Origin of the sequence: Solibacillus silvestris (assembly GCF_051967575.1) — a bacterium.
Lineage (GTDB): Bacteria > Bacillota > Bacilli > Bacillales_A > Planococcaceae > Solibacillus > Solibacillus silvestris_B.
Window position 1 is genome coordinate 1 of record NZ_JBQCJW010000002.1, and the last position, 115,343, is coordinate 115,343.

General features: G+C 40.8%; 120 protein-coding genes, 1 pseudogene and 1 riboswitch. Of the genes and pseudogenes, 25 read left to right on the top strand and 96 right to left on the bottom strand.

Annotated elements, in window-relative coordinates:
• Positions 1-199 precede the first annotated feature (199 nt).
• Complete coding sequence (locus ACTHOQ_RS01220) at positions 200-823, top strand: hypothetical protein (protein WP_440493845.1); 624 nt, start codon at positions 200-202, stop codon at positions 821-823.
• Positions 824-1,635: 812 nt separating this feature from the next.
• Here ACTHOQ_RS01220 and ACTHOQ_RS01225 read toward each other — a convergent pair.
• The 12 genes from ACTHOQ_RS01225 to dapB form a co-directional block, all read right to left on the bottom strand.
• Positions 1,636-1,974 carry a transketolase gene (locus ACTHOQ_RS01225; protein ID WP_440493846.1) on the bottom strand — a complete coding sequence of 113 codons (339 nt, stop codon included), beginning with the start codon at positions 1,972-1,974 and terminating at the stop codon, positions 1,636-1,638.
• A 113-nt stretch (positions 1,975-2,087) separates the two neighbouring features.
• On the bottom strand, positions 2,088-3,422 hold the full coding sequence (gene lpdA, locus ACTHOQ_RS01230; RefSeq protein ID WP_440493847.1) for a dihydrolipoyl dehydrogenase: 1,335 nt from the start codon (positions 3,420-3,422) through the stop codon (positions 2,088-2,090).
• Positions 3,423-3,652: 230 nt separating this feature from the next.
• Positions 3,653-5,656, bottom strand: coding sequence for a methyl-accepting chemotaxis protein (locus ACTHOQ_RS01235; RefSeq protein WP_440493848.1), 2,004 nt, complete (start codon positions 5,654-5,656; stop codon positions 3,653-3,655).
• A 184-nt stretch (positions 5,657-5,840) separates the two neighbouring features.
• Positions 5,841-6,410 (bottom strand): 3D domain-containing protein, encoded by a 570-nt coding sequence (locus tag ACTHOQ_RS01240; RefSeq protein ID WP_440493849.1) that lies wholly within the window; start codon positions 6,408-6,410, stop codon positions 5,841-5,843.
• Positions 6,411-6,599: 189 nt separating this feature from the next.
• Positions 6,600-6,983 carry an aspartate 1-decarboxylase gene (gene panD, locus ACTHOQ_RS01245; protein WP_440493850.1) on the bottom strand — a complete coding sequence of 128 codons (384 nt, stop codon included), beginning with the start codon at positions 6,981-6,983 and terminating at the stop codon, positions 6,600-6,602.
• The gene (gene panC, locus ACTHOQ_RS01250; protein ID WP_440493851.1) at positions 6,976-7,839 is read right to left on the bottom strand and encodes a pantoate--beta-alanine ligase; all 864 of its coding nucleotides are present in this window, start codon (positions 7,837-7,839) and stop codon (positions 6,976-6,978) included. Before panC ends, panD begins: the two co-directional genes overlap by 8 nt.
• Positions 7,839-8,675: a 3-methyl-2-oxobutanoate hydroxymethyltransferase gene (panB, locus tag ACTHOQ_RS01255; RefSeq protein WP_440493852.1), complete on the bottom strand. Its 837-nt coding sequence runs from the start codon at positions 8,673-8,675 to the stop codon at positions 7,839-7,841. The genes panC and panB overlap by 1 nt, the downstream gene beginning before the upstream one ends.
• 435 nt (positions 8,676-9,110) lie before the next feature.
• Positions 9,111-10,094 carry a biotin--[acetyl-CoA-carboxylase] ligase gene (locus tag ACTHOQ_RS01260; protein ID WP_440493853.1) on the bottom strand — a complete coding sequence of 328 codons (984 nt, stop codon included), beginning with the start codon at positions 10,092-10,094 and terminating at the stop codon, positions 9,111-9,113.
• A complete protein-coding gene (locus tag ACTHOQ_RS01265) occupies positions 10,072-11,241 on the bottom strand; it encodes a CCA tRNA nucleotidyltransferase (protein WP_440493854.1) in 1,170 nt (389 codons plus the stop codon). Before ACTHOQ_RS01265 ends, ACTHOQ_RS01260 begins: the two co-directional genes overlap by 23 nt.
• Positions 11,201-12,373 (bottom strand): N-acetyl-alpha-D-glucosaminyl L-malate synthase BshA, encoded by a 1,173-nt coding sequence (bshA, locus tag ACTHOQ_RS01270; RefSeq protein WP_440493855.1) that lies wholly within the window; start codon positions 12,371-12,373, stop codon positions 11,201-11,203. Before bshA ends, ACTHOQ_RS01265 begins: the two co-directional genes overlap by 41 nt.
• A gap of 39 nt (positions 12,374-12,412) precedes the next feature.
• Entirely contained in the window at positions 12,413-12,817 is a 405-nt protein-coding gene (mgsA, locus tag ACTHOQ_RS01275; RefSeq protein ID WP_440493856.1) for a methylglyoxal synthase, read from the bottom strand.
• Positions 12,818-12,833: 16 nt separating this feature from the next.
• Positions 12,834-13,631 carry a 4-hydroxy-tetrahydrodipicolinate reductase gene (gene dapB / locus ACTHOQ_RS01280; protein ID WP_440493857.1) on the bottom strand — a complete coding sequence of 266 codons (798 nt, stop codon included), beginning with the start codon at positions 13,629-13,631 and terminating at the stop codon, positions 12,834-12,836.
• 202 nt (positions 13,632-13,833) lie between these two features.
• On the opposite strand from dapB, the gene ACTHOQ_RS01285 reads away from it, so the two are divergent.
• On the top strand, positions 13,834-14,700 hold the full coding sequence (locus ACTHOQ_RS01285; protein WP_440493858.1) for a YitT family protein: 867 nt from the start codon (positions 13,834-13,836) through the stop codon (positions 14,698-14,700).
• A gap of 44 nt (positions 14,701-14,744) precedes the next feature.
• Here ACTHOQ_RS01285 and ACTHOQ_RS01290 read toward each other — a convergent pair whose 3' ends face one another.
• The 44 genes from ACTHOQ_RS01290 to ACTHOQ_RS01505 form a co-directional block, all read right to left on the bottom strand.
• A complete protein-coding gene (locus tag ACTHOQ_RS01290; protein ID WP_440493859.1) occupies positions 14,745-15,425 on the bottom strand; it encodes a zinc metallopeptidase in 681 nt (226 codons plus the stop codon).
• Positions 15,426-15,476: 51 nt separating this feature from the next.
• Positions 15,477-16,076, bottom strand: a complete 600-nt coding sequence (lhaT, locus tag ACTHOQ_RS01295) for a lipoprotein heptaprenylglyceryl N-acetyltransferase LhaT (protein WP_440493860.1) — start codon at positions 16,074-16,076, stop codon at positions 15,477-15,479.
• A 167-nt stretch (positions 16,077-16,243) separates the two neighbouring features.
• Complete coding sequence (locus tag ACTHOQ_RS01300; protein WP_440493861.1) at positions 16,244-17,038, bottom strand: c-type cytochrome; 795 nt, start codon at positions 17,036-17,038, stop codon at positions 16,244-16,246.
• A 39-nt stretch (positions 17,039-17,077) separates the two neighbouring features.
• Positions 17,078-17,752, bottom strand: a complete 675-nt coding sequence (gene qcrB / locus ACTHOQ_RS01305) for a menaquinol-cytochrome c reductase cytochrome b subunit (protein ID WP_339175884.1) — start codon at positions 17,750-17,752, stop codon at positions 17,078-17,080.
• A 22-nt stretch (positions 17,753-17,774) separates the two neighbouring features.
• Positions 17,775-18,281, bottom strand: a complete 507-nt coding sequence (locus ACTHOQ_RS01310) for a QcrA and Rieske domain-containing protein (protein WP_440493862.1) — start codon at positions 18,279-18,281, stop codon at positions 17,775-17,777.
• Positions 18,282-18,446: 165 nt separating this feature from the next.
• Positions 18,447-18,890: a YpiF family protein gene (locus ACTHOQ_RS01315; RefSeq protein WP_440493863.1), complete on the bottom strand. Its 444-nt coding sequence runs from the start codon at positions 18,888-18,890 to the stop codon at positions 18,447-18,449.
• Between the two features lie 75 nt (positions 18,891-18,965).
• Positions 18,966-19,514: a ReoY family proteolytic degradation factor gene (locus tag ACTHOQ_RS01320; RefSeq protein ID WP_440493864.1), complete on the bottom strand. Its 549-nt coding sequence runs from the start codon at positions 19,512-19,514 to the stop codon at positions 18,966-18,968.
• A 15-nt stretch (positions 19,515-19,529) separates the two neighbouring features.
• Positions 19,530-20,774 carry a tetratricopeptide repeat protein gene (locus tag ACTHOQ_RS01325; RefSeq protein ID WP_440493865.1) on the bottom strand — a complete coding sequence of 415 codons (1,245 nt, stop codon included), beginning with the start codon at positions 20,772-20,774 and terminating at the stop codon, positions 19,530-19,532.
• A gap of 165 nt (positions 20,775-20,939) precedes the next feature.
• Complete coding sequence (gene aroA / locus ACTHOQ_RS01330; RefSeq protein ID WP_440493866.1) at positions 20,940-22,229, bottom strand: 3-phosphoshikimate 1-carboxyvinyltransferase; 1,290 nt, start codon at positions 22,227-22,229, stop codon at positions 20,940-20,942.
• Between the two features lie 143 nt (positions 22,230-22,372).
• A complete protein-coding gene (locus ACTHOQ_RS01335) occupies positions 22,373-23,470 on the bottom strand; it encodes a prephenate dehydrogenase (RefSeq protein WP_440493867.1) in 1,098 nt (365 codons plus the stop codon).
• The gene (gene hisC / locus ACTHOQ_RS01340) at positions 23,467-24,567 is read right to left on the bottom strand and encodes a histidinol-phosphate transaminase (RefSeq protein WP_440493868.1); all 1,101 of its coding nucleotides are present in this window, start codon (positions 24,565-24,567) and stop codon (positions 23,467-23,469) included. Before hisC ends, ACTHOQ_RS01335 begins: the two co-directional genes overlap by 4 nt.
• Positions 24,568-24,593: 26 nt before the next feature.
• Positions 24,594-24,956, bottom strand: coding sequence for a chorismate mutase (aroH, locus tag ACTHOQ_RS01345; protein ID WP_440493869.1), 363 nt, complete (start codon positions 24,954-24,956; stop codon positions 24,594-24,596).
• Positions 24,953-26,044: a 3-dehydroquinate synthase gene (gene aroB, locus ACTHOQ_RS01350; RefSeq protein ID WP_440493870.1), complete on the bottom strand. Its 1,092-nt coding sequence runs from the start codon at positions 26,042-26,044 to the stop codon at positions 24,953-24,955. Before aroB ends, aroH begins: the two co-directional genes overlap by 4 nt.
• A 1-nt stretch (position 26,045) precedes the next feature.
• Positions 26,046-27,227, bottom strand: a complete 1,182-nt coding sequence (gene aroC, locus ACTHOQ_RS01355) for a chorismate synthase (RefSeq protein WP_440493871.1) — start codon at positions 27,225-27,227, stop codon at positions 26,046-26,048.
• A 255-nt stretch (positions 27,228-27,482) separates the two neighbouring features.
• Entirely contained in the window at positions 27,483-28,253 is a 771-nt protein-coding gene (locus ACTHOQ_RS01360) for a CheR family methyltransferase (RefSeq protein WP_440493872.1), read from the bottom strand.
• Between the two features lie 80 nt (positions 28,254-28,333).
• Positions 28,334-28,564 (bottom strand): hypothetical protein, encoded by a 231-nt coding sequence (locus ACTHOQ_RS01365; RefSeq protein ID WP_440493873.1) that lies wholly within the window; start codon positions 28,562-28,564, stop codon positions 28,334-28,336.
• 21 nt (positions 28,565-28,585) lie between these two features.
• Complete coding sequence (locus ACTHOQ_RS01370) at positions 28,586-28,816, bottom strand: hypothetical protein (protein ID WP_440493874.1); 231 nt, start codon at positions 28,814-28,816, stop codon at positions 28,586-28,588.
• 39 nt (positions 28,817-28,855) lie between these two features.
• Positions 28,856-29,077, bottom strand: coding sequence for a hypothetical protein (locus ACTHOQ_RS01375; RefSeq protein ID WP_440493875.1), 222 nt, complete (start codon positions 29,075-29,077; stop codon positions 28,856-28,858).
• A 153-nt stretch (positions 29,078-29,230) separates the two neighbouring features.
• Positions 29,231-29,650 carry a nucleoside-diphosphate kinase gene (ndk, locus tag ACTHOQ_RS01380; protein ID WP_440493876.1) on the bottom strand — a complete coding sequence of 140 codons (420 nt, stop codon included), beginning with the start codon at positions 29,648-29,650 and terminating at the stop codon, positions 29,231-29,233.
• Between the two features lie 114 nt (positions 29,651-29,764).
• The gene (gene hepT / locus ACTHOQ_RS01385) at positions 29,765-30,739 is read right to left on the bottom strand and encodes a heptaprenyl diphosphate synthase component II (RefSeq protein WP_440493877.1); all 975 of its coding nucleotides are present in this window, start codon (positions 30,737-30,739) and stop codon (positions 29,765-29,767) included.
• Between the two features lie 22 nt (positions 30,740-30,761).
• Positions 30,762-31,463 carry a demethylmenaquinone methyltransferase gene (locus ACTHOQ_RS01390; protein WP_440493878.1) on the bottom strand — a complete coding sequence of 234 codons (702 nt, stop codon included), beginning with the start codon at positions 31,461-31,463 and terminating at the stop codon, positions 30,762-30,764.
• 24 nt (positions 31,464-31,487) lie between these two features.
• On the bottom strand, positions 31,488-32,234 hold the full coding sequence (locus ACTHOQ_RS01395) for a heptaprenyl diphosphate synthase component 1 (protein ID WP_440493879.1): 747 nt from the start codon (positions 32,232-32,234) through the stop codon (positions 31,488-31,490).
• A 315-nt stretch (positions 32,235-32,549) separates the two neighbouring features.
• The gene (gene mtrB, locus ACTHOQ_RS01400; protein ID WP_191698172.1) at positions 32,550-32,765 is read right to left on the bottom strand and encodes a trp RNA-binding attenuation protein MtrB; all 216 of its coding nucleotides are present in this window, start codon (positions 32,763-32,765) and stop codon (positions 32,550-32,552) included.
• 55 nt (positions 32,766-32,820) lie between these two features.
• Positions 32,821-33,390, bottom strand: coding sequence for a GTP cyclohydrolase I FolE (folE, locus tag ACTHOQ_RS01405; RefSeq protein WP_440493880.1), 570 nt, complete (start codon positions 33,388-33,390; stop codon positions 32,821-32,823).
• A gap of 231 nt (positions 33,391-33,621) precedes the next feature.
• Positions 33,622-33,894, bottom strand: a complete 273-nt coding sequence (hbs, locus tag ACTHOQ_RS01410) for a non-specific DNA-binding protein Hbs (protein WP_004232618.1) — start codon at positions 33,892-33,894, stop codon at positions 33,622-33,624.
• Between the two features lie 202 nt (positions 33,895-34,096).
• The gene (gene spoIVA, locus ACTHOQ_RS01415; RefSeq protein WP_440493881.1) at positions 34,097-35,605 is read right to left on the bottom strand and encodes a stage IV sporulation protein A; all 1,509 of its coding nucleotides are present in this window, start codon (positions 35,603-35,605) and stop codon (positions 34,097-34,099) included.
• 242 nt (positions 35,606-35,847) lie between these two features.
• Entirely contained in the window at positions 35,848-36,570 is a 723-nt protein-coding gene (locus tag ACTHOQ_RS01420; protein WP_440493882.1) for a YphF family lipoprotein, read from the bottom strand.
• Positions 36,571-36,589: 19 nt separating this feature from the next.
• Positions 36,590-36,859 (bottom strand): DUF2768 domain-containing protein, encoded by a 270-nt coding sequence (locus ACTHOQ_RS01425; protein ID WP_440493883.1) that lies wholly within the window; start codon positions 36,857-36,859, stop codon positions 36,590-36,592.
• Between the two features lie 247 nt (positions 36,860-37,106).
• On the bottom strand, positions 37,107-38,120 hold the full coding sequence (locus ACTHOQ_RS01430) for an NAD(P)H-dependent glycerol-3-phosphate dehydrogenase (RefSeq protein ID WP_440493884.1): 1,014 nt from the start codon (positions 38,118-38,120) through the stop codon (positions 37,107-37,109).
• A gap of 114 nt (positions 38,121-38,234) precedes the next feature.
• Positions 38,235-39,545, bottom strand: a complete 1,311-nt coding sequence (gene der / locus ACTHOQ_RS01435) for a ribosome biogenesis GTPase Der (RefSeq protein WP_440493885.1) — start codon at positions 39,543-39,545, stop codon at positions 38,235-38,237.
• A 128-nt stretch (positions 39,546-39,673) separates the two neighbouring features.
• A complete protein-coding gene (locus tag ACTHOQ_RS01440; protein ID WP_440493886.1) occupies positions 39,674-44,503 on the bottom strand; it encodes a DUF4132 domain-containing protein in 4,830 nt (1,609 codons plus the stop codon).
• 10 nt (positions 44,504-44,513) lie between these two features.
• Complete coding sequence (locus ACTHOQ_RS01445) at positions 44,514-44,912, bottom strand: hypothetical protein (RefSeq protein ID WP_440493887.1); 399 nt, start codon at positions 44,910-44,912, stop codon at positions 44,514-44,516.
• A 590-nt stretch (positions 44,913-45,502) separates the two neighbouring features.
• The gene (gene rpsA, locus ACTHOQ_RS01450) at positions 45,503-46,648 is read right to left on the bottom strand and encodes a 30S ribosomal protein S1 (protein WP_440493888.1); all 1,146 of its coding nucleotides are present in this window, start codon (positions 46,646-46,648) and stop codon (positions 45,503-45,505) included.
• A 114-nt stretch (positions 46,649-46,762) separates the two neighbouring features.
• Positions 46,763-47,437, bottom strand: a complete 675-nt coding sequence (cmk, locus tag ACTHOQ_RS01455; protein WP_440493889.1) for a (d)CMP kinase — start codon at positions 47,435-47,437, stop codon at positions 46,763-46,765.
• A gap of 198 nt (positions 47,438-47,635) precedes the next feature.
• Positions 47,636-48,289 (bottom strand): flagellar brake protein, encoded by a 654-nt coding sequence (locus tag ACTHOQ_RS01460; protein WP_440493890.1) that lies wholly within the window; start codon positions 48,287-48,289, stop codon positions 47,636-47,638.
• A 90-nt stretch (positions 48,290-48,379) separates the two neighbouring features.
• The gene (locus ACTHOQ_RS01465; RefSeq protein WP_440493891.1) at positions 48,380-49,663 is read right to left on the bottom strand and encodes a PepSY1/2 domain-containing protein; all 1,284 of its coding nucleotides are present in this window, start codon (positions 49,661-49,663) and stop codon (positions 48,380-48,382) included.
• 13 nt (positions 49,664-49,676) lie between these two features.
• Positions 49,677-50,456 carry a spore cortex-lytic enzyme gene (gene sleB / locus ACTHOQ_RS01470; protein WP_440493892.1) on the bottom strand — a complete coding sequence of 260 codons (780 nt, stop codon included), beginning with the start codon at positions 50,454-50,456 and terminating at the stop codon, positions 49,677-49,679.
• A gap of 191 nt (positions 50,457-50,647) precedes the next feature.
• A complete protein-coding gene (gene prsW, locus ACTHOQ_RS01475) occupies positions 50,648-51,322 on the bottom strand; it encodes a glutamic-type intramembrane protease PrsW (RefSeq protein WP_440493893.1) in 675 nt (224 codons plus the stop codon).
• A 418-nt stretch (positions 51,323-51,740) separates the two neighbouring features.
• Complete coding sequence (locus ACTHOQ_RS01480) at positions 51,741-52,706, bottom strand: asparaginase (RefSeq protein ID WP_440493894.1); 966 nt, start codon at positions 52,704-52,706, stop codon at positions 51,741-51,743.
• Positions 52,707-52,718: 12 nt separating this feature from the next.
• The gene (locus ACTHOQ_RS01485) at positions 52,719-53,684 is read right to left on the bottom strand and encodes a YpdA family putative bacillithiol disulfide reductase (protein WP_440493895.1); all 966 of its coding nucleotides are present in this window, start codon (positions 53,682-53,684) and stop codon (positions 52,719-52,721) included.
• A 60-nt stretch (positions 53,685-53,744) separates the two neighbouring features.
• Positions 53,745-54,494 (bottom strand): metallophosphoesterase, encoded by a 750-nt coding sequence (locus ACTHOQ_RS01490; protein ID WP_440493896.1) that lies wholly within the window; start codon positions 54,492-54,494, stop codon positions 53,745-53,747.
• A gap of 253 nt (positions 54,495-54,747) precedes the next feature.
• Positions 54,748-55,452, bottom strand: a complete 705-nt coding sequence (locus tag ACTHOQ_RS01495) for a LysM peptidoglycan-binding domain-containing protein (protein WP_440493897.1) — start codon at positions 55,450-55,452, stop codon at positions 54,748-54,750.
• Between the two features lie 81 nt (positions 55,453-55,533).
• Positions 55,534-56,979, bottom strand: a complete 1,446-nt coding sequence (locus tag ACTHOQ_RS01500; protein ID WP_440493898.1) for a RecQ family ATP-dependent DNA helicase — start codon at positions 56,977-56,979, stop codon at positions 55,534-55,536.
• Positions 56,976-58,016, bottom strand: coding sequence for a YpbB family protein (locus tag ACTHOQ_RS01505; RefSeq protein WP_440493899.1), 1,041 nt, complete (start codon positions 58,014-58,016; stop codon positions 56,976-56,978). Before ACTHOQ_RS01505 ends, ACTHOQ_RS01500 begins: the two co-directional genes overlap by 4 nt.
• A 102-nt stretch (positions 58,017-58,118) precedes the next feature.
• Between ACTHOQ_RS01505 and ACTHOQ_RS01510 the strand changes: the two genes are divergently transcribed.
• From ACTHOQ_RS01510 to ACTHOQ_RS01535, 6 genes are all read left to right on the top strand, one after another.
• Positions 58,119-58,367, top strand: coding sequence for a ferredoxin (locus ACTHOQ_RS01510; RefSeq protein ID WP_008404945.1), 249 nt, complete (start codon positions 58,119-58,121; stop codon positions 58,365-58,367).
• 146 nt (positions 58,368-58,513) lie between these two features.
• On the top strand, positions 58,514-59,290 hold the full coding sequence (gene fabI, locus ACTHOQ_RS01515) for an enoyl-ACP reductase FabI (protein WP_440493900.1): 777 nt from the start codon (positions 58,514-58,516) through the stop codon (positions 59,288-59,290).
• Positions 59,291-59,376: 86 nt separating this feature from the next.
• Positions 59,377-59,652, top strand: a complete 276-nt coding sequence (locus ACTHOQ_RS01520; protein WP_440493901.1) for an excalibur calcium-binding domain-containing protein — start codon at positions 59,377-59,379, stop codon at positions 59,650-59,652.
• Positions 59,640-60,371 (top strand): glycerophosphodiester phosphodiesterase, encoded by a 732-nt coding sequence (locus ACTHOQ_RS01525; RefSeq protein WP_440493902.1) that lies wholly within the window; start codon positions 59,640-59,642, stop codon positions 60,369-60,371. The genes ACTHOQ_RS01520 and ACTHOQ_RS01525 overlap by 13 nt, the downstream gene beginning before the upstream one ends.
• Positions 60,372-60,591: 220 nt before the next feature.
• Positions 60,592-61,341 carry a class I SAM-dependent methyltransferase gene (locus ACTHOQ_RS01530; protein ID WP_440493903.1) on the top strand — a complete coding sequence of 250 codons (750 nt, stop codon included), beginning with the start codon at positions 60,592-60,594 and terminating at the stop codon, positions 61,339-61,341.
• Positions 61,342-61,830: 489 nt separating this feature from the next.
• Positions 61,831-62,259, top strand: a complete 429-nt coding sequence (locus ACTHOQ_RS01535; protein WP_440493904.1) for a PhoU family transcriptional regulator — start codon at positions 61,831-61,833, stop codon at positions 62,257-62,259.
• Between the two features lie 417 nt (positions 62,260-62,676).
• On the opposite strand, the gene ACTHOQ_RS01540 is transcribed toward ACTHOQ_RS01535, so the two are convergent.
• The 3 genes from ACTHOQ_RS01540 to ACTHOQ_RS01550 all read right to left on the bottom strand — a co-directional run bounded on the left by ACTHOQ_RS01540 (position 62,677) and on the right by ACTHOQ_RS01550 (position 63,804).
• Entirely contained in the window at positions 62,677-62,943 is a 267-nt protein-coding gene (locus ACTHOQ_RS01540; protein WP_440493905.1) for a hypothetical protein, read from the bottom strand.
• 39 nt (positions 62,944-62,982) lie between these two features.
• On the bottom strand, positions 62,983-63,192 hold the full coding sequence (locus tag ACTHOQ_RS01545) for a DUF4083 family protein (protein ID WP_440493906.1): 210 nt from the start codon (positions 63,190-63,192) through the stop codon (positions 62,983-62,985).
• Positions 63,193-63,390: 198 nt separating this feature from the next.
• Positions 63,391-63,804, bottom strand: coding sequence for a MarR family winged helix-turn-helix transcriptional regulator (locus ACTHOQ_RS01550; protein WP_440493907.1), 414 nt, complete (start codon positions 63,802-63,804; stop codon positions 63,391-63,393).
• Positions 63,805-63,977: 173 nt separating this feature from the next.
• Here ACTHOQ_RS01550 and ACTHOQ_RS01555 point away from each other — a divergent pair, with 173 nt between their 5' ends.
• Entirely contained in the window at positions 63,978-64,481 is a 504-nt protein-coding gene (locus tag ACTHOQ_RS01555) for a CarD family transcriptional regulator (RefSeq protein WP_440493908.1), read from the top strand.
• A 200-nt stretch (positions 64,482-64,681) separates the two neighbouring features.
• Here ACTHOQ_RS01555 and ACTHOQ_RS01560 read toward each other — a convergent pair whose 3' ends face one another.
• From ACTHOQ_RS01560 to ACTHOQ_RS01570, 3 genes are read right to left on the bottom strand one after another with little or no spacing between them, the layout of a single operon-like run.
• The gene (locus ACTHOQ_RS01560) at positions 64,682-65,593 is read right to left on the bottom strand and encodes an ABC transporter ATP-binding protein (protein WP_440493909.1); all 912 of its coding nucleotides are present in this window, start codon (positions 65,591-65,593) and stop codon (positions 64,682-64,684) included.
• 12 nt (positions 65,594-65,605) lie between these two features.
• Positions 65,606-66,817: an ABC transporter permease gene (locus ACTHOQ_RS01565; RefSeq protein WP_440493910.1), complete on the bottom strand. Its 1,212-nt coding sequence runs from the start codon at positions 66,815-66,817 to the stop codon at positions 65,606-65,608.
• Between the two features lie 11 nt (positions 66,818-66,828).
• Complete coding sequence (locus ACTHOQ_RS01570) at positions 66,829-67,944, bottom strand: ABC transporter permease (RefSeq protein WP_440493911.1); 1,116 nt, start codon at positions 67,942-67,944, stop codon at positions 66,829-66,831.
• A 240-nt stretch (positions 67,945-68,184) separates the two neighbouring features.
• Between ACTHOQ_RS01570 and ACTHOQ_RS01575 the strand changes: the two genes are divergently transcribed.
• Entirely contained in the window at positions 68,185-68,682 is a 498-nt protein-coding gene (locus ACTHOQ_RS01575) for a DUF3231 family protein (protein WP_440493912.1), read from the top strand.
• Between the two features lie 208 nt (positions 68,683-68,890).
• Here ACTHOQ_RS01575 and ACTHOQ_RS01580 read toward each other — a convergent pair whose 3' ends face one another.
• From ACTHOQ_RS01580 to ACTHOQ_RS01590, 3 genes are all read right to left on the bottom strand, one after another.
• On the bottom strand, positions 68,891-70,972 hold the full coding sequence (locus tag ACTHOQ_RS01580) for a catalase (protein WP_440493913.1): 2,082 nt from the start codon (positions 70,970-70,972) through the stop codon (positions 68,891-68,893).
• A 195-nt stretch (positions 70,973-71,167) separates the two neighbouring features.
• Complete coding sequence (gene glnA / locus ACTHOQ_RS01585; protein WP_440493914.1) at positions 71,168-72,526, bottom strand: type I glutamate--ammonia ligase; 1,359 nt, start codon at positions 72,524-72,526, stop codon at positions 71,168-71,170.
• 395 nt (positions 72,527-72,921) lie between these two features.
• Positions 72,922-73,107, bottom strand: coding sequence for a hypothetical protein (locus tag ACTHOQ_RS01590; RefSeq protein WP_440493915.1), 186 nt, complete (start codon positions 73,105-73,107; stop codon positions 72,922-72,924).
• A 384-nt stretch (positions 73,108-73,491) separates the two neighbouring features.
• Here ACTHOQ_RS01590 and ACTHOQ_RS01595 point away from each other — a divergent pair, with 384 nt between their 5' ends.
• Positions 73,492-74,958 (top strand): DUF6612 family protein, encoded by a 1,467-nt coding sequence (locus tag ACTHOQ_RS01595; protein ID WP_440493916.1) that lies wholly within the window; start codon positions 73,492-73,494, stop codon positions 74,956-74,958.
• A gap of 375 nt (positions 74,959-75,333) precedes the next feature.
• A complete protein-coding gene (locus tag ACTHOQ_RS01600) occupies positions 75,334-76,191 on the top strand; it encodes a YitT family protein (RefSeq protein ID WP_440493917.1) in 858 nt (285 codons plus the stop codon).
• A gap of 52 nt (positions 76,192-76,243) precedes the next feature.
• Here the strand turns inward: ACTHOQ_RS01600 and brnQ are convergent, their stop codons facing one another.
• The 13 genes from brnQ to ACTHOQ_RS01665 form a co-directional block, all read right to left on the bottom strand.
• On the bottom strand, positions 76,244-77,590 hold the full coding sequence (brnQ, locus tag ACTHOQ_RS01605; protein ID WP_440493918.1) for a branched-chain amino acid transport system II carrier protein: 1,347 nt from the start codon (positions 77,588-77,590) through the stop codon (positions 76,244-76,246).
• Between the two features lie 184 nt (positions 77,591-77,774).
• On the bottom strand, positions 77,775-78,350 hold the full coding sequence (locus ACTHOQ_RS01610) for an ECF transporter S component (protein ID WP_440493919.1): 576 nt from the start codon (positions 78,348-78,350) through the stop codon (positions 77,775-77,777).
• Between the two features lie 243 nt (positions 78,351-78,593).
• Positions 78,594-78,769: riboswitch (FMN riboswitch) on the bottom strand.
• A gap of 105 nt (positions 78,770-78,874) precedes the next feature.
• Complete coding sequence (locus tag ACTHOQ_RS01615) at positions 78,875-80,101, bottom strand: hypothetical protein (RefSeq protein WP_440493920.1); 1,227 nt, start codon at positions 80,099-80,101, stop codon at positions 78,875-78,877.
• Positions 80,098-80,631: an RNA polymerase sigma factor SigX gene (gene sigX, locus ACTHOQ_RS01620; RefSeq protein WP_440493921.1), complete on the bottom strand. Its 534-nt coding sequence runs from the start codon at positions 80,629-80,631 to the stop codon at positions 80,098-80,100. Before sigX ends, ACTHOQ_RS01615 begins: the two co-directional genes overlap by 4 nt.
• Positions 80,632-80,790: 159 nt before the next feature.
• Entirely contained in the window at positions 80,791-82,566 is a 1,776-nt protein-coding gene (locus tag ACTHOQ_RS01625) for an ATP-binding protein (protein ID WP_440493922.1), read from the bottom strand.
• Entirely contained in the window at positions 82,559-83,275 is a 717-nt protein-coding gene (locus ACTHOQ_RS01630; protein WP_440493923.1) for a response regulator transcription factor, read from the bottom strand. The genes ACTHOQ_RS01625 and ACTHOQ_RS01630 overlap by 8 nt, the downstream gene beginning before the upstream one ends.
• Before the next feature lie 170 nt (positions 83,276-83,445).
• A complete protein-coding gene (gene ccsB / locus ACTHOQ_RS01635; protein ID WP_440493924.1) occupies positions 83,446-84,630 on the bottom strand; it encodes a c-type cytochrome biogenesis protein CcsB in 1,185 nt (394 codons plus the stop codon).
• A complete protein-coding gene (locus ACTHOQ_RS01640) occupies positions 84,627-86,285 on the bottom strand; it encodes a cytochrome c biogenesis ResB family protein (protein ID WP_440493925.1) in 1,659 nt (552 codons plus the stop codon). Before ACTHOQ_RS01640 ends, ccsB begins: the two co-directional genes overlap by 4 nt.
• A 13-nt stretch (positions 86,286-86,298) precedes the next feature.
• Positions 86,299-86,832, bottom strand: a complete 534-nt coding sequence (gene resA, locus ACTHOQ_RS01645) for a thiol-disulfide oxidoreductase ResA (RefSeq protein ID WP_440493926.1) — start codon at positions 86,830-86,832, stop codon at positions 86,299-86,301.
• A gap of 106 nt (positions 86,833-86,938) precedes the next feature.
• Positions 86,939-87,682, bottom strand: coding sequence for a pseudouridine synthase (locus ACTHOQ_RS01650; RefSeq protein ID WP_440493927.1), 744 nt, complete (start codon positions 87,680-87,682; stop codon positions 86,939-86,941).
• Between the two features lie 261 nt (positions 87,683-87,943).
• Positions 87,944-88,918, bottom strand: coding sequence for a D-alanyl-D-alanine carboxypeptidase family protein (locus tag ACTHOQ_RS01655; protein ID WP_440493928.1), 975 nt, complete (start codon positions 88,916-88,918; stop codon positions 87,944-87,946).
• A gap of 12 nt (positions 88,919-88,930) precedes the next feature.
• A complete protein-coding gene (scpB, locus tag ACTHOQ_RS01660) occupies positions 88,931-89,518 on the bottom strand; it encodes an SMC-Scp complex subunit ScpB (RefSeq protein ID WP_440493929.1) in 588 nt (195 codons plus the stop codon).
• A complete protein-coding gene (locus ACTHOQ_RS01665) occupies positions 89,487-90,269 on the bottom strand; it encodes a segregation/condensation protein A (RefSeq protein ID WP_440493930.1) in 783 nt (260 codons plus the stop codon). The genes scpB and ACTHOQ_RS01665 overlap by 32 nt, the downstream gene beginning before the upstream one ends.
• Positions 90,270-90,422: 153 nt before the next feature.
• Between ACTHOQ_RS01665 and ACTHOQ_RS01670 the strand changes: the two genes are divergently transcribed.
• On the top strand, positions 90,423-90,923 hold the full coding sequence (locus ACTHOQ_RS01670; protein WP_440493931.1) for a DUF309 domain-containing protein: 501 nt from the start codon (positions 90,423-90,425) through the stop codon (positions 90,921-90,923).
• Position 90,924: 1 nt separating this feature from the next.
• Here the strand turns inward: ACTHOQ_RS01670 and ACTHOQ_RS01675 are convergent, their stop codons facing one another.
• From ACTHOQ_RS01675 to xerD, 10 genes are all read right to left on the bottom strand, one after another.
• Positions 90,925-91,284 carry a GNAT family N-acetyltransferase gene (locus tag ACTHOQ_RS01675; RefSeq protein ID WP_440493932.1) on the bottom strand — a complete coding sequence of 120 codons (360 nt, stop codon included), beginning with the start codon at positions 91,282-91,284 and terminating at the stop codon, positions 90,925-90,927.
• A gap of 322 nt (positions 91,285-91,606) precedes the next feature.
• Positions 91,607-92,923, bottom strand: a complete 1,317-nt coding sequence (gene lysA, locus ACTHOQ_RS01680) for a diaminopimelate decarboxylase (RefSeq protein WP_440493933.1) — start codon at positions 92,921-92,923, stop codon at positions 91,607-91,609.
• 103 nt (positions 92,924-93,026) lie between these two features.
• Entirely contained in the window at positions 93,027-94,469 is a 1,443-nt protein-coding gene (locus ACTHOQ_RS01685) for a spore germination protein (RefSeq protein WP_440493934.1), read from the bottom strand.
• Positions 94,466-95,245 carry a SigF/SigG family RNA polymerase sporulation sigma factor gene (locus tag ACTHOQ_RS01690; protein ID WP_440493935.1) on the bottom strand — a complete coding sequence of 260 codons (780 nt, stop codon included), beginning with the start codon at positions 95,243-95,245 and terminating at the stop codon, positions 94,466-94,468. The genes ACTHOQ_RS01685 and ACTHOQ_RS01690 overlap by 4 nt, the downstream gene beginning before the upstream one ends.
• A 12-nt stretch (positions 95,246-95,257) precedes the next feature.
• The gene (gene spoIIAB, locus ACTHOQ_RS01695; RefSeq protein ID WP_440493936.1) at positions 95,258-95,698 is read right to left on the bottom strand and encodes an anti-sigma F factor; all 441 of its coding nucleotides are present in this window, start codon (positions 95,696-95,698) and stop codon (positions 95,258-95,260) included.
• Positions 95,683-96,045 carry an STAS domain-containing protein gene (locus tag ACTHOQ_RS01700; protein WP_440493937.1) on the bottom strand — a complete coding sequence of 121 codons (363 nt, stop codon included), beginning with the start codon at positions 96,043-96,045 and terminating at the stop codon, positions 95,683-95,685. Before ACTHOQ_RS01700 ends, spoIIAB begins: the two co-directional genes overlap by 16 nt.
• A gap of 233 nt (positions 96,046-96,278) precedes the next feature.
• Positions 96,279-98,054, bottom strand: a complete 1,776-nt coding sequence (locus ACTHOQ_RS01705; protein WP_440493938.1) for a SulP family inorganic anion transporter — start codon at positions 98,052-98,054, stop codon at positions 96,279-96,281.
• 151 nt (positions 98,055-98,205) lie between these two features.
• The gene (locus ACTHOQ_RS01710) at positions 98,206-99,510 is read right to left on the bottom strand and encodes a pyrimidine-nucleoside phosphorylase (protein ID WP_440493939.1); all 1,305 of its coding nucleotides are present in this window, start codon (positions 99,508-99,510) and stop codon (positions 98,206-98,208) included.
• A gap of 14 nt (positions 99,511-99,524) precedes the next feature.
• Positions 99,525-100,703 (bottom strand): phosphopentomutase, encoded by a 1,179-nt coding sequence (gene deoB / locus ACTHOQ_RS01715; protein ID WP_440493940.1) that lies wholly within the window; start codon positions 100,701-100,703, stop codon positions 99,525-99,527.
• A gap of 170 nt (positions 100,704-100,873) precedes the next feature.
• Complete coding sequence (gene xerD / locus ACTHOQ_RS01720; RefSeq protein ID WP_440493941.1) at positions 100,874-101,776, bottom strand: site-specific tyrosine recombinase XerD; 903 nt, start codon at positions 101,774-101,776, stop codon at positions 100,874-100,876.
• A 258-nt stretch (positions 101,777-102,034) separates the two neighbouring features.
• Between xerD and ACTHOQ_RS01725 the strand changes: the two genes are divergently transcribed.
• The 3 genes from ACTHOQ_RS01725 (at position 102,035) to ACTHOQ_RS01735 (ending at position 104,237) form a co-directional block, all read left to right on the top strand.
• Complete coding sequence (locus ACTHOQ_RS01725) at positions 102,035-102,373, top strand: MerR family transcriptional regulator (protein ID WP_440494063.1); 339 nt, start codon at positions 102,035-102,037, stop codon at positions 102,371-102,373.
• Positions 102,374-102,409: 36 nt separating this feature from the next.
• Positions 102,410-103,726 carry a hemolysin family protein gene (locus tag ACTHOQ_RS01730; RefSeq protein WP_440493942.1) on the top strand — a complete coding sequence of 439 codons (1,317 nt, stop codon included), beginning with the start codon at positions 102,410-102,412 and terminating at the stop codon, positions 103,724-103,726.
• Positions 103,727-103,901: 175 nt separating this feature from the next.
• Entirely contained in the window at positions 103,902-104,237 is a 336-nt protein-coding gene (locus ACTHOQ_RS01735; protein WP_440494064.1) for a YflT domain-containing protein, read from the top strand.
• Between the two features lie 169 nt (positions 104,238-104,406).
• On the opposite strand, the gene fur is transcribed toward ACTHOQ_RS01735, so the two are convergent.
• From fur to ACTHOQ_RS01750, 3 genes are all read right to left on the bottom strand, one after another.
• Positions 104,407-104,874: a ferric iron uptake transcriptional regulator gene (fur, locus tag ACTHOQ_RS01740; protein WP_440493943.1), complete on the bottom strand. Its 468-nt coding sequence runs from the start codon at positions 104,872-104,874 to the stop codon at positions 104,407-104,409.
• Positions 104,875-104,938: 64 nt separating this feature from the next.
• A complete protein-coding gene (locus ACTHOQ_RS01745) occupies positions 104,939-105,448 on the bottom strand; it encodes a hypothetical protein (RefSeq protein ID WP_440493944.1) in 510 nt (169 codons plus the stop codon).
• A 206-nt stretch (positions 105,449-105,654) separates the two neighbouring features.
• Positions 105,655-106,203, bottom strand: a complete 549-nt coding sequence (locus ACTHOQ_RS01750) for an NUDIX domain-containing protein (RefSeq protein WP_440493945.1) — start codon at positions 106,201-106,203, stop codon at positions 105,655-105,657.
• Between the two features lie 87 nt (positions 106,204-106,290).
• On the opposite strand from ACTHOQ_RS01750, the gene ACTHOQ_RS01755 reads away from it, so the two are divergent.
• Positions 106,291-107,181, top strand: coding sequence for an aldo/keto reductase (locus tag ACTHOQ_RS01755; RefSeq protein WP_440493946.1), 891 nt, complete (start codon positions 106,291-106,293; stop codon positions 107,179-107,181).
• A complete protein-coding gene (locus tag ACTHOQ_RS01760; protein ID WP_440493947.1) occupies positions 107,145-107,657 on the top strand; it encodes a VanZ family protein in 513 nt (170 codons plus the stop codon). Before ACTHOQ_RS01755 ends, ACTHOQ_RS01760 begins: the two co-directional genes overlap by 37 nt.
• A 20-nt stretch (positions 107,658-107,677) precedes the next feature.
• On the opposite strand, the gene ACTHOQ_RS01765 is transcribed toward ACTHOQ_RS01760, so the two are convergent.
• Positions 107,678-107,932 (bottom strand): YqkE family protein, encoded by a 255-nt coding sequence (locus ACTHOQ_RS01765; RefSeq protein WP_440493948.1) that lies wholly within the window; start codon positions 107,930-107,932, stop codon positions 107,678-107,680.
• 21 nt (positions 107,933-107,953) lie between these two features.
• Entirely contained in the window at positions 107,954-109,132 is a 1,179-nt protein-coding gene (locus ACTHOQ_RS01770; RefSeq protein WP_440493949.1) for an acetyl-CoA C-acetyltransferase, read from the bottom strand.
• A gap of 178 nt (positions 109,133-109,310) precedes the next feature.
• Between ACTHOQ_RS01770 and ACTHOQ_RS01775 the strand changes: the two genes are divergently transcribed.
• Entirely contained in the window at positions 109,311-110,264 is a 954-nt protein-coding gene (locus ACTHOQ_RS01775) for an alpha/beta hydrolase (protein ID WP_440493950.1), read from the top strand.
• 135 nt (positions 110,265-110,399) lie between these two features.
• Here ACTHOQ_RS01775 and ACTHOQ_RS01780 read toward each other — a convergent pair.
• Positions 110,400-110,558, bottom strand: a pseudogene (locus ACTHOQ_RS01780) (S-ribosylhomocysteine lyase); the annotation flags it as partial.
• Between the two features lie 160 nt (positions 110,559-110,718).
• Positions 110,719-110,937, bottom strand: a complete 219-nt coding sequence (locus tag ACTHOQ_RS01785) for a YneF family protein (protein ID WP_440493951.1) — start codon at positions 110,935-110,937, stop codon at positions 110,719-110,721.
• Positions 110,938-111,151: 214 nt separating this feature from the next.
• Between ACTHOQ_RS01785 and ACTHOQ_RS01790 the strand changes: the two genes are divergently transcribed.
• The 6 genes from ACTHOQ_RS01790 (at position 111,152) to ACTHOQ_RS01815 (ending at position 114,852) form a co-directional block, all read left to right on the top strand.
• Entirely contained in the window at positions 111,152-111,502 is a 351-nt protein-coding gene (locus ACTHOQ_RS01790; RefSeq protein WP_440493952.1) for a lmo0954 family membrane protein, read from the top strand.
• Positions 111,503-111,515: 13 nt separating this feature from the next.
• On the top strand, positions 111,516-112,142 hold the full coding sequence (locus ACTHOQ_RS01795; RefSeq protein WP_440493953.1) for a PspA/IM30 family protein: 627 nt from the start codon (positions 111,516-111,518) through the stop codon (positions 112,140-112,142).
• Positions 112,143-112,209: 67 nt separating this feature from the next.
• Positions 112,210-112,884 carry a cell wall-active antibiotics response protein LiaF gene (gene liaF / locus ACTHOQ_RS01800; RefSeq protein WP_440493954.1) on the top strand — a complete coding sequence of 225 codons (675 nt, stop codon included), beginning with the start codon at positions 112,210-112,212 and terminating at the stop codon, positions 112,882-112,884.
• Positions 112,881-113,906, top strand: coding sequence for a sensor histidine kinase (locus ACTHOQ_RS01805; RefSeq protein ID WP_440493955.1), 1,026 nt, complete (start codon positions 112,881-112,883; stop codon positions 113,904-113,906). The genes liaF and ACTHOQ_RS01805 overlap by 4 nt, the downstream gene beginning before the upstream one ends.
• Positions 113,899-114,528, top strand: coding sequence for a response regulator (locus ACTHOQ_RS01810; RefSeq protein ID WP_440493956.1), 630 nt, complete (start codon positions 113,899-113,901; stop codon positions 114,526-114,528). Before ACTHOQ_RS01805 ends, ACTHOQ_RS01810 begins: the two co-directional genes overlap by 8 nt.
• A 12-nt stretch (positions 114,529-114,540) precedes the next feature.
• Entirely contained in the window at positions 114,541-114,852 is a 312-nt protein-coding gene (locus ACTHOQ_RS01815) for an acyl-CoA dehydrogenase (protein WP_440493957.1), read from the top strand.
• A gap of 48 nt (positions 114,853-114,900) precedes the next feature.
• Here ACTHOQ_RS01815 and ACTHOQ_RS01820 read toward each other — a convergent pair whose 3' ends face one another.
• Positions 114,901-115,332 (bottom strand): iron ABC transporter substrate-binding protein, encoded by a 432-nt coding sequence (locus ACTHOQ_RS01820; protein WP_440493958.1) that lies wholly within the window; start codon positions 115,330-115,332, stop codon positions 114,901-114,903.
• Between the last annotated feature and the right edge of the window lie 11 nt (positions 115,333-115,343).

The following is a 115,343-nucleotide window of genomic DNA, read 5'->3' on the forward strand; positions in this document are numbered from 1 at the left end:
AAAGGCGCTAGCCGTCAGCTGGTGTTTTTACAGTGCGAAAGGTGAAACCGTCAGCACGAACACTCGCCTCCCCTCCAGTCCAATCAACTCGCCTTGGCATGAAGTTTTGTCATCCCCAACTTTTGGTGAAGAGCCTTGTTATTGTAAATATACTACTTATTGGATATACTCCCTTTATTAGAGAAAGCGGGGTATGTGAATGAAAATAAAATTTTTACTTAGTTCGACTATTGTTGTTATGATTACTGCCATATTCGGAATTCGTGAATTTGTGAGTTTCAAACATACAAGCAACGAAGATAACTCAAAAAACGATAACGTTGTAGGAGTCGTTGGGGAAGCAACCGAACCTGTATTATTTAATGCAGAATTGGGGGAGTGGGCTTCGAAAATGAACGCAATGCTTTCTGAACCAATGGACAATCCAAAATTGAAAGAAGCCAATAACGACGAAGGTTTTGAATATTACTTGAAGGCACAAGAAGTCATTCGTGAATTTCCGGAACAATTGATGCTAGAAAGTGATAAAATCGAAAAGGAACATTCGAACTTGTTTCTTCTATCAAGTTACATTTCACATAATCAATTTGTACGCACGGCACATTTAGGTCCTAACGGTGAAGCGAAGGAGTCAACGGAACTTGCTGACCAATGGAACCCGACTGATAAAAACATGCGTCAAGCATTTGAATATATAAAGCAGATTGTGAATGATATTGACGCTGCGGTAAATCATAATGGAGAAGGCGAAATATATGGTATGTCGCATTTATTGAACGGCGATAAGATTTCAGAAGTGACGCAATTTATAAATGGCGGATGATGGGGAAATCAGAAGACCTCGAATCGATTAATGCCTTTCGCACACGTTACGAAAAAAAGCTTTAAAACCAGCTGAGCCTAAAATCGATTATTATCCCACGAATTTCAGTCCATTTGATGCCGATGCCCGGCTTTCTGTCAAACACGTGGAACGGGGCAAGTTAGCGTATTTTGAACATCGGATTGTCGATACGCTTCATGGCTTTATTATTGCAACAAACGTGACAGCCGCCAACGTTCCCGGCCATAAAACCTTACCTGGACAAGTCGATCAATTAAATGAATTGTTTGGAGCATATGCGAGAGAAATCACATTAGATGCAGGGTATTATAATGCTTCTTGTGCCATCACTAAACAGATTGTTAATTGCATAACCCTCAAGAGACCTCCCCGGGTAAGCATAACCGCTTTTTTCTCATGTAACTGCCAGATTTACTGTATGGGATTTTGGCAGCATTGGACTTCACTTTGTTTAGCAAGCTCATCCGGCCCAAGTCAACCTTTTATCTGATTTCTGTTCGTCAGTGCGGGAGTTCGCGTCCAACTTCCTTCAGATTCCACGTCACCATGGACACCCTTGTCTTTTCGCTAACAATCCCTACTGCCAAGCCTGTAGCGGACTTTCACCACCGAGCTGTTGTGCATGCCAGGCACATTAAAAAAGCACACCACTAAAATTTCATTTAGTAATGTGCATTTTCATTAAATGTGAAACATGATAAACAAAAATTCCATTTCATAAGACATAATATACAAGTACCTGTACTTTATCTTACAGAGTAACTTAATTTTTTTGTAAAAAACCTCCCTGACTAGAAAAAGCCGGGCAAAATTTCCCGTTGATAATGCTGATTTTTCCTGAGCCATACATTCAAAATTTGCCGATGGGTTAGCAGCTTTCTACGTGAAACATGCCTTCTTTGAGCCTCTTGCAAACTTTCCAGTAGAATACGTGTTTCGGTTAAGCATTGTTCAGGTTGTATAATCACTTGCAATGTCGGACTAATAAGCCGATACTGCTGCAAAAGCGCCAGCACCTTTGCAAATAATTGCCCCATCGCAATATAGTCCTCTTCTATTTTTAAATCAATACAATGATATAAAGTGTTTTCAACTTCTTTTTCCACAAATTCCATTGTCCGGATTTCCATATGTCACCTCATATTGGGTTTATTCTCCTCCATTATATAAAAATTCGGCAAAATAAAAAAGAAATCGAATTGCAAAAGCTGCGAAGCCGATTATTGCTTCGCAGCGCCAAATTTTATGCGTGTATCGCCTTGCCAAAAACAGATCTCGCTGCATCACCAACATGCTCACTTACGGTCGGATGCGGGAAAATGAGGCGTGCCAAATCTTTTACTGACCCTCCCAGCACTTTTGCGGCAAGCATTGAGTTGATCATTTCGGTCGCGCCGTCCCCAACGACACATGCCCCGTAAATATCCCCTTCAGGGCTCGCCACAAATTTCATGAAGCCTTGTGTATTGCCTTCAAGCAGGGCTTTCGGGTTTGTCGGCAAATACATTTTTGTGACAATACTGTCCGCAGGCGCTTCATGCTCAAGCATGCCGAAAGTCGCAATTTCCGGATGTGTATATACACAGCGCGGAATTTCCTGCTGATTGATCACTTTTGGATGTTTTCCTAAAATATAGTCAACTGCATGTACACCTTCTGCACTTGCAGAATGTGCAAGCTGGAAGCCCCCAACTAAGTCGCCAATCGCAAAAATGCCCTGAATGCTCGTTTCATAGTGGTTGTTCACTTTTATTAAACGTCCATCCATTTGCATTTCCAGCGCCTCAGCTATTTCGGTATTTGGACGGCGCCCTGTCGCAAACAACAAATTTTCATACGGGAAATTCCCGATCGATGTTTGCACTTCGGTTTCATGAATTTCTTCAAATGTGAAATCCGTGATGAGCTCGATTCCCAGCAGCTTCATTTTTTCTTTAATAATCGGACGGGCATCCGGTTCTTCTGTTTGCAGTATATCTTTACTATGGTTTAATACGGTTACCTTTGTTCCCATAGGCGCTAAAGCAAATGCCATTTCAATTGCAATGACCCCGCCCCCGATAATCGTTAGCTGTTCAGGAAGCTGCTCGATCGAGAAAAATGTATCTGTCGTATAGTAATTTGCCGTTTCAATCCCTTTAAAAGGAGGGACAAATGGGCGGCTTCCTGTTGCCAAAATAACATGTTTTGCCGTAAAAGTTTCGGTGCCGACAATGACTTTTCGTTCTGCGGTCACTGTCGCTTTTCCTCTATACATCGTAATTTGCGCATTTTCAATAAACGTTTCAATATTCATCAATAATTCCTCGACAACCCGGTCTTTACGCTGCATTAATTTAGGGAAGTCAATATTAATCGTAGGTACGGTAACACCCCAATTGGTTCCTCGCCGGATTTCCTGCACTAATTTACTATGCTCCAGCATAATTTTTGAAGGAATACAGCCGACATTATAACAAGCGCCACCTACTTTATCCTTTTCAACAAGCGCTACTTTCAACCCGCTTTTTGCTGCATGAATCGCAGCTACATATCCTCCTGGTCCTGCACCAATGACTGCCAAATCAAAATTTTCCATATTTTCCACCTCATTTTTCACATTAGCACTGCAATTTGCGGAATGCAACTACACTTCCATTTTTCATTCGAAAATTATTGTCCCGTATGCGGATGACCACAAACTGCAGTTCCAGTTCCACAGCATTTAAAATATGCCATTCCCTTTCAGCATCTTTACTTAAACCAATATGTAACACTAAAAAAAGCTTGACCGAATTCATGCTCGGCCAAGCTTGAAACTGTTTCATGCTAAAACTTGAATTGATCTACTTGCTTTTGCAGCTCCTCTGCCATTTGCTCCAGACTTTCCGACTCAGCACTGATGGTGGAAACAGCACTGCCGAATTGTTGCACTGTTAATGTGACCGTCTGTACTTGTTCGTCCGCATTTCGCGCAGTTGATGCCATCTCCTCAACGGCAGCCGATACTTGTTCCGTATTGGCAGACATTTGTTCCGCTGCTGCACTTAAGCCTTCCATTTCCACGGTAATTGTTGAAATTGCCTGTACTATTTCCGTAAATCGTTCACTTACATTGCCGATTGTTGCAATGCCCTCACCTACATTTTCCGAGCTTCCTTTCGCTGCTTCCAGCACATCCTTCGTATACACTTGGACAGTGGCGATTAATCCATTGATTTTCGCGGCCGAGTTTGCCGTTTGTTCGGAAAGCTTGCGTACCTCATCTGCTACAACTGCAAAACCTTTTCCTGCTTCTCCGGCACGTGCAGCTTCGATTGATGCATTTAAAGCTAGCAAATTTGTTTGATCAGCAATGTCTGTAATAATTTTTGATATGGAGCCGATTTCTTTGGATTCGTTTTCCAATAAGCTGATAATTTGCAGTTCACGTTCTGCACCTGATTGAATAGAGCGCATTTGTCTAATCGAATCAGCCACCGCTTGCTCGCCCTCTCTCATTTTTTGCCGGATAAAATCGACGTTTTCAACAATTAATGATGCCGATTCAGCGACATTTTGAATACCTTGGGACATTTGCTCCATCGATTGCGCGCTTTCCGAAGCCATGACAGTTTGTGTCTTGGAACCTTCTGAAACTTCATTAATTGCACGGATGATTTGATTCATCACATTTTCCATCTTCTCAATGCTGTCGCCCATCTCAATGCTTGCATTCGAAACTTTTACAGAACCATCATTCACATTATTCATAGCAGAACGTGTATTGCTTGCCATCATTTGAATCGATTTCGCCAATTGCCCAATTTCATCTTGCCGATGAATATATTTTTCGCTGAGCATTGTTGTAAAGTCCCCTGCAGCATATTCTTCGCTTACTTTTCTGATTTCATTGACTGGCTTGGAAATAGAAAGCGCAATCCAACGTGTCAAAATCATCGCGATAAGCAAAGTAATAATGGAAGCGATAATGACTAAATTCCGCGTTTTGTCAAGGCTAGCCAAAAATTCTTCCTCCATTGCGACAAGACCGACTTTCCATCCGTTGTTTAGCGTATCAAACGCAATATATCGCTGCCCCCCGCTTGACGACATATATGGCACGATGCCCATATCATCAGGCAGTACAGTCGATTTCAAAGCATTCGCCTCCTCTATCATTGTGCCATTCTTTTCGGCCTGCTCAATAAAATTCAATGATTCCTTCACCCATTCTAGATTACGGTGGCCCAATACTGTTCCTTCACCTGTCAGCACAAGCGCGAATCCTGTTTCGCCAACTTTCACATCGGACGCAATATTGGCCATCATATAACCATCCAAAACAGCAATAAGTGCATGTTTCCCTGATGTTTTTGTATCGATTGGAGAGACGACAAGCATTAGTGGCTCCCCATTTTCATCACTGCGGAAAATTTCCGAAATGACTGTATTTCCATCCAATGCGCTTTGAACAGCCGGTATGTTGGATACATCTGTCATTATTCCATTAAAGAAATCAGCCTGTCCTTTTTCATTCACAATGGCAAAGTGTAAATATTCTTCTATATTATCAATTTGTTGATTTAAGTAATTTTCCATAATCGGTTTGTTTAAATTTTGAATTTCCTGTCGGGTTGCAATAGTTTCAACATCTGCCATGATTCTCGCCATTTTTTCATCCACATAATCTTTCATACTATTCGCTTGTATCACTAAGCTCTCTTCTAATTGCTGCTGAATTGTCGCCTTCGTTGTGGAGTACGTAACATACATTAAAGTACATATTACAACGACTAGTATTCCAATAATTGAAAGTGATAATTTGAGTCGAATTGATTTTAATTCTCTCATAATAATGCCCCCTTTCAACTATTATAAATACCATTTTTATACAAAACAATACTATCGAAAATAAAATTATTTATAAGTAATTTAGGATTTGAAATGCCGTTTTCCCGCTATTTTATATTGCTTTTTAATGATTACAAATAAAAAAACAGCAATTACACAATAATAATCGCTGATAGTTAATATATTATTTTAATATTTTGATTTCAACTTTTTTTCGTCCCCAATTATAGGCGATTTTCTTCGTTTTCACAAATACATCAATTCGATTCCCTTTTATGGAGCCGCCTGTATCGCCGGCGACCGCAATGCCGTATCCTTCCACCCATACTTTTGTTCCTAGAGGGATAACTTTCGGGTCTACAGCGATTAATTTAATGTTCGGGTCTTTCTTTAAATCAATGCCATATGCTGTTTTGCCTGAGCAGCCTTTACAATATGCCGTAAATGCGCTCGCTTCGACAGTCAATGTGCTTACTACTTCAAAGTCATCCAACGTTTCTTTTTTTTCTGCTGTTTCTTTTTTATTTTGAATATGGTCCGGCAATTTTAAAACGAAGCCCTCAGATGCTTGTTCTATATCGGCAAGTTCATTTAATTCCAATAATGTGTATACTGTCGTGTCATAACGTTCTGCAATTTCATCCAATTCTTCTCCTTGCTTCACTGTATGTGTTGCAGCATCAGCAATATTGGAGCAGGATAAGATAGTGATAATTATGAAAGCAAGGCTAAATAATAGTTTATTCCGAAACATATTAGTTATTTCCCCCTGTACCATTTGTAATATTTAACAAAAACAAACTAAGTACAGTGTACACATTGAATATTTCAAATATATTACAGGAATGTATTATAAAAATTACAAAATTATGCTCATAATAACATTTTGTAATAAAAAAACTGTCTCGAAGGTTGATTTTCAAGACAGCTTTTCACTCTTATTCTACATTACAGTCTCTTCTGGTTCATAGTTGATCATTTCTTTTATTATGTTGTTGTCTCCCATAATGGCAACAGTCGGTTTATGATCGGCTATTTCTTTATTGTCCACATACACATACGAAATGATAATGACAATATCGCCCTTTTGCACAAGACGTGCTGCTGCGCCATTTACACAGATGACACCTGACCCGCGCTCTCCCGCGATGATATATGTTTCAAAACGCGCTCCGTTATTATTGTTTACGATATGCACCTTTTCATTTGCCAGCATGCCAACCGCGTCTAAAATATCCTCATCAATCGTAATCGAGCCTACATAATTCAAATCTGCCTGTGTTACTTGTGCACGGTGGATTTTACTATTCATCATCATTCTAAACATGTGCTACTTCCCCTTTTAAAGAAAAAATTAAATTATCGATTAAACGTGTTTTTCCGATATATACAGCAGCCGCCAAGACGATTTGCCCTGAATGTTCATCTACTTCTTTCAAGTCAGGATACGATAAAATCGAGAAATAATCGATTTTTCCATCTGTATTGTCTTCTATAATTTTCGTGGCAAGCGTTAATGCTTTTTCGACATTCCGTGATTCTATTAGCTCTCGTTTTGCCAATTGGAGCGCTTGTTGAATGGCGGGTGCCTGACAGCGTTCATCCGCGCTTAAATAAACATTGCGGCTCGATTTTGCCAAACCGTCCTCTTCGCGAACGACTGGAATAATCCGCAGCTCTACCGGGAAGTTATAATCGCGCACCAGCGTTTGAATAATCGCCACTTGTTGTGCATCCTTTTGACCGAAGTAAGCGCTGTCTGGCTGCACTAAATTAAAGAGCTTTGCCACGATTTGCAATACCCCATCAAAATGGCCCGGCCGACTCGCACCGCATAAAATTTGCGCTTGTCGCCCAGCCCGGATATAGATGCCGCCATCTTGTGGATATATCTCTTCCACAGACGGAGCAAATATATAATCCACGCCTGCTGATGCAGCGAGCTCCGTATCGCGCGCTAAATCGCGCGGATATGATTCGAAATCTTCATTTGGGCCAAATTGTGTAGGATTCACAAAAATGCTCATTATGACAACATCATTTTCTTTGCGTGCATTCGATGCCAATGTTAAATGCCCTTCATGCAAATAGCCCATCGTCGGCACAAGGCCGATTGTTTGCCTGTTGTTTTTTGCTGCAAGCACGGCATCTCGTATTTCGGCAATTGTCGTCAATACATTCATTATTTTACGCCTCCGTATAGCTCGTTTAATTCATCTTCTTTCATCGTAAAGCTTTGTTGCAATGTCGGGAACGTCCCTGCTTTTACAGCTTTCGCATAATTGGCGATACCACGTTCAATTTCGTCACCGACTTGTGCAAAACCTTCGACAAATTTCGGAATATGGTGCTTTCCGTATTGCAATAAATCATGGAACACTAAAACTTGGCCATCCGCGTTTACACCAGCGCCAATTCCAATCGTCGGAATCTTCAACTTTTGCGATACGACTTCAGTCAGCTGATGAGGGATACATTCAAGCACAACTGCACATGCGCCCGCTTGTTCGACTAATAAAGCATCGGCCATTAATTTTTCAGCCTGCTGAGCGGTTTTCCCTTGCACTTTATAGCCGCCGAGAACGCCTGCAGATTGTGGCAGCAGCCCTAAATGCGCCACAACCGGAATGCCTGCATCGGTCAGCTTTTTTATGACAGGTATAATTTCATCCGCGCCTTCCACTTTTAGTGCGTTCGCGTTCGTTTGCTGTATCATTTGCACAGCTGTTTTAAGTGTTTCATTGACATCGCCGTGATACGAGGCAAAAGGCATATCGACAACGATGAATGTATTTGGGGCACCGCGACGAACCGCTTTGCTGTGATGAATCATATCATCGACCGTAACACGCATTGTCGATTCATAGCCCAAGACGACCATCCCCAATGAGTCACCAACTAGAATCATATCGACTTCTGCCGCTTCGGAAAATTTGGCTCCCGGATAATCATATGCCGTAATCATGACGATTTTTTCGTTTTGCTCCTTCATTTTCAAAAACTGAGCTGTTGTTTTCATGTTATTCCTCCTCAAGTGGAAAGAAAACAAAAATACCCTTCTGTCTAAATTTAGACAGAAGGGTGGTGTCTTACGTTAATCAACATATTTCATACTTTAGATGAACAGTTTTCACACGAAAAAATGAGCTGTTCGTGGATATTTCAACAACTAATACGTTATTGTCCACTAATAAAGTGCAAAATGATGCGAAATGCAACGCGTGTTTTCTTCCGTCTCTGTCTTGTGTAGATCAAAGCAGATTTTTTTATCATTTACTGTTAAAAACAGGTACAGTTCTTTAATAGATACTGTCCTAGAGCTACTATAACAAGTTTGAAAGAAAACGTACAGAATAATTCACTTTTTCTGCAAAAAGAAATTATCCAGCAGAACAATATGAAGCCCGCTATCGGGTATTGTAAATCCGTATGCAAAAACAGCGGGCTGGCCGGTTTACAATAATTCGATATCAGCCGAATAAATGCCTTTAATATCGCCATTTGCTTGACGAATTTCCAGCACACCGCTTTCTGTAATGCCTATTGCCTGTCCTTCAACTACTTCTCGCAAAGTTGTCGCTTTTACTTGTTTTCCAATTGTTCCTGAAGACTCTTCCCATATTTTTTTAATTAATGCAAAACCGTTTTTCACATAATGATCACTGTAATGCTCCAAAAAATCGAGCACATTTGCGACTAAATGCACGCGCTCAATCCCCTTGCCTTCTTCAATCGAAATTGATGTCGCAATCTGTTTTAATTGTTCAGGGAAATCATCCCGCTTCTGATTCACATTAATGCCGATTCCGATTAGCAATGCTTGTATACGATCTGCTTCTGCCACCATTTCAGTTAAAATGCCTGTCGTTTTTTTGCCGTTTATCAAAATATCATTCGGCCATTTAATTTCGGGAGTGAAGTTTTTAAAACTTGCCTTCATCGCTTGGACGATCGATACAGCCGTTACGAGTGTAAATTGCGGTGCTTGATGCGGGGCGATATCAGGGCGGATAATTAGCGTCATCCAAATACCTTTCCCTTCAGATGAATCCCATTCGCGCATCATGCGCCCGCGCCCTGCTGTTTGATGTTCAGCAATGACAATTGTGCCATCTGGCGCATCCGCCCTTACAAGCTCATGGGCTACGAGCTGTGTCGATTCAACTCTTTCATAATAATGCACTTGCCGGCCATAGCGCTTCGTCGTCAAAAACTGCTGCAATTGCCCCATATCGACTTTATCGGGCACCGACAAAAGCTTATACCCCCGTTTTTTCACCGTTTCAAACTCATAGCCTTCTTGCTTCAATGTTTGCATATGCTTCCAAATAGCCGTTCTTGAAACTTGAAGCTCATCCGCTAAAACCTGCCCCGAAATGGGCTCCCCTCCCGCGTTTAAAAACCGTTTTAAAATTTCATCCTTCATCGTCAAATGCATGAAACCATTCCTTTAACTGTTGTTTATCATTATCGACTTCATTGTTCACGACGGCTTGAATCGCTGCATCCAAAGTCGTTTTAATCCAGGCACCGCGTTTTTTGGACGACCAGTTCAATAAATCTTTCCCGGATATCGCAAGCTGCTGCGCATTTTGGATCGGCAAGTTATCTTTTCGCTCTGCCAAAGTTTCATATGAAAATGAAAGTATTCGATTTTGCCATTTGGCAAATTGATAGGCTGTCTGTAATATATACAAATCAAAACGCATTAAATCGATAGGCCGTATGCCATTTATTAAGCTTTCATATGCTTCCAGAACACTTTTCGCAAACAGCTTATCGTTGTTCGAACAACGATAGGCGGATAGCAAAGAGAGGTCGCATTCATTGACGAGACAAAAGTAAGCCCAGCCGACTCGGCGATCTTCCGAATAGAAATCCGTCCATTTATATTGATTGAAATCGCCTTGCAAGTATCGGCCTAATGTTGTATTTTCCATATATTCGATTCCAAGCCGGACATGATTGGATATGAAAATTTTTGATAGCTCCACTTGAATCCGTTCCATCGCAATATATGTGATCGTAGCCGCTTTTTGTTGTATCGCCTGAAATGTTTTGCCCTCTATCGAAAAATGGAGTTGTGCTGCAAAGCGAACGGCCCGCAGCATACGTAATGCGTCCTCTTCAAACCGTTGAATTGGTTCGCCTACTGCGCAAATTATTTTACTATCAATATGCTGACGACCATTATAAAAGTCGATGTATTCCCCTGATTTACTGAGCGCCATCGCATTCATTGTAAAATCCCGACGCTTTAAATCCTCTTTTAAATTACGGACAAATTGCACGTTATCAGGGCGGCGATGATCGCTGTAAGTAGACTCTGTCCGATATGTCGTCACTTCGATCGGTTCGTTGCAATCAAGCACAAGCACAGTGCCATGAGCGATTCCTATGTCAATTGTATGAGGAAAAACGGCCTGGATTTCTTCGGGCAATGCACTAGTGGCAATATCAACATCATTATTTTCCTTTTTCAAATAATAATCCCTTACTGCCCCCCCGACGATAAATGCTTCAAAACCGGCTTGTTCTATCTTATTAATGACTTCCTTCGCTGCTTGCCACTGTTTTGGAATCATTCTTTTTTTCCGCCACTCTTTCATATAGTCGTTCATATTGCTCAATCATTTTTGATTCATGGAATTGTTCACGGACTGCTTGTAATGCCGCCTGTCGGAAAGAAGCGTGTTTTTCCTCGTCCTGCAGCAACTCGACTGCATAATCCGCAACTGCCTGCGTATCACCAAGCTCCACTAAATAGCCGTTTACACCGTGATCGATCACTTCCGGAATCCCTCCGATTGCTGTGCCGATTCCCGGGACGCCGCAAGCCATCGCTTCTAGTAAGACTAGTCCAAAAGATTCCTTTTCAGATAGCAATAACTTTAAATCACTAATTGCGAATAGCTCGGTAATATTTTCTTGCTTACCTAGGAATAGTACATCTTTTTTATATGGTGAAGCTTTTACAATATCCATAACGCGCTGTTTTTCCGGTCCATCTCCGACCAGCAATAATTTGGCAGGCAACTGTTCGCGAATTTTCATAAATGAATTAACAATATCGGGCAAGTTCTTGATTTTCCGGAAATTCGAAATGTGGATCAGTACTTTTTCATGCGGCAAAATACCGAATTGCTCTTTTAAATTGCCTGGGTCAACCGGCTTAAATACATTGTCGTCCACAAAATTGTAAATCGTATCAATCGGCACTTTCGTATCTATCAAATCATAAGTTTGCTGTTTCAATGATTCCGAGACCGCTGTAACCGCATCCGAACAATCAATCCCATATTTAATCGCCTGGGCCAATGTCGAATCTTCGCCTAAAACAGAAATATCCGTACCATGCAATGTTGTGACAATACCGAAATCCTCGCCGCTCATATGGCGGGCCAATACAGCGCATACAGCATGTGGAATCGCGTAATGCACATGCAATATATCCAGCTTCTCCTCTTTCACAACATCCGCCATCTTACTAGCTAAAGCAATATCGTATGGTGGATATTGAAATACCGAATAATTATTAACTTCAACTTCATGGAAAAAGACGTTTGGATAAATTTTATTAAGTCGAAATGGTACACTCGATGTAATGAAGTGAATTTCATGTCCTCGTTCTGCCAACATTTTCCCCAGTTCTGTTGCAATAACTCCTGAACCTCCAACTGTCGGATAACATGTAATACCAATTTTTAATTTTTTCATTCGTCTCCCCATCCTTTCAAAAGTACAATTAATTATTCTTTATTGCCTGCGTTGCTCCAAAATGCGCCAATCAACAAAGCCTTCTTGTAATCCCTTCAGCAAAATTTCCGCTGTCCCCATATTTGTCGCAAGCGGGATATGATATAAATCGCATAATCTCACCAACGCCATAACGTCTGGTTCATGCGGCTGGGCTGTTAAAGGATCACGGAAGAAAAAAACCATATCCATGTCATTATTGGCAATCATCGCCCCAATTTGCTGATCTCCGCCTAATGGGCCAGATCTGAATTTTGTAATGGAAAGCCCTGTTTCAGCTTCAATCATTGTACCAGTCGTTCCTGTAGCATATAAATCATGCTCTTCCAAAATAGCTCGATATGCAATCGCAAACTGAATCAGATTATCCTTTTTCCGATCATGTGCTATTAACGCAATTTTCATAAATTTCAACTCATTTCTAAAGGATGTTCTCTAAACCGTATATTAATGTATTACTTTTCATGACTTTTTCAATACTAAATACAACACCGCCCATGAAACTGCTGCGATTTAAAGAATCATGACGAATTGTTAATAGCTCCCCTGTCCCCCCAAATAATACTTGTTGATGGGCGACTAAACCTGGAAGTCTCACCGAATGAATGCGCATCCCTTCAAAGTCCGCGCCTCTTGCACCAGTATGTGTTTCTTTTTCATTTGGATGTCCTTGTTCTTTCGCCCCCCGCGCTTGGCTGATTAGCTGCGCTGTTTTAATACCTGTACCCGACGGCGCATCAAGCTTTTGATCATGGTGCATCTCAATAATTTCTACATCGGGGAAATATTTCACCGCATCTTTCGCAAACTTCATCATCAATATGGCACCAATGGCAAAGTTCGGTGCGATAATACAGCCCAATTGCTTCTCTTTTGCCAATTGCTGCAATTCTTCAAGCTGTTCATCTGTAAAGCCTGTCGTGCCAACAACAGGTCTCACATTATGTAATAACGCTTCTTTTGTCCGTTCATAGACACAATGCGGATTCGTTAAATCAACAAGCACATCCGGTTTTGTGTGTTGTACAAGCTCGCTAAAATTTATATAAATTGGAATTTCATAATCGTTGGGGAATTCATCCAATGCCGCAAGTGTTGTGCCGACTTCTTTATAATCCAATGCTGCAACAAGCTCCATCGATTCGTTTTTCATAATAGTATGTACTGCTTCCATTCCCATTTTGCCTCGTGCTCCGGCAATCGCTACTCTGATAGTCATAACATAAACTCCTTTATTCTTAAAACTGCAATATTTTATTTTATTTTGCCCATAATCGTAATAGGACTATAAAAAAACTCCACATAATTCAACTTTATTGACTCTGTTGTCAAATCCATTAAAATCAAACATAATAAACGTTGTAGCCTTTTTTCTACTTTAATAAACATTTTCTTACACATCACATGTCAGGAGGATTACTATGCAAGGTATTAAAATAAAAAACATCATCGGGATCCTCATCGGTACAGCTCTCTTCAGTTTTGGGTTTGTGCACTTCAATATGCAGAACCAACTCGGTGAAGGTGGATTTAGTGGTATTACACTTATTTTATATTTTACACTAAATTGGGACCCAGCATTAATGAATTTACTCTTAAATATTCCAATGTTCATACTTGGGTGGCGTTTACTAGGTAGAAAATCATTCATCTATACAATTATCGGTACGATTGGCGTATCCGTTTTCTTAAAAATATTCCAAATATACGAAGTCGATATGAACTTACAGGATGACCTATTCCTCGTATCTCTATTTGCCGGTGTATTTGTTGGGATCGGCTTGGGCATTGTATTCCGTTTTGGCGGCACGACCGGCGGGGTAGATATTTTAGCGCGGCTCGCGAATAAATATCTCGGCTGGAGCATGGGCAAAACGATGTTCGGTTTTGATTTTTTCGTCATTATCCTTTCATGGCTGACGTTTTTAGATGCTCGCTCTATGATGTATACATTGGTCGCCGTCTATATTGGCGGTCGTGTCATCGATTTCGTGCAAGAAGGTGCTTATTCGGCAAAGGGCGCCTTTATCATTTCGCTTCAATCCGATGAAATAGCTGATTTGATTTCGGAAAAAATGGATCGTGGCGTCACGATATTCGATGGACACGGCCATTTTACGAAAGAGCACCGGAATGTACTCTACTGTGTTGTGGCGCGAAATGAAATCGTCCGTTTAAAAAACATTGTCCATGGGATTGACCCGCATGCATTCGTCTCGATAATGGACGTTCGCGATGTTGCGGGTGAAGGCTTTACATTAGATGATAAAAAGCAGCCAATAAATTAAAAAAAGTGTTAGGTAAACTGAATTTACCTAACACTTTTTGAAAATCAATCGTCGGAACTCATGCCTGTATAAATCAAGATGAGACGCAATAGCTCCATAACCGCTACAGCCGCTGCCGCAACATATGTCATCGCCGCCGCATTCAGCACTTTGCGCGCAGAACGCTCTTCTCCATTATTAATGATGCCTAAGGAAACGACTTCATTCATCGCCCGTTTCGACGCATCAAACTCCACTGGCAATGTTACTAATTGGAATACAACACCTGCTGCCAATAAAACAATACCTAAAGCTAAAAAGCCTGTTGATGAAGCGAATATACCAATCAGCACGAAAATCCATGACATATTTGATGAAATATTAGCAACCGGGACCAGTTTTGAACGTAATGTTAAAAATGAATAGGCATCCGCATGCTGCATCGCATGACCGACTTCGTGCGCCGCTACAGCTGTACCAGCGATCGAAGAATTGTAATAGTTGTCTTCAGATAATGCAACAGTTTTAGTTGCAGGATTATAGTGATCAGCTAAATAACCTTGTGTTGGCACGACACGTACATCTGTCAAACCATGCTGATCTAAAATGTAACGTGCCACTTGTGCACCCGTCATCCCTTTTTCAGCTGAAACTTTAGCGAACTTTTTGTACGTACTTTTCACCTTCATTTGCGCATACAACGGTAATAGCATAATGATGATAAAATAAACGATATACATTCCCATTATCGTACTTCCTTTCTATATCTTTCAATTCTCTTTAATTCTAAAGACTTTCTACTGCTGTTGCAAATATTCGCGCTTGCGGCTTTCCAAAAAAGCGAGCAATATACATGCAATCGAAAGCCAAAATGTGAAATATCCAATCTCGCTTGGATATTGATAAATCACACGGTAAAATGGCATTTGGCCAAACAAATAATCGATAATGTCATTATGCAGCGTCCAAATAGCAGCAACCATCACGTGCCACATTTTAAATCGATATTTTGGTAAATAAAGAACTGCTTGTACTGCCATTAAAAAATGCGAAGCGACCAACATCCAGCCTGCCGCCCCTAGTTCACCCGTTTCTGCCAATGTAAGGAGATTCATTACAACTGCCCATAGACCATATTTGATTAATGTAACGAGTGCAAGCACTTCCATCAATTTATAATTTTTCCCGAAAAGCCAACCAATAATAGCGAAGCAGAAAAATAAGCTCGCAGTCGGTGAATCCGGGACAAAAATATAATAAATCGGCTCTGTTACTGCAAGCTGTCCTTTATACCAATAATAACCGTAAATCGTTCCGAGCAAATTAATAATAAGCAATAAACTTAAAAATGCGCGCTGGTTCATCAAATACCAAAATTGCATGACGTATGCTCTCATTTGTTCTCCTTCTTTTCCTAGTCGAAATTCTTTTCATATCATATGTATTTTGTGCAACTTTCATAAAAGATGCACGTCTTTTATTATATACGCGCTTAGTAAGAGAAGCAAAAAATTTCTATAGAAAAAGAGAGTCAGCATTCTGACCCTCTTTAAGTTAAAAATGATTATTCTGCTTCCTTTAATCCTGCGATAAATTCAGCTAAAACTTGAAGCTCTTCTTCAGTACCTGTAAATGCTCCACCTGGCATACCGCCGCGGCCATTTACGATTACTTCTTGTACTTCTTCGGCTGTTAATTCATTGCCTAAAAGCATAGGTCCAGATACACCAGCTAAGTCTCCGCCGTGACATCCGATACATGAAGCCTGAGCTTGGTAAATTTCATAGCCTTCAGAAGTTTCATCAACCTCAACATCCGGTAATAACCCTAAATGTTTATCAGTAATTTCACCTTGTGCTTTAACCGCTTCCCAGTTAGTCGCATCAACTGATTCCCAAGTTGTATAAATAAGTGCTGCTACTGCCAACAACATGAATGCTGTTGGTAACGGACGTTTTGATGGGCGACGTTCAGGCGTTGTATCCAAGAAAGGCGCCAATGCCAAAGCACCAAATGCGATACCTGGAATTACCATCGCTCCAATTACGTTATATGGACCAGATGCATATGAGTATTTTAATAATTGGTACATCGATAGGAAGTACCAGTCCGGTAACGGAATATAAGATGCATTTGTTGGATCTGCCGGACCTTCAAGTGGTGAAGGATGTGCGACAGTTAATAGTAAATAACCGATTAGGAAAACCGCTCCAACCATCCATTCTTTTAATAGAAAGTCAGGCCAGAAAGCTTCTGTTTTCCCTGGATACTCGGTATAATCTTTCGGCACGTTCGGCATACGGTTATTCGCTTTTACACGTGAATCACCTACGAACTTCATACCTTTTCCGCGTTGCATAGTGTCCCCTCCTTAAAAAGTAGTACAATTAGTTTCAGATCATAGAGGTCCTGAAATACCTTGGCGGCGGATCATAATAAAGTGAACTGCCAATAAAGCAAATAATGCTGCTGGTAAGAAGAATACATGAATAGCAAAGAAACGAGTTAAAGTTTGCGCACCAATAATCGTTGAGTCTCCAGCTAATAATACTTTTATCGTTTCGCCTAAAAACGGAACAGATGCAGCAATTTCAATACCTACTTTAGTTGCGAATAATGCTTTCATATCCCATGGCAATAAATAACCTGTGAAACCTAAACCTAACATAATTGCAAAAATACCTACACCAACTAACCAGTTTAATTCACGAGGTTTTTTATAAGAACCTGTGAAGAATACACGAAGTGTATGTAAGAACATCATAACGATTACTAAAGACGCCCCCCAATGGTGCATACCACGAACGATTTCACCGAATGCTACTTCGTTTTGTAAATAATAAACTGATTTCCAAGCATTTTCTACGTCTGGTACGTAGTACATTGTCAAGAACATACCTGATAGAATTTGAATTACTGTGATGAAGAAAGTTAATCCCCCGAAACAGTAAACGAATGCTGAAAAGTGATGGGCAGGGTTAACGTGCTCTGGCACTTCGTGGTCGGCAATATCACGCCAAATAGGAGTAATATCTAAACGTTCATCGACCCAATCATAAATTTTATTTAGCACTGTGTCGTACCCCCTAACTTATTTAGTTACTGTGTGTGTTTGCGATTTTTTTCCCAAGCATCAAGAAGCCATCATTTTCTGCCACCTCAAACATATCAAGTGGACCAAGTGGCGGTGTCCCTTTTACGTTTACACCTGTTTTCTCATAACGTCCCGCGTGACATGCACAGAAGAACTGATCTGGGTGGTCTGGATTGCTAGCCCAGTTTACTGTACAACCTAAATGCTTACATACAGGTGATATTGCGATAATTTGGTCACCTTCTTTGTAAACCCAAGCTGCATCCGCAACTTCCGATTTGTACCAACCATCCGTTTGTTCATACGAGAAGTCAACTTTAACCGGTACCTCTGTAATTTCAGCAGCTTTTTGGCTCGTTTGTACGAATTCCCCTTCTTCCTTCGTTTGAAGAATTGGGTCGATAGCAAAACGCACCATCGGCATTAACATACCAGCTGCCATAAATCCACCTACGCCTGTAATTGAATACGTTAAAAATTGACGTCTTGTAACTCGATTCTTACTCATCCTTTTCCCCCCTCTTACTAAAAGGTCAGTCCAACGGACATATACTTTTAAAAATAGTAAATAACTAGGACATATCTATGATATATCAACTGAATAAGTTGGTCAATATAGCATTCATTTCCATTTGTGTAGTTTGTGAACATTTAATGAATCTAACGTCGTATGTTATATCCAAACATTTGTTAAACCTGGAATAACTTGTTTTAACTGATCTTCCAAAATTCGCTGTTTAACCGTTTTATCCATCGATTCAAGGGGAATTGCAGGCAACCAAATGATATTCAATAATTGCTTATGCTCAGTCCAACTGTGATCACATGTAATAAAAACAACAGATTTAAAGCCCGCTTCCTTTAATTCTTGTTCAAGCGCCGACGGTAATGCTTCCGACTTTGTTTGGACAGTATAGGAAAATGGCGGCAATAGCATAAGACGCCCTTTAAACTGCTGTTCAATAAAATTCGTTAAAGACATTAAATATTCTGAAGCGGAACTGCTTTGTTTCATCCCTTGCTCTGAAAAATCCAGTTGAACAAGCGGAACAATCGCAGTATCAATAAACTGCTTCTGTGCTTGGAATTGTTCTACATCATTTACTTTAAAGTTCATCTTCATTCCTCCTAGGACATTTGAAACTACAATAATTAGGAAAAAAGTAATTTTTTGCTCAAAACCCACTTTAAATTACTTCGAATATTTTAACGCTTGCAATAAATTGGATAATTCGAAAAAGCGATCTTTATCTCCCGCGTCCAGTGCATTGTCAATTTCCTTTAATAATTGCTGCTCCTGAAACTCTAATACACTGTTTTCCAGCAATCGCTGTGCTGCGAGACGGTCTTTTTCGCTTATGAATATATCTTTTGGTATATACGGATTTTCCTCCAAAACCGCCAAATATAACGGATCTGGCGGAATGCTTGGAAAATTCAGCTGAAAATAGATGGATTCATGTGCATTAATACGCAAATCATGAAATGCTTTTTCTGCATCCGATGTCATAATATTTTCTTTATAGAACCGGAAAGGAATACTTGTTGTCTCGATTGTCGACATAACAATCGAGCGCGGGCAATAATGTGCTTCATCAACAAAGTGAACATTTTCCAACAAATCGTCATTGCTTAGCAAATAATTTAAAATCCATACCCCTTCACGTCTTTTTAACTGAAAATTTTTTAAAAACCATCTGATGAATAATCTTTTATCATTCAGTGGTACGGAATAGGTCAACATGCAATCCTCCTTTTACTCAAAGCGCTCTAATAAATCAGTCCATTGCTGTTCAGAAGGTTGTAATCGTACAAGTCGTTGGGCAATTTGTTTTGCCTCGTCACGCTTGCCATCCTCAACTAAAAATAGGCAATATTTTTCTAAAAATTCAATATCATCGTTAAAATCATTATATGCCTCTTTGTAAATTTCGTATGCTTTTTGAAACTGTTCTTCTTCATTGTAAGCATTAGCTGCAAATGGGTATAACGCAGACCATTCAAATTCATTTTGCTGTAATTGTTCATATAGCGCAATAATTTCTTCAAAGCGTTGTTCTGCACTGTAAACCGACATCAATATTAAAATCGCTTCCATATACTCGGGATCCAAAGCAATTGCTTCACTTAAAAATTCAATCGCTTCGTGCTGTCTACTATTTTTCAACGCCATTTTCCCTGCGAATAAATAGAGTGACTTATCGTATTCATCACGTTTTAAACCTTCTTTTATAACACTTAATGCCCGTTTATTATTTTCCAGCATCGCATAACTTTCAGCTAACAGCAAATAGGCCGAGAAATAATCAGGATCCAGTTCCTTTAAATCTTCCAATTGTTTAATAGCAAGCTCATATTTTTCTGTTTGGAATGCGGCATAGCCAGAACCGAATAATAAATCCGCGGTCACTTCCTCTTCCAATGCTTCCATATAATAGTCAAGTGCTCTTTCATAGGCTGCACCAGCCCGGTAAACTTCAGCAAGGCGCTGTGCTAATATTATTCCAGCAAACTTTTTTTCAATTGTATAAAGTTCCTCGTATATACGGGCCGCTTCCGAAAAACGCCCTGTTTCGAATAATAATTCTGCTTTTGCAAATTGCAATAACGGCTCATGCGGCAAAATTTGCAATGCCTCATTTATGCGTTGCTCCGCTACTTCAAACAATCCTTGCATTTGATAATAATCTGCTAATATTAAAAGTGCTTGCGGATACTCAGGTACATCGCTTGCAATGCCCATTAACAAATCGAGTGCATCATCTTCTTCCCCGAGCTCAATCAGCACGCTTGCCCGGTCAATCGAAATTTGCGCTTCTTCAGGAAATAAAAATTGTAAATGCTCAAATACCCTGTCCGCCTCATTTAAAAACCCGTAATGCATAAGGGCCTCTGCAATCTCATATTGCGCTGCCGGCTCGGCATCCGTTAAAAACGATTCAAGAAGCGCATTAATTTGTTGCAAGTCGCCTTCTTGCACTGCTTGTAGCAATTGTTCCATAAGTCGTTCACCTTTTTTCTTTTGTTATCAATATTATGCTACATGACAACGCTTTGCATCACAAGGAAAAGAAACGAAATGTTTAATAAAAAACATATGTCCTGGATTTTTCGCTTAATGGAAAAAGAGATGTAAAGAGTAATCCTCTCTACACCTCCACCACTATTATTTCAATATATTATTTATATGCTCAAAAAACGTCGGGTAAGATACCGCAATACAGTCAGCGTCATCGAGTGTCACTTCACCTTCAGCAATTAATGCGGCAATTGCCCCCATCATGCCTATTCGATGATCCCCATATGTTTTCAGGCTTGCACCGTGCAATGGTGTCGGACCTTCAATGATCATCCCATCTTCTGTGGCTTCTATATTCGCGCCAAGCTTCTTCAGTTCATTTACAACTGCATCAATTCGGTTCGTTTCTTTTACTTTTAGCTCTTCCGCATCTTTAATGATTGTTTTTCCTGCAGCCTGAGTGGCAAGTAAGGCGATAACCGGGATTTCATCGATCAATCTTGGAATAATCGCACCTTCCACTACAGTCGCTGTAAGATGTGACGTTTCAATCGTAATCGTTGCAGTAGGCTCTGCTGTGTTTTCGCCATTTGATGCAATGCTCATGTTTGCACCCATATTCTGGAGCACTTCAATAATGCCGTTACGCGTTTCATTAATGCCTACATTGTTCAGAACAATTCGGCTGCCTGCAGTCAGCGCGCCTGCAACTAAGAAGAAAGCCGCCGAAGAAATATCGCCTGGCACGTTGACATGTGTGCCTGTCAGCTGCTGACCGCCTTCAAGTGTCACGACACCGTTATCCACAGTCACATTGGCGCCGAATTGATGCAGCATGCGCTCTGTATGATCGCGCGATACTTCGTGTTCGCGTACAATTGTTGTCCCTTCTGCACGTATGCCCGCCAATAAAATGGCCGACTTCACTTGTGCACTCGCGACAGGCATTGTGTAATCAATCGCGTTTAATCGACCGCCCTGAATTGCCAACGGTGTGTACTGCCCATTATCGCGGCCGGCAATTTGCGCCCCCATCAATCGTAGAGGATCTGCGACGCGACGCATCGGGCGCTTACCGATAGACGCATCTCCGGTCATAATCGTATGTAAATTCGTCCCGGACAAAATCCCGAGCATTAAACGCGTCGTTGTACCGGAATTCCCTGTATACAGCACTTCTGCCGGTTCTGTCCATTGATCTATACCAGGGCTGTTAATCGTTACGTTTGTGCCATCAACCTCAATGTCAACGCCGAGTTTTCTAAAGCAGTCAATTGTGTTTAAACAGTCTTCCCCTAATAGAAATCCGCTGACAGTCGTCTTTCCTTTTGCGATTGACCCGAACATAATAGAGCGATGCGAAACCGATTTGTCGCCAGGTACCGTAATATCGCCTTGTAATGATGGTTGTTTGTATTGTAATGTTGTTGAACTCATACGACTTCCCCCTTAGAAAAACACATCTCGCCTTGATCAAGCACATATAGGCAAATTTGCATCCGGTTTTTATATTATACTCTAAAAATTTCCTACAAAACTGTATGGCACGCGCCGAATGAAGATGAACGAAAATGCGCCTTTCATGAAATATGCGTATCGTAGTTTGCTTTATGTGCAATGCATTTTGCTGCACGCTCACGGTCTTCGTTCGTCTGAAAGCTGATTACTAAAATACCGAATACATCGACGCGCGTCTCCACAATCCGGATATTCGTAATACTAATATTATCCTCCGCCAAGTATCCTGTCACTTCCGAAATGACACCAGGATAGTCAGGGATGTCCACATACAGATCATATGGCATATATAATGCCCCGTTTGCGACCGGCAAGCTATCCCGAACATCGCGTGCATCGCTGAAATAGTTTTCGATCGCTTTGGCATCGCCGGCATTCAGCAAATCCCGCACACGATTCATTTCCGTAAGCCATGCATCAAGCTGCCCTACTAATTCTTTGCGGTTTTGCATCGTAATATCGCGCCATAAAGCCGGGTTAGATGAGGCAATGCGCGTAATATCACGAAAGCCGCCCGCAGCCAGAGAGGACGTCATCGGGTAGGTTTGCTTTTCCGTATTGAGCTGATGCACTAAAGATGCCGCAATAATATGCGGGAAGTGACTCACGACAGCTGTCATATGGTCGTGGACTTTTGCATCGACAACGACCATTTTTCCAAGCGTGAATTTTAATAGGTCATCCAAAGCGGCCAATTTTTCAATTTCTTCTCCTTCATTTGGCGTCAACATATAATAGGCATTTTCCAGCAAGTATGGTTTTGCGGCAGTAATCCCGCTTTTATGGGATCCTGCCATTGGATGTCCGCCGATGAAGACAATTCCTGATTGGCGAAGCTCCAAAGCCTTTTCCATAATTCGGGATTTTGTGCTGCCTGTATCTGTAATGATAACCCCGCGCTTTAATTCCCAGCTTTTTAACTGCTCCATCAATTCGAGCGTCACATTGACAGGCGTCCCAAAAATAATCACATCCGCCTCTTTCGCAAATTCTGCCGGATCCTCCACAACTTCATGTACAACATTTAATGTGCTGGCCAATTGCCTCGTTTGTTCATGTGCATCATAGCCAAACACTTTCGTGCGCGGAGCTTTTTGAAGAGCCAATGCAATTGATCCGCCAATCAGCCCTAGTCCGATTACGAAAACATTGCGTGTCATACGAGTACTCCTTGCTCTGTTAACACCTCTTCAAGCAACTGCAGAAATTTCGCATTTTGTGCTTCTGTCCCAATCGTCACCCGTATATAGCCTTCTAAACCGAGCGCTGCACCACTGCGTATAATAAAGCCGCGTTTCATCATTTCCTCGAACACAGTGTTGCTGCTTGCCTTCACTTCAAACATGACAAAGTTTGTTTGCGATGGGAAGTAATTCAGCCCATGCTTTTCACAAAACGCGACATATTGCTTTTTGCCGATTTCATTCGCTTCACGGCAGCTTGCGATATATTGCTGATCCTGCAATGCGATATGCGCTGCTTGTTGGCTTAAAACCGTATTGTTGAACGGTGCGCGCACTGGGTCAAGCTTTGCAATTACCTCAGCTTGGGCAATGCCGTAACCGACGCGGAATGACGCTAAACCATACGCCTTCGAAAATGTGCGGAGCAAAATCAAATTGGAATATTCGCGGAAATAATGCAATGTATCTTTATAGGACGGGTCATTGACATATTCTATATACGCCTCATCCAGCACGACAAAAACATCCGCCGGCACTTTTGCCAAAAAGTCTCTTAATGCTTCATCCGGCACAATTGTCCCTGTAGGATTATTCGGATTGCATACCCATACGACTGATGTGTTTTCATCTATCGCCTCGTAAATTGCATGTAAATCATGCACACCGTTGTTCAGCGGTATTCTACGCACTTCCGCTCCTTCGATATCCGCATTATGCCAGTATTGAGAAAACGATGGATCAGCCATGACTGTATTGACACCCGGATATAGCAAGGCACGGGTAATAATCGCGATTAAATCATCTGAACCATTCCCTAAAATCAATTCATTTTCCGCGACACCGTAAAATTTAGCCAAAGATGTACGCAAGCTTTGTGCATAGCCATCCGGATATATCGCATGATTAGATTCGTCTGCTTGCAAAAATTGTTTTACTTTAGGCGAGCTGCCAAATGGATTTTCATTGGAAGCGAGCTTGATGACTTCATCTAATCCGAAAAGCTTTTTCACTTCTTCAATCGGTTTTCCTGGTTGGTATGCTTTCATGCCATTTAACTGTTGTTTCCACTTCATCATCAACGTCTCCCTCTAACTAGCAATTATTTCACTAAATCCGGTCGTAATTTTACCGCTTCTTCCAAATATACATGTCGGATTTCATGCTGTGTCATATCTGTGTTTACATGTAACAATACGCGTATACATAACGGCAGTGCACCTGGTACATCCATTTCATGCATACACATAATCGGTACATACTGCCAGCCTGGCATCGTCCGAACCGACTTGGCAGGGAAGGCAGAATGTATATCCGGGGTTGTAGAAATTGTCACAGAGGCAATATCTTCCGGTTCAATCTTATTTTGTATCGCAACTTCTTTAACTAGTCTTGCCGTTTCTCCCCATACAAACTCGGCTTTATCTTCAGCAATTGTAATTGCGCCGCGAATTCCACGAATCATTGCTGCACCTCCACTAATAATGCTCTTAGTTGACGATCAATTTCTCTGCATTGTTCAAGCTCAACTTTTTGAACAAAGGGCTGACCGATTGTTTCCAGCAGCACAAACTGCAATTGTCCGTAGTCGGCTTTTTTATCTTTCAGTAAATATTCCGTTAGTTGCTCAAAAGTGAATTCCTGCACAGCTTCAAACGGATATCCGTTTTCGATTGCAAAATGTAAAAAGCGTTTTGTAAATTGATGATCTACTTTACCGTATTTCTCACTTAATAGAAGTGAATAAATAAGACCAATCATTACGGCTTCTCCATGTGCTACACGACCATAGCCTGCAGCCGCCTCAATTGCATGCCCGTACGTATGACCTAAGTTGAGATACTTTCTTACGGACTGTTCTGTTTCATCCTGCTCGACAATTGCTGCTTTTACTTGTATGCCATGCGCCAAATAGTTCGCCAGCAAATCTTCCGGAAGTCCCGTAATACGGTCACCCTCTAAAAGCTCTTCAACCCAGTGGGCATCAGAAATTAAAGCATGCTTAATTACTTCCGCCATGCCTGAGCGTATTTCTTTTTCTGATAAGCTATGTAAAAATATTGTATCGAAAATTACGGCTTCCGGCTGGTAAAAAGCGCCGATCATATTTTTACCGAGTGCATGATTAATAGCCGTTTTGCCGCCAACTGCTGAATCATGCGCCAAAATCGTCGTTGGAATTTGGATGAATGGAATCCCCCGCATATAAGTGGCAGCAGCAAAGCCGGCCAAGTCACCGACCGCTCCGCCGCCAAAAGCGATAATCATTGATTTCCGCGTGCATTTCTGCTCCAGCAAATAAGTTTGCACTGCATTGTAATTATCGAAGCTTTTGCACTTTTCGCCTGCAGGCATTACTAACAAGCGGAATGCATGCGGGAAATTGGCTTCAAAATAGCTTTGTTGCGCAGACCAAACATTTTCGTCCGTCAAAACAATAATTTTATCCGCTTTTGCAAATAAATCGTTAACTGCTGCAACTGCTTCATTCAATATGCCTTTCCCAATCGTCACAGAATACGAATGGGATGCAGCTCGTACTGGAATCTCCATATTAATACTCCTTCGTATACTGGCGCATTTCATCCAATTGCGCTTTTAATTGGGGTAATTGGTCACTGTGGAATTGCTCGACAATGGCATTGGCAATTTCCCAGGCAATGACATGTTCCGCCACAACCGATGCTGCAGGCACTGCACAGCTATCAGAACGCTCGACACTTGCTTTAAACGGCTCCTTCGTTTCGATATCCACACTTTGCAATGGCTTATATAATGTCGGGATCGGCTTCATGACGCCACGCACGACAATTGGCATTCCTGTCGTCATCCCGCCTTCCAAACCGCCTAAGCGATTTGTTGCGCGTGTATAGCCGCTTTCTTCATCCCATAAAATTTCATCATGCACTTCCGACCCTTTTTTTCGTGCCATCTCAAAACCAATGCCGAACTCGACGCCTTTAAATGCATTGATGCTTAACATTGCTGCTGCAAGCTTCGAATCTAATTTGCGATCGTAGTGCACGTATGAACCAATACCCGCCGGCAAGCCTTCCACAATCACTTCTACAACTCCGCCAATTGAATCGCCTGCTTGTTTCGCTTCATCAATCGCTTCCACCATTTTCGCTGAAGCTTCCGGATCAATACAGTAGCAAGGGTCATTTTCGATAATTGCCCGGATTTCGTCTGCTGTTTTGCCTTCCAACAAACTGCTGTCTGCTTTGATTCCTACAATTTCAGTTACATGTGACACAATCGAAATGCCAAGCTCGTTTAACAATGCTTTCGCAACAGAACCAACTGCAACACGTACCGTCGTTTCACGTGCACTGGAACGCTCTAATACGTTTCGCAAATCACGATGACCGTATTTCATTCCCCCAACCAAGTCTGCGTGACCTGGGCGCGGGCGTGAAATTTGGCGCTTAATTTCTGTTGGGTCAATATCTTCCGGCAACTGTGCCGCTCCCATAATTTTCGTCCAATGCTTCCAGTCATCATTCGTAACGACTAATGCTACAGGCGACCCTAAAGTTTTTCCATGGCGTACACCTGAGACAATTTCCACCGTATCTGTTTCAATTTGCATACGGCGTCCTCGACCATGACCGCCTTGACGACGTTTTAAATCATAATTGATTTTTTCCGCAGCTACCGGAAGCAATGAAGGCAACCCCTCAATAATCGTTGTTAATTGTGGACCATGTGACTCTCCTGCTGTTAAATAACGCATAAACACTTTCTCCCTTCAACTCGCTAAAGTATGTATTTTTCACTATAACATATTTCAATTTAAATATCAGTACTGTTTCTTTATGCTAAAGCGCTATTTTAGAATATTCTGAACGTTTCAGCTAGAAAATGATGCATCTGTAAGCGGAATGAAACAAAAATGCGCTTTTCGCTCTATTATACGAAAAGCACATTTTATGTAGCTTTAAAAGTCTTTTCAGCTTTTCTTCCACGATACAGGGCCAATATTGCCAATTTATTTTTTACGGTAGAAAAATGTATCTTCCACTTCCAGGCCATACTTTGCAGGGTTGAATATTTGCTCAGTGGAACCTACAAATAACACCCCGCCAGGTCGCAATGCTTTACTAAAGTTTGTATAAATTTGATCTTTAGCTTCTTCGGTAAAGTAAATCATCACATTGCGGCAAACAATCAGATCAAAATTCGAATCATACGGATCTTTTAATAAGTTATGCTTTTTGAATGTGACCGTGCGTTTGATCTCATCCTTCACTTTATAAAATTGCCCTTCCTGGTTGAAATACTTCGCCTGCACAGCCCCCGGCACTTCTGCTAGAGATCGCTCCGGATAGAGCCCCAATTTCGCTTTTTGAATTACGTTTTCATCGAGATCTGTCGCTAAAATATTTACTTGGGATAATGGTAAATGATGTGACAATACCATCGCCAGACTATAAGGCTCTTCACCTGTCGAACAAGCAGCGCTCCATATTTTCAGACGTTTGTTCGTTTGCAATAATAATGGAAAAATCTTATTTTGCAAAACTTCCCAGCGTTTTCCGTTACGGTAAAACTCGGAAACATTAATCGTCATACGATCCAAAAACTCATTCATTAAATCATGGTCTTTATCAAGGGCCGCAAAAAAATCAATAAAATTTTTATAGCCTTTCTTTTCATATAATGATGTTAAGCGGCGTTTCATCTGCGCTTCTTTATAAAGAGCTAAATCAATGCCTGTTTTGCGCTTAATGCCATCTATAAATTGTACGTAATCTGACATTATTCATCTTTCCCCTCATCTAACGTAAGCCTATTATAGCTGAAATTCCCTGATCCTGAAATAGAATTTGCCCATAAAGGCTATTCGTGGCGCTTATCAAGCAAAAGCTGTTTTGATTGTTCAAGTTCAAGCTTCATTTTTTCCGTTTCGGAATGATAGCTTTGCAAGCGGATTTGCTCAAGCTCCGTCTCTTTTTCCAGCATTTTGATTTGCAGTTTCAAGCTAGATCGTTTGTGGCCGGTAAGTATGGCTGTTAGTGAAATTAAAGCACCTGACCCAAAAATAATAGACAAAATAATAATATCTTCCATACGTAATATGACGCTCCCTTATCAATTATTATTCTTGCTTAAATTGCTTGTCGATTCTGTTTCGATCAGCAATTGTTTCGTATGTTCCAGCTCCAGCTTCATCTTCGCTGTTTCTTTATCATAATTTTCCAGCCTTAGTTTTTCAAGCTCAATTTCCTTGTCGAGACGTTTTAAATCAATTTTTTTATTTTTCGTGTACGTATCCGTTAAAATTCCTACTACGGCCACTATTGTAATCATTGTCCAAAACATATGTGTCACTCCTTCTATCTATATCGCTATGTAAAATTATTATAATTGCTTTTGCTTATGCTCCAATAATAGCTGCTTTGAATGTTCCAATTCTAAACGCATTTTTTCTGTTTCTTTTTCAAAATTTTCGAGACGCAATTTCTCCAGCTCGATTTCTTTGTTCAGTTTATTCACATCAATGCGCTTGCTTTCATTGCGTGCCTCTGTAATAACCGCAATGGCTCCGACTGCTATTGCTGCAACAATCACCCAAACCCACATAGACATCCTCCCTCTTTATAATCGGTATTTTTTATACGTATGTATTTTAAATATAGTTTCATTATTCTGATCTATTATAACATTAATAGCCAAAATTTTTCCTGTTACAAAAAAAGCCACCACTTTATAAGTGATAGCTTTTTGAATGTTTGATTATTCAGCTAAACCTTCTGGGAACCATAAACCGATTTCGCGTTCAGCAGAAGCTAAAGAGTCAGAACCGTGGATTACGTTGTGAGATAATGTTACAGCGTAGTCACCGCGGATTGTTCCTGGGTTTGATTCTTCAGGCTTTGTAGCACCCATCATAATACGGGATAATTGGATTACGTTTTCGCCTTCCCAAACCATGCCGAATACAGGACCTGAAGTAATGAAATCTACTAATTCACCGAAGAATGGACGCTCAGCGTGTTCTGCATAGTGTTTTTCAGCTAATTCACGAGTTGGTACCATTAATTTTGCTCCGCGCATTACGAAACCGCGACGCTCAAAACGGTCTACGATATCACCGATTACTTGACGCTCTACGCCATCTGGTTTAACCATTAAAAAAGTTTTTTCGATTGCCATTGATTAACACTCCTTAAATTTGAGTAAAAGGTTTTACACCTACCGATAAATATTACCAAAAACCTACTCATACTGCAACAAATATTAGATTTGCCTATAATTTGGCGATATTATTCAAGATTTTCGCTTGCCCATAAAAATAGCGATATCGCGCAATTTCTTTTTCATCGGATGGTTAGGCAATGCGTCCACTTCTTTTAACGCCTTTTGCAAATACAGATTGCTGATTTTTGCAGCCTCTTTTATCGCATCCGAATTGCGCACGAGCATCAGCATATTTTGACGCTCCTGCTCGGTTAACCCAACCGTCGCCACCTTTGATAAATAAGGGGCAAGCTGCGGATCATTTTTCATCAATAAAATCGGCAACGTAATATTACCTTGCATTAAATCACTGCCAGCCGGCTTGCCCAGCTGTTTGTCTGTAGCTGTGAAATCTAAAATATCATCCACTATTTGAAAGCTCATCCCGACAAAATAGCCGTAACGCTTTAAATGGCTTGCCGTTCTTTCATCGGCACCACTTACTACCGCACCCAGTTCACAGCTTGATTCGATTAACAATGCTGTTTTACGCTTAATGCGACGGAAATAATCTTTCAAATTTTGATCTAAACGAAACTTATCCTCGATTTGAATGACTTCACCATTTACTAGCTCCACCATCGTTTTCGCTAATATTTGATGTGCCCGCGGATTTTCGATGCTCGTCACATATTGCAGTGCACGGGCAAATATAAAATTCCCTGTATACATCGCCACACGGTTATTCCATTGCGCTTTCACCGTTTCCCGACCCCTGCGCATATCCGAATCGTCGATAACATCATCATGCACTAATGAACCCATATGGATTAATTCGAGCGGGACAGCGATGTTTTTCATTCGCTCAATATTATAGTCACCAAATTTGGCACTTAGTAACGTAAATACTGGTCGAATACGTTTTCCGCCAGCTTGCAGTAAATGTATTGAGGCATCATTCAATAAGTGTGAAGATGAATTCAACGCTTGTTCTAATTCGTTTTCGATGATTTCTATATCTGATTTAATATCCGCATATAGCATTTTAATTTTCATCTTTTCCACGCGTCAAAACCTACTCCCACTGTTATTTCTTCTTAAAGCCCATGTGCATAGCCGCCGCCCCGCCGCTATATGGTTTATATGAGACATTTTCATAGCCTGCTTCACGGAACATTTGCGCTAATTTTTTCATGCCGGGGAAGTCATTTGCCGACTCCTGCAGCCAGGAATACTCTTTATAGCTCTTCGCAAATAATTTTCCGAACATAGGCATAATATAATTGAAGTAAAAACGGAAAAGCTGACGATATACCGGAATTTCGGATTGGGATGTTTCCAAACATACAACCATTCCACCCGGTTTAACGACACGATTCATTTCACGCAATACTTGCATATAGTCCGGTACGTTACGTAAGCCAAAGCCGATTGTCACATAATCGAATGTATTATCTTCGTACGGCAATTCCATGGCGTTTCCGTGGATAAGCTCAATATTTGTTATATCCGCTGTCTTTTGCTTGCCGACTTTCAGCATATTTTCACTGAAATCCAGCCCTTTTACAGTGCCTTCTTCGCCGACTGCCTTCGATAATGCAATCGTCCAGTCAGCAGTGCCGCAGCATACGTCCAGACATGTTGAGCCCTTTTTCACAGCCATACGCTTCATCGTATCTTCACGCCAGCCTACATGCATTTGGAAGCTAATGACTGAATTCATTTTATCATAGCTCTCAGAAATGCTTTCAAACACTTCATGGACATGTTGTTCTTTCGATTTTGCCATCTTTTCAAAACCTTTCTAAGTTCACTAAACAGTAATGTATTGCTCTATGGATTGTTTCAAATCATTGTGTAAATTCATATGCTTCACAATTTCCCGCAACCTTTTCTTATATACGGTTAATTGCTCATCTATGCTTTCCGCTGCAGAAGGAATAGCGGCCGGATTATCCGCCAGCGCCAACACTCTATACAAAAAGCCGTTCTGCCCCTTTTGTATTAATTGTAGCTCTTTTTTCAATCGGATATATGTCAATGTATTTTGCATCAAATCCGTATACGCAGTGAAACCGTATACATCATAATATTGCGAAATCAATTCACTTTCGATAATCATTAAACTTTGAACCCATTGCTCGAGCGATCGCTGCTCAGGCTCATACAATCGTATTTGGTGCTCACAACGATTCACAATTCCTCTGGACAATTTTTGGATCAATAAAATATTGCCCGTTTGCGCGAGCAATTGATAATAGCGACCACTATAGTAATCGCCCGACAGGACAATCAGCTGCTGTTCTTTGCTCGTCGCTTCAACTTCCATCACTTTTTCATGCTCCAAAAGCGATGCATGTACAATCCCGACGGTTATCGCGCTTATTTTACGATCATCATTCATCTGTGCCCCATTTAAAAACGGAAGCTGAATAAAAAACAATTGTTCCTCTTGTAACGTAGGTTGTCCAACATTTTGAAGTAATGCTCTATGATGAACATGCTGCAGAATATTTGATTGTAACGTTTGAACCGATTGTATAATAGATGTTGCATTCATAGAAATTACTCCATTTCAATATTATCAATTACGTCTTAGCGTAATTGCGTCCAGATTTTCCGGGCTTTGAACCCACAGGACATGGTTTTGTCAGCCGTTGCCAAGCTTTTAGGCTGATTTGGTGTATAATAAGTTTCCTTCAAAAATCCGCGACATTTCCCAGAGGCTTAACTTCTTTCAGAGGCCATTTGTGCATCACTTTATAGAAGGGTAGGATTTTTTCCTATGCTATGCTTTCGGTATACAAAAATTTGCTGAAAGAAGTTAAAACATTCAATGTTTTTTTTAATTTATTTGCTTAAGAATCCGGTTTCTCTACTTTTTGCTTTGAATCGTCCCATGCGCGGAATGGATTTTTGCTTTTCCACGGATTTTCATTGCGGACGTATGCTCGGTGAACTGGGCAATCATCACTTCGCCGGCATCCAGCTTTTCGGAGTGGTGGAATTTCGTATCCGTTCCACGCGTCAAACCAATAACATGTACACCATCTTCTTCTGCTTCGATAATAATATAATCTGGTTGTGCCATTTTGCAATCTCCCCGCCTGTTGATTTCTCTGTTCATAATACCATAATTGATCGCATTATTTCATTTGGATGAATGTAATTACTTCATTTCGCTTCACATCATCCTGCTCATAAATACCGCGCGCAACAGCCGTCACCGTTTTGGATCCCGGTTTTTTCAATCCGCGCATCGTCATACACATATGTTCGGCCTCTACAACAACATAAACACCTTTCGGGTTCAGCATTTCCATAATCGTATCCGCCACCGTCGATGTGATGCGCTCTTGCAATTGCGGGCGGCGCGCTACAGATTCCAGGCAGCGTCCCAATTTGCTTAAGCCGGCTACTTTTCCGTCCTTCGGTATGTATGCAATATGTGCTATGCCGTAAAAAGGGACTAAATGATGCTCACACATAGAATAGAATGGGATGTCCTTCACTAGAACAAGCTCCTCATGATCTTCATGGAATACTGTACTGAAATAATCGCGCGGATCTTCATTTAAGCCACTGAACATTTCAGCATACATTTTTGAAACACGTTTTGGCGTATCGAGTAATCCTTCACGCGCCACATCTTCCCCAACCGCTTCTAAAATCATTTTCACTGCTTCTTCTATCTTTTTTAAATCGACATTTGTCATGAAACAATTTCCTCCTACAAACCAAAACGTTTTTTATGTATAAATCTATATTAATTCATTCTCATTATATTATGTAAGTTATGAAATACACTCTTGAATCGTAGCATATTAAGCGCATAAGTTCAAAACAGTTCTACTTTTTTTGGCATAGTTATTCAAAAACAGCAATAATCAAAAAAGAGCAGCTCTCAGATTGGCTGAGAGCTACTCTATGTACCTTAAGAAGCTGAATTATTTTACAGCGTCTTTAAGTGCTTTACCTGGTTTAAAAGCAGGTACTTTCGAAGCAGCGATTTCGATTTCCTTACCAGTTTGCGGGTTACGCCCTTTACGTGCTGCACGCTCACGAACTTCAAAGTTACCAAAACCGATTAATTGTACTTTGTCACCCTTTGCAAGAGCATCTTGAATTGTATCAAATACAGCTTCAACTGCTTTAGAAGCGTCTTTTTTAGAAAGACCTGCAGCTTCAGCAACAGAGTTTACTAATTCTGTTTTATTCACACCATTCACCTCCTCTCAAAGGGTCATGAATCTAAATCCTGTAAAAAGATTAACATACAGAAAACCGCTACGCAACTGAATTCAATCATGTTTTAATGATATTTTAACTTTTTTTCCAAAAAAACAGAAATTACAGGACAATTCACCTATAAAAGTGAGCTATCCTGTAAAATTTCAACTGCTATGTTTATTTCCTGTTTTGTTAAATGATAAACGTGATTAAACCTCTTTCGCCTTCATTTATTAATCTTTCCAGCATTAAGCGCATTCTATTTTTGGCATGGTTCGGCACGCCTTTCATTTTATATCGGATGCTTTCGGTTAAAACTTCATGCAATGGTGTTCCGAATAATTGAGTTTGCCATAATGCCTGGCGATCGAATTCATAGGCATGCTGCAAATCTTTCAATAAATGCTGACTATGAAACTCAGAGCCGATTAACGGTGAAAACTCGGCTTCCATATCAATCCGGATAATATGATAAGAAGGGGCTGTCGCTTTCATGCGCACACCGTAAAAGTTATTTTGCTCAATCAACTCCGGTTCGCTCGGCGTAAATTCGTCCATCGCCGGCAATGTAACACCATAGCCGTGTTCCTTCGCCTGTTCAATGGCATCGCGGAATCTCCGCTGTGCCGCTTTTGCCTCTGACGCTTCTTTAATGAACAAGAGCCATTCTTTTTTCGATTCGACTGGTTTTTCGAGCCACTCTGCACACGCTTCTTTATAGGCGTCATTATGGACGTTTACACGCAGTGTTGCAACCCCTTGTCCTGCATCGATGTTTTCAACGGTGCAGCTTTCCACAAAGTCGATTTCCCGCAGCAGTTGACTCGCCGCTTCCACATCACGGATTTTCATCGCGTCATCCTGCAATTGTGTAGTCGCAAATGCCAATGTTTCATTTAAATGATGATGTTCATCCAGCACATCTAACCAATCCGGCTTTTCCACCCGAATTTCATTTACGTTGAATTCAAATAGCGCTTCTTGCAAAATCATCATGACATCGTTTAATTGCATATGCTGAATTGCCGTTGCGATGACAGGAACGTCGTATTTTTGCATCAATGCATGCTGGATGCTTTGTGCTTCCGCTGAATGCGGGGCTGTACTATTGAGCACGATCACGAAAGGTTTTCCGATTTCTGTGAGCTGGTCGATAATTTGTTGCTCCGCTTTTTCCACTGCCGAGCGCGACATGCCGTTTACAGTTCCATCTGTCGTCACAACAATACCAATATTTGCATGATCCCGGATTACTTTGTCTGTACCGATTTTTGCCGCCTCTTGGAATGCGATTGCTTCATTATGCCATGGTGTTTGCACAAATTTCGGCCCTGTTTCATCCTGATAGCCTTTTGCCCCATCAATTACATACCCGACACAGTCGACAAGTCTGACACGAAACGGTATTTCGCTTTCCCCAAAAGTAATCGTCGTTCCTTGTGCCGGGACAAACTTCGGCTCGGATGTCATAATAGTCGGGCCAGGCGAACTTTGAGGAAGCTCATCCATTGCACGCATCCGATCTTCAGCATTTTCGATGTTCGGTAAAATTACGCCTTCCATCACCTTTTTTACAAAAGTCGACTTCCCGACTCGCACCGGTCCTACTACCCCAATATAAAGATCACCATTCGTACGTTCAGCTAGTTGCTGAAAAATATGCTCACTAATCGTATTGCCTCCTTTATATCCCGTAATCATTTGTTGTTAAATCAATTATGCCTCGGCATAATTGCATCCGAATCCGGCTTTATGCTTGCACAAAGCACCCCTTTTCCGAATTCGAGATATCCGCCGGAAGCTTTAACTTCTTTCAATGAAGGTTTCTGCCCTTGCTAAAAGAAGTTAATTGTATTCATTATCAAAACACTATATGTAAATGCGTTTTTAAATATGAAAAAAGGCGTGAAGAAAGATGAAACTTCCTGCACACCATTTTTCCGTTATTTTTCTTTGTTCGTTGGATCATACATAATGACCGGTTCATTGTTTTCATCCACTGTATATGGCAATGAATATGCCGGGACTACCGGGAAATTTTCCACTAAAATTTCACGAATGTCCTCACCAGGCTGGGCTGTTATATCATTATCCTTCATATATGTATATAGATCGATGGAATAATCTACATATAAATTCCCTTCAGCGGAGACGACAAGCGGCAGCTGATTATTCGAATACGGGCTTTGAACGGTTATATCTTCCTTATAGCCGATATTTTCAAAGTTGATTGTATATACATGTTCCACCACTTTATCCTTAAATTGCGGATATTTCGTGCCTTTGAATCGGATGTTGATCTCCCTCATACGCTCAGGTGTACGCAAATCGACAAGCTTCACTGTCGGATTTTCTTCAGGGTCCCAAATAATATACTGGAAAATGCCCCCCTTTTCATAGGCATTTGCTGGCGGAGAGCCGATATATTTTGGTACAAGCTTTTCAAAGTCGATTAAATATTTAATAAAAATATCAGTATCTTGATCGCGCGTTTTGATCGGCAGGACACCTGTATCTTCGCGATATTCGTTGACAGCACGCTGCACACCAGCAAGCATATCAGTATCAGGCCTTAAGCTTGATTGATCAAAATTTGTCGATGAACCGCATCCTGACAAAACCATCACTAACAATGATAAAAGAACAAACCATTTCGACAACTTCATTTTATGTTTTCCCCCTCTATTAGTTTGGCCATGTTAGTATGACAAGTACCATCAACAATGTCCCGATAAAAAACATTGCATAGGCGATAAATTTGAATAAAAACGACAAAAATGCATTATGTACCCATTTACGGACCGCTGAAATGATTAATATTGAAGCCAATAACAAACCAATCGAATAAAATGAAACCCACATAACGTCCAATGAATGCATGCTCGCCAAAGGACCACGTGCAGAGTTTAGTAGTAAATTTGACACCGGATTCATCATTTGCATATAGTGTTGCAATGCTAAAACCGCCTTTCCATATATTTTCGCGTTTATACCGCTAATAATTATAGCCTTTTCAGGTAAAAAAAAACAGGAGACATACACGCCCCCCTCGTTATTTGTGACAAATTATTAAATTTTTTGATTTTCCGTCTTATTGTGCGGACCGGTTTCGCTTCATTCCGATCAAAGCTTTTTTACGTCAAGCTTTGGCATCCCCAGCTTACAGTTATCTGTCTACTATAGTGCCTTCAATAATTTGCCGTTAGCTCATTTCATCGATTTCGCTTTTTTTCGTCCGCAGCATCAGTGATTCGACTAATATTTTCGGTTCCATATCTTTAAATAATACATCATAGAGCGCTGATGTAATCGGCATGGAAACATCGTATTTTTGCGATAATTGGTAAGCTGCCTTTGTCGTGCGCACTCCTTCGACAACCATGCCCATCTCTTCCAATACTTGCTCAAGCTTCATTCCTTTGCCGAGCATATTGCCTGCACGCCAGTTTCGGGAATGCACGCTTGTGCATGTTACGATCAAGTCGCCCATACCAGTCAGTCCTGCGAATGTAAATGGATTGCCGCCCATTTTTATGCCTAGCCGCGAAATTTCGGCCAATCCCCGTGTTATAAGGGCCGCCTTTGCATTATCGCCGTAATTTAAACCGTCTGTCATACCTGCAGCAAGTGCAATGACATTTTTGAGCGCACCGCCAATTTCAACACCAGTCACATCTTCATTTGTATAAACCCGGAAATAGTGGTTCATAAATAAATCCTGCACTTTTTCCGCCGCCTTTAAGTTGCTGCATGCGGCTGTGACCGTTGTCGGATGCTGTAAAACGACTTCCTCCGCATGGGAAGGACCTGATAATACGACAATGTCGCTAACTGCAGTTTCTTTCAGGCTTTCTTTCATAAGCTCTGAAATACGCATTAATGTATCCGGCTCAATCCCTTTTGACACATGGACGAATATCGCCTTTTCCGCTAAGTGTTCCGAAATATTTCCGCAAACTTCGCGAATGCCCTTCGTCGGCACCGCCATTACAATGATCGTGCCATGCTTGGCGGCAATTTCCAAATTTGAGGTTGCCTTTAAATTTTCCGGCAGCACTGTATTCGGCAAATATTTTTTATTCATATGCTGTACATTGATTTCGTTTGCCTGGTCTTCCCGATGTGACCAGATCAATGTATTATGTCCATTCTCCGCTAATACAATCGCAAGTGCAGTCCCCCAAGAGCCTGCCCCTAAAACTACTACATTTTCCATTAAAAAACCCCCAATTCCACTTAAAGCTAGCATATTTTTTACACTTCAAGTCAAATTTCCTTTATGAACAAAAACGCTAGTTCATTTTCATAAACTAGCGCATCAATAATTGATTTAGTCACGAGCACGTGTAATAAGGCGAATCGGAGTCCCTTCAAAGTCGAAAGTCTCGCGTATACGGTTTTCCAAAAAGCGCTCATAAGAGAAGTGCATCAATTCCGGTTCATTTACGAACACGACGAATGTCGGCGGCTTAATCGCGACTTGTGTTGCATAATAAATACGCAAGCGGCGACCTTTGTCTGTCGGTGCTGGATTACGTGCAATCGAATCTTCAATTACTTCATTTAAAATGGAAGATTGAATGCGCATTGCATGGTTTTCGCTTACACGCTTAATAATCGGCAAAATATTGTGCACACGCTGCTTCGTTTTTGCTGAAACGAAAACAATCGGCGCGTAATCCAAAAACAGGAAATGTTCACGAATCTGCTCTGTATAGAAGTTCATCGTTTTTTCGTCCTTTTCAATCGCGTCCCATTTGTTTACAACGATAATTACCGCTTTACCTGCTTCATGAGCATAGCCGGCGATTTTTTTATCCTGTTCCTGGATGCCTTCATCTGCATTCAGCACAACTAAAACAACATCTGAGCGTTCAATTGCACGCAATGCACGTAGCACGGAATACTTTTCCGTGGATTCGTACACTTTCCCCTTTTTGCGCATACCTGCCGTATCGATAATGACATAGTCTTGCCCATCATACGAATACGGGGAGTCGATCGCATCGCGCGTTGTACCTTGAATATCGCTTACAATGACACGGTCTTGTCCTAAAAATGCGTTCACTAATGAGGATTTTCCGACATTCGGCCGACCGATCAACGAAAATTTAATCGTATCTTCGTCATATTGCTCTTCATCCGGCTGCGGGAAATGCTTCGCGCATTCGTCCAGTAAATCCCCCAAACCTAAACCATGCGAACCTGAAATCGGCCAAGGCTCGCCAAAACCTAGAGAATAAAAATCATAGATCATATGGCGCATATCCGGATTATCGATTTTGTTGACGCCTAATACAACCGGTTTTTTCGTTTTATATAAAATTTTCGCAACTTGCTCATCTGCAGCAGTTACACCTTCACGCCCATTTGTCATGAAAATAATAACATCCGCCTCTTCAATCGCGATTTCCGCCTGTTGACGGATTTGTTCCAAAAATGGCTCATCGCCAATCTCTATACCACCAGTGTCGATAATATTAAATTCATGTGCCAGCCAGTCAGCCGAACTGTAAATGCGGTCACGTGTTACACCCGGAATATCTTCCACGATCGATACACGTTCCCCGACGATCCTGTTAAAAATTGTCGATTTACCTACGTTCGGACGTCCTACGATGGCGATTACTGGTTTTGTCATCTGTACTTCATCCTTCCAAACTCTTGTCTTTCCGTATTATACACGAATTTGGTTATTATATCATTTTTTTGCAACATTCGAAATGTATGCGTGAAGCAAATGAATCCATTTACCCCGCTTCCTCCATTTTATTGCCGAATGCTCGCCCGAATATTCGGGTCATTAATCTTTTCATCATCCGCAAACAACAATAATTTGGCACTAATTTCCGCTGTTTTCGGGTCCTCATCAACAAACGGTAAAAATACGCGACCGCGTTGCTGCGAAGGAATCGCAATGACAGGGATCATCGCGCCGCCCAGCTGATGCACATTGCCGCTGCCTAAATGAATCGTATAGTCGCCCATGCTGCCTTTAATAATAATATGCGGCGCCTTAACCTGCACATTGCTTAATTGGAATAATTGAATCATTTCCTCAGCAATGACCGCACGCATTTCAACCGTCGAGTGCGAGGCTTCCGGATCTACATCTCCTGCATGCGCCACACTGACAACTAAATCCAAATCTCGCATAACCTCGCTAAAGTATACAGGTGCCACCTCATCAAGCCTTGCCTTTTTGGACGTCAGACGCCATGCAAAATAAATGTCCTCAAGCGTAGGCATCTCTACATCGGCAGGCGTATAGGCATCATAAACGAAATCCGCATACGCAATGACATTATAGCGATAAGAAATTTTGCGCAGCGGCTCATAATAACCCGTTTTCCAGCCACGCGACTTTAAGAGCGCGACTGCTTTCGTCGGCTGAATTTGGTAGCCTTCAAAGCGGTTTGTGGACAGCTGCTCTCGCTCACCCTTTGTCGGTAAATAAAACTCGCGGAACACCTGCTTAAATGGCTGCTTATAGCCCTGCTCAAATACAAAGTGCTGCCATTCGCGCCAATTCCCTGCTTCGAAAAAGTGTGCCGGGTGCGCGATTTGAATATCGCCTGCAACAAGTGTTACCGTATACTTAGAAGTAATAAACTGCTTGTCCGAAATCGCAAAAAAGCGGTCGCCCTGTTGCCAAATTAAATTGCTTAATAGCCCTGCAAGCAGCCTATTTTCAAGCAGCCCATAAATAATCGCAGCATCAAACAGCACTTCCTCGCACATCGACTCCTCTAGCTGCTGCTTCATGCGACGGTATTGGTCCGTCAGCTCTTTTTTCGCCGACTGCACAGCAAGCACTTCCGGATGCTTCGCTAGCTTTTTCGGCACGGATTTTATCGCTTTACCTTGCTTCATAATTTCGAGTTCAACCTTTTGCCCTTCCTGTACAAGGCACAGCTGGACGCCATCAATATCCAGCGGTGTAAAAAATGCTTCGAGCTCCTTATAGCGCTCCTGTTCCATTTGCCACATGAACTGCGTCGTATTGCCGCTTGCAACCTGTTGCGCAAGATTGAAAATCGCCATCTCCACCGATTCGGCCTCACTCGCACGGCGCTGGGCACCAAACTGGCGGCTTTCCTTTAAAAACTGCCGGAAAAATAAATAACGTTCCTTTGCCTCGCCCATATTTGCAGGCATTAGGCTATAGGCACGCAGCTTATCTTTATTTCGTTTCGCTGCAATTTCCTCTTTTAGCTGCACACCGTCCAGCTCACCTAATGTCGCACGTGCATAAAGCTGGGCGCGCCTGTGGTTCGAGCCGGACGACGCATACTTCGCCGCATCATACACTTGATTAAACTGCTGCTGTGTAAGATTCGCGCGCGCATTTACAAACCATGTGCGGTCAAAGGCTCCTCGCTGGAAGTCCGCTACCGGAATCGCACTGTATTCCATGATTTTCGCCGTTTCAAAATCCGATGTGGACTCCGATGTATGTGCGATAAAATACCACGCCACCTCTTCAAGCCCGTCCCAGCCAATATATTCACTAATAAGGGGGATAAGCGCCGAATTATAGAGCATCGCCTCAATTAATCGTGCATCCGTAAAGCCTGCCGCGTCCAGCTTCGCAAAGCATTCTTCGTTCGTTTCTTGCCGATTCAGCACAACTTTCCCTAATAAATTCGATAAACTGTCCTTCCTTGTCTGCACGCCATACATCCATTGACGGCTTAATTTTTCGCCGTCTAATACCTGTAATAGACGGACAAAGTAGTCAATCCCACTGACGCTCCTAATATGGCGCACCATTTCAGTCGTTTCCGTCTCCAAATCTCCGCGGCACAGCTCTTCCTCAATAACAAACTCCTTCAGCTCATCGATGATTGACAACATATCCTGACCGCGCGCATATTGCCCTATTAACTGAATATCCCCTTGTCGCTGCTCGAGTACATAGTGGAATTTTTTCATGCACAAAATACGGCGCACATGCTTTTCCGTTAAAATCCCCGCGCTAAAGCCTGAAACAACGCCCGCAAGTGAGATATATTCAAACTGCTCCTCTACGCGCTCAAAAAACTGCGCCACTGTATAGAAATATTGGATAATCTGCTGCGGTGAGCGTACATATGTCCCCATAGCGGAAAGCGCGGCACTGAAAAATTCAATGTCAATCGCTGTGTAAGGCTGTCCCTTATACTTTTCGCCCAAATCCGCGTCATAACCATTGCTTGCAAACTCGCACAGCATATTGCTGCAAAACAGCCCATAATCAAAAGCAACCTCTTCAAGCTGCCCGCGCAGCATCGTTTGCAGCGGAGCATCCCCGTCCGCTAGCACATAATGCATAATCGTCGATAATTGCTGCTCATAAAGTGCATCGCCGAACAAATTGAAGATGACCTGCTGTCGCTCAACCGGCACATAGTCGTCGAAAAACGCCTCGGCCTCATCTGTGAGCCCCCGACGGAACCAATACTTGTTGACCCCTACTGCTTTTGCATATAAATAGCAGCATACATCATCTACCGTTACATCACTTTTCAGCAGCCAATCTACCCACACCTCCGCCAATGGCAGCTCATCGATAGAACCCGGCATTTTCGCTTTACTCGCATCCGCCTGCAAATAATTCCCGATCAGTGTGCTAATATTTTCACCATAATAGTTTTCCCGTTCGTACTCCACTTCAGCATGCTTCTCAATAAGCGCCCGAAGTGGCTGCAGCTTCTCCTCCAACAGCTCAAAGTCATGATAAATAAAATCTTTGAACGTGTAATACATATCCGTTTCCGGCTCTATAATATAATGAATCGGCTCCATCGGCTCGGCTAAAAAGTTTTCCCTCGTCTCCTCAAACTGACGGAGATACTTTAATTCCTTGGCAGTCGGTTCCGGTAAATAGCTTGCCCAATCGCTCTTCGTCAGCTGTCCCTTACACTCTACTAATAGCTCTAAAATGCCAAGCCGTACATTTTCCTTTTTGCTCTGCAATAGCTCCTCAGCCATCGCCTCAATTTGGTCAATTGGTTGCCCTTTTAAAAGCTCAATGACTGCAATGCGCATATCTCCTGCTTTTAACGAGAGCAGCGACGGGATATGTTGCTTCATTTTTTCAAGCGGGAACTGAATATGCTTAAGCTGTTTAATTGCATCAAATCGAACACCTGAGCTGCGGTCCTTAATCGCCGGCAGCAGCAGGTCATAATTCCCCATGCACGCTGGAGCAAAGAAATAAAAATATTCCCGGCAATCAACGGACATTTTTGAAACGTTTGCCGCAAGCGCAGCTATATAACTATCATCCTCCAAATAAATCGCTAATAGAAGCTGTAGCTTAAATAGCTCAAGCTTACTGAAAGTCGCATGTAAAAACGTGAATGGTGTGCGATCAACTGTATAAGTGTCCCCGCGGAATTCACCGATAAATTGCTCGACTTTTTCCAACCATTGTGCAGCATGTTCTGCCAACCAAGGATGCTCGTCAAAAAATTCCTGCACAGTTTGCCGCTCATCCTTATCCGAATAGCGCGAGCCATACGGAAGATACGTCGCGACTAATTTAAAACCATATAAGAATGTCACTAAATTAGTCGTTTTCAGCATATACGGATACACTAAATGGCTTACACGACCGTTAATTTCCATATTACGCAGTGTGTACAGCAGCGTTTGTTGAACATAATCCTCGCGCGACAATAAATAATCGGCACGTTCCAGCACATCATTAATATCCCGACTCCCGATGCACCAGAGGGCAATAAATATATCTAAATTACTGCTGCTCGAAAGCAATGTTTCAATAAGCGCATCATCCTGCAGCGCTGCGTAGCCCGTTTGCAGCACGTACTGCAATTGCCTGCTTTCGGACACATCATAGCCGAGCCCAAACCAAACATCGATTGCGCGCGCCACAGATGAAAAACGCAATAAATCATGCTCTAGAATCACTTTCATAAATGCCAGCTGACTTTTAAGAGAGCCTTCATCAATCGATTCGGTTATTACTTGACGCACGCCCTCCTGATTTTTCGCCGCTAATAAAACATTTGCCAGCAGCTGATGCATTTCCTCATTTTGAGACATGATAATGCCGCGGATGAGTTCCTTGTTATACAATGGATGTGCGCCGTTTTTCCATAAAATTTCACGTATTATTGCCTCAAGGCGCGCCTCTTTTGCATTCAATTTGACCGCTAGTTCATATGTAAACAATTCTGCTGAAACAATCGGCTTATGCTCGTTTGTAACAAACTGCCAGCTTCCATTTTCATAGTCCGTTTTCCCGTTATGCGCAAACACCTCATAAAAATCGTACTCCGGCTGATTTTTCAAATGAAGGATGATTTTCGCGATGCGTGTACCGTACATCATTACACAACCCGGCGCCCGGTACGAACGGCGGTAATACGATTGACTGTACGGGAGCGTTTGCAGCAAATCAAGCATTTCCTCAAACAGCACCATACGCTCCTTCGATAGAACAGACCGCAAAAATGCGAATAGCTCGCTCTCCTTTAAATCTGTAAACGTTTCAAGTGATAATTGATTAAATGCAGATGCAATATCATAACTGTCATAGCCCGTTTCTTCGGTAATTTGCAATTGTAATTGCTCCATTGTAGTAATTGTCACAATACCCCTCCTATCTTCCTGCTAAAAATGTCAGCTTAATAAATGTCCAATCTGTTTCCTCGGAATGAATTCCATCGTCCAAGGATCCATACATATGCTGCCCCTGCAATACCTTAAAGAGCCCGTCCTCAAATGCCAGTTCCATCGCGCGAATGCTTTTTTCAATATTTTTCTGCTCATGCGGCGTAATGGTCGAAAATTTAATGTGCCCAGTCTCAGCTAAATTCGCCTCGTCGCTCTCCGTTAAAAAATGCAGCAGCGTATCGGCGCCATTGTAGCCTTCGATTTCAATTGCGACAAGCTCACATAGCAAATCCCTTAGCGTGCGCGGCCTTTGTGCGAGCTCATATGATACCGACACAAGCTTACGGCTGCGGCCGAGAGACTTTTTCTTTACAGTAATGTTCAATGAAACGCTCCTCCTCACTCAGCTATATTCCATGAAAATCTAGAATAGTACCGCAGAATTTCAAAGATTGCCCTTTATTATTACGGCCATCGTTAACTCTATAACTTCTGCCAAAAAAGCTGTTTTCAGTGTACTATTACATAATTAACCACTTCAAAGCATATGTTTCATTTCGATAAATATGAGGAAATAGATGGAACTTTTAAAATGGGTATTAAGATTGAAGGCCATTCAATGGCGCTTTATAAAAAATGCTAAAGCGCCCTTTTATTTGGATAGACGGAGGGATTGCGCCTATCAATTTGAACACAAGGAAAATGGATAGTTTTATTTTGCATAGGCGAAATAACTTCCCTTATACACCTTCAAAACAAAGTATATTCCACACTTAACAGTAAAAACTCCGCTTATTTCTTCTCCTCTCTTATAGCTCAGACATCAGAACACCATTGTTAGCTGCTGCAGATTCTATGGCTCGACATAGAAAAAACACCCCCGGAATAATGTATGTGTGACTATATACATACCGATTCCGAAGATGTTTTATGTTGTGTTATAAAATTAAGCTAGTCCATAGCCTTTTTTGTTTGTTATTCTTTTTTAAAGCCCTTTAACTGATCGCCGATTACGTCGCTGAATGAGAAGCCTTTATTCTCTTCCGGTAGCTCGTAGTCGAAGTCTTCGTCGATCGCTGAATCTTCCTGCAATGCCTTGATGCTGAGTGCGAGACGTTTTTCGCCTTCGTTTACCTCAAGCACTTTCACTTCCACTTCCTGACCTTCTTTTAAAGCCTCGTGCGGTGTGTTTATATGTTTGTGCGAGATTTGGGAAATGTGGACAAGCCCTTCAACACCCGGGAATACTTCAACGAATGCACCGAATGTAACAAGACGCTTTACAGTACCTGCCAATACAGTTCCTTTTGCCGCCTTCTCTTCAATGTTTGTCCATGGACCAGGCAATGTGTCTTTAATCGATAGCGACACACGCTCATTGTCTACATCAACGGACAGCACTTTTACTTTTACAGATTGACCCTCTTGCAGGGCGGCGGAAATATCTTCCACATGCTCATGGGCCACTTGCGAAATATGAACAAGCCCGTCGATGCCGCCTAAATCAATGAACGCGCCGAATTTCGCCAAGCGCTGCACTTTTCCTTCCAGCACATCGCCCTGCTGAATGTTTTGGATAACCTGTTGTTTTTTCGACGCTTTTTCTTCCTCAAGCACGGCACGATGAGATAAAATAAGTCGTCCCTTTTCTTTATCCAACTCTGTGATTTTCAATTTCAGTGTTTTACCTTTATAGTCATCAAAATCTTCTACAAAATAATCTTCTACGAGTGAAGCTGGAACGAAACCGCGCACGCCTAAATCTACGACAAGTCCGCCTTTCACAACATCTTTCACTTCTGCTTCGAATACTTCACCAGATTCGAATTTCGTTTTTAACACACCCCATGCTTGAAGTGCATCGACTTTACGCTTCGATAAAACAAAATTCTCTTCTTCCACTTTCGTAATCATTAGCTCTAGCTGATCGCCAACTGAAACTATATCGGAAGCTTTTTCAATGTGTAAGCTTGAAAGTTCGCTAATAGGTATAATTCCGTCAAAAGGTGCACCTTCGATCGAAACTGTCACTGACTTCTCATCAACTTGTTCAGCGACACCTTTCACTATATCTCCTTCTTGAAATTGTTGGTTTGACCCTAAATTCATTTCCTCAGACATATGTAACCCTCCTTCGCATATTCCACTTTTATTTTATTCGAAAAGTTCAACAAAAACAAAAAATAACCCTTTATTTTCAGAAATTTCGTGCGTCGGCTAAGATAGCTCCATCATTTATTGCATTTTCTGCTGCGCCAGTTTCAAAATTTCCTCTGCCGCTTCTTCAATTGTCAAATATGTCGTATCCAAAAATAATGCATCATCTGCTTGGATGAGAGGTGATGCCTCACGCTCGCTGTCAAGCTTGTCCCGAAGCGCGATTTCCTCCTGCAATGATTCGATTGATGAAGGAATTCCTCGACGTTCATTGTCAAGGAAGCGTCGACGTGCACGTTCTTCCACTGTTGCCGACATGAATATTTTAAGCTCTGCATCTTTTAATACATGTGTTGCAATATCACGGCCGTCCATTACGACACCGCCGTCCGCCGCCAACTTCTGCTGCATCGCGACAAGAATTTCGCGAATATTCGCATGTGCCGCTACCTCTGAAACATTGGAAGTCACTTCATTCGAACGGATTGCCTCAGTGACATTTTGTCCATCCACAAAAACAAGCTGGCCTTGCCCTGATGGCTCCAATGCAATCTTTGTATTATGCAGCATTGTTTCGATTGCTTTCGCGTCATGTAATTGTATGTTTTCATTCATTGCTTTATACGTTACTGCACGGTACATTGCTCCTGTATCGATATACGTAAATTGGAGTGTTTCCGCCACGATTTTCGCAATTGTGCTCTTTCCTGCACCTGCAGGGCCATCTATCGCAATTTGAATTTTTTTTATCATAATCAAATCCCTACTTTCCGTTGATATTGTATCATAATCCAAAAAATATTGGCCTTCAAATCATACTTTTTTTAGAAAGAAACAACATATATTTGAAAAAGCCCTCCCCATATTCAAACATCCCGTACAAAGGAAATATCCCATTCCTGTACAAAAAAAAGATCTAAAAAGAATTTTACTTTTTAGACCTTTCGCTAATTATAATGCGTTCAATTCTTTTTTCCGGATAAGTACTTGACGCTCGAAGCAGAAACGTACAATTTGCTGTTTATCAAAATCGTCCGTATCTGTAAAGTTCAACGATGCCACTTGCATCTCATCACGGTTAAAGATTTTCACTACTATCGCATCTGTCTCCACATATCGAATTTCCCCATTTGAAAATGGCAATACGATAAAAGCATTCACCGTGTCGCCTTCTCTAAAGCTTACCGGGGTTTTCATATGGATTAAAGTACCGCCCGCACTAATATCTTCCGCGGCAAATTGGAATTTTCGCCCTTCATGTTCAATCGCAATGTCCACAGGCGTTTCCACGCGAACATATTCCCTGCGCTGGATTTTAATAAACTCTTCGGCAGGAGGACAGGCAAGCATGATCATTTGAACATTACCGCCTTTGCGTCCCAAAACTTCCGAATTGAAGCAGTAGCTCTCCTTTGCTTCGGTACTAAACGTTACACGGAATTGAGCTCCATCTATTAAAAAAGCTGTTTTCTTTGTCGCCACATTAATCGGGTAATCGATAAAAATCATATTGCTGTGCTTTTCCACGACTCTGCATTTAAATTTTTCGACTCTTTCGGTATATGTTGGCTCCAATATTAATTGTGTCCCAATCTTCAGTTCCATTTGCCTCTCCCCATCAGATAAATAATTATATCCATTATCTCACGGGAGAATGAATTTAGCTATATTTTTACAAATAGCTTTTTGGCATAATTAATGCAGCCTTTCATTCTTTATTACTTCATGCGATTCAGCGTCAATTACGATTCTATACGTATCTTGGGCTTGATTGTCCAATTTCGCGATTACTTCATAACATTTACGAAGTTGTAGATTGGCGTTTGTCGTATATATTTTTTGCATGTCTTGCACAGTTACATGCTCTGAGAAAAACTGTTCCCAATTGATCGGCACTTCGCCTTGTTTTGCAATTTTTTCCTCCTGGATATACTCCATTGCATTAACACCTAAAATTTCCGCATTATCCTTCGCAACCTTCACTTGAATGCTGTCCGGATAAACAAGAGCTCCATCTTCGCCGTATACTCTAGTGAATACAAAGTGCCATGCTTCGTGATTTTCACGTGATTCCGAAAGCTGAACATCGGTATAGCCAACCTTTTTCATAAAGCTTTGTGCCGTATTCAATATTTCTACATGTGACAGCGCATTTTTTTTCACAGGGCGTTCAAGCAAAAATGAAAGCAGATGTCCCCCGTTTTCCGTTATATCAGCATAGCCGATTTTCGAACCATGGACAAATTGAATATGATAGAAAGGATATGGTGCATCATCACTGCTTTTTGTGACAGTGACAAGGGCATCATCGATTTTAGGGAAGAAGTTTTTGAATTTCTGCATTGCTTCATTTTTTGTGATTTTTTCATCCTTTATATGCTGCAAGTCGCGCTTTTTTTCAAAATCTGATTCACTTGCCGTTAAAGGAAAATCGGTTTCGTTATACGACTTCAATTGTTTCGATACATTCATGAACGGCGATTCGTTTAAATCTGTCGTATGATTCGTAGTCCATTTTTTAAAATCCCCGTCATTTTCGTAAAACGCGACGGTTGCGACATTCCATTCTTCCGCAAATGCATGCAAATTGGATGCAACAGTATTCATTTTCTCGCGCCAATTTTCATAATCGCCGGTAGCCGCTGCTTGCTTTGCATTATCCCCGATTTTGCCCAAATAGCGCATCCATTCATTCTGGACTTCTGCCTGCAACGGCAAATTGGCTACAGACTTTCTTAAATCGCTGCTCATTCTCCAAATCGAGTCCAATTCGTTGTTTAACGCTTTTTCGTCCTGGAACAGCAAAGATTGCTCAACTGTCGTATGCAATGTCGATAATTTTTCGGTCGCCGCGGATAAATCCCTCGTCTGGGCCGCAAAAACAGATCGCTCAAGCTGTTTGTTTTGAGTAAATAAATCAAAAGATACAAATGCCAATATAACAACGAACAAACCTAATAAATACGCAAAGTTTTTCATGTTTTACACCTACTTACAAGCAAAAAATATGCTCGCCAATTTGTTTAATCTGAGGTCTTGTCCAAATCCATTTACTTGTCGCTGTCACCGGATTGAAATAATACAGTGCATTTTCGGAAGGGTCCCACCCGTTAATCGCATCCAAAACCGCCTGCTTCGCCCGTTCATTCGGCTCCAGCCAAATTTGGCCGTCCGCCACCGCCGTGAATGCCAATGGCTGAAATATAATTTCCGAAATCGTATCAGGGAATTCAGGTGATTCCAATCGATTTAAAATGACGGCTGCAACGGCTACTTGTCCTTCATAAGGCTCTCCGCGGGATTCACCGTACACAGCATTCGCCAAAATCTGCAGATCCTGCTCCGTATACCCTGGCGGCAGTTGCATCGAAGTTGTTGAATTGGAACCTCCTCCGCCTTTTTTCACTTGATTCTCCAGCGGCGTGCCTCCATAATACGTGAATCGATTTCCTTCATTGATTTGCTTGTGTACATATGCTTTATCAAAATCCGAATTGTTTACAAGCTTTTCCTTTGTCGTCTTTCCGGCAATACCGTCTACAGGGAGCCCGTATTGTTCCTGGAAATTACGAAGCGCCCAATACGTGCCATAGCCGAATTTCCCGTCAATTTCCCCGTGGTAAAAACTTAAATATTGAAGTCGTGCCTGCAGCTCAATCACATCATCACCGAATGCACCGCGCTGCACTTCTTGATTTGAAAATGCGAATGTATGACCCGCAAATCCACTTGCCATAATCAATACGAACAAGACAATCTTTTTCAATGACATTTCCACTCCTTTTTTCAGTAGGATGGAAGAAATCGAAAAGTTTATACATTAGAAAATTACATTTCGCATCAAAAATGGCAGGAAGCATCTCTTTTAATGAGGAGTCCCAGGAAGATAATAAAGCGGCTATTATAATTTTCCTGCTAATGAAAAAAAGGATTTGCCACAAAATAAATTTTGCAACAAACCCTTTATATCTCACCGCTCCGTGATAAATGCTCTATTAAATGTTCGTGCGCCTGCTTTACTTTTCGCAATGCAAACCACCATAGGAAAAACATAAACGGCAGCATTGCATACATAAAATACTCTTCCAGCATTAAGATAGAGTTATACATAAAATGAAGCCCGATCGGCGCAAGCAGTGCAAGCGCAATATATTTTTTCTGGATTTCGTCGCTCGAAAACTTTCCTTTTCCATAGTAGTATCCCATTACAACACCGAACAATGCATGGCTCGATACGGGCAAAACCGCACGCATAAAAGCCTGATCAATCCCAAAAGATAATAAATAAATTACGTTCTCCACTGTCGCAAATCCTAATGATACTGCAGCACCGTACAAAACACCATCATACGGATCATCAAATTCGACATGGCGCAAAATGACGGCAAAAATTATGAGCCATTTCACAAATTCTTCTAGTGAACTTGTAAAAATAACATTAATAAAAAAAGGATTGGTAAACGTTTGTTCCTCTTCCAAAATAAATTGTAAGAATAAAACGGGGAATGTTATAATCGCACCATAAATGAATGAATGCAACAATGTACGCCTTGGCTCTGTATCCATTTCATTGCGTAAATAAAAATAGCTTAAAAGGGCTAAACCCGGCGCGATAGCTGCTGATAGAAGTATAAACATTTTGCCGGCTCCTTTCGTTTCTCAACTATTAAATAGTATAGCACTATTTTTTTCATCACGGTGAACAATAACCAATATTTGTATAAAATTTCGCACAAATATGCTGGGTTATTGTTCATTCCTAAGCAATGGGATAAAATCGGCTAAAATGCAGTTGCGTTATAAAGTTACATTATTCAATGCTTTAATGATGGAAATCCAATGTTTACAGACGGAACTAATAAAAATGGCATATGCCTTTTAGTGCGTGATTAATATTTTTGCCTAAGTTTGTTTATTAAGGAATTATCGAGGAAATCCTGTACCGCTATAATTTTATTAGCTAATTTTTTTGTTTTCGGTCAGAATGAGAGCCTTTTCAGCAAAGCCAATCCCCTTTTCTATGAAATGCGAGATTGGCTTAACATGATTTTCCGTATTAATGCATAAATGTTTCAAAGTTTGTGTTGCCATTTGCTAGCATCAATAATAGCTTGAGACGCGCCTTTTTCGGATCAAAGTCGCCGCCCATAATAACACCCGTATCTTTTAAATTATTTGCGCTGCTATAATAATCGTATGTAGGGAAAACGCGTCCTTCCTCCGTCGATGTTGTCAAAACCACTTTCGTGCCTTTTCGGCAAAGCTTTTCGATCGCACCCATCATATGCGGCGCAACCTGACCCCTGCCTGCACCGACGAGTACTACCCCTTCCACATCCGCTTCATAAAGTGCATCCAAAATAAGCGAACTCGCACCTAAGTAAGCGAAAGCAATTTCCACAGTAGGATAGCTTTCTTTAATTTCATATACTTCTTTATGTGTCGGCTTTTGATAAATGACGACTTCATCGTTATCAATAAAGCCAAGCATCCCATAGCCAATTGCGCCAAAGCCGTTAATACTTGAAGAGTGGATTTTCTTAACATATTTCGAATGTAGAATCTTTTCGTTAAACACAACACAAATACCTATATTTTTTGCTTCATCGCTGGAAGCAACCAATAAAGAATTTCGTAAATTCGAGTAAACGTCCGTCCCGATATCGCCAGGGGACTTTTGAGAGCCTGTCACGATAATCGGCCGTTCATCATTAATCGTCAATTCCAGGAAATACGCTGTTTCCTCTAGACTGTCCGTACCATGTGTTACAACAATTCCGCTTACTGTATGATCATTAAAAACATTCGTGATTGTTTTGTTTAACAGATTCAAATTTTCGAATGTCATATGCATCGATGGTATTTGGTACAAGTCGATCAATTCAATGTCAAGCTCGTTTTCAAGCTGGCACATCGCCAAAATCGCCTCGCCATCCAACTTGCCGGATTCTAATTTGTTTTTATCATTTCGCGTACTTGCAATTGTTCCGCCTGTCGTAATGAGCACCACTTTTTTCTTCAAGAAATTCACCCCTTATGTAATTTGACGAGCAATTTTTTTAGCGATTAAGTTTCCGTGGAAACGGCCATTTTCGATGAAAATTTCATTGGCATTATTCCCTGCCGCAATCACCCCGGCAATGAATAAATTTTCGATATTCGTTTCCATTGATTCGGAATTGAATGACGGCCGGCCTGTTTCTTCATCAATGTCCACACCCATCGCACGAATGAAGCTATGGTCCGGATGATAGCCTGTCATCGCAAATACGATATCGTTTTGCAATGTTCGGGCAACACCGTCCACTTCCACGAACACTTCAGCTTCGGATATTTCCTTGACTTCCGTATTAAAATGCATCGCAATTTCTCCTTCACGGACAAGTCCCAAAAACTCCGGCAATACCCATGGCTTAATGCTCGGAGAATAATCGCTGCCACGATATACTACCGTAACATGAGCGCCTGCCTTATTGAGCTCCAGCGCTGCATCGATCGCGGAGTTCTTCCCGCCGATGACGACAACATTCAAATCGAAAAACGGATGGGCCTCCTTAAAATAATGATGCACTTTCGGCAGATTTTCACCAGGTATATTCAAGAAATTCGGGTTATCATAATAGCCTGTTGCGATGACCACATAGGGCGTTTCATACATTACTTTGTCTGTTTGCACTGTGAAGAAACCATTCATCTTTTTCACGCTTTTTACCATTTCAAAACGGTTTACATGAATCTTTTTTGCCTTTACTACTTCGCGGTAATAGACGAGTGCCTGATTACGCTTTGGTTTCCGTTCCTCAATAATAAAAGGCACATCGCCAATCGCCAGCTTTTCGCTCGTACTGAAAAATGTTTGATGTGTCGGGTAATTGTAAATCGCATTGACGATATTCCCTTTTTCGATGACGATTGGGGACAATCCGATATTTTGTAGTTCAATCGCTGCTGCCAATCCACATGGGCCTCCACCGACAATGATTGCTTCTACCTTTTGCATAGTAACATCTCCTTATTCAAATCCACTTACTATATTATACTGTTATTTTTACCATTCCAATTATTTTTGCTCAAACTTGATTGCAATGAGATGGCATTCCGGTTTTGCACCGAGGCGCAATGGCAAAAGAGTCGTGCCATAGCCATTGCTTACTAGTTCATAGCGTGCTCGAATTTTTCTGAAATAACCGTGTGGTTGTATTCCGAATTTGCCAAGGCGGATTTGGCCACCGTGCAAATGTCCCCCGATACTAAGCATTGGCTGAAACTGTTTATGCACTTTTGCGAACAGCTCAGGATTATGGGAGATGAAAACAGTCATATCTTCTTGGCAATGCCCGATTGCCCGCTGGATATTCTCATTCCCAGGGCGATAGGACACCGCACTGACGGCAAGACCATTTTCGCCATCCAGCTTTATCGAAGTGTTTTCGATTATTGTAATTCCGTGCTGAGCCAAAAGTCGGCGAAGCTTCTGTTCACCATATTCCACATCGTTGTTTCCCCAAACAAAATAGGCTGGTCCGAGTTGTTTGACAATGCTTATATTATGGAGCAATGTTTCTTCTGTTGTGCGGCGATCCACAAAATCACCGCCTATAATTACAGCATCCACTTTTTTGTTTATCGAAGCAATCATTGACTCGTCAATTTTACGTGCATGTGTATCTGAAATAAAAAATAAATGTACCGTTTCTTGCTTGCCTGCTGTTTTGACTTCATGTATGCGAAGATTATTTTCATTTGCCTCCCTGTACATGAAAAGAAGCATTCCGATACACGCAACTCCGATGATGCTTATAATGACCATACACGATCCTCCAATTCAAAAAAGACTATTAATACAATATCCATTTTTAATGCTTTGTTAACAAAGAAAAAGACGAGTGCCAATAAGGTTCGTCTTTTTCCAAGTCGTTATACGAAGTGCATCAAAATTACGCCAACACGTAATTGCGCTCACCTTTTTTCGAGTATGCTCAAAAAACCTTCAAAATCTGTTCTATGTGCAAAAGGCTTAACTTCTTTCAGCAAGTGTAAAAATACTGGCTGCAGAAGTCGGATTACGGGACGATTACTAAAACTTGCCCCGCCGAAATACTATCTGATGATAAATTATTTGCAGACTTTATTTTCTCAATATATGCAGGACTACCGTTGCCATAGTACTTTAACGCAATGCGGTATAGATTATCTGTCGATTGGACCGTGTGCGTTTTCTGCTGTGCTTTAGCCGCTTCTTGGGCCTTTTTCTGTTCTTCTAGCTCTTTCGCTTTAGCAGCGGCAACTTTTTGAGCTTCTTCAGCCTTTTTTGCCTCTTCCGCTTCTTTTTGTTTCGTTTTTTGTTCAGCCTTTTTCGCTTCTTCAGCCGCTAAACGTTCTTTTTCCGCCTTTTCATCAGCTTTTGCCGAATTGTCAGACGCTTTATTTTCATCATTTGTTCCCTCTTTGTCATCATCGTCGCCAGCAGATCCGGAAGCTTCCGGGTCTTGCTTTTGAATCTCCACTACTAAACCATCCTGTTCTTCCACATTTTCCTTTTCGCTTGCAGAAGTGCTAGGTTCATATATTAGCCATACATAACCTAAAATCGATAAAGGTATAAAAATTAAGACAATCGTTAATATAGTCATGATTGGGCTTGATTGTTTTTTTGCGCCTTTTTTCCGGTGTCGGCTAACACGTGAAATTTTTGAACCTGACTCGTTATGTAGATCAATCTCTTGACGATGCTCCTCAACCTTTTCACGGTAATCTTCTTTTGTCATGGTCTGCACCCCCTCCAACTACTAAAAATATAACTTCATTATGACGAATTTCTACAAAAAAGTAAACGGTTCGCCAATAGATTACGAGTTTCGCAGCAGTATTTTCTCAAGGCGCTGTTGCCAGTTTGTCATTTTGACTGCTGCTTTCGAAGCCTCCCTTGCCAATACAAGGCTGGATAGTTCCATTCCGCAGTTTGTACAGCAATTTTCCTGTTGTTCGATTAGTTGTTGGCCAAAGTAATGGACCACTTGCCTGCGCATGCATTCAGGCTGTTCAATCAGCCTAAGCACAAGTTGAACTTCTTCAAACTTTTTCAACTGCAGTGCCAGCATTCGCCCTTTAACCTCCTCGGCTGATTCCCGCACCAGCCAGTAACTTAATACCCGGAACGCAACTTCGGACATTTCCCCTTTCGCGACTAGCGATTGCGGCTGTTCACCAGCAGCAGCTGTTTGCATAAATCGTTCAATATGAGCATCTTTCGGCAAATCTTCCGTAGCGATGAATTTTGCAAATTGCTCATCCCCATCGCTGTACAGCAAAAACGCGACAGCCGATTTCCCGTCTCGTCCCGCCCGCCCGATTTCCTGCATATAATTCGACAATGTGGCAGGCATTGTTTCATGAATGACTTGCCGTACATTGTCTTTATGCACACCCATTCCGAAAGCATTTGTTGCGACAATCCACTCAAGCTGACCAGACAAAAATTGCTGCTGAATAAACTGCCGGTCCTGCGCTTCCTTACCTGCATGATAGGCAGCCGCCGCAATGTTTTGCTGTAAAAGCCGCAAGCTGATCGCCTCAGCTTTTGATCTGGATTGCGTATAAATAATCCCTGGTCCTGCAGTCTTTTTTACGTGATCGACAATCCATTCAATTTTTTCCTCTTTTAGCGAAAACATTTTTTTCGCTAAATGGATGTTTTGCCGATTCACAGCATGCATATATTGAAAAGGCATATCCATTTTTAAATACAGTTTAATATCCCGCAACACCGAATCTGTTGCCGTCGCAGATAACGCAAGAATCGGCGGCCGGTTCGTTTCCGGCAATACTTCCCCAATCCGCAAATAGTCCGGCCGAAAATCGAAGCCCCATTGCGAAATGCAATGCGCTTCATCCGCGACAATCAATGACAATTGGATTTCTGCGATACGTTTTCTTACTTGGGGTTGCAGGAGCATTTCAGGAGAGATGAAAATAAAGCGGTATTCCTGTAAAAAGTGAAGGGCATAATTTTTTTGTTCCGCTGTTAAAAACGAATTGAGTGCAACTACCCGTTTTTCCCCCATTTGCTTCAGCTGATCGACTTGGTCTTGCATGAGCGATAATAGCGGCGATACAATTAAAACCGGTTCTTTAAATAAATACCCCGGTAGCTGGTAGCAAAGCGATTTCCCCATGCCAGTCGGTAAAATAGCGACAACATCTTTCCCATTCAAAATGTTTTCAATAATTTCTTCCTGCCCCGGCCGAAATGTTCCATACCCAAAATATTTCTTTAAAGCATTTTGTAAATTCATAATGTCTCCGCTCCTTTCGCCAGCGTCAACCGCAATTGAAAATAGGTGAAGTTAGGCAGTATTTCCTTCAAATTTTTTAAACGCTTCGTTTCGTAATCTTCAACTGCTGTCAAAATTTGCTGCTGTTCTTCCGCTGTGACGAATGGTTCTATGGAAAAGTCCATTTCATTCATCGCGAGTTCGACGATATGGTCTTCAATCGTGCTAATTTTCAAACGGCGGATATGGCTAATTTCCTCCAATGTCCGCCCGTTTTTGTAGAGCTGTGCAGTACTGCTCGCTGAGGCGGTCAACAGTACTTCGGCACGGATATTTTGCATAATATCATTCAATAACGGGTAGCTGGATTTTTCACGGTGCAATTCGTTCAGCCATGCATGAAGCCCGCTAATATAAAGAAGCTGAACATCGATTTCCTGCATTTCATACCCGAATGCAAGCTGCTGCCATGTAAACCCGGGTTCATTGTAGCCTGTTAATCGGTACATAAGCAATTCTTTCATGTTTTCCTTTATGTCAAGCCGTGATAAACTGGCGGTCATTTCATTGAATAGTGCCTGTTGGAGCAGCCGGTTTTGATAACGATGCCGCATTAGAAATTGGCGCACCCATTGCTGTGTTTGTTCGTTTCTTTCAATCGGTATAAACGCCTTTTTATGATGCAGCTGATGTGATAAACTTTGAACAATGAGTGAAAGTCGCCCAAAAAACAAATGCTCATTCCCGCGATAATGCCAGCCGTCAAAAGGAATGAACAATGATTGTGCAGCGAGTTCCTTCCCATGCCCCGTCATTGCATAATAACCGTTTTCCTCTATTAAAATTGTATTTTTGGCGAACAATAAATCAATCTGGTCATCAAATTGCCGGCGCGTCAGTTTTGGCAGCAAACCGAAAAAAGGATATAATTTATATAGCCCCACATCATGGATCGTCTGCCCTGACCGTTTGCCTTTTAAAAGATGATAAGCAGCCGAAATGGTGCGCTCCTGCTGGAATGTATGTAAAATTTTCAAAAGAATTTGTTGGATTAACATATCAAATCCCTCATTTTCGTAGTATTAGGTTGAAAAGTGCCGAAAACACATTTAGAATAAATAAGAGCTTTATGGAAGCGAACGGACAAAGGAGAGGTAACAATGCCAAAATATACAATCGTAGATAAAGATACTTGTATCGCTTGCGGCGCTTGTGGCGCTGCTGCACCAGACATTTATGATTATGATGATGAAGGAATTGCTTTCGTTATTTTAGATGATAACATGGGTACTGCCGAAGTTCCAGAGGATCTGCTGGAAGATATGCAAGATGCATTTGAAGGCTGCCCAACAGATTCAATCAAAGTTGCTGATGAAACATTCGATGGCGATTCTTTAAAATTTGAATAGTATGAAATATATGAAGCGATTCTTTAGTTTTTATTAAAGAATCGTTTTTTCATTGTGTATTTTTTATTGCGCATCCATAAATAGAATGTTATAGTTATTATTAGTAGCAGGTACTAATGATAACTAACTATTTTAGGGGTGTCAGTATGGATTTATTGCAATTAAAAGGGAAAAATATTGTCGTGATGGGTGTTGCCAACGAGCGCAGTATTGCTTGGGGCATCGCAAAACGACTGTTTGAGGTCGGAGCTAATGTAATTTTCACATATCGTAAAGAACGCTCAAAAGGAAAAATCGAAAAACTTTTAACAGGTTATGAAGAACATAATGCAACGATCTTTGAATGTGATGTAAACAGCGACGAAAGCATTGAAAAAGCATTTAAGCAAATCGGCGAACAATATAAAGTCATTCACGGGATTGTCCACTCAGTTGCCTTCGCGCATGCGGAAGATTTGCATAACAGATTTGTTGAAACGACTCGCGATGGCTATGCATTTGCACAGGATACGAGCGCATATTCATTGATCGCTGTAACGAAAGCGGCCAAACCTTATATGACTGATGGCGGTTCTGTTGTAACGATGTCTTATCTTGGTGCTGAACGTGTTCTGGACGGCTATAACGTAATGGGTGTTGCAAAGGCGGCACTTGAAGCTTCGATGCGCTATTTAGCGGCAGATGTCGGCGCGGAAAATATCCGCGTCAATGCAATTTCCGCTGGCGCTATTCGTACATTGGCCGCAAAAGGTGTGCCAAGCTTCAATCAAATTTTGCACAAAATCGAAGAAACAGCACCGTTAAAACGCAACACGAACCAGGAGGAAGTGGCCGACATGACAATTGTAATGTTAAGCCAGCTATCTCGTGGCGTGACAGGCGAAACGATTTATATCGATTGCGGTTACAATATTATGGGTTAGACATAAGCGAATTCACAGCCTCCCTTGTGAATTCGCTTATTTATTTGGTAAAATGTTGAAAAAGGACTTTTAGGAGGTTTTTTACGATGAAAAAGTATATTTCACCTATTTTAATGAGCCTTGCTTTAATTGGGACTGTCTCTATCTCCACAATTGAAGTAGAGGCAAATACAAAAGCCAAAGTGATCGAATACAAAAATTGCAAGGAACTTAATAAAGTGTATCAAGGCGGGGTTGCCAAAGACGCGAAAGTCAGAAATAAAGGCGGGAAAACAAAATACCAGCCTTTCGTATCTCCTGAGCTTTATAAATTAAACAGCAAAAGCGACCGTGACAAAGACGGAATCGCATGCGAACGCTAATAAAGGCAGAAATAAAGATGAATATAATCGCACATCGCGGCTACAGCGCCAAATATCCCGAAAATACACTCATTGCTTTTCAAGAGGCCGCAAAATTGGATGTTTGGGGCGTTGAATTTGATGTTCATTTAACTAAAGACAATCAATTAGTCGTCATTCATGATGAAAAAATCAACCGCACATCGAATGGCAAAGGTTTTGTAAAGGATATGACATTGGAGGAGCTGCAGGCTTTTGATTTTGGAGCTTGGTTTGCCCCCGAATTTGCGGGTCAACAAATTCCTACATTGGCGGAAGTTCTAACTGTTTTCAAGAATGAACACCACCAAATAAATATCGAAATAAAGTCGGATATATTTGAGTACCCAGGAATTGAAGCATTAATCGCAAACGAAATCCATGCATTCAACTTAGAAGATCGCGTCATTATTTCTTCATTCAATCATGAAAGTATTGCACGTTTTCAACAGATAATGCCAAATGTTGAAACCGCATTGTTATTTGCTTCGCTCGTGTTGAATTTGGAAGAGTACATCGGGTTATTTGGATGTGATGCAATTCATATCCCCTATCATCATGGCATGCGGTCAATTATACAGCAGGCAATCAAAAATGGTGTGACAGTAAGGGCTTATACAGTGAATAATGCCAAAATTGCCCGGCAGATGGAGGCACTTGGGGTTGATGCGGTATTTTCTGATGTGGTGGAAATCGGGTAAGAATAGGTGGATTTGCAGCAATTCTGAGAAGTGAACTTTACCAGCATCATGTGAAGCCGCAATTGTGGCTTCACGTTTTTTAATGGTAATTATACCGGTTTAGCACTCTTTCACAATTAAAATTCAATTAATTTAATTATTTCCAAAACTCTCTGAATATTAATCCGATAAAATTTGCAAAAAGCTCTTGAATAAAAAATGAAGGGGAATCAGTCAAACTATGCACAAAAATGAATTTCGCGATAATTTATCCAAATACGCCAACCCAAAAGAATACGATGAAACCTATAAAAGTTTTACGGCAGACTTGGAATTCATTAAAGCACAATTAGCGGAAAGCCAGCAAACAATTATTGAACTTGCTTGTGGTACAGGCCGTTTGGCAATTCCTTTAGCAAGAAAAGGGCACTTAGTATATGGTGTTGATATTGATGCTGGCATGCTGAAATATGCGCAGGAAAAAGCGGACGCGGAAAATCTTGACATTCATTTAAGCGTCCAGGACTGTACACTATTAAACTTGCCAATCAAAACAAACTTTATATATATGACGGGCAACTCCTTTCAGCATTTCCTGACAAACGAAAGCCAAGATGCCCTATTCGTCTCAGTAAAAAGGCATCTTAAACCTAACGGAGAATTTATTTTCGATACAAGAAATCCAATTCTGCATGAACTTCTACATCCTGACATCTCTGAAGAAATGGTTGAGATCAATGGAGAAATGACCAAAGTTTCCAGTCGGGAAATATATGATCCCCTAACCCAAATATTGGAATGTACATCAGCATATACATCTATCAAAAATGTGTATAAAGATAACATCAAATTAAGATACACATATCCGCTGGAGCTAAAGCGCCTATTGCACCAACACGGTTTTGAGCTGGTCCAAATATACGGATCATGGCAAAAAACAGAATTTACCGCAAACAGTATTTCAATGGTGGTCCATGTCCGGTTGAAATAGTTCTATAGTTAGAAGTTATTTAGTTTTTTCCAAGTATTCATTAAAATGCCGCTATTTCGCACAAAATAAATTAGGGTGAAATATTAAGCAAGTTGTCAATACTAGCTACTATTTCATCTTTAATGAGAGTAATGAAAAAACTAGAAGAGAAAGTTGTATTGAATAAATAATCAAGTATTCTTAATATTTAGTGCGGTAGTATAATGACTAATAGGTTCTAACCTATTTCATTAGTTCTCACCGTGAGTTTTTGGTGATATATGTGAAATTCCATTTACCGCCCTTCCTCTACTTTTTAGACTAATGATTTTAAATAATCGTTCAAACATTTTTAGAAAATAATAGTTTATATAATTATTTAACACTGCATAAGAAAAATGCCATTTCAAAATATTCAACAAATTTGTTCTCCAAATCACCATTTGTCAAGGTATAATTCAATTAGCGATAAAGGTCGATTTCCTTTAATTCAGGAGGCTGGAATATAAATTGAGAAGAATATTCGTATTGTTAATTGCTTTGCTTATTGTAGCTGCGTGTTCAAACGACAATGGGGCAAACCCGCCAAAAGAAATTAAAATTACAAAATCGTTTGTAGAAGAAAATGCAAAGGCTGGTTTAACTTCCGACGAGGTGAAAGAGCGGTTTGGAACAGAGGTGCTCGCTGATGTAGTCGATAGTACGGACACTTGGCTATATGATTCAGCCCAATATTCCAAATTCCAATATGATAGAAGTTTAGAAGTAGTATCTTTTGAGGAAATCAAATCCGGCAAGCTTGAATACCAGCTATACATTAACTTTATTGGGGGAAAGGCTTTTATGTATTCTTACTTTTATTTAGGCGGAGACGGGAGAGTATGGCAATATCAAATAACTCCCGATAATGATCCTCTAACTATTCCGGTAAGCAATTAAATTATTAGAGCCCTTAATGAGTGGCGTCCAGCATGCTGCTTTAACGAGTTTTTTAGAGAACTCCCGTGTCTTCCATCGAAACACTACACTTAAAGAAACATAGAAAGGGGCAATTTTATGGATTGGAGAAATATTTTCGCCTTTCTTCTAGTTTTCCTCGCACTGTATCTAACAGGGTCTCAGTTTTTTGTTAGGGAACAAATAGTTTCTAAATTTATAGCTGGACTTTATTTTGTTTTTTCTTTATTTTTAATGATTCAATTTTTGAAAAACTATATCAAGCGGAAAAAGCGAAATTAGAATTTCCATTAATCGCTTTATATGCCCAAAATTGGAATAGCCTTTCAAATGAAAATTTTATCCCCGTTAAATTAAAGCGGGGGATTATTTTAATACAATCTTATTAATCAGATATTGTCACTGCAAAGCTTCTTTATCTGTTATCTCTCCATCATTGTTTGTCCAGATGCGAAATTTCCTTCCATCGATTTCAACTTCCAATGCATATTCCAGAAACCATTCTCCCCAAGAATTGACGCTATTTATTTTAAGGATATTGTCGATTTCAGCGTTATTTTCCAAAATTTTATCTTTTATGTTGTTCATTATAATATTTGTGGCGGAAAAATAGGCAATGGTGACGGCAACTGCCGCTACGCTTATGCCTGCAATTATTTTTTTCAATTTCATGCTCCTATTCAATTAAATCGGCTCCGATAATATTCAGCCTTTTTTCTTCAAAAGTTTAATAATTTCCTCATTTTGCTTTTCAATATTCTGAAGATGCTTCTCTAATTGTTGAGAGCTATTTCGATTATTAGCATTGCGTTTTAGACCGTTCTTTATAAGCAGAAACAATGAAAATAAAATCAGTACTATTAACATGAATATTATAGTAGTAGAAATTATATCGCCTATGTTCACTTGAGCCATCATTGTCCTCCTTTTATTTTTTCACTATACATTTTACAGTAAAATAATGGAATTTATATTAATAGTTTTGTACTCGACTAACAACGGCTAATTCGCAAAATAATGCAGACAGCCGTTTCATTCATGATGTGCTCCCCTTTTTCTTCTAAATACGTTTTAAAAATGAAAAAAGTGTCAACAATAGTGTTAGCAAAACGGCTAATTTTTCATGAGCGGCTTTTTGAGCATCTCCAGTAATAGCTCATATTCTTTGTCCCCAATTGTTCCACGGACCATCTTTTCAATTTCCAATTCCATCTCTTTGCTTTTATGAATAGTATCCACGCCCTGTTCCGTTAAGTGAGCAATCTTCTGGACTTTCGAACCTTTTTTCAATTCTGTTATAATCAATCCCTTTTCTTGCAGTGAAATTATAAATTTATGGACTCCCTGCTTTGAAATATCCAATTGCTTCACTAATTCGGGTACCGTCACAAAGCCGTCATAAATATTTTTTAAGACAAACCATTCCGAGCTCGTTAAATGGAGTTCATTATTTTCGTTCCACATGATTTCTGCACGCTGACGCAATTGTTTATGTTGGCGATACAATAATTCTATAAAATCAATCATTGAGAACACTTCCTCTTTCAAAATATGTATTTCGCAAATATTCTCAAGCATCATACTAAATGAAAAAAAATAATTCAAGTTCCCACAACTAAATCTCATTTAGGTCAACTTAGTTGACTTAAATAGGCATTTCAATTAAAATTAGATATATAATAGTTTTGGAGGCGTATTGAATGTATAAAATTGGCGACTTAACGTTTTATAAATCTCATGGTATTTGTCGTATTGACCACATTATAGAACAAAACTTCTCTGGAAAACCGATGCTTTACTATGTGATGCAATCAAAAATCAGACCTGGCGTAGTATTATACCACCCTGTTGAAAGCAAAAACTCGCAGCTCGAAAAAATTTTGAGCCATCAGGAAGCTTTACATATTATGGAGTGTTTCTCGAATGAACCGAGCGAATGGAATGATCGCACTACAAATCGTCATAGAAATCATGCCGATATTTTAAGCACGAATAATCATTTGAAATCCGCCCAGCTAATGAATACTTTACTTCGAAAAGAATTGGAACTGCAAAAAGAAGATAAAAAAATCTCTTCCCAAGATTCACAAACATTGCAGCAAATTTCAGCAATTATTTTGGACGTACTGGAAATCGCTTTAAAACAACCAAAAGAAGACATCGAGAAAGAAATCCTCCTTAAAATCCATCGTACTCCTTCATGAACATTATAAGAATAATCGCTTAACCCTTTTTAATATAATTATGCATTTTTGATCATAGCCATATAGAATATCATTTCAGGAGTTTATGATAAAAATCAGAAAAATGCTATCAGTGAAACACATTTTGCGCCAAATAATGCAAAATGACATGTTTTCTTATAAAAAATGCCCCTCCTAAATTTTAGGTGGGGCATTCGTCTTTACACGACTTCATGATAATAAAGCGCATATAAATCATTTAATGTCACTTTGCCAAATGCAAAATCCATTACATTGTTTTCAACTAAAAATGCTGTTAAACTACTTAAAAGTTCCGCTTCCGAGCTTGGCAAATGCAATAGTGTCATATCATTGACCAATGTTTGCTGCTCAATCATCGGATACTGTTCCTTCAAATGTTTTTTTACGGCATCTTCCATTTTTTTCACGCGGATCGTTTTAATTTTAGCTTGGCTGAAGCCTTCAACGATTTCGTTTGCGTTTACCAGCTTCCCTTCACTAAATAAAAAGATGCGGTCCGCGTATTTCTCAAGATTATCCAATAAGTGCGAGGCAATAATGATCATCTTTCCCTCAGCCTTTTTCCCCATTAAAATTTTCGATATAATCTCGACATTGTTCGGGTCAAGGCCATTCATTACTTCATCCATCATCATGATTTCTGTATTCGCAACAATTTGCATCGCAAAGCATAGACGCTGCCTCATCCCCAATGAATAGGTGCCTGTTTTTTTGTTTACATAATGTCCCATATTCAGTGCTTCAATCGTTTCTTCGATGAGCTTAGGTTCAGATTTCCACATCGTCGCAAACATTTTTAAATGCGCCCTTCCGCTTAAATGATTGTACAAATCGCTCTGGTCAGGCATCATCGACACAAATTGATGGATTTTTACTTCGTTGGATTTGCTCGAATAGCTTAAATTATTATTAAAAAGCACCTTTCCGCTTGTTGGCTTTAAATAGTTCATAATGACATTCATCAATGTGGATTTCCCTGTCCCGTTTGGTGCCACAAGCCCGATTAGCTCCCCTTGATTAAATTCAATCGAAATATCATTAAGCACTTTTTTATCAGAAAATTGAACCGTAATATTTTGAATTTCAATCATTCATGTTCCCCCTTATTTTATAAGCTTGAATCGTTTATTAAATGAAATAATCAAAGTCATTATTAACAGGGCGAGTCCGGCTATCGCCAACAGTATAAGCCCTAGCCGGTAGTCCAATTTCTCGCTCGTAAAGTAGAAATTCTGGTATTTGGACACGATTTTCCCGACTTGGATATAGGTAGTTGGGATTTTTTCGACTTCCCAAAAATAGCCGACACCGCGACTCGTATAAAAGCGTTCGCCAAAAATTATAAAAATCCCGACGGCCAAGTTCACCATTTCCTGGCGGATAATGACACTGAATAATAGCACAACATTAATGATGACTATAAACCAGACGAATAATAAAGCAAATGAACGTACGAAAAATGTTCCGAGCGTCATCATTTCAAATGAGCCTTCCTCCGTCCAATTCATGAGTGCCGAATATTCAGGTGAAGGCAGCTGCATATGCCCGAAGCCTGATTGGAAACCGATAATGAAAAAACCTACTAGCAAAGGTATAAATAATGCGACGCTTCCAGTGAAAGCGACGAACATTTTCGCAAGAAGCTTTTTCCAGTCTCCAATCGGGAACCCTTTTAAAACAGATGGATGAAGTCGATCCTTTGTTACAATATCGATGACCAAAAGCAGTGCACAAATAATTAAAAGTATCGGTAAGGGCCCTTTTAATAGGCGCTCGACTGTTTGCAATGCTGTGCGCTGTTCAAAAGCCTCAAGCGACAGCTCGTAATCCGCCTTTTCAAATGCCTCATAACGGACATGCTGATCAAGTGCATTAAAAAAACCATCTGCATTTGCAAATTCCCGGTCTTTTACATAGTAGCGCTCATTGTACGAAAGATGCTCATTGAAATGCGTCATGTAGTTCATAGCGAAATACCAGTCACTTGTAACTTCCGCGTATTTTTGCAAATCACCTGCATCAAGCGCCTCTATTCTCGCTTTCTCCAAAGGGTTGATATCCGCAAACATGAAGTAGGCATCCACTGTAACAGGATGCACTTCCCACAAGTCTCTTCCAGCCATCCCATCAATAAATTCCTGGCGGGTTAAATAGCGTGCTTCCATTTCCTCGTAGTCCACTTTTTCAATCGGATCATAGGAAGGCGCAACTTTAAAAGCATAAAAAATAGCCGTAAACGCCAATAAAAAGTAAATCGCCAAGTTTTTCTTATTTGTAAAAAACTGCTTGAATTCAAATTTTAAATATCCCCACATAACGTTCCCCCCTATGCCCTTTTAATTTTTCCTGTCGAGAAGAAAGTTTTAATGATAAAGAGCATCCCAAAAATGCAAACAATCATTATTACTAACCCGATATTCATCGTAATATCGACAGGTATGGCCAAATCAATCGGCATGCCATTTAAGATTTCATTGAAATTCATGAAATGGAATGGATTGTAACGGAACATACTAATAATGGACGGGAAAATTACCGGTAAAAAGAACAAAATGAAATGTACGAACAATGTTAAATACATATTTTTTAGAAGCACATTCAAAATAATCGATAAAAGCATGACAAATAGCGAAATGACAAGCATATAAACAATGCATAGCGCGATATAGCTTGCACTTGAAATAAGTGTCGGCTCACCTAAATATACTTGCACTGGTTCGGATATATCCCCAAAACCATTGAAGATTAAAGGTGCTGCACTTATAAAGATCAGTGCGACAAAAGCGATAACGTATAAAAAGGCAATGATGCATTTCGACAATATATATTGGTCAAAACGTACAGGATAGCCTTTAATTATGCTTGAATGCTCAAAATCATCCAATAAAATCGAACTCGTATAAAAACTGATGAATATGTACCAGCCAACTCCAACTAAGCTAAAGAAGTACAATAAGAATGGTATGTATTGCGACAAATCGCTGACCGAATCCTCCCCCGAATCATACATCGTTTTAAAATACAAAAAATTCATCGAGTTTTGGAGCTTTGACGGCAATAAATTTTTCACCTTCTCATAATCTTCCAATTCAAAAGCTTGTTTCCGTAGATCTGCAATTCGCAGCGACGCCTCATAATACATCGGATAGTCTTCTACTGTTAACGCAGCTATCTGTAATGCAATCGCGCTTTTTTGCTGTGTTAAATTTTTGAACAAATCACTGCCATCTCCGTCTGTTGAAGCATCTTGTACTTGAAACTTCGATAGGACTGCCCGCGAATTGTAGTAATCGCCCTTTTTTTCATGAAGCTGGTCTCCTACAGACTGGGCTTTAATGAAAAACATACAGCCAAATACAATGACAACGATTGCAAGCAAAGCAACAATATTCTTTCGATTCGAGCGCTCAATTAATAATCCCACTTTTAGCGCTTGAAGCATAAACATCTTCCTTTCCATCAATTTTTTCGGTAATGCAGTTCCGTTAAATCGGTCAATTCCAGAAACTGACTTATTGAACGCTCACTTTATTAGAATAATCTATCAATTGTCAATTTACAAATAATAGAAGCGAATTTTGTTGGCAATATGTGAAATTGTATTAATTATCGTATGCTTTCTATTTACAACGCCATAATAATTATTGAACAGAATAATTCCAAGGAAAGGAAAGAATTTTACATGGGCATTTTATCCGGAAATTATAAAGAAGAGCCATTGCATTATGGAGAGGTTTTTACAATTTGGTCAAATATCGCGGGAAATAACGGGTTGGTCGCTGCCTATCAAACATTCATGAACCATGCAGGGGACCAAGATTTAAAGAAAGTGCTCGAAGATTTAATCCAATGCATGAAAGATGAAAACAAACAGCTGGAAAAAATTTTAAAGGTAAATGGAATTGCCCTTCCCCCTGCACCTCCAGAGCGCCCTATAGCTAAATTGGAGGAAATCCCTCCTGGCGCACGTTTTAATGACCCTGAAATAAGCGCGGCTATCTCTTTAGACATCTCCGCAAGCTTAGTGGCTTTCAGTAAAGCAATGGGCATGTCAATTCGGGAAGATATCGCGATGATGTACGGTCAATTTCATATGAGCAAAGCGCAATTGGGTGCGAAGGTTTTAAAGCTGAATAAGGCGAAAGGGTGGCTAATCCCTCCGCCATTGCATATTTATTAAGCGGGAGAATGGAGTACTACAGATTGTTTGTAGTGCTTCTTTTTCTTGTATTCGCTTTATTGTAAATTTTATGCATGGACAAATATGCAGAAGTGATTAAGGATGGTTCACAATAAAAAAAGTCAATTTTCCCAGGGAGGAAGTTGACTTTTTTTATATCCCATTGTCGGAGCACTTTTTATGGCTGAATCACCATCAATATTGTTCGCTATACTCTATCCCAAAAACGTTGCTGCCCGATAGCCGCGACAAAATCTTTTTCGAAATTAGGATTATTTGCGGCAAAAACGACTCCGGCTAAATTATTATTTTCCGATGGCTGAATATAGGGCTGTCCCGACGAGGCAACACCAATTGGTTTGTAGTGTTTATAAGCTTCATGCACGAAATTCGATACGTCTTGCATGAATTTCGCCTGATATCCAGAATTCCCGCCAACGACATAAACCGAGTCGACTAAATAAGGGCTCGCTATAATAAACGTCTTATCAACATTGATTTTTGTTCCGTCAGCACCAGTGACTGCACCAAGTTTCTCGCTTATGATTTCAATGAAAATGCCATTTTCCTGCAGGTAGGCAAGCACATTTTTTACTTCTTGACCATTAAAACCATCACCGATCAACACACCAACTTTTTGCGTCTTAGCATAGCTAGGTGTAGAAAATTGACTAAGAGAAGGGTAGCTTGCCGAAACAGGAACATTTGTGCCTGGAGGACGATTTACCCCGATATTGTCGGCAACAATATATGACATCTCCTGATCGACCTTGACAAGTATGTCAACAACCTGCTGGCGGACAGATTCGCTTTTGACGCTTCCCACCTGATAGCTTAGCGCTTCAATCGTGTGCTGCTTTTCGATAGGCGTCAAACTATTCCAGAATATCCTTGGCTGTGAATAGTAGTCTTTAAACGATTCGCTTCGATTCCGAATTACATATCCTTCCACTTTTTTAGGATAAGAAGAATAGCCGCCTTGTTCTGGGGGCGTTTCATAAGGTGTATTATTCGCTAAAGAGTTTTTATGGTAATTCACTTGATCGACATCGATCCGGAATCTCATATTGCCTCGTCGTTGATTATTATGGAATGGGCAAAGAGGTCGGTTTATAGGCAACTCCTGAAAGTTAGCGCCAAGTCGATGCAGCTGTGCAGCCTGATAGGCAATCAATCTTCCCTGCAGGACAGGATCATTGGAAAAGTCGATGCCGGGCACTACGTTTGCAGGGTTAAACGCGACTTGTTCAGACTCCGTGAAATAACTGTCGATGTTGCGATTTAGCGTCATCTTGCCGATAAGCTGAACAGGGACGATTTCCTCAGGCCAAAACTTTGAAGGATCGAGAACATCAAAGTCATATTTAAATTCATCTTCCATTGAGATTAATTGAATACCCAATTCATACTCAGGGTAAGCCCCTTTTCTGATCGCTTCTCGGAGATCCCTTCGATGGAAGTCAGGATCTAAACCGCCGATTTTCAGCGCCTCATCCTGAAGTAGAGAATGGACACCAAGAACAGGCTTCCAAACAAATCTGACAAAGGTTGCTTTCTCTTGCTCATTAACAAATAAGTACGTATTGATTGACCAAGATTCCATCATTCGATAACTTCTTACAATGCCCCGGTCAGACATGATCCATAGCACCATATGAAGCGCCTCTTCATTATTTGCCACATAATCCCAAAAGAGGTCATGTGCCCCGGAAGCTGTCGGTATATCATCATCCTGCTTCGACTGGTATGCGTGCATTGCGTCAGGAAACTTCATAGCATCCTGATTAATCAATACTGGCATTGCAATCGTTGTTAAATCATAATTCCCTTCCTCTGTATAAAGCTTAACTCCTACACACCGTAAATCCCTTGCCGTATCGTAAGAGCCTTTAGCCCCCTGTACAGTGGAAAAACGGATCGTTAATGGCGTCTTTTTCCCAGCTTCCTGCAAAAAACCCGCTTTTGTAACATGGCGCATCGACTGATAGCATTCAAACTCTCCATGGGCACTGTAACCTCTTGCATGTACTACCCTTTCCGGTATTTCCTCATTGACGAAATGCGTCATCTTTTCAAAGTAATGCCAATCCTGATGCAATGTAGGACCGCGTTCCCCAGCTTTCAGCATGTCCCTATCGTTTGATATTTTCCTCCCTTGGTTTGTCGTCAATGGCTTTCCTGTATTTTGTACACGAAACTGATCCAACTGCTCCTGTTTGGCATTGCTGTTAACCGAACCTTTGTTATTTGAAGAAAAATTTCCCTTTTCGTTATCCAGATTAACCCCCACCCTCTATAAGACATATCAATACTAGATATATACTTTTCGCCCCATTTATATACCTATGAATATTTTTATAATAAAATTATTAGAAAAGGCATTTTGCGCCAAATGTTGTCTATTCTTATATGGCTTTCCTTGTATAAGCTTCCAGTTCCCTATACATTAAAAAGCGCTGGAGCCATTAACCCCAACGCTTTCCTCCTAGTACATCCTCATATATTGGTCGCGCTCCCACTGTGTGACGGTTGTGCGGAACTTATTAAACTCCACTTCCTTCGCTTCTTTGAAATTTGCATAAATATGCTTCCCCAAAGCATCTATAATTACCTTGTCTTTCGCTAACAGGGAAAGTGCATCAACTAAAGTGCCTGGTAAACTGGCAATGCCGTTTGCCTCCCGTTCTTCCGCATTCATCGTATAGATATTGCGGTCTACTGGTGCTGGTGGTTCAAGATCTGTTTTTATCCCATCCAGTCCTGCCGCTAATATTACAGCCATCGCCAAGTACGGATTTGCCGATGGGTCAACAGAACGCAATTCAATACGCGTCGAAAGCCCTCTTGAAGCCGGAATTCGGATTAGCGGAGAGCGATTCTGTGCAGACCAGGCAACATAGCAAGGCGCTTCATAACCTGGAACTAAACGTTTGTAAGAGTTTACGATTGGATTCGTTACTGCCGTAAAGCCTTGCACATGCTTTAAAACACCAGCCATAAAATTTTTTGCCGTTTTTGATAGCTGTAAATCTGCCCCTTCATCCCAAAATGCGTTTATACGTCCTTTAAATAATGATAAGTTGAAGTGCATTCCAGAGCCGTTGACGCCGAATAATGGTTTTGGCATGAAAGTTGCGTGTAAGCCATGTTTGCGCGCGATTGTTTTTACGACTAGCTTGAATGTTTGTATATTGTCGCATGCTTCAACGGCATTGGCATACTTAAAATCGATTTCGTGCTGACCTGGCGCCACTTCATGATGAGAAGCTTCAATTTCAAAACCCATTTCCTCCAGTTCCAACACAATATCACGTCGGCAGTTTTCTCCAAGATCTGTCGGTGCTAAGTCAAAATAGCCTCCATCATCGTTCAAATCCAAAGTAGGTGCCCCTTCTTCATCTAATTTAAATAAGAAAAACTCCGGCTCTGGTCCTAGATTAAAATCGGTAAATCCCAGCTCTTCCATCTCTTTCAACAGGCGTTTTAAGTTTGAACGTGGATCCCCCTCAAAAGGCGCACCATCCGGACGGTTAATGTCGCAAATCAATCGTGCCACCTTCCCTTTTTCCGCTGTCCACGGGAAGATCATAAAAGTATTTAAATCCGGGCACAAATACATATCGGACTCTTCAATGCGCACAAAGCCCTCGATTGACGAACCATCGAACATCATTTTATTATCCAGCGCTTTATCCAGTTGACTTGCCGGGATTTCAACATTTTTAACCGTACCTAAAATATCGGTAAATTGAAGGCGAATAAATTTCACGTTTTTTTCTGCCACCATTTTTTTTATTTCACCTTTTGTTGTATTGCTCACTCCGTTAACCGCTTTATTTGTCATTTTTAACACTCCCTTTTTTATATTCACTTGAAATTCAAAAAGTATTAATGCATTTTAACGAAATAATGTTTTTGGCATATATTGCGATTATCATAACTTACAATGTAATAAATCATGACATGATATTCATTTTGAAGTATTACCATTTTTATAAACACTACATTAACGGCCAGTTCGCGGCATGCTAACCGGCCATAAAGAAAACGATTCCTAGAATTCCCATTTCCTCCTCTTTCGCCTTTTTCTTTTTACTTTAAATTAATGTTATGTATGTTGTCAATTTAATGTAAGGAAAATTAACATATCATTTTTAGATTAATTTCATCACACAATTCGAACATTTCTATTTTCAAAAAAGAAATCATACAGCAAAAGCAGCCGCCAGCTTACGGTTATCAATTTTTTTCTGTTTTCACAGAAGAATCAATCGCTTCTATAAATGACTTGCCCATTTTTATGCAAAGCGCTGTCATGAACATCGCAATCCTCGTCCATATAAAAAGTTGCTCCACACGCACAGTATTCATCTGAAAATTATAGTAAAAAGCGGGTATTAACTGTTCTAATCTTTTTGTTTCCACTTTCCTTCGATTCCTCAGAAAAAGGAATTTAACTCATATTTTTATGAAATTAGGAGCAAAAATCACAAAAAACCTCCGAAATTCTGGATTTATGTGAAATAATTATGTAAAATTACTGTATAATGGTTTTATAAGGTCTAAGTACATATAAGGCGAGGTTAGCTGAAATGCTGTTTAACACAACGCTTTCCAAATAAATTAAAAGGAGCTTGGACTTCCAGTTACTTAAAGGCATATCCGTCTTTCCTGACGGCCACTTACTTTGTTTCTAATTCAGCTGCTGTACAAAACAGCTGCTGAATTAAGATAAAGTCTTTGGCAACTTATACATAATCTATGTGAAGGTTGGCTGAGGCACATTTGATTCGAGGAGGATATATTAGTATGAAAAAGAAGTTTTACACAGTAGCAGTCGCTTCATTGGCAGCGACAGCAGTAGCGGTAGCCCCAGCTTCAGCTGCAGGGTCTTTCACAGATGTAGCTGAAAATAACGCACATTTCAAGGCAATTACAGAATTGCATGCGGCTGGAATTATTAGCGGTTATCCAGACGGCACATTTAAACCAGCGCAGGATGTGACACGTGGACAAGCAGCGAAAATGCTTGCTGGTGCACTTGGTCTTGATACGAAAAACGTAGTAAATCCAAAGTTCGCGGATATTCCAACATCGCACCAATACTACGGCTCTATCGCGGCATTGGCAGCGCTTGATGCAATTGAAGTGTATGAAGATGACACAATCGAGTCAAACGAAACGATTACGCGTGGCGAATTCGCTTATATGCTTGCACAAGCATTAGACTTAGAAGCTGAAGGCGGCAGCCCGTTTACTGATGTGCCGGAGGACAATGACTATGCTTATTTCGTAACAGCATTATATGAATACGGTATTGCAAATGGCGTAAGCGACACGGAATTTGGTGTAGAGGAATCTATAACACGCGGCCAGCTAGCGGCATTTATTTACAATGTAATGAATGAATTTACAGAAGATGATGCAGAAGTGGTTGAACCAACTAAACCGACTGAGCCGACTGAAGAACAGCCTTCTGCAACTTCCGAGGATACAGCGCTATTAGAAACTGTTTTCACAAAGGCGATTGAAAAACAGCAAGCTACAACTAGCATGAAAGCAACAATGACAATGACGCAATCGATGAATATCCAGGAAGGTAAAGAACAAGTAAAAGTTGAAACTACCGGAAAAATGAATATGTCGATTGTCAATAAACCTATGCAGTTCTTCGTTGAAGGAACAATGTCTATGGTTGAACCAACAACAGGCGAATCAATTGATATGCCTTTAAAAATGTATATGACTGAAAAAGATGGCATGTATATGTATGAAGGCATGACAAAAACTTGGGTTAAATATCCTTCCGACATGTTTGAAGAAATTTTGGCACAGGCAGGCACACAAATTAATGCTGCTGAGCAATTAGAAATGCTGCAGCAATTCGCAACGGATTTCACAATTAAAGAAGCTGATCGTCACTATGTGTTAACATTAACAGGTACTGGCGATAAGTTTACTAAGCTAGTTCAAGAGCAAATGTCAGCAATGAACTTAGGTCTGGATGAGGAAATGCTGGCTGAAATGCAAAACTTGAAATTCGACAATTTCTCTTATGAAATCAAAATTAATAAAGAAACTTTTGATATCGAAGAAATGGTAATGGACTTCGGGATCGGCATGAATATTGAAGGTGTTGTAATGGATATTAAAAACAAATCAACAATGAAATATACAGATTTCAATGCAGCAATGACAATTACAATTCCTGCTGAAGCATTGGAAAACGCAAAAACAATGGAAGATTTAATGGTATTAGAATCAGAAGGCAAATAAGCCCTAATATATTAACAAAAGCTATCGGGAAGAAGCAATGCTTTTCCCCGATAGCTTTTTATGTGCAAAATAGGGCTCGCAAAAAAAATTCATTATAAATCACAGTATCGAATTTTTTCATTATAATCTACATATTAAAACCCTTTACATTCATACGCCCCCGGTAAACTATCCAAATGGAAGGAAGAAATGATTGAACTTTCCCATTTTCTATTCAAAATTCAAGGAAACGGAATTAGGAGGTTCGAAGCAGGCTTATGATGCACCAGTTACATTTTCCGATTCCATCATAAAAATTTCATATTATTAGGGTGATGAAAAGTAATATTGCTATTATTCATGTATAATTATTACCATATATTGAGGAGGAGATTTATGTCGAAGCAAAACATCGCAAAGTCTATCGGACAAAAAATCATCGTTATTATCGGGGGCTTAATCGCCGCTTATGGCTTGGAATCCGTATTAATTCCAAATAACGTTTCCGATGGAGGTATTACAGGGATTAGTATCGTAATTTCGCAATTAACACCATTACCTTTAGGTATGTTAATTGCTTTACTTAATATTCCGTTCGTATATTTAGGTTATAAACAAATTGGTAAAACCTTTGCTATCAATTCTGTTATCGGAATTGCCTCGTTAGCAATCGGTACATCCCTTATGCACCATGTACCGACGATTGTGACCGGTGATGCGTTATTGATTACCGTTGTCGGGGGGATTATTTTAGGTATCGGTATGGGGCTTGCACTGCGTAATGGCGGCGCATTGGACGGAATTGATATGCTTGCTGTACTGCTTTCACGAAAGCTGCCGTTCGGGACAAGTGATTTAATTTTATTCTTAAACTTTTTCGTCTTCATTATTGTCTCGTTTGTATTCGGCTTTAAAGGTGCCCTATTATCGGCAATTGCCTACTATATCGCATCAAAAGTCATTTTAGTTGTTGAGGAAGGGCTAAGCGGTTCTAAAACGTATAAAATCATTACAAACGAACCAGTTAAAATGGTTGAGACAATTCGGGATCGTTTAGGACGAAGCGCAACCTTTAATACGGTATATGGCGCCTACTCGAATCAGGAATTCAAAGAAATTACTTGCGTGATTAACCGTATGGAAGAAAGTAAAATGAAAGTTATTATTCGCGAAGTCGATCCGAGTGCTTTTGTTACAGTTTATGAAGTTGTCGAAGTAAAAGGCGGCAGCTTCAAAAAGCAAGATATACATTGAAAAATAAACGGGTGTGTAAAAGTCTTTCCAACTTTTACACACCCGTTTTTTGTTATTCGTTCACTGTACGGGCAATTGGAATACATAACCCGATTACCGCACCGACTATGGCTGGCACGATCCAGCCTAATCCAATCGAATAAAGAGGCAAATAATCCGCATACACTGCCGAAACTGCCGTTAATATATGCATTTCAAATGCTGGCACACTGTTGATTAATGCATTATAGCCATCAATTACACTAATAAAGAATGCAAAGAAAATTGCGCCTGCAAAAACAGGTTTTTTATAGTGAAACAGCGGTCCTAAAAGCGCCAGTATAATCAACACGATCGCTAACGGATACAGAAACATTAATACAGGGATCGCATATGTAATAATATTCGTCAGACCAAAATTTGCAATTGTAAACGAAACGATACATAGTATGACAACAAATGTTTTATAGCTTACTTTCGGGAATACTTCATGGAAAAATTCACTGCATGAAGTAATAAGCCCGATGCTCGTTTTCAAACAGGCAAGGACTATAATAATAGCCAGCAAAATCGCGCCGTACGAACCAAAATAATGATCCGCCACAGCAGCGAAAATTTGTCCGCCGTTTTCATATGTTCCAATTGACGTTACACTTGACGCACCCATATAAGCGATGAGCCCGTATATGAGCATCATTAATGCCATTGCGAAAATGCCGGATTTCCATGTCGTTTTCGCAATTTCTTTTTTGTCGGTAATGCCTGTCCGTTTAATCGCATGAATAACAACGATGCCGAATGCCAGCGAAGCGAGCGCATCCATCGTATTATATCCTTCCTTAAAACCTGTCATAAACGCTTCGCCTATGTATGCTCCAGCAGGCTCGACAAATTTGCCCATCGGTGAAAGCAAACTAATTCCGATTAATACAAATAAAAAGATTAAAAATGCCGGCGTTAAATATTTTCCGATAATATCCATAATTTTCGCTGGATTTAATGAAAAATAAAATACAATCGCAAAGAAAACAAAACTGAATATCGCTAACCACAATGTTGCTTGTGACGGATCGATAAAAGGCTCGAAACCAACTACAAAAGGTACTGTTGCAGTACGGGGTATCGCAAAGAACGGTCCAATCGTCAAATATAATGCCAATGCAAACAATAGCCCAAATATCGGGTGTACCCTGCTTGCTAAATCACGCAAGCCATTGCTCCCTGAAAGACCAATTGCCAAAATCCCCAAAAACGGCAGCCCGATCGCTGTCACTAAAAAGCCAATTAACGCAAGCCAATAATTCGTGCCCGCCAATTGCCCCATTTGAATCGGGAAAATCAGATTTCCTGCTCCAAAAAACATACCAAACAGCATCGTTCCAATGACTGCGTATGTTGAAAATGGTATTTTCTTCTCCATCATTATCTCTCCTAAGATGTCAATTCATGTTGGTTTATGACGAAACAGTCTAATTTTTCACAACAATGTACAATATAATAACAGTGTATAATCGCGATTACAATAGTAAAAAGTTATTCGCCCAAAAAAGAGCTGCAATGAAAATTATACTATTTCCAATACAGCTCCCCAATCGATTATTCAATTAAGCCGAATATTGTCGGCGCTGATTTTCGATCCATACGCGCATCGTACGGTAAAGCATCGTCACAACAACTAGCATTATAATACCTTTTACAATATTAAACGGTAAAATCCCTAAAACGACTGTTTCATACATATCATATTCGAAGCCCAGTAAATACGTGTAAAGCGGCAAGAACGCAACATAGTTCAATACAGCCATCCCTAACGACATAACAATCGTCGAAACAACCAAACCTGTCACTAACCCTTTCACGGAAGGCAATTTTTTATAAATAAAATAAGCCGGTAATATGAATAATACGCCTGTAGCAAAGTTTGCCATATGTCCTACCGGAATCCCTTCCGGAGCTCCAGTATAAACCCAATCAAGCACATTTTTCACTAATTCAACAAGTATGCCCGCGACTGGACCCATCGTAATTGCAGCAATCAATGCAGGCACATCACTAAAATCAATTTGTAAAAACACAGGGAACCAAGGCAGTGGGAAGTTTAATAACATCAATACAAATGAAACCCCACTTAGCATAGCGATCGTTACGAACGAACGCAGCTTCAAACTACTTTTTTGCATAGCAATCTCTCCTCTTTGCTGACTCCATCTCGCAAGAAGAAAGGACGTATCGAATCATTCCATGAAAAATCCCTTATGCTAAATAGAGCATAAGGGAGAAATAGGCACACTTAAATAAAGGTCCTCATGTGCATTTGCAGCTATTTCCCTATTTTAGCGTATGCGAAATAAATCCCCGCATAAAAGGAAATTAAAAACAAATACTGCAAAAAGCACCGCATTTTCAAAAAATGACGACCGTACCTTCACCTTCTCCCATCCAGACTATACTGTCGGCTTTGGAATTGCACCAAATCCTGCACACAAAAAGTGGCTCGCGGGCTCGAAAAGTTTGTATGCAGCGTCCTCCAAGTTAATGGTCGGAGGCTGCAACTTTTATTACCGCCGGTCGGGAATTGCACCCTGCCCCGAAGATGAATCAATATGAAATTATATAACAAAAAACTTTGCTACAATACCTATTATAATTAAAAAAACGGAATTGTAAAGACTATTGCTCACAATTCCGAGTATTTTTATTTGAATTAATCAAAACTATAGTAGAGAATATTTGCCGATAATGGCTTTTCCAAAGGTTTCGTAAAGTTAAAACCACTCCAATGTTCCTGCACTATTTGTTCAAACTTAACTTGTTTATCAAAACTCGCCACTGTTAAAATCAAACCTTCAATCATCCGCATCGCTTGAATCGCATCATAGTTTTCCAAATTTAAAGGCTCTTCAAACGTAATTGTTACAAGGGAGTCTTCCTCTTCCACGTGGAGCGAAACCCCCGGCAAAATTACTGTTCTGTAAATATCGTTCGCTTCAAGCGTCATATTTTTTATCGCTTCTTTCACATTTGTGAAGCTCATCCGGAAATTGGGGCTTAAGTAAACCGTTCCATCCTGCATTTCATACATAAAATAATTGTATTGTGTATGTTCGCTTTTCAATGCAATCGACTGTGCCACTTCTCCGGCATGGTCAAAATAAATCGCCTTCCCCTCGGCATCTTTTATAAGCACCTCATTATATTCATCACTAAACGTATCTACAAGGGAACCGAGATAATTGGATAATGAGGCTGTACCTGCATCATATTGATGATTGTCAGGCAATGTGTGAATAAGTTTATCCCCTTCTTCACGCAATTCGCCTTTCAAAGGATGATACTCGTTGAAGCCAAGCTTCTTTTCATCAATTAATGGGCTAAATGCTTTGTAGAGTGCTAACTTTGTAGGGTTTTGCGTTCCGAGCTTTTCGACAACTACTTCATTTGGAATTAAAATGCTGACAGGCACGCTTTCTGCATCATCGCCGGCTAACCCGATTTCAAATAATGTCATACCTTCAAGCTGATGCTCATAAACCAATGTTTGCTGTGCATGGGCATCCGCCGCAAATTTGGACATCATTGAACGTTCATTTGCTGTCGATACATCGTTGTTTGCACTCATTTCCGCTTTTTCCTCAGTTTCTGTTGCCGAAAGATCAAATGTAGTATTATTCTCCATTGAAATTGAATTCTCATCGTCTAAAAACTGTGCACCTATTAACACGATGGCAAATAAGGAAGCAATGGATACTAATAGCGGCATCCAACGAATTCCTTTTTGATTTTCCTGCTGTTTGCGAGGCGGTTGTTCATTAAATGCTCCTTCATCCACTAAACGATTAAATACTTCATCCTTTGTACGGTGATCGTTTACTTTCGGGGCTTGTTTAAGGAGAGATTCAATATTCTCTTCATCCCAATATTCCTTTTTCATAATGAATTCGCCTCCTTTCCTTGTTGTGCTTCCAGTAGCTGCCGCAAATTTTTTAATGCCCTGTGCTGTGTCGTTTTTACTTTTCCAGTCGTCCAGCCCAGCACTTCAGCTGTTTCCTGTATCGAAAGCTCTTGGATGAAGCGCATAATAATGACCATTTTTTGATCGCCGGAACACTGCTCCAATGCAAGCAATAATTGATTGAGTTCATCGTTTAATTCTGTAGCCTGTTCAGGTGAAGGCAATGGACTTACGAGTTGTTCCGTCTCCCAATCAAATGCGGTGAAAGCATGCTTATCGCGAACTTGCTTTTTTCTGAAATAGTCGATTGCCACATTTTTCGCAATCGAGAAGAGCCAGGTTTTCTCGGAGCTTTTTCCTTCAAAGCGCTCGTACGATTTCAAAACCCGCACATATACTTCATGCGAAAGATCCTCAGCTGCCGTGCGATTTTTCACTAAATAAAACAAAAAATTAAAAACATCTTGATGATACGTGTCGTATAATCGATGGAAAATGGATTGTTGCACCCATCCCACCTCCGTTCTAGTAATTTGTCGGTTAAAAACAAAAAAAGTTACAATATCCATCAATATTATATGAAATGCCAACTATTTTAAAAATAAAAGTTTATCACTTTGAACGCAATCAAAATGATAAACTTTTTTAATTCGTCTATTCTTTCCCCGTTAAGCTAACGGCAAATAAAATGTAAATGTCGTGCCTTGCTGTTCGACACTGTCCACAGAAATCGTCCCGTTATGCGCTTCCACAATATTTTTTGTGATTGCCAATCCTAGGCCTGTTCCGCCTTTTGAGCGTGTCCGTGCTTTATCCGCCTTATAGAAACGTTCGAATACGTATGGCAGATCATCCTGTGGAATACCCTGCCCTGTGTCGCGTACTTGTATTTTCGCGAATTTTTGCCCATCTGTAATGGAAACAGTGACTTTGCCTCCTGATGGAGTATGACGGATCGCATTATCGACTAAATTCGTCAATACTTGCTCAATGCGGTCTTCATCAATCGGTATGAGCGTATCATCGGAAAAGTCTGTTTCGATATAAAGCTGAATGTGCTTTTCTTTCGCTGTTTGGTCGAATTTATGGGTCATCCTTTCAATCACCGAAACTAACGGCACTTCATCTTTATATAGACGCATATGCCCAGATTCCATACGTGCCAAGTCAAGTAAATCTGTGACAAGACGACTCATGCGCTGAGATTCATCATAAATGACGCGGATCATATCATTGCGATCTTCTTCTGTTGTGACGACACCATCGATAATCGCCTCGGAATATCCTTGAAGCATCGCAATCGGCGTACGGAGCTCATGCGAAACATTGGCGATGAAATCCGATTTTAGCTTTTCCAGCTTCGTTTCTTCTGTTTTGTCGCGTATAACAGCTACCGCCCCGCGAATCGATTCGCCGCTATATAGAGGACTGATCGTAATACTATAATAGGATTTGCCCATTTCAAGTTCTTCATCCAATTGATCTTCAAAGCTTAATACGTGGTCAAGCATTTGATAAAGCTCCACCGGAATCGGCTTTGAGCTATCCAAACCTTTTGCGACAAACCACTTTTGCAGCAGACGTTCCGCCGGCGGGTTACTGACCAAAATTGTTTTATCGCGGTTGAATGTAATAACAGCATCTGTCATCGATGTTAAAATGCTGGATAACTGTTCTTTTTCCTGATTAATCACTTCCAAATGGTGCTTTAATTGGCGTCCCATTTGGTTAAAGGCTACTGCCAACTGGCCGATTTCGTCATTTTGCTTCGTTTCAAGCTTCGAATCAAAGCGCCCTTTCGCCAATTCAAACGCGTGTTCCCGCATATTGCGTAATGGCAGCGTAATTTTGGAAGAAAGGAAAAAGGCAAAAATAGTTGTCAGCACGAACGCGATCGCCGCTGCCAAAAAGACGATTTTAGTCGTCTCATTACTTGTTTGGTGCAGGGCGTCAGGATTTTTGTATATGAATACTGCCCCGTGCAGTTCTTCCTCGCTTTTTAGAGGAAAGCCGAGGACGATATATTTCGATTTTTTGTTTTGGTCTCTGTTCGACGGCAATACAAGCTCTTTTACGATCGGCTCTTTTGATGCGTATACTTGTTCAAACGCTTTGCTCGAAATGATGTTTTGCTGTATATCCTCTTTGTTAACGCCCTCTTGCATTGAATATAAGACTTCGTTTGAATTTTTCGCTATGAGCACATTCGTCGTCTCTGTCAGTAATTCCGAAATAATCGCAAATTGTATATCATCCAATTCGTCTTCGTCCACTATGCTTGCGATAGCCGCGGCAGTTTGTCTAAGCGAAATTTCAGATTGTTCATTATGATATTTCTCCAAAAACTCCAGCATGAAAATCGTGAAAATAAACAGGACAAATGAAACGAGAAGCAAAATGGTTACCCACAGCTTCCCGACAATGCTTGTTGCTATTTTAATCATTTACAACCTCGAATTTATAGCCTACACCCCAAACGGTTACAATCATTTTAGCCGCATTTTCAGAGACGCGATTCAATTTTTCGCGTAAACGCTTAACATGTGTATCTACTGTACGCAGGTCACCGAAGAAGTCATAATGCCATACTTCTTTCAATAGCTGTTCACGATCGAACACTTTATCGGGAGATTTCGCCAAAAAGTACAGCAATTCATACTCTTTCGGCGTTAAATTCACTTCCGTACCGTCAGCTGTGACACGGTGTGCATCATGGTCAATTGTTAAGTGCGGGAATACGACTAAATCCTTGGATGAAGAAGCATTTGATACAGGTGAAAATACAGCCGAACGACGTAAAATCGCTTTTACGCGAAGCACGACTTCACGCGGACTGAATGGTTTGACAATATAGTCATCTGCTCCAAGTTCAAACCCTTGTACACGGTTTGCTTCTTCGCCTTTTGCAGTCAATAATATGATTGGTGTTGTTTTCTTTTCACGCAGCTCTGCACAAACTTCCAAGCCGTCTTTTTCAGGCATCATAATATCCAGTAAAATACAATGATAATCTTTTTCTAGTGCCATTGAAAGTGCTTGTTCGCCGTTTTCAGCTTCTTCTACCATATAGCCTTCACGTTCTAAATACATTTTTAATAAACGGCGAATACGATCCTCATCATCAACAATTAATACAGAAATATTTTCAGACACTGGTGTTGCCCCTTTCAAAACTCTATTTCTCTTCTCTATTGTACCTTTTTAGTAGTCAATTGAAAAGAAAAGCTCAACCGAAATGGCAGAACTTTTCTAAATTTATGATATTTTGATAATTTTTTCGCACACTAGAAGAAACTGTATTATTTATACATTTAACGTTCATATTATGCGTAAGAGTGCAATCCTGCAATAACAAGGTTTACAACTACTAAATTGAATAAAATAATCAGGAAACCGATAACCGTAAGCCAGGCAGTCTTTTTACCTTCCCACCCTTTTGATAAGCGCAAGTGCAGAAATGCGGCATAAAACAGCCATGTAATAAGTGCCCATACTTCTTTTGGATCCCAGCCCCAGAAGCGCCCCCATGCTTTTTGCGCCCAAATCATCGCAAAAATCAGTGCGCCCAGCGTGAAGATTGGGAACGCAATTAAAATCGAACGGTATGCAATTTCATCCATTAATGTCGAATTCACACGTTTCACTAATGGCTGGAACATTTTTGCCACCTTCTTTCTGAAGACGAGACGAATTAAAATATAGATGATCGTACCGAATACAATCGACCATACAACCGTCGTTAATTTTCGGGCATCAATAAGTGCAGGCAGCTCCACGAATGGTGTCATACGATCTTCTGAAAGCCCTGCAGATTCATTCATGCCGAAAATAGGTGGCATCATATATGTTGTCGTGCTTGCTTGGTCCAATGTATCGACATATTCAAATTTCGCTTCATAGTCCATTACATTGAATGTAACAGTCGCCGCTACGAAACCTACGACTAATACACAGCAATACATAACCGTTTCCAGCCAAAAACTCTCTTTTGACCGGACATCCATATTCACATTTTTCAGCAAGTAAATAAGACCCGCTACTGCACTGATCCCGAAAATCGATTGACCTAATGCCGCCGTAATTACATGTATCGTCAGCCAATGACTTTGCAATGACGGTACTAGCGGGCTTACCTCAGTCGGGAACATCGAAGCATAGCCGATGATAAGCAGCGCAATCGGCAATGCCACGACGCCTAGTGCCGAAACTTTATACATAAAGTAAATGATGATGAATGATAATACGATGAACATGCCGAACGCTGTCGTGAATTCGAACATATTGCTCACAGGTGCATGTCCTGTATAAATCCATCGTGTAATGAAATACCCTAACTGTGCAGCAAAACCGATGATTGTAATGACGATCGCCAATTTGCCGTATTTGTCTGCACGGCTTGCAGCTGTATCATTTTTCTCTTTAATGGCACCCGCAAAAAGGAATGTGCCGATTAAATAACAAATGAATGCAGCATACAGTAAATAACCGCTTAAATCGATTAAACTCATGACGTTTTACCATCCTTTTCTGTTTCAGCATTTTCACTGTTTTCTGATTCTTGCTGATCTACGTATTGAGGTAAATGGGCGTGTTTTGTTAACGCATCCAAATCTTTCTTCATGCCAAACCAGTTTTTATTTGTATGTGCAGCCAAACGAATCGTTCCGTCAGCCAGCTGCTCAATCCAAATTCGGCGATGATTCCAATACGAGCCGATCGCCACACCAATCATAAAGATAATTCCACCAACAAATAAAATCGGGATAGTGCGATCATAGCGGACCATTAAGCCTGACATATTCCGTGTCTCAACATTGGAAAACTTCATTTTATATACGTTTTCCCCTTCAGGCTCCAACGTTTGCTGGATGGCTACAAAGCTTGTTTCTCCTTCAGGTTTTTCCGGAGTAATCATTTTAAAAATAAAGGCAGGATTATTAGGTGTTTGTGTCGCAGTTTGCGGTACACCTTCTTTAAATCCGGAAAAATCCGGGTAGAAGCCAAGCAATTCCACTTTCGTACCATTTTCCAATGCATATTCTTCCTGAGGGCTTGTTAAATCGATGCTTACTTGTCCAAGAGATTCCTCAGTTTCTTTATGCGTGAGATCAAAAATCATTGTTTTTATTTCGTTTAGACGGAAGTCCATTTGATAAATGCCGTAGCCTTCATGCTTTAACGGATGATTGACGCGGATGCCGTATTGCATCACTTCCTCTAAATTTTCAGCTTGACCTGGAACAGCATTATCTTGTTGCTTATATAATGTGACATCTGTTTGGTAATTTTTTGCGACGACATTAATCCCCTGCTTAATTTGCTCTCCTTGCGGGTCATTGTCGTATGTTTCCAATATGAATTTATCATTTTTTAAGAAGTAGCCGTCCATTCCTGGTATTGCGCGTGTTTCGCCCTCCCGCAGCCACATCGATTCATCGACATAAAAACCTGGCACTAAATGAAGCATGACACCGATTAAAAATACGATTAATCCAACATGGTTTACGTAAGCTCCATAACGTGAAAAACGCCCGCGCTCGGCTAAAATCGAATTATCTTCACGTCGAACATTGTACTTTAAATCTTTTAACTTTTGTTCTGCAATCTGCAATGTCTGCTCCTGGTTTTCTCCAGGCTCGCCTTCACTAATGACGCGTTGGCGTTTCATAAAGCTCGTATGTCGCTTGACGCGTTGATTTTTTAAAGATTTATGTAATGGAATACCTCTGTCAATACTTGCAATAATGATGGACACGCCTAACATTAATACAAGTAATTGGAACCATAAGGACGAATAAAGATCCGATAAACCTAACGCATAGTATATTTCACCGAACCAGCCATATACATCTGAATAGTACTTCTCTTTTTCAGCGTCCGTTGCTACACTGACGTAAAATTCCTGAGGCAAAATCGTACCAATGGATGCTGCTATTAAATTTATGATGATGAGCGAAATTCCGACTTTCACACTTGAAAAGAAATTCCAGATTTTATCAACAATCGACTTATTGTAAGTTTTTGAACGAATGGCCGTTCCTTCATAGCGCATGTCTGCAATCTTTTTGCTTTTCTCCTCCGCTGTCAATGGAGAACCGCATTTTTGGCAGAGGTTCGTGCCCTCAGGATTTTCATGCCCGCATTCACAAAGTATTTTATTCATAGCGTAAAAACTCCTATTCCGGCTTTATTGACTCCATATATTGCACAATTTCTTTTTCGGTCATTTCTCCAGTTATAATACGGTCTATTGTACCGTCCGGCTTAATGAAAATCGATGTAGGCAGGGGGCCAATATTATAGGCAGTAAAAACACTTTTCGTTTTATCGATCGCAACCGGGAACGTCATCCCCATATTCGACACGTATTTTTTTACTTCGAAATCCGATTGTGCGAAGTTAACGGCAATAATTTGAACATCCTGGTTTTTAAATTCCGCATATTGACGCGTCATTGCAGGGAATTCGCGTTCACAAGGCTCACACCATGTGCCCCAGAAATTCAGTACGACTCCCTTTCCATCGTAATCTTTCAATCTGTGTTTTTCTCCGTCTAAATCTACTACTTCAAAATCAGGCGCCTCTGCACCAGCTTGGACAATTTCTATTTTATCCTTCGTCACGGCAGCGTAAACCGTATAACCTATCGCTATTGCTAAAATTGCTAGAATAATGCCGCGTGTAACAGAACGTTTTTTCTTTTTTTCCAAACAAAAAACCCCCTTCCTTTTCAGCAACTGCTGTTGCCTATTATAGCAAATAAATACAAATTAAAAATTCTTTTAATTATGAATGATTTATGAACGTTTCCACTATCTAATTGTTGTAATCTATTTTCCCTGTTTCTGCCAACACACGTAACAGCTTAACCTCATGCTTCGTTAATTGACGGTATTCGCCAGGAGAAAGACCTGTTAAATCCAAAAAAGCAAAGCGTTCGCGTTTTAGCTTTACGACCGGTGTGCCAATCGCTTCAAACATGCGTCTCACTTGCCGGTTACGTCCTTCATGAATCGTGATTTCGCAAATTGCTTTGCCCGCCTTTTCATCAAAACTCGTCATGCTTACTTTAGCAGGGGCTGTTTTCCCATCTTCCAGCTTAATGCCACTTTGGAGCTTCATTAAACCTTGCTTTGTTGGAACACCCTTCACACGGGCAATATAAGTTTTGTCGATCTTGAATTTCGGATGTGTCATTAAGTTGGAAAATTCGCCGTCATTCGTTAAGAGCAATAGCCCCGTCGTATCATAATCCAAGCGTCCTACAGGGAAAATGCGCTGGTGTACATGCTTTTTAAAAATATCTGTAACAGTTTTACGACCTTTATCATCTGTCACTGCTGAAATATAGCCACGCGGTTTATATAGCAGGAAGTATACTTTATCTTCTTTCTCCAATTTTACGCCTTCTACTTCAATCGTGTCTGAATTCGACACTTTTGTCCCCAATTCTTTAACAACTGTTCCATTCACTTTTACTTTGCCTTCCACGATTAATTGCTCCGCTTTACGTCGTGACGCAACACCTGCATAGGCAATTACTTTTTGTAATCTTTCCATAAGTTCACCTCATTGATTGATAAACTGCAAAGACGCATGCTTCTTCAGCATTCGGTCTTTGCACTTTTATTTAAATATTGCCAAAAACGCCTGTTCAGCCCCGAATAGCTCGAGGTCCTGTTTTTCAGCATAATAAACGTTGAGAAAATTAGTTGACTAGTTATCCACAATACGAGCAAGAATAATTCCTTAACGAATAGAAATTATGGCATATTTTTGTTATTTATTAAAGGTATTTCACTTTTTTGACAATAAGCAGCCTTATTTTACTGTCACAAGTTTAGTCTTAATGAGCACATCATCTGCATACAGCAGCCATGCACCCCGTCTTGAATCCTTTAAACGCGATACTTTGACGATATGCTGAAAATTTGGACGCTCCTTTTTATGAAGTAGCATTTTAATCGGTTCATCCAGCTCGATGGAAAGTCCGTTCGCTGCATATTTCCCTTTTTTCACAATTATTTGCTGTTCAAAGTTCTGATCGATAATATCCGCTAAGTTCCGGTGGACATTCCAATCATTCCCTTCATTTATTGTAACAACTACAAATGATTTTTGTTCCCGTTCAAAATAAGTCGCGAGTGTTCGTCCAGCCACTTTCGTATACCCTGTTTTTCCAGAAACAGCCCCTGCATTTTCATGCATAAGTCGATGCTTATTTTTCCATTGCCTGCCATCCGAAAATTGCTTTGTTGACGCTATTTTCTTGAACTGCGGGTGCAGCATCGCAATTTGAAGCATTCTGGCCGTATCGTAGGCAGAGGAGAGATGAGCTTCATTGTGCAGCCCTGTTGGATTTGTAAAGGTTGTTTCATGTAATTGATAAAGCTGTGCCTTTTCATTCATTAGCCGAACAAAGCCTTCTACAGATCCACCAACATGTTCCGCCAGTGCAGCAGCCGCATCATTTCCAGATTGCATCATCAGGCCATGGAGTAAATAGTCAATTGTATAGGTTTCATTCTCCATCAAGTATATCGACGAGCCTTCCATCATCGCAGCTTCCTTTGAAACCACTACCTCATCTGAGAGCTCGCTATTCTCCAATACAATTAAAGCGGTCCAAATTTTCGTTAAACTTGCGATCGGCAGGCGTGCATGCTCATTCGCGCCCATTAATGTGCGACCATTTTCCGCATCAATGACAACATAGCTGTTATACGCGGCATCCATTTTCACGGGGGTGCCAAATAATACGAATAAAACAACGACAGAAACAAACCACTTTCTCAAAAAGCCACTCCTTTAATTTTGGTTAAATGTTTCTTGGAACTTCGTTAAAAATAAATCTGTAGGCTGTTCATCTTCCTGATCGATTTCTTCAGGCAATGGCGGCAGTTCATTTATACTTTTCAAACCAAAATAATTTAAGAACTCTTTTGTCGTCCCGTATAAGATTGCCCGACCTGTTCCCTCTGCCCTTCCTACTTCCTGTACAAGCGCACGTGAAACAAGTGTCGCTATAGGACGCTCACTTTTTACGCCCCGCAAATCTTCAACTTCAGCGCGCGTGATCGGCTGCTTATACGCAATAATTGCCAAAACTTCCAAAGAGGCTGCGGTCAATACTTGATTTGTCGGATTTTCGATCAATTTTTTCAGCGTGTCGGCCACTTCTGGCTTTGTTGTTAATTGATATGTACCAGCAAGCTGTTTCAATGTAATGCCGCGCATCTCCTCTTCATTGTATTGAGATTGGAGCTCACTTAATCCCGCCTCAATATCCATCGTTTCCACTTCTATATATTGTGCTAGTTGTTTTACTGTCATACCTTCATCACCGGCCACGAATAGCAGTGCCTCAATCCGGCTCATTAATTTGTTCGAATTCATCGCCAATTTCCTCCTTTTGCAGTAACACAGACAGATCATCAAAATTATTTTGCTGCTCGACAAAAATGACTTGGCGCTTCATCAGCTCCAATAATGTCAGAAAGGTTAAAACGAGCATCGGTTTATCCTCGACATCAAATAACTGTGAAAACATTACTTTTCCACCTGCATTTTTTATGATCGATACAACGGAGCGCATTTGCTCCTTCAATGATATTTCTTGTCTAGCAATTCGAGTCGTTAATGGCTTTTTCAATTGTTTGCGTCGCATCAGCTTCTGAAATGCGCTTAACATATCGTATACATTCACGTTTTGATCGAAAAGCGCTAACTGCTCATCCGGCATATATTCGGATAAGTCCGCCGGCGCTTTCGTGAATACTTGCCCTCGTTCACTTTCCAATTCCTGTAGTTGTACGGCTGCCTCTTTATATTTTTTATATTCGATTAAACGCGCGACAAGCTCTTCGCGCGGATCGACTTCATCGATTTCTATTTCCCCTGCTTCAATCTCGCCTTCGTTAATCGGGATGAGCATGCGGCTTTTAATCGCCAGCAATGTCGCCGCCATAACCAAATATTCACTTGCTTCATTTAATTCCAATGTTTGCATCGCATGAATATGATCGATATACTGCTCCGTCAGCTCTGCCATAGGAATATCGTATATATCAATTTCCAAGCGATGAATTAAATGCAATAATAAATCTAGAGGTCCGCTAAAGGCATCTAGCTTTACTTCATAAGACATAAAATACCACCTGTTTCGTTTAAGTCGAAAATTATCTTTTTCATGTAATTTGCGCTATGATTAAAAATCCGTTCTGCCTATCATTAAATTCGCCATGATTCAACAAAATACCGCAGAACCTACTTAAATAAGTATAGAGGAAAGGTGACCACAATGCATCCTTTGTTTCATCCACTGTTTGTCGATTATTGCGCATATTTTAATGGCAATGATGACTATTTTGAATGCCATGAAGTTTTAGAGGAATACTGGAAGGAAATTGCCCCAAGCCAAAAGCTCCACCCGCTCGTAGGCTATGTACAGCTTGCGACGGGTATGTATCATTGGAGACGGGGAAACTTTTCTGGTGCAAAGCGTATGTTGGGCAAAGCCATTTCAAACTTTGAACATAATAGGGAAAGCGAGTTCTTCGATTTCGTCGATTTGGAAGAATTGCATCCGACAATGAAATTGCATCTGCAAAAAATAGAGGCAAATACACCATTTACCCGCTTTTCACTTCCTATTGAAAACGGGAAGCTGCTAAAATCCGTGGAAGATAAAATAAAATTGCTCCCCCCATTGGATCCGCACTTTATTTTCAATAAACATATGCTTCGGGATCGTTCAGAAATACTCGAAGCAAGAGAATTTAAAAAAAGAAGCCGACTATAAGCTAGTCTGCTTCTTTTAATATAGGTATACATTTTTGGACAAATGCACTTGTATCATCGTTTGCCTGAATATGTTCATATCCCATGTCCTGAAGCTCTTGTAGCATCTCCAATGCGACACCTTCTCCGCGGTAGGATGGTATAACGGTAATATGTTGAATGATCGCGGTCTTCTCTTCTTCCACAATCCCTACCGTCCCTACATATTCATCACCCTTTTTCCATAAATACAGTGTCCAATTTTCATTTTGGTCATATTGTTGAATGGTTTCCATTAAGCGTTTAATGTCTTTTTCCTGCGGCATTAACGAAATTAATCCCATTGCGATTTTTTCAAGTGCTTTTTTATATCGAACTAACATTTTCACATTCCCTCAATTCTACCATTGCAAATCCTATCAAAAGATTGAACGAATTGCAATAACACAATTTTCCAATGTTTAACTTCTTTCAGCCTGTGTTCAAGCACTGGCTGAAAGAAGCTAAAGCCTCCGACGAATGTCACAAATTCGCATTCTAACACAATTACCCCAAGGCGTAATTGATTGTAAAAGGCACTTATACTAGTTTGTAAATTGATAAATTAGCGGACTGATAATGTAGATAAAAATGAGCGACCAAACAGTAATCCCAAGTAGCAGGCCGATACCCCATTTTGCTTGCTTCGATAATTTCAACGATTATTCACCCTTTTTTTAATGTTAACGGCAGATCATTTATGACAAGATCCTCATAGCTTTCGCGTTTAATGGCTAATTGATGTTCGCCATTTTCAACGAATACAACAGCAGGCCTTGGAATCCGGTTGTAGTTTGATGCCATGGAATAACCATATGCGCCTGTACAGAACATCGCTAATATATCACCTGTTTCAGCCTTTTGCAATGCCGCATCAACAATGAGTTTATCCCCTGACTCACATAGCTTGCCCGCAACAGTATATGTACTAGTTTTTGCGTCATTTGCTTTGTTGGCAATAATCGCTTCATATTTTGCATCGTATAGTGCGGGGCGTATATTATCGCTCATTCCCCCATCAACTGCAATATATTCTCGCACACTAGGCACTGTTTTTTGTGAACCAATTGTATAAAGTGATGTACCTGCGTCTCCTACTAAAGAACGACCTGGCTCAATCCAAATTTCCGGCATCGCCATATTGAGTTCGGCACTTTCGGCTTGCACTGTTCGAATCATATCCGCTACATATTCATGTGGCTCAAGTGGTCTGTCCTCTTCTGTATAACGAATGCCAAAGCCGCCGCCTAAGTTTAAAACTTGCGTTTCAAAGCCATGTTGTTCTTTCCACGCTCCCATTTTCTGCATTACTTTGCCCGCCGCCAAACTGAAGCCTTCTGTTTCAAAAATTTGGGAGCCGATATGGCAATGTAAGCCTAATAGCTCGATGTATTCATCGATTGCTACTTGCCTAAATGCCTCATCAGCTTGTCCATTGTTTAAGTCAAAGCCAAATTTTGAATCCGCCTGGCCCGTCGTAATAAAATCATGTGTATGTGCTTCAACACCCGGTGTTACACGCAGTAGAATTTTCATTTTTCGTTTTTTTTGTTGTGCTAATTGCTTAATGCAAGAAATCTCATAAAAATTGTCGACTACGATACATCCGATGCCTGTTTCAAATGCCAACTCAAGTTCAGCCATTGATTTATTGTTGCCGTGGAAATGGATTCGCTCTGCCGGGAATCCTGCTTTAATAGCTGTGAAAAGCTCGCCGCCCGACACGACATCCAGCGATAGATTTTCCTGTGCTGCCAATTGATATGCCGCGACGCATGCAAATGCTTTTGATGCATACGCGACTTGCGCTGGTACACCTAGCTTTTCAAAAGTATCGATGAAGCCGCGTGCACGTTTACGAATGAGTGCCGCATCATAAACGAATAATGGTGTACCATATTTTTTTGCAAGTTCAATCGTATCAACTCCGCCAATTGTCAAATGGCCTTGGTCATTAATTTGTTGTGTTCCGTATAAGTGCATTGTGTTCTCCCCTAACTTTAGCTTATCCGCGCTAATATTCTCAAAAATCACAAAATATCATATGAGAACTTTAACATAGGAGACACGCTCATGCAATGTGTGTTCATGCCCGTTTTCGCTGTTTCGCGCCGACTACAAACGGTCTTAGTGCATCCTCTGACATCGGCGTACGAATAATGACACGGAAAAACGCTTTCGGGAAAAACGGAACGAGCGGCCATAAATACGGGACATTCATCGGCTTTAGCGAACATAAATAAGTGAAAAGCAGGAATACTCCGATAAAGAACCCATTTATGCCAAATAACGCTGTTGCCGATAAAAGCAATAGACGGAACACTTTCACGGAAATGCTCAGCTCATAATTCGGTATCGCAAATGTGAAGATTGCCGTAACCGCTGTATATAATACAACTTCGCTTGAAAATAACCCGACGTCGATCGCAATTTGGCCGATGATAATCCCCGCAATCAACCCCATTGCCGTTGATAATGGTGTCGGCGTATGAATCGCGGCAATCCGTAAATATTCTATTCCGATATCTGCGATCAGTATTTGCAGAAACAGCGGTATTTCACTTTTTTCACTTAAGCCTATAAACGCCAAACTTTTAGGGAGAAGCTCGGGATTCGTGGCAAGCAAATACCAAAAAGGCAGCAGCACAAAACTTAAAAACACCGCTCCAAATCTCAGTAAACGCATCATTGTACCAACTAATGGTGCTTGCCGGTATTCCTCAGCATGCTGCAGTAAATGGAACATCGTAACCGGAATAAGCATAACCGACGGCGATGTATCGACAAGAATCGCAATATGTCCTTCCAATATATGTGCTGCTACAATGTCCGGCCGCTCTGTATAACGAACGAAAGGCAATGGATGGAATTTCTGCTTGAACAGCCATTCCTCCAACGATTTATCGCTCATCGTCAGCCCATCATGCTTAATTTGATGAAGCCGTTCAATCAGCCAATGCAAATGTGACTCATTGACTAAATCGCTCATATAAGAAATAACGACGTCAGTTTTGCCATATGTCGAAACATGGTACATTTCAAACCTTAGCTTTTCGCTTCGCAATCTTCGGCGTATCAATGCCGTGTTTTGTATAATATTTTCCGCAAAACCATCTCTTGAGCCGCGAATGACTTTTTCATTATCGGGCTCTTCAGGGTTGCGTCCAGGATAATTGCGGAATTCAGCTAAATAGCAAAAGCCGCTTTTTGTGACGAATCCTACCCTTCCGCTTAAAATACCGAGCATAAAATCCTCGATTGATTTCGCTTCGTCTACCCCAAAATAATTGAAATGGGCATGAAAATATTCCTGCTCATCCGTAATGTCTTCTTCTTGCTCCCATTGTAGATTAGCTAGGATTTCCGTCAAGCTTTCCCCATTGATGAGACCGCTCACATATACCGTTAAGGCCGGCAGATTCTTGATCGTTATTTCCTTAATACAAAGATCAAATGTTTTTTCCGGCTGGAATTGTGATTGTAAAAACCCTTCTGCAATTTCCTTAGATGTAAAAAGCTGATTTGTCATTTGTTCACCGGCTTACTCATATTTGATAAGTCCATCCATGTTTTCAATTGCGCCAAAATCTTCTTTTCCAGCCTCGATACTTGCACTTGCGATATACCGAGCCGTTCCGCGATTTCAGTTTGGGTCAAATCCAAATAATATCGAAAATAAATGATGGACTGCTCCCGCTTTCCTAATCGTTTCAGCATATCCTTCAATGGCACGTAATCAAACGCCAACTCGGATTTATCGTCCCGCATTTGATCCATCAATGTAATCGAATCCCCATCATTTTCAAATAGCTGGTCATGCAAGCTTGCAGGGTCGCGCATCGCATCTGATGCCAATAAAATATCCTCTTGCGACACTTGCAGCATATCGGCCAGCTCTGCAATGGAAGGGGGTTTTTCGTTTGTTTTCAAATAATCATCTGTTACATGCCGAATTTTAAAATTCAGCTCACGTATAGAACGACTTACCTTCACCATGCCATCATCTCTTAGGAAGCGTTGGATCTCACCGATAATCATCGGCACTGCATATGTGGAAAATTTCACTTCATAGGACAAATCAAATTTGTCAATTGACTTCATTAAGCCGATACAGCCTATTTGAAACAAATCCTCGAGTTCAACACCTCTTGATGCAAAGCGTTGAACGATAGACCAAACAAGTCTAGTGTTTCCTTCAATCATCGTTTTTCTCGCAACTTGATCGCCAGCTTGTGACTTTGCGATTAGCTCGCGCATATACGCCTGTGTTAATAACGTTTCAGATGACTGTTCTATGTTCCCCATCCCCTTATTTCGTTATGTCACGAGTGTCCCCACCGGCAAAATTTGTTTCGTAAATGTTACGATTGTGCCTTGTCCGACCATGGATTCTACCTGCAAAAAGTCTGAGAAGCTTTCCATAATCGTGAAGCCCATTCCCGAACGTTCTAGCTCCGGCTTTGTCGTATATAAAGGTTCACGTGCTTGTTCGATATTTTCGATGCCGCAGCCTTCATCTTTAATCGTCACGCTAATTTCAGCTCCGTAACGAACCGCATGGACAGTAATCACCCCATTTGGATTGTTTGCATAGCCATGAATGATGGCATTCGATACAGCTTCTGATACGATCGTTTTACATTCCGAAAGCTCTTCTATTGTCGGGTCGAGCTGCGCCATAAAGCTTGTAACCGCAATTCGTGCCAACCCTTCATTTTCACTGCGCGCCAAAAAAGTTAGCGTCATTTCGTTATCCATTGACAATCCCCCTCGCTGTGTAAAATAACTTGCTGTTCAGATGCAAATTGTATGAAACTGCCTAACCCGGAGTATTGAAATATTTTTTGCATCGTTTTTGATGGATTCAATAAAATGGTTTGCCCATCGACAGCTCGGAGTTCTCGCATTCTGCCAAGCACTAACCCTACACCGGAACTGTCCATAAAATGTAAATGCTCTAAGTTCCAAACGAGCAGCTTTACATTGCCTTGTAAAATTGCCTTCGATATATGTGTTCTCACTTTTTCTGTTTCGTGATGATCCAGTTCACCGAAAAGTTGGACAATCAATACATCATTTGGATACATAGTTAAATTAAAACTCACCTACATCGCCTCCTTCTTGCATGCAAATTCGGCAAGTTCGAAAAATTTCCTATCCAGCTGACAAAACTAGTGTTCATTCGTTAAAAGTAGTGCTGCTGCGACAACTGTTTTTAGTATAGGTAGCACATGCCATTTTTAATCATTCATAGCAAGAAAAAAAGAGACTGAGTAGAAAGTTAAACTTTCCGCTCAGTCTCTCATCACATATTCATAGTTCAAAATATGCCAGCCTATTACACATTAGTTCCGACTAATTGCTTCTGCTCCCTGGCCACTTCGCTTTTCGGGAGTTGCTCGCCTTTTGAAAGAAGCTGACATTCCTTAAACGCGAAATGCTTGCAGCCAATGCATCTTTCCAAGCTAATATGCTGAAATGCAGCCGTGATCGCATCACCTGTCGACATATAAAAATTTCGTTCTTCTATTAAATTATGCAAGCCGCTGCGTTTCAGCATTTCCTCTAAGGCAGGCTGCACACCAGTGACAAAAACTTCGCCCCCGTTCGATTTAAAATTTTGCACGATATTGCGAAAATATTCTTCTCCTGTCGAATCAATATAAGGCACTTTCCCTAACCGGATAATGAAAACATCGGGACGATAATGAATCGTATTCAATATCATTTGCTCAAATGTTTGAGCTGCACCAAAAAATAGCGCACCTTCTATCGTATAAACGCTAATTTGCGGACAATCATGTGTATCGGAAACCATTTGAGGCTGCAATTTCCCGTCTGCCTTCTCTAAATTGGGCAGCACCTTTGAAACGACGAGCATTTCACTCATACGTTTTGCAAATAGCGCAACAGCCAAAACAAGTCCAACTTCCACTGCGAATGTCAAACTCGTAAATACGGTTAGTAAAAATGTTATGGCAAGCACAAGAGAATCGCCGGATTTTAATTTCAGTATATGCAAAAAATGATGACGTTCACTCATATTCCACGCAACGATCATTAACACAGGCGCCAAACTGGCAAGCGGTATATGGACAGCGAGCGGTGCAAGCAATAACAATGTTAATAAAACGAATAGACCATGGATAATACCTGACATCGGCGAAGTTGCCCCTGTTTTAATATTTGTGGCTGTTCGCGCAATGGCTCCCGTAGCAGGAATCCCTCCGAAAAATGGTGTAACAATATTTGCAACACCTTGTCCGATAAGCTCACGGTTGCTATGATGTTTACTGTTTGTCATGCCGTCAGCGACAACCGCCGACAGCAATGATTCAATCCCGCCGAGCATGGCAATAACAAAAGCGGGACCTAGCAGCAAATAAACCTGCTCGAATGTAATATCAGGAACTTGAAACTGCGGCAATGTATTTGGGATCGCCCCATATGTAGAGCCAATCGTCGCGACATGCCCTCGCAAAAACAAAACCGTCACAATTGATGAAACGACAATCCCTACAAGCGCCCCCGGAACTTTTGGCAATATTTTCGGTGTGATAAGGATCATCGCCAAACAAACCATTGCGACAAGCACGCTATAAAAATTGATCGTATTCATATTCGAGCTGATTTCGAGCAAATTCATATGAAATTTCTCATGCTGCTCCATATTCGACAATCCTAAAAAGTTCCCCACTTGCCCTGTAAAAATTATTACCGCAATCCCCGCGGTAAAGCCTACTGTAACCGGCCTTGGAATAAATTTGATCAACGTTCCCAACTTGAATATCCCCATTAACAGCAGCATGATTCCAGCCATTAATCCGGCGATGAGCAAGTTTTCATAGCCATATACTAATACGATACCGAGCAATACTGGTACAAATGCGCCGGTCGGACCACCTATCTGGAATTTTGAGCCGCCTATCAAAGAAATTAGAATCCCCGCAATAATCGCCGTGTAAATGCCATATTCTGGTTTGACCCCTGAAGCAATGGCAAAGGACATAGCCAGCGGGACTGCGATGATCCCCACAATCGTCCCCGACAATAAATCCTTTTTAAAATGGGCAAATGAATAGCCTTCAAATCTCCCGGACCATTTAACTTGCATATAATCCCTTCTTCTCCAATTATTCTTCATGCAGCGTTTTCCGTACGTATAATAGTAATTTCATTCATATTTTACCATATTTATAAATTTTTTAAAGGAAAAAAAAGCCTTTTGCAAATCCATTTTGGACTGCAAAAGGCTTGTCATGCCGTCATTTCGTAATGATTGCTTCGATTAATTTCGGCGCTTCCACTTTTTCTGAAGAAATGTATATATGTGCATAAATTTTCTCCAGCACTGTGTCGACATTTTCCGTGTTGGCATGAATCGTCATAAGCGATTCGCCTTCTTCTACTTTGTCGCCCACTTTTTTGCGTAAGACAAGGCCTACCGCCAAATCAATTTCCGATTCCTTCGTTGCACGCCCCGCACCTAAAAGCATTGCAGCGGTGCCGATATCATCCGCTTCGATTTTCGCAATGTATCCAGCTTGTTTTGCCGGAACGTCAAACTTGAATTTTGCTTGTGGCAAGCGGGAAGGTTCGTCTACTACAGAAGCGTCTCCGCCTTGTGCAGCGATAAATTTTTTCAGTACATCCAATGCTGCCCCATTTGCTACAACTTCCTCGAGCATTTTGCGCGCTTCCACGATCGTCTCTGCTTTACCGCCTAAAACAACCATTTGGGAGCCTAATGTGTAGCAAAGCTCGTTTAAATCTGCAGGTCCTTTACCTTTTAATGTATCGATCGCTTCTTGAACTTCAAGTGCATTCCCGATTGCATAGCCTAAAGGCTGGCTCATATCCGATATGATCGCCATTGTTTTACGGCCAACATTATTTCCGATTTTCACCATTGCTTCCGCTAAAAGAATGGAATCTTCCACAGTCTTCATAAATGCGCCATCACCTGTCTTTACATCAAGGACAATCGCATCCGAACCTGCAGCGATTTTTTTCGACATAATCGAGCCGGCAATTAGCGGAATGCTTGAAACCGTTCCTGTTACGTCGCGCAATGCATAAATCTTTTTGTCCGCTGGCGTCAAGTTGCCAGATTGGCCGATAACAGCCATCCCGATTTCATTCACTTGTTTTGCAAACTCTTCGCTTGATAGTTCCACATGGAAGCCTTCAATCGCCTCTAGTTTATCGATTGTACCGCCTGTATGCCCCAAGCCGCGCCCGCTCATTTTCGCTACTGGAACACCTACAGCTGCCACCATTGCGGCTAATGGCAATGTCGTCGTATCGCCAACACCGCCAGTTGAATGCTTATCCACTTTCACACCTTCAATGGAAGAAAGGTCGATTTGATCACCTGACTCCACCATTGCCATCGTTAAATCAGCACGTTCGCGATCTGTCATATCCTTAAAGTAAATAGCCATGCAAAGCGCGCTTGCTTGATAGTCCGGAATAGAACCTTCTGTATAACCTTCGACAAAGAAGCGGATTTCCTCTGTCGTCAACTCTTCACCATCGCGTTTTTTTTCAATAATGTCTACCATTCTCATTTTGTGAATCCCCCTTATTTCAGTTCCGGTAAAAAGCTTTTCCCGAACTGTGGTGCCACAATATTAAAATTGTCGGCAATTGTCGCTGCAATATCCGCAAATGTTTCACGCAATTGTAAATGCGCACCAACTTCAAAACGCGGCGAGTAAACAATTAACGGAACATATTCGCGCGTATGGTCTGTACCCGGGAATGTCGGGTCGTTCCCATGATCCGCGGTGATGATCAGCAAATCATCCTCTGTTAACGCTTCCAAAACTTCCGGCAAGCGACGATCAAATTCTTCCAATGCTTCGCCATAACCGATCGGGTCGCGTCGATGACCAAAGTTTGCATCAAAATCCACTAAGTTTAAAAAGCTTAATCCGTGGAAATCACGCCGAACGACTTCCACCATTTTATCCATGCCATCCGTGTTATCTTTCGTTCGGATCGCTTCTGTTACTCCATCACCATTAAAGATGTCCGAAATTTTACCGATCGCAATAACGTCCAAATTCGAATCTTTCATTTCAGCCATTGTCGTACGTCCGAATGGTGTTAATGCATAATCGTGACGGTTTGCCGTACGCTTGAAATTACCCGGCGTCCCAACGAATGGACGTGCAATAACCCGTCCTACTAAAAATTCAGGACGTAACGTTAATTCACGGGCGATTTCACAAATTTTGTACAATTCGTCAACCGGAATGATTTCTTCATGTGCCGCAATTTGCAAAACAGGGTCTGCCGATGTATAAACGATCAATGCACCTGTTTCCATATGTTCTTGCCCATAATCATCAATGACGGCTGTTCCGCTATATGGCAAGTTACAAAGCACTTTACGACCTGTCGCTTCTTCCAATTGAGCAATCAGCTCTTGAGGGAAGCCTTCCGGATATACTTTAAATGGCGTATCAATGTTAAGACCCATGATTTCCCAATGGCCGGTCATTGTATCTTTGCCTACAGACGCTTCTTGCATCATGCCATAAAATGCTGAAGGTTTTTCAACTTTATTTATGCCTTTTAGCTCGCGGATATTCGCTAAGCCCATTTTCTCCAAATTCGGCATATTTAAGCCTTCCATTTTTTCTGCAATATGTCCTAATGTATGTGAGCCAACATCGCCAAACTTATGTGCGTCCGGCGCTTCACCGATTCCAACAGAGTCCATTACGATTACATGTATTTTCTTAAATGGTTGCATAATGCTTTCACTCCTCTTCTTCTCTATTTTACATAAAATACCGAAACAAATAAAGGTCAGACATCCGATATCAACGGAATTTATTTTATTAACGTAGTTTATAACTTCGCGCTTGTTGTTAACCTTAATTGTATAACATTATTTACGGCTAGTTTTTAGCGCATTTTTTCCTATGCGCGCGGATGGAATTGTTTATATACTTCGGACAAACGCGTTTTGCTTACATGTGTATAGATTTGTGTTGTTGATATATCTGCATGGCCTAAAAGCTCCTGGACTGCACGCAAATCCGCCCCATTTTCAATTAAATGCGTGGCGAACGAATGCCTCAATACGTGCGGCGTTATTTCTTTTGGTATGTTGGCTGTTTCCGCATGGTCTTTAATAATTTTCCAGCAGCCTTGTCTAGTGAATCGTTTCCCTCTTTGCGTAATGAAAAGCGCATCATTTTTTGGCGCATTCCCCAAAAGCTGGGATCTTGCTTCCTCCAAATAGTTTGCACATGCCTTTAGCGCTCCCCGGCCAAGCGGAACAATGCGCTCCTTCCCTCCTTTACCGAATACACGGACAAAGCCCATCGTAATATGGACATCTTCTAAATTTAATTCAATCAGCTCGCTAATCCGCATCCCTGTGCCGTACATTATTTCCAAAATGGCAATATCCCTAATGCCCTGGGGTTTATCAATGGACGGTGCAGTCAGCAGTGCGTCAATCTCTTCAATTGATAAGACTTTCGGTAAAGTTTGTTCTTTCTTCGGCATTTCTAAATGCACGGTAGGATCCTGATCTGTCACTTTTTCACGAAGCAGAAATTGGTGAAAAGAGCGAATCGATGAAATTTGCCTCGAAACAGTTTTCGACGATTTGCCTAATGACCGCAGACTATCCAAATAAAGCAAAATATGTTCGCGCACTACTTCCTGAAAAGCCTTCAACTGTTGTTCATCATGAATATGACGTGCATATGCGATCAAATCACGTTTATAGGATTGTAATGTATTGTCCGAAAGCTGTCGTTCCACCTTTATGAAATGAAGATAATCATCTATTGAATCTTTTAAAGCTTGCATAAATAAATCGCCCCTCTTGCAATATATACATTCATTTTACCATTTCACACGCCCCGTCGTTAAAGATTGTCCATCACCCAATTTATTTTTTCTACTAATAAATGATAGCTGTAAATAAGCAGGATCGGATTTTATTTACAAAATGTACTATTTACGTTATCCTTGAAACTAAAACGTTATAGATTGAGGTGATAATTTGGGATCGACAAATTAAAAATTGGGGAGCTTGCGACTGCAACAGGCGTCACAAAACGAACAATTGATTATTATACAAATTTGGGTCTTCTTAAAGTTGAACGTTCGGCATCCAATTATCGCTATTATGATAAAGAAATGATTGAACGCATTCGCTGGATCGAGGAGCAGAAAAAGCTCGGAAAATGCTTGGAAGAAATACATCGATTGCTCGCACCAACAGAAAATAAGCCCGAAGAAATCGATGTTCAGGATATTCGTTTGCAAATGCGCAAGCTGGAACATGACGTGACCGTTTTAATGGAACATTTGGATGACAAAGAGCGACAAAAACTTCGTAAAAAAGTGTCGCCTGAAAGTGTTGCCCTTATGCAATCACTTTTATTAATTTTGAACAACTAGGAGGTGAACGTTCTACTTCGCGAGTAGGACGCTTGTTTGACCACAATCATTAACTTAATTATTTTCGCGGTTTTAATCGCTTTAACAGCCTTTTTCGTTGCAACTGAATTTGCAATCGTAAAAGTTCGGCATTCCCGTATAGATCAGTTAGTAGCAGAAGGAAAGCCTGGTTCCCTTTCAGCTAAAAATGTTACTTCACATTTGGATGAATATTTATCAGCATGTCAGTTGGGTATTACGGTGACAGCGCTGGGCATCGGTATGGTGGGAGAATCTACATTTGAATTTATTCTGCACCCATTTTTCGAATCAATTGGCATTAGCACAAATTATATTCATTGGTTTACATTAGGGGGAGCCTTCTTTTTAGCAACATTTTTCCACGTAGTCGTTGGTGAACTGGCCCCTAAAACAATTGCCATCCAAAAGGCTGAGGCGATTACCCTCTCATTCGCGAAACCGATTCAGCTATTTTACAAGCTTATGTTCCCTTTAATATGGCTATTAAATGGTTCCGCACGTTTATTATTAAAGGTGTTCGGGATGCAGCCCGCGAGTGAGCATGAACTATCCCATACGGAAGAGGAACTGCGCCTGCTTTTATCAGAAAGCTATAAATCCGGCGAAATTAATATGAATGAATTAAAATACGTGAACAATGTGTTTGAATTTGATGATAAAATCGCCCGTGAAATTATGGTTCCTCGTACGGATATTGTCGGCTTCAATGTGACTGCCACGTTTGAGGAAGTGCTGACGCAAGTTTCGGAAGAGCGCTATACACGCTACCCTGTTTACGATGGCGACCGCGATAATATATTAGGTTTTTTAAACATTAAAGACTTTTTGACACTTGGTATGAATAACCGGATTAACCCAGTTACATTCAAGCTGGAGGACTTTATTAATCCCGTCATCCGCACGATTGAAACGACACCGATTCAAAATCTGCTACAAATTATGCAAAAAAAACGCATTCACATTGCGATATTATTGGATGAGTACGGCGGCACGAGCGGCATGATTACCGTGGAAGATATATTAGAGGAGCTTGTCGGTGAGATTCGCGACGAATTTGATGATGATGAAATACCGGATATTCGCAAAATTGGCGAAGATCATTATTTAGTATATTCAAAAGTATTGCTCGATGATGTTTCAAAGCTATTATATTTAGAGATTGAAAACCCGAATGTCGATACAATTGGCGGCTGGTACTTTACGAATATGCCGGATTTGAATATAGAGGATTCTTTTATTTTCGAAAACTATGTATTTAAAATCCAAGAAATCGACGGCCATCAAATTCAGTATTTGGAAATAAAAAAATTGCATGATTTTATAGAACAATAAGTCCGGAAACATTATTTCGGTCAGTACAAATAGGATGATTAAAAGTTTTTCCGCTTTTAATGCATCCTTTTTTGTTTACCTGTGAATTTATGAACATCGTAAAAGTTTTAATTGTGGACACTACGGGAATAACATAATTATTCACAGAAAAGGAGTGTGTATACAAGTGGCAATTATGAAATCAGTAGAAAATGGTGTACAGGCAAAATCCGTCATTGAAACATTCGTTTCGGAAGGCTATGATCGCGATCACATCCATGTTTTTGCAAACAGTAATAAACGCGCGGAAGATATCGCCAACTTTTTCAATGTGGATGCTGCAACAACGGCAGAAACATCCGGCGATGACAAAGGGTTTTTCGCGACGATTAAAAATCTTTTCCAAACAACTCCAGAGGATTTTCACGATCAGCTTACGGAATTTGGATTAGCCGATCATGAGCATACTACGGCAAAAAATGATTTGGATGCAGGAAAAATAGTCATTATAGCACATCACCCCACTGCTTAATCGAATATTTGCGGAGACGATTAGCTTAACCCGTCTCCTTTTTTCTGCCCTTTTCTAAAAAAAGAGCGAGCAATTACTGGGAAAAGTCTATTTAGCAAGCTTGTTAATAAGGAAAAAAGCTGTGCTGAAAAGTCAATTGACTTTCAGCACAGCCTTTTTTGATTATAGATTATGCATTGCCGTCTCCAGTGTTGTCATCATGATCGTGACAACGCCAGCAAATGCCATGGAATGTCAGGCGGTGATCTTTAATGATAAAGTTCCAGCGTTTCTCCACAATTTCTTCTACATCTTCTAGTAAATCTTCTTGAATTTCATCTACTGCGCCACATTCGATACAAACTAAATGATGGTGGAAATGCTTCGCGCCTTCTTGACGCAAATCATAGCGGGACACGCCATCACCAAAATTAATTTTATCGACGATTTTCAGCTCTGTTAAAAGCTCAAGTGTACGATATACAGTAGCAAGTCCAATCTCTGGTGCTTTTTCTTTTACTAATAAGTAAACATCTTCAGCACTCAAATGATCTTCCTCATGCTCAAGTAACACCGCTACCGTTGCTTCTCGCTGTGGCGTCAGCTTATAGCTCGCACTATGCAGTTGCTTTTTTATTCGATCAATACGGCTCTCCATATGTGACGCCCTCCTAAACTCTTTCCATTATACCAAATGAGTAAATCTCATTACAAGACAATGATTATTTAAATAAGTAAGTAATTGCGAAATTTTCTAGAGCAAAAATAAATAACATCACAAATAACAGGAATATTACTTTTTTCCATGGCATCACGCTTTTTAATGCACGCCTTCCACTATTTTTATTCGTAATTTGATAGAGAACAATCAGCAATACACAGTATACGAGCTGGAACGGAAACCACCAAAATGCATAAAGTTTTACGGATTGATGCTGTACGAGTAAATAGACAGAGCTGAACCCTAAAAATGTTACTTTTATCGCAATAAAAACAAGTGCAATGCGCGGCAAATATTTATGTGTCGAAAAGAATAATACAATACTTAAAGCAACTATGAAAGGAACTACACTCCAAAGCATCTCGGGTTTTTCCATGTTGAGTATTCTTCGATCACCAAATTTAATAATTTGCAGCACTTGTTCAATTTGAAATAGTTGATAGCATGCTACCCCACAAATAAAGCACACGACGATCATCGTTGTATACTGGATATATAAGTATTTATGCATTTGGACGCCTCCTTGTCCATACAACTTATGCACATAATTTGTCCTTATGCGTAAACACTTAACGATTTAATTTTCTTCAACCGAAATGTCGTGCCTTTTTACGTGCCGGCATGAATAATGGAGATTCGTTTCAAGCTCCCTCTTTTTGTAAGATTGATCAAAATTTTTTAGCTTTAATAGAAGCAAGGCATCTGCATCTGACAAAATTATATAAACGCATAATTATTTTTCAACCACAATACTGCAAAGGCAGTTTTGGCATCGAAAATTCGGCCATCCGCAACCATCGCTTCCGCCTCTTCCAACGAGATTTCCATCAATTCCACAAATTCATCTTCATCCAATTGTGCGGCAACCTCTAATTTTTTCAGGTTTTTCGCTACATATAAATGGATAATTTCATCCGCAAAACCTGGTGAAGTCGCGAATGCTTGGATGAATTCGAAATCATCGGATGTGTAGCCTGTCTCCTCTTCCAATTCACGACGGGCCGTCACAATCGGTTTCTCGCCCTGTTCCAGCTTGCCTGCAGGAATTTCTACAATTGAACGTTCAAGCGCTTTCCTGTATTGTTCAACGACTAAAATTTTTTTATTTTCCGTAATCGCAATGACAGCAACCGCACCCGGATGATTGATAATTTCGCGCTTTGATGTTTTCCCATTTGGAAGTGTGACATCATCTACTTTTAGTGAAATGATTTTACCTGTAAAAATAGATTGTGATTGAATCGTTTTTTCTTCAAATTTTTTCATGACTATGCCTCCACTTGTTCTCTTGCTTCCATTCATTGTACCATTAGTAAGAGCTTTTCTAAAATATCAAATGGCGGAGGAGAAAATATGAAAAAACGACAATTAGGCACGAGTGATATGCATATTTCGGAAATGAGTTTAGGCTGTATGTCATTGCCCCAAAATCCGGCACAAGCAAAGGAAGTAATTCATGCTGCAGTCGATGCGGGTATTAATTACTTTGATACGGCGGATTTATATGATCGCGGAGAAAATGAGAAACTGGTTGGAGCTGCATTAAAACAGCATCGCCGACATATTTACTTAGCATCAAAAGTAGGAAATCGTTGGGAAGACGGAAAGGACGGCTGGTGGTGGGATACATCTGCGGATTACATAAAAAAGGCTGTGCGCGACAGTTTATCCCGCTTGCAAACAGATTATTTGGATATGTACCAATTGCATGGCGGTACGACAGAGGACAATTTGGAGGAAATCCTCGAAACTTTTGAAGGCTTGAAAAAAGAAGGTCTTATTCGAGAATATGGAATCTCTTCGATACGGCCGAATGTATTCATTCCTTTTCTGCAAAAGAGCAATGCGATTAGCAATATGATGCAGTTTAATATTTTCGATGAACGGGCAAGCGAATTTTTCGGGCCTATACAAGCAGCAGGCTCTTCTGTCGTTACACGGGGTTCGATTGCAAAAGGTTTACTTACAAACGAATGGCGACATAGACTAAAATCATATATGAGCTATGAAGAATCAGCAGCAAAGAACATCCTGCTCAAAATCGAACAACAATTCAGTGATGTCCATGCAGCTGCATTGGCATTCAATTTACAGTATGATGCGATCGCTTCCACAGTGATTGGGGCTCGGACGATTGCACAATTACAGCAAAATTTGCATGCATACGAAAAAGCCCGGACTTTGGAGGATATTCCGGAAATCCACAATTGGACGAAAGCGGACCGCTATACGGAACATCGATGAAAAAAGCGATTATCCTCGTCATCACTGGCCTTATAATCGTCATGGTTATGTCGAATTTGAGCTATGAGCAGCAAACGATTATCCCATCATTAAAAGAAATTTTAAAAGCAAAACCTTTTGAAGCATGGCTAAGTCAATGGGAAATTCCATATTGGGGTACGATCATTTCAATCGAGTCGCGCGGTTATTTTTATTTTGTAGAGTTTTTGATCCGGAAAGCTACCCACTTTTTCGGATATGGATTATTGGCGGTCATTTTCTATCTGTTTTATACAAAATTGAAATGGCGCTTCCCTGCTGGTGCAGCGTTTTTCACAATCATCGCAATCGCGGCCCTTGATGAATTTCGCCAAAGTATGATTCCTGGGCGAAGCGGCATTATTGAAGATGTCATAATCGATGCATGTGGTGCATTTATATTATTAATGATGACGAAGCTTATACAAATCGCATGTAAAAAAGCTGGCGCAATGTAATTATTGCGCCAGCTTTTCGTTTAAAATTTAGAGCCTTGATCACCATATTGGTTTAAAAGTTCTTCAAAGCTCATATTTTTCTCGCGTTGTTTACGCTCGAATGCCGCTTTTGCATGACGCTCTTCTTCTTTTGCTTTTTCATCCGCCACCATTTCCTGCTTCGCTGCCTTCAGCTTTGCCAATACATCGCCGCCAAGCTGATCGGCCAAAGTTGCTGCCTTATCTTTTGGAAGCTCAAATTCATTCGTATTTTTTTGCTGTTTCTTTTTTGCCATATTATTCACCTTCTATATGTTTTAGCGTTGGACAATTGTTGCGACACCTTGTCCGCCACCGATGCATAATGTCGCTAGACCGAACTTTGCATCTTGCTTTTGCATTTCATGGAGCAATGTCACTAAAATACGCGCCCCGCTTGCACCGATTGGATGACCTAGCGCAATCGCCCCGCCATTCACGTTTAGTTTATCATGATTGAACACCAATTCGCGATCAACTGCTATTGCTTGTGCCGCAAACGCTTCATTCGCTTCAATCAAATCCATTTCGTCCAATGTTAGATTCGCCTTTGATAATGCTTTTTTCACTGCGGATACAGGACCAATGCCCATAACCGAAGGATCTACCCCTGCGCTGGCATTTGCTGTAATTGTAGCCATTGGTGTAAGCCCCAATTCAAAAGCGCGTTGTTTCGACATCACGACAACTGCCGCTGCCCCGTCATTGATTCCGGAAGCATTGCCTGCTGTTACAGAGCCTTCCTTTTTGAAAGCCGGGCGTAATCCATTCAGCTTTTCTGCATCCGTGCCATGTTTTACATATTCATCTTGCGTGAAAAGGATTGGCTCCCCTTTACGCTGCGGTATTTCAACAGGTACAATCTCCTGCGCAAATTTATTTTCGGCAATCGCTTTGGATGCCCGAGCTTGCGAACGTGCAGCAAATTCATCTTGCTCTTGTCGCGTAATTTCATATTGATCGCATAAGTTTTCTGCAGTTATGCCCATATGATAATCATTGAAAGCACACCATAACCCGTCATGGATCATTGTATCGACAATTTTTTGGTCACCCATACGGAAACCTTCACGCGCATTTGGCATAATATAAGGTGCTTGGCTCATATTTTCAAAGCCCCCTGCCACCACAACTTCCGCATCCCCGGCAATAATGGCTTGTGCGGCTAAATGAACTGCCTTTAAGCCAGAGCCGCATACTTTATTGATCGTCATTGCAGGGACCGTGTGGGGTATACCCGCCTGAATGCTCGCCTGTCTTGCGGGATTTTGCCCCAGGCCCGCTGCGAGTACATTGCCCATAATTACTTCATCAACGATTGTTGCATCTAATTGAATTCGATTTAACGCCTCTTTTATTGCGATACTGCCCAATGCAGGAGCGGAAATGTCTTTTAATGACCCTTGAAATGCTCCGATCGGCGTACGTACTGCACTAACGATTACTACTTCTGTCATGAAAATTCCCCCTTCTCGTTGTTGATCCCTTTGTAGGCAAAGTGTTAATTTGCTTAACAAGATTTTAACAAACATTACCCGCTTTTCACACAAAAGATTCCATACTGTATAGATACATATTAGTTGATTTATCCTGAAAGTTCATTGAATATTAAAATTACTTAAGAGGAGTGATTTCATGAAAAAACGTACACTATTTTTATCAGGCAGCATTGTGACAACATTGTTAGCGGCGGCCACGACTGTCACGGGTGTCGTCATGACAAATCGCATTATGTATATTAAGAAAAAAGATGATGCGTTTATTCGTGAGCGTGAAATAACGGCAAAACGTTTTGATGAAGTATGGTATGACGGCTGCCCAAAAGAAATTCTGGCGATTGAATCACCTAATGGCTACACGATTAGCGGCATTTTTTTAAAACCGCTGCCAACGCAAAACACGGTCATTATTTGCCATGGAGTTACGGAAAATAAGATCAATTCAATGCGTTATGCGCGAATGTTTGAGCGTCTAGGCTTTAATGCAGTTGTTTACGATCACCGGCGTCATGGTGAATCGCAAGGGAAAACAACGAGCTATGGGCATTACGAAAAATTTGATCTGCAGGCAATCGCCGACACGGTACGGGCAATTATCGGCGATGAGGCTTTATTAGGCATTCATGGCGAATCAATGGGTGCTGCAACAACTCTTCTTTATGCAGGCACTTTATCCGACAGTGCAGATTTCTATATTTCCGATTGTGCTTTCTCGGACTTCCCCCAGCTGCTAAAACGGATTTTCGAAAGCGTCGTTCCGATCGACGCAAAATATACGCTTCCTTTTGCCGACTTTTTCATGCGTATACGCGACGGATATTCTGTAAAGGAAATAATGCCAATCGATGCAGTGAAACAAATTGAAAACCCTGTTCTGTTTATTCATAGTGAACCGGATGATTTCATTCCTTCATCGATGACCGAAGAGCTGTTCGAACAAAAGCCTGAACCAAAAATGCTGAAAATTTTCGAACGGGGCGATCATGCAAAATCATTCAACGAAAATCAGGGGGACTATGAGCAGACGGTCGCCAAGTTTTTACATGATTACGTACCAGCCTACCGCAATGAAACAGAGTCGCTGCTGTAAAGAAAGGGGCTATATTAAAAGTCGAAATGACTTTAATGCAGCCCCTTTCCCAGTATGTTTCCGACGAATAGTACAGCTCCTGCAGCTACGCGTCGCAAAGGGAGCTTTCATGCATGTATATTGGACAATCCTTTCTCATTGCCCATTAAATACGATATGCCATTCATGGCGTTTTTCTAAAAATTGTTTCGCAAGCTCCTGTGCACCTTCCAGACTATGGCTCGCCGCCCACCCGCATTGGACTTCATTGTAAGCCGGCAGAGGTGCAGCCGCTAAAACGTCCTCCAATGTTTTTCTATTGCCATCATGCTCACCTCCAATACTTACTGCCTTTATATGGATGGACCAGAATAGCATTCATTCCAACGGACTATTCTGAATTTTACATTCCATATATAGCATAAAAAAAACTACCTCCATCACTATTTAAAAGTCAAAAGGTAGTTTAACGATATTATTTGTCCTGGAATTTGTTCATTTGCGCCATCATTTGACGTACTTGTTTTTCAGATGGTTTACGTCCCATTTGAGCCATCATTACGCGAATCATTTGTTCGTTAATTGGCGGATTCTCTTTCAAATACTTCATCATATATTGACGAGCTGCGTAGAAACCAATTGCCACGCCAGCGATTAATGCAACAACAATACCTAAAATCCATGCCCATGTCATAACTAACTACCTCCTCCACTGCATATGTACCGAGAAAAACTCTCCAACAAGAATTATACAATAAAAGCTAGGACGTTTCTATATATTTAATTTGAACAAATGAGTCCCGCTTACTCTCAGTCTCTAGACCTAGAAGAAAATACAGTAACAGGTCGTTATTTACATTTTCGATTCACGGTAACATAAAGACATCAAGTACAAGGAGGAACAGATTATGAAAAAGTTTTTCTTATATTCAGCTGGGTTTGTCGCAGCAATTATCGCCCTTTGCTTACTGGCGCCAGTGGCAGGTTTGCTCGTTTCGGGGGCGCTGTTGGCAGCAGGCTTGCATTATTACACTGAAAGTACATCGACATTCGGGAAAGTGATGAGTCTTGTTGTAGCATTGGCAGGTTTAGTAAGCGCATTATCGAACATCCCGGGCTTTATCGGTTTAGTGGCAATCGGGATTCTGTATTACATTTACAAATCCCGCAAAAATGAAAAAACAGAAATTTTCACTATTGAAAAAGAAGAAGATCCATTTATGAATTTTGAGCGTGAATGGGCAAATTTAAACAAATAGGGAGCGATACGGAATGAAAAATTTATTGACAAAATTCAAATATTCGATTCAGGCAGACTTGCACGATTTATTCGATAAAAAGGCAGAGAGAAATCCAATTAAAATGCTGAACCAATATATCCGCGAAGCAGAAAAGCAAACAGAGGAAACAGGAAAATTGCTCGCTCGCCAAGCACAGCTGAAAAAAGAGCTGGAGCTGCAGCTTTCCCAGACAACCGAAATGCTCGAAAAACGCGAGAAGCAACTGCATTTAGCGCAAGCTACAGAGGAAGTAGAGCTGATTACTTTTGCACAAGAGGAAGTAACAGCTTACACAGCGCGCAAACAATCCCTTCTTACAAGCATCGATGCAGCGAATGGTGAATATTTTGCATTAGAGCGTAAATTCGAAACGATGAAACATAAGATCAAGGATATGAAAGTCCGTCAATTACAGCTGATGGGAAAAGAAAATGTTGTGCGTGCCAACCATCAAATGGACAAAGTGCTTGAAGCAAACAAAAATGAAAATTTCGATGAGCTGTCGACATATATTGATGAATTATCGCAAAATATCGAGCGTAAATATGAAGTGACAACATTTGAAGCTCGTTTGGCACAGCTGGAAAAAGAAAAAAAGCTCATCGAACAACCAAAATAATGATATAATGCAGTAAGGAGAAGGCATAGCGCTTTCTCCATTTTGCACGTCTTTAGGAGGAAGCACTATGCCGAAAATTACGTCTGATCAGCTCGCGATAATCGTTGTTAGTATGGCACTTGTCGTATTAATCGAATTAACGCTTTTCAATAATGGCAGCGTGTTTTTATTAATTGTGAGTGTGCTGTTTTTCTATTTCAGCTTTAAGAAAAAGAAACGACTATTATTATGGATCGGTCTCACATTTTTGTTTTTCGCCATTATTAATTTATGGACATTGCGACTATTGATCATTGCCACATTGGGATTTGTTCTTTATCAATATTTGACGAAAAAAGAGCAAATTATAGAAATAAAAAACCCATTGAAAAATTTATCCGAGCAAAATAAATTAATCGGGACAACGATTGGTGCATCGGAAAGTTTCCAATGGCGGGACATTCATATACAGCGCTTTATCGGCGATATTACAATTGATACGACAGAAACGATTTTGCCTCAGGGGAAAGCCGTCATCGTCATCCACCAATCACTTGGGAAAGTGCGTATTATCGTCCCATATGAAGTGACGATTCAGCTTCATTATTCTACTTTATACGGTGAGGCGACATGCTTGAACTACGCGCCTAAGCAATGCATAAATGAGCAGCTCCATTTCGAAGATGGGGAGCTGGAGGCAAAGCGTGTGCTTGTGCTTTACGTTACTTCCTGGATTGGCGATGTGGAGGTGCAGCGCGGATGATCGCTTTTTTAATACGCTTTACTATACTTTCATTTTTGTTTATATCATTTACATTTAATGTGCTCGTCTTGTTGTATGGGGAGCCGCGCGAGGAAACTTGGCGCTTTTTAATCGACAATCGGGACTTTGATATGCCGTTGGCGGCGGTATTCATCATTGTTGCAGGGTGCTTCAGCCTATTGATCGCTTTATGGATGTCTGTGGCAGTGAAATTAAAGGAAAATCAGACGACCCGCATCGTCAAAAAAATTGCGGAGCCTGATTTTGCGCAGAAATTAAAGAAAGCAAATGGTTCATTAAAAAAAGCATTGCGGGATGCGAACGAATTGATTGAAACACAGCGTGCGTCCTTGCAGCGACTTTCAAGCGAAAAAGTCGAAACGAATGATGCCATTGTACAGGAGCGCCTCCTTGCTGAACGTCAGCGTCTTGCAAGGGAGCTGCATGATTCTGTTTCGCAGCAGCTTTTCGCAGCCTCTATGCTGTTGTCTGCGCTTACCGAGCAGGAACAAGAAGCGCTCGCACAAAAGCAGCTGGTACAAGTCGAGAAAATCGTCCAGCAAGCCCAGCTCGAAATGCGTGCACTGCTGCTGCATCTGCGCCCGATTGCTTTGCACAATAAAAGCTTGTCGGAAGGTTTGGAGGATTTAATCGTGGAATTGCAGGAAAAAGTGTATTTCAATATCGATTACCAAATTGAAGATATGGAGCTGTCCAAAGCCGAGGAAGATCATTTATTCCGCATTGCCCAAGAAGCTTTATCGAATACATTAAGACATGCAAAGGCGACAGAGGTGGAGCTTTTATTGATCGCGCGTGACCAATTGGCGATTTTACGCATTCAGGACAATGGATTAGGCTTTAATATAGATGGCGATAAAACATCATCATACGGCCTGCGAAATATTGCCGAACGGGCTGTCGAAATTGGCTGCACGTATAAAATCGTCTCAGTGCCAAATGAAGGAACGATTGTAGAAGTGAAAGTTCCGCTTGCAAAGGAGGGACAAACGGATGATTAAAGTAGTCATTGCGGATGATCATGAAATGGTGCGCATCGGGGTTGCTGCCTATTTATCTGCACAGCCTGATATCGAAGTAATCGGAGAAGCGGCGAATGGTCAAGAAGCGATAGAAATAGTATTGACGCTAAAGCCCGATATTGTGCTGATGGATAATGTCATGCCGATCAAAACAGGGGCTGAGGCGACTGCCGAAATTTTAACAAAGTGGCCGCAAGCAAAAGTGATGATCGTGACGAGCTTTATCGATGATGATAAATTATATCCCGCACTTGAAGCAGGCGCGGTAAGCTATTTACTGAAAACGAGCAACGCAAAGCAGATTGCCGAGGCAATCCGGAAAACGATGGCAGGCGAAACGGTGCTGGAGCCTGAAGCGACGACAAAAGTAATGGCTCGCATGCGCGGTACTGCCCCTGCCCTGCACGACCATTTAACAGACCGGGAAATGGAAGTATTATTATGCATGGCACGCGGTCTTGCGAATCAGGAAATTGCCGAGGAGCTTTTTATCGCATTGAAGACGGTGAAAACCCATGTAAGCAATATTTTAAGCAAGCTCGAAGTTCAAGACCGCACACAGGCTGTCGTTTATGCATTTCAAAATGGACTAGTAAAGTAAGGAGAACAAACAATGACATATACGTATAAAAACTTTGCGCAAGACGGTACACTTACATTATTGAACCCGCTCTTTATACTCATCCTTATTTTCTCGGTATTATTCATTATCGTGTTGTTACGCTTTACAATCAATGCAAAAATACAGCTTTTTATTAGTGCATTCATTATTTTGCTTAGTGCGCAATTACTATTGATTACGGGCATTTTAGCGGATGAACTGAATTTGGCAGAATCATCGAAAAACTTTTACTTATTTATTGCAATCGTCATCATCCAAATCTGCTTAACGGTTTTTGCGTTTGTAAAGGAAAAGAAGAAATAGCAAACGGCTCACGGACATGGATAACCCAAGCGTTCGTGAGCCTTTCTATTATTTTATATCACTTAATATCGCAAATAAGGATTGCTTAGCACCAAGCAATTGTTCATGTGCCTGCGCGCGCCTTTCCTTGCTCTCCGCTTCATAAAATGCGTTTAATGCTTCATCGACTTGTTTATACGAATCGTAAAGGCTTGCACCATCTAATTTTTTATTCCCAAAAATATCGATGTACATGCTTAGCTGATATTGGAAGTTTTTTCCGTGCATCGTTAATACATGTTTATTATCATCAATCTGCACTTTATCGTTTAAAATATATGTTTGAAAGTCGACAAGATCAATATATGCTTTTTCAAGTTCTACCGCATATTGTGCATCCTTCTCATTCCCTTTACCCCAGTCCAGAAACTGGATGAATATTACTAAAAACAAAATAATCGTCAAATAAATCGAAATGCCCTTCCATGATATAAACTTCATGCTCTTTCCTC

Coding starts and splice junctions, on each gene's coding strand:
- ACTHOQ_RS01220 (WP_440493845.1), top strand. CDS start 200: ATGAAAATAAAATTTTTACTTAGTTCGACTATTGTTGTTATGATTACT.
- ACTHOQ_RS01225 (WP_440493846.1), bottom strand. CDS start 1,974: ATGGAAATCCGGACAATGGAATTTGTGGAAAAAGAAGTTGAAAACACT.
- lpdA (WP_440493847.1), bottom strand. CDS start 3,422: ATGGAAAATTTTGATTTGGCAGTCATTGGTGCAGGACCAGGAGGATAT.
- ACTHOQ_RS01235 (WP_440493848.1), bottom strand. CDS start 5,656: ATGAGAGAATTAAAATCAATTCGACTCAAATTATCACTTTCAATTATT.
- ACTHOQ_RS01240 (WP_440493849.1), bottom strand. CDS start 6,410: ATGTTTCGGAATAAACTATTATTTAGCCTTGCTTTCATAATTATCACT.
- panD (WP_440493850.1), bottom strand. CDS start 6,983: ATGTTTAGAATGATGATGAATAGTAAAATCCACCGTGCACAAGTAACA.
- panC (WP_440493851.1), bottom strand. CDS start 7,839: ATGAATGTATTGACGACAATTGCCGAAATACGAGATGCCGTGCTTGCA.
- panB (WP_440493852.1), bottom strand. CDS start 8,675: ATGAAAACAACAGCTCAGTTTTTGAAAATGAAGGAGCAAAACGAAAAA.
- ACTHOQ_RS01260 (WP_440493853.1), bottom strand. CDS start 10,094: ATGCATTTGACGATGAAGGATGAAATTTTAAAACGGTTTTTAAACGCG.
- ACTHOQ_RS01265 (WP_440493854.1), bottom strand. CDS start 11,241: ATGATTCCAAAACAGTGGCAAGCAGCGAAGGAAGTCATTAATAAGATA.
- bshA (WP_440493855.1), bottom strand. CDS start 12,373: ATGAAAAAATTAAAAATTGGTATTACATGTTATCCGACAGTTGGAGGT.
- mgsA (WP_440493856.1), bottom strand. CDS start 12,817: ATGAAAATTGCGTTAATAGCACATGATCGGAAAAAGGATAATCTGATT.
- dapB (WP_440493857.1), bottom strand. CDS start 13,631: ATGACTATCAGAGTAGCGATTGCCGGAGCACGAGGCAAAATGGGAATG.
- ACTHOQ_RS01285 (WP_440493858.1), top strand. CDS start 13,834: ATGCAAGGTATTAAAATAAAAAACATCATCGGGATCCTCATCGGTACA.
- ACTHOQ_RS01290 (WP_440493859.1), bottom strand. CDS start 15,425: ATGGGAATGTATATCGTTTATTTTATCATCATTATGCTATTACCGTTG.
- lhaT (WP_440493860.1), bottom strand. CDS start 16,076: ATGAGAGCATACGTCATGCAATTTTGGTATTTGATGAACCAGCGCGCA.
- ACTHOQ_RS01300 (WP_440493861.1), bottom strand. CDS start 17,038: ATGCAACGCGGAAAAGGTATGAAGTTCGTAGGTGATTCACGTGTAAAA.
- ACTHOQ_RS01310 (WP_440493862.1), bottom strand. CDS start 18,281: ATGAGTAAGAATCGAGTTACAAGACGTCAATTTTTAACGTATTCAATT.
- ACTHOQ_RS01315 (WP_440493863.1), bottom strand. CDS start 18,890: ATGAACTTTAAAGTAAATGATGTAGAACAATTCCAAGCACAGAAGCAG.
- ACTHOQ_RS01325 (WP_440493865.1), bottom strand. CDS start 20,774: ATGGAACAATTGCTACAAGCAGTGCAAGAAGGCGACTTGCAACAAATT.
- aroA (WP_440493866.1), bottom strand. CDS start 22,229: ATGAGTTCAACAACATTACAATACAAACAACCATCATTACAAGGCGAT.
- ACTHOQ_RS01335 (WP_440493867.1), bottom strand. CDS start 23,470: ATGACACGCAATGTTTTCGTAATCGGACTAGGGCTGATTGGCGGATCA.
- hisC (WP_440493868.1), bottom strand. CDS start 24,567: ATGAAGTGGAAACAACAGTTAAATGGCATGAAAGCATACCAACCAGGA.
- aroH (WP_440493869.1), bottom strand. CDS start 24,956: ATGATTCGTGGAATTCGCGGCGCAATTACAATTGCTGAAGATAAAGCC.
- aroB (WP_440493870.1), bottom strand. CDS start 26,044: ATGGAGATTCCAGTACGAGCTGCATCCCATTCGTATTCTGTGACGATT.
- aroC (WP_440493871.1), bottom strand. CDS start 27,227: ATGCGTTATTTAACAGCAGGAGAGTCACATGGTCCACAATTAACAACG.
- ACTHOQ_RS01360 (WP_440493872.1), bottom strand. CDS start 28,253: ATGTCAGATTACGTACAATTTATAGATGGCATTAAGCGCAAAACAGGC.
- ACTHOQ_RS01365 (WP_440493873.1), bottom strand. CDS start 28,564: ATGGAAGATATTATTATTTTGTCTATTATTTTTGGGTCAGGTGCTTTA.
- ACTHOQ_RS01370 (WP_440493874.1), bottom strand. CDS start 28,816: ATGTTTTGGACAATGATTACAATAGTGGCCGTAGTAGGAATTTTAACG.
- ACTHOQ_RS01375 (WP_440493875.1), bottom strand. CDS start 29,077: ATGTGGGTTTGGGTGATTGTTGCAGCAATAGCAGTCGGAGCCATTGCG.
- ndk (WP_440493876.1), bottom strand. CDS start 29,650: ATGGCAATCGAAAAAACTTTTTTAATGGTTAAACCAGATGGCGTAGAG.
- ACTHOQ_RS01390 (WP_440493878.1), bottom strand. CDS start 31,463: ATGGCAAAATCGAAAGAACAACATGTCCATGAAGTGTTTGAAAGCATT.
- ACTHOQ_RS01395 (WP_440493879.1), bottom strand. CDS start 32,234: ATGAATGCAACATCTATTATACAATCGGTTCAAACGTTACAATCAAAT.
- mtrB (WP_191698172.1), bottom strand. CDS start 32,765: ATGGCACAACCAGATTATATTATTATCGAAGCAGAAGAAGATGGTGTA.
- folE (WP_440493880.1), bottom strand. CDS start 33,390: ATGACAAATGTCGATTTAAAAAAGATAGAAGAAGCAGTGAAAATGATT.
- spoIVA (WP_440493881.1), bottom strand. CDS start 35,605: ATGATTACGGGATATAAAGGAGGCAATACGATTAGTGAGCATATTTTT.
- ACTHOQ_RS01420 (WP_440493882.1), bottom strand. CDS start 36,570: ATGAAGTTGTCGAAATGGTTTGTTCTTTTATCATTGTTAGTGATGGTT.
- ACTHOQ_RS01430 (WP_440493884.1), bottom strand. CDS start 38,120: ATGGAAAATGTAGTAGTTTTAGGGGCAGGCTCTTGGGGGACTGCACTT.
- der (WP_440493885.1), bottom strand. CDS start 39,545: ATGACAAAACCAGTAATCGCCATCGTAGGACGTCCGAACGTAGGTAAA.
- rpsA (WP_440493888.1), bottom strand. CDS start 46,648: ATGTCTGAGGAAATGAATTTAGGGTCAAACCAACAATTTCAAGAAGGA.
- cmk (WP_440493889.1), bottom strand. CDS start 47,437: ATGATAAAAAAAATTCAAATTGCGATAGATGGCCCTGCAGGTGCAGGA.
- ACTHOQ_RS01460 (WP_440493890.1), bottom strand. CDS start 48,289: ATGGAACTGAAGATTGGGACACAATTAATATTGGAGCCAACATATACC.
- ACTHOQ_RS01465 (WP_440493891.1), bottom strand. CDS start 49,663: ATGAAAAACTTTGCGTATTTATTAGGTTTGTTCGTTGTTATATTGGCA.
- sleB (WP_440493892.1), bottom strand. CDS start 50,456: ATGTCATTGAAAAAGATTGTCTTGTTCGTATTGATTATGGCAAGTGGA.
- prsW (WP_440493893.1), bottom strand. CDS start 51,322: ATGTTTATACTTCTATCAGCAGCTATCGCGCCGGGTTTAGCCCTTTTA.
- ACTHOQ_RS01485 (WP_440493895.1), bottom strand. CDS start 53,684: ATGCAAAAGGTAGAAGCAATCATTGTCGGTGGAGGCCCATGTGGATTG.
- ACTHOQ_RS01490 (WP_440493896.1), bottom strand. CDS start 54,494: ATGGTCATTATAAGCATCATCGGAGTTGCGTGTATCGGAATGCTTCTT.
- ACTHOQ_RS01495 (WP_440493897.1), bottom strand. CDS start 55,452: ATGACAAAAGAAGATTACCGTGAAAAGGTTGAGGAGCATCGTCAAGAG.
- ACTHOQ_RS01500 (WP_440493898.1), bottom strand. CDS start 56,979: ATGAATTTACAAAATGCTTTAAAGAAATATTTTGGGTATGGAACATTT.
- ACTHOQ_RS01505 (WP_440493899.1), bottom strand. CDS start 58,016: ATGTTAATCCAACAAATTCTTTTGAAAATTTTACATACATTCCAGCAG.
- ACTHOQ_RS01510 (WP_008404945.1), top strand. CDS start 58,119: ATGCCAAAATATACAATCGTAGATAAAGATACTTGTATCGCTTGCGGC.
- fabI (WP_440493900.1), top strand. CDS start 58,514: ATGGATTTATTGCAATTAAAAGGGAAAAATATTGTCGTGATGGGTGTT.
- ACTHOQ_RS01520 (WP_440493901.1), top strand. CDS start 59,377: ATGAAAAAGTATATTTCACCTATTTTAATGAGCCTTGCTTTAATTGGG.
- ACTHOQ_RS01525 (WP_440493902.1), top strand. CDS start 59,640: ATGCGAACGCTAATAAAGGCAGAAATAAAGATGAATATAATCGCACAT.
- ACTHOQ_RS01530 (WP_440493903.1), top strand. CDS start 60,592: ATGCACAAAAATGAATTTCGCGATAATTTATCCAAATACGCCAACCCA.
- ACTHOQ_RS01545 (WP_440493906.1), bottom strand. CDS start 63,192: ATGGCTCAAGTGAACATAGGCGATATAATTTCTACTACTATAATATTC.
- ACTHOQ_RS01550 (WP_440493907.1), bottom strand. CDS start 63,804: ATGATTGATTTTATAGAATTATTGTATCGCCAACATAAACAATTGCGT.
- ACTHOQ_RS01555 (WP_440493908.1), top strand. CDS start 63,978: ATGTATAAAATTGGCGACTTAACGTTTTATAAATCTCATGGTATTTGT.
- ACTHOQ_RS01560 (WP_440493909.1), bottom strand. CDS start 65,593: ATGATTGAAATTCAAAATATTACGGTTCAATTTTCTGATAAAAAAGTG.
- ACTHOQ_RS01565 (WP_440493910.1), bottom strand. CDS start 66,817: ATGTGGGGATATTTAAAATTTGAATTCAAGCAGTTTTTTACAAATAAG.
- ACTHOQ_RS01570 (WP_440493911.1), bottom strand. CDS start 67,944: ATGCTTCAAGCGCTAAAAGTGGGATTATTAATTGAGCGCTCGAATCGA.
- ACTHOQ_RS01575 (WP_440493912.1), top strand. CDS start 68,185: ATGGGCATTTTATCCGGAAATTATAAAGAAGAGCCATTGCATTATGGA.
- glnA (WP_440493914.1), bottom strand. CDS start 72,526: ATGACAAATAAAGCGGTTAACGGAGTGAGCAATACAACAAAAGGTGAA.
- ACTHOQ_RS01595 (WP_440493916.1), top strand. CDS start 73,492: ATGAAAAAGAAGTTTTACACAGTAGCAGTCGCTTCATTGGCAGCGACA.
- ACTHOQ_RS01600 (WP_440493917.1), top strand. CDS start 75,334: ATGTCGAAGCAAAACATCGCAAAGTCTATCGGACAAAAAATCATCGTT.
- brnQ (WP_440493918.1), bottom strand. CDS start 77,590: ATGGAGAAGAAAATACCATTTTCAACATACGCAGTCATTGGAACGATG.
- ACTHOQ_RS01610 (WP_440493919.1), bottom strand. CDS start 78,350: ATGCAAAAAAGTAGTTTGAAGCTGCGTTCGTTCGTAACGATCGCTATG.
- ACTHOQ_RS01615 (WP_440493920.1), bottom strand. CDS start 80,101: ATGAAAAAGGAATATTGGGATGAAGAGAATATTGAATCTCTCCTTAAA.
- ACTHOQ_RS01625 (WP_440493922.1), bottom strand. CDS start 82,566: ATGATTAAAATAGCAACAAGCATTGTCGGGAAGCTGTGGGTAACCATT.
- ccsB (WP_440493924.1), bottom strand. CDS start 84,630: ATGAGTTTAATCGATTTAAGCGGTTATTTACTGTATGCTGCATTCATT.
- ACTHOQ_RS01640 (WP_440493925.1), bottom strand. CDS start 86,285: ATGAATAAAATACTTTGTGAATGCGGGCATGAAAATCCTGAGGGCACG.
- ACTHOQ_RS01650 (WP_440493927.1), bottom strand. CDS start 87,682: ATGGAAAGATTACAAAAAGTAATTGCCTATGCAGGTGTTGCGTCACGA.
- scpB (WP_440493929.1), bottom strand. CDS start 89,518: ATGAATTCGAACAAATTAATGAGCCGGATTGAGGCACTGCTATTCGTG.
- ACTHOQ_RS01665 (WP_440493930.1), bottom strand. CDS start 90,269: ATGTCTTATGAAGTAAAGCTAGATGCCTTTAGCGGACCTCTAGATTTA.
- ACTHOQ_RS01670 (WP_440493931.1), top strand. CDS start 90,423: ATGCATCCTTTGTTTCATCCACTGTTTGTCGATTATTGCGCATATTTT.
- ACTHOQ_RS01675 (WP_440493932.1), bottom strand. CDS start 91,284: ATGTTAGTTCGATATAAAAAAGCACTTGAAAAAATCGCAATGGGATTA.
- lysA (WP_440493933.1), bottom strand. CDS start 92,923: ATGCACTTATACGGAACACAACAAATTAATGACCAAGGCCATTTGACA.
- ACTHOQ_RS01685 (WP_440493934.1), bottom strand. CDS start 94,469: ATGACAAATCAGCTTTTTACATCTAAGGAAATTGCAGAAGGGTTTTTA.
- ACTHOQ_RS01690 (WP_440493935.1), bottom strand. CDS start 95,245: ATGGGGAACATAGAACAGTCATCTGAAACGTTATTAACACAGGCGTAT.
- spoIIAB (WP_440493936.1), bottom strand. CDS start 95,698: ATGGATAACGAAATGACGCTAACTTTTTTGGCGCGCAGTGAAAATGAA.
- ACTHOQ_RS01705 (WP_440493938.1), bottom strand. CDS start 98,054: ATGCAAGTTAAATGGTCCGGGAGATTTGAAGGCTATTCATTTGCCCAT.
- ACTHOQ_RS01710 (WP_440493939.1), bottom strand. CDS start 99,510: ATGAGAATGGTAGACATTATTGAAAAAAAACGCGATGGTGAAGAGTTG.
- deoB (WP_440493940.1), bottom strand. CDS start 100,703: ATGCAACCATTTAAGAAAATACATGTAATCGTAATGGACTCTGTTGGA.
- xerD (WP_440493941.1), bottom strand. CDS start 101,776: ATGCAAGCTTTAAAAGATTCAATAGATGATTATCTTCATTTCATAAAG.
- ACTHOQ_RS01735 (WP_440494064.1), top strand. CDS start 103,902: ATGAAATCAGTAGAAAATGGTGTACAGGCAAAATCCGTCATTGAAACA.
- fur (WP_440493943.1), bottom strand. CDS start 104,874: ATGGAGAGCCGTATTGATCGAATAAAAAAGCAACTGCATAGTGCGAGC.
- ACTHOQ_RS01745 (WP_440493944.1), bottom strand. CDS start 105,448: ATGCATAAATACTTATATATCCAGTATACAACGATGATCGTCGTGTGC.
- ACTHOQ_RS01750 (WP_440493945.1), bottom strand. CDS start 106,203: ATGAAAAAATTTGAAGAAAAAACGATTCAATCACAATCTATTTTTACA.
- ACTHOQ_RS01755 (WP_440493946.1), top strand. CDS start 106,291: ATGAAAAAACGACAATTAGGCACGAGTGATATGCATATTTCGGAAATG.
- ACTHOQ_RS01765 (WP_440493948.1), bottom strand. CDS start 107,932: ATGGCAAAAAAGAAACAGCAAAAAAATACGAATGAATTTGAGCTTCCA.
- ACTHOQ_RS01770 (WP_440493949.1), bottom strand. CDS start 109,132: ATGACAGAAGTAGTAATCGTTAGTGCAGTACGTACGCCGATCGGAGCA.
- ACTHOQ_RS01775 (WP_440493950.1), top strand. CDS start 109,311: ATGAAAAAACGTACACTATTTTTATCAGGCAGCATTGTGACAACATTG.
- ACTHOQ_RS01785 (WP_440493951.1), bottom strand. CDS start 110,937: ATGACATGGGCATGGATTTTAGGTATTGTTGTTGCATTAATCGCTGGC.
- ACTHOQ_RS01790 (WP_440493952.1), top strand. CDS start 111,152: ATGAAAAAGTTTTTCTTATATTCAGCTGGGTTTGTCGCAGCAATTATC.
- ACTHOQ_RS01795 (WP_440493953.1), top strand. CDS start 111,516: ATGAAAAATTTATTGACAAAATTCAAATATTCGATTCAGGCAGACTTG.
- liaF (WP_440493954.1), top strand. CDS start 112,210: ATGCCGAAAATTACGTCTGATCAGCTCGCGATAATCGTTGTTAGTATG.
- ACTHOQ_RS01805 (WP_440493955.1), top strand. CDS start 112,881: ATGATCGCTTTTTTAATACGCTTTACTATACTTTCATTTTTGTTTATA.
- ACTHOQ_RS01810 (WP_440493956.1), top strand. CDS start 113,899: ATGATTAAAGTAGTCATTGCGGATGATCATGAAATGGTGCGCATCGGG.
- ACTHOQ_RS01815 (WP_440493957.1), top strand. CDS start 114,541: ATGACATATACGTATAAAAACTTTGCGCAAGACGGTACACTTACATTA.
- ACTHOQ_RS01820 (WP_440493958.1), bottom strand. CDS start 115,332: ATGAAGTTTATATCATGGAAGGGCATTTCGATTTATTTGACGATTATT.